At 61.2% G+C, this 112,978-nt stretch carries 108 protein-coding genes and 2 pseudogenes (2 of these 110 cut by a window edge); 81 read left to right on the top strand and 29 right to left on the bottom strand.

All coding sequences use genetic code 11. The features are described from left to right. The 6 genes from AC30D9_RS11960 to AC30D9_RS11935 all read right to left on the bottom strand — a co-directional run. A protein-coding gene (locus AC30D9_RS11960; RefSeq protein ID WP_116831540.1) for an ABC transporter permease crosses the window boundary here: on the bottom strand, window positions 1–119 show its beginning. The gene continues 691 nt to the left of window position 1, outside the view; 119 of the gene's 810 nt are visible here — the first part of the coding sequence; it begins with the start codon at window positions 117–119; its stop codon lies off the left edge, out of view. Next, a complete protein-coding gene (locus AC30D9_RS11955) occupies window positions 109–1,056 on the bottom strand; it encodes an ABC transporter permease (RefSeq protein ID WP_134922941.1) in 948 nt (315 codons plus the stop codon). The genes AC30D9_RS11960 and AC30D9_RS11955 overlap by 11 nt, the downstream gene beginning before the upstream one ends. 1 nt (window position 1,057) lies before the next feature. After that, a complete protein-coding gene (locus AC30D9_RS11950; protein WP_490144086.1) occupies window positions 1,058–2,095 on the bottom strand; it encodes an ABC transporter ATP-binding protein in 1,038 nt (345 codons plus the stop codon). A gap of 234 nt (window positions 2,096–2,329) precedes the next feature. After that, complete coding sequence (gene ydcS / locus AC30D9_RS11945) at window positions 2,330–3,481, bottom strand: putative ABC transporter substrate-binding protein YdcS (protein ID WP_134922943.1); 1,152 nt, start codon at window positions 3,479–3,481, stop codon at window positions 2,330–2,332. A 90-nt stretch (window positions 3,482–3,571) separates the two neighbouring features. Continuing rightward, the gene (locus AC30D9_RS11940; protein WP_490144085.1) at window positions 3,572–5,029 is read right to left on the bottom strand and encodes a gamma-aminobutyraldehyde dehydrogenase; all 1,458 of its coding nucleotides are present in this window, start codon (window positions 5,027–5,029) and stop codon (window positions 3,572–3,574) included. A 136-nt stretch (window positions 5,030–5,165) separates the two neighbouring features. Continuing rightward, window positions 5,166–6,080: a LysR family transcriptional regulator gene (locus AC30D9_RS11935; RefSeq protein ID WP_307575085.1), complete on the bottom strand. Its 915-nt coding sequence runs from the start codon at window positions 6,078–6,080 to the stop codon at window positions 5,166–5,168. A 175-nt stretch (window positions 6,081–6,255) separates the two neighbouring features. On the opposite strand from AC30D9_RS11935, the gene AC30D9_RS11930 reads away from it, so the two are divergent. The 15 genes from AC30D9_RS11930 to AC30D9_RS11860 all read left to right on the top strand — a co-directional run bounded on the left by AC30D9_RS11930 (window position 6,256) and on the right by AC30D9_RS11860 (window position 23,287). Then, window positions 6,256–6,966: a tellurite resistance TerB family protein gene (locus AC30D9_RS11930; RefSeq protein ID WP_134922946.1), complete on the top strand. Its 711-nt coding sequence runs from the start codon at window positions 6,256–6,258 to the stop codon at window positions 6,964–6,966. Between the two features lie 638 nt (window positions 6,967–7,604). Next, window positions 7,605–9,227 carry a methyl-accepting chemotaxis protein gene (locus AC30D9_RS11925; RefSeq protein WP_490144084.1) on the top strand — a complete coding sequence of 541 codons (1,623 nt, stop codon included), beginning with the start codon at window positions 7,605–7,607 and terminating at the stop codon, window positions 9,225–9,227. Further along, window positions 9,227–9,763 carry a chemotaxis protein CheW gene (locus AC30D9_RS11920; protein ID WP_490144083.1) on the top strand — a complete coding sequence of 179 codons (537 nt, stop codon included), beginning with the start codon at window positions 9,227–9,229 and terminating at the stop codon, window positions 9,761–9,763. The genes AC30D9_RS11925 and AC30D9_RS11920 overlap by 1 nt, the downstream gene beginning before the upstream one ends. After that, on the top strand, window positions 9,760–11,025 hold the full coding sequence (locus tag AC30D9_RS11915) for a CheR family methyltransferase (RefSeq protein WP_490144082.1): 1,266 nt from the start codon (window positions 9,760–9,762) through the stop codon (window positions 11,023–11,025). Before AC30D9_RS11920 ends, AC30D9_RS11915 begins: the two co-directional genes overlap by 4 nt. Next, entirely contained in the window at window positions 11,022–11,693 is a 672-nt protein-coding gene (locus AC30D9_RS11910; protein WP_490144081.1) for a chemotaxis protein CheW, read from the top strand. Before AC30D9_RS11915 ends, AC30D9_RS11910 begins: the two co-directional genes overlap by 4 nt. Further along, entirely contained in the window at window positions 11,690–13,954 is a 2,265-nt protein-coding gene (locus AC30D9_RS11905) for a hybrid sensor histidine kinase/response regulator (protein ID WP_134922951.1), read from the top strand. Before AC30D9_RS11910 ends, AC30D9_RS11905 begins: the two co-directional genes overlap by 4 nt. Beyond that, window positions 13,951–14,961, top strand: coding sequence for a chemotaxis response regulator protein-glutamate methylesterase (locus tag AC30D9_RS11900; protein ID WP_134922952.1), 1,011 nt, complete (start codon window positions 13,951–13,953; stop codon window positions 14,959–14,961). The genes AC30D9_RS11905 and AC30D9_RS11900 overlap by 4 nt, the downstream gene beginning before the upstream one ends. Window positions 14,962–15,006: 45 nt before the next feature. Beyond that, window positions 15,007–16,008: a diguanylate cyclase domain-containing protein gene (locus AC30D9_RS11895; RefSeq protein ID WP_134922953.1), complete on the top strand. Its 1,002-nt coding sequence runs from the start codon at window positions 15,007–15,009 to the stop codon at window positions 16,006–16,008. A 306-nt stretch (window positions 16,009–16,314) separates the two neighbouring features. Further along, a protein-coding gene (gene prfB, locus AC30D9_RS11890) for a peptide chain release factor 2 (RefSeq protein WP_095963568.1) occupies window positions 16,315–17,410 on the top strand; the annotation gives its coding sequence in 2 pieces (ribosomal slippage) (window positions 16,315–16,386 and window positions 16,388–17,410; 1,095 coding nt in all). 110 nt (window positions 17,411–17,520) lie between these two features. Beyond that, window positions 17,521–19,023, top strand: coding sequence for a lysine--tRNA ligase (gene lysS / locus AC30D9_RS11885; protein ID WP_134922954.1), 1,503 nt, complete (start codon window positions 17,521–17,523; stop codon window positions 19,021–19,023). A gap of 100 nt (window positions 19,024–19,123) precedes the next feature. Continuing rightward, window positions 19,124–19,840: a TetR/AcrR family transcriptional regulator gene (locus AC30D9_RS11880; protein ID WP_490144080.1), complete on the top strand. Its 717-nt coding sequence runs from the start codon at window positions 19,124–19,126 to the stop codon at window positions 19,838–19,840. A gap of 191 nt (window positions 19,841–20,031) precedes the next feature. Continuing rightward, window positions 20,032–20,586 carry a hypothetical protein gene (locus AC30D9_RS11875; protein ID WP_134922956.1) on the top strand — a complete coding sequence of 185 codons (555 nt, stop codon included), beginning with the start codon at window positions 20,032–20,034 and terminating at the stop codon, window positions 20,584–20,586. Between the two features lie 36 nt (window positions 20,587–20,622). Further along, window positions 20,623–21,900, top strand: coding sequence for a flavohemoglobin expression-modulating QEGLA motif protein (locus tag AC30D9_RS11870; RefSeq protein ID WP_109753678.1), 1,278 nt, complete (start codon window positions 20,623–20,625; stop codon window positions 21,898–21,900). A gap of 155 nt (window positions 21,901–22,055) precedes the next feature. Beyond that, window positions 22,056–22,961 carry an alpha/beta hydrolase gene (locus tag AC30D9_RS11865; protein ID WP_490144079.1) on the top strand — a complete coding sequence of 302 codons (906 nt, stop codon included), beginning with the start codon at window positions 22,056–22,058 and terminating at the stop codon, window positions 22,959–22,961. Then, on the top strand, window positions 22,958–23,287 hold the full coding sequence (locus AC30D9_RS11860) for a PA3694 family proteiin (protein WP_045155163.1): 330 nt from the start codon (window positions 22,958–22,960) through the stop codon (window positions 23,285–23,287). Before AC30D9_RS11865 ends, AC30D9_RS11860 begins: the two co-directional genes overlap by 4 nt. A 188-nt stretch (window positions 23,288–23,475) precedes the next feature. Here AC30D9_RS11860 and lptF read toward each other — a convergent pair whose 3' ends face one another. From lptF to AC30D9_RS11845, 3 genes are all read right to left on the bottom strand, one after another. Beyond that, window positions 23,476–24,264: a lipotoxin F family OmpA-related lipoprotein LptF gene (lptF, locus tag AC30D9_RS11855; RefSeq protein ID WP_134926581.1), complete on the bottom strand. Its 789-nt coding sequence runs from the start codon at window positions 24,262–24,264 to the stop codon at window positions 23,476–23,478. A gap of 51 nt (window positions 24,265–24,315) precedes the next feature. Next, window positions 24,316–24,729, bottom strand: a complete 414-nt coding sequence (locus AC30D9_RS11850; protein ID WP_109753680.1) for a DUF4398 domain-containing protein — start codon at window positions 24,727–24,729, stop codon at window positions 24,316–24,318. A gap of 285 nt (window positions 24,730–25,014) precedes the next feature. Beyond that, window positions 25,015–25,359 (bottom strand): hypothetical protein, encoded by a 345-nt coding sequence (locus tag AC30D9_RS11845; RefSeq protein WP_003184992.1) that lies wholly within the window; start codon window positions 25,357–25,359, stop codon window positions 25,015–25,017. 180 nt (window positions 25,360–25,539) lie between these two features. On the opposite strand from AC30D9_RS11845, the gene ppc reads away from it, so the two are divergent. The 7 genes from ppc (at window position 25,540) to AC30D9_RS11810 (ending at window position 32,985) form a co-directional block, all read left to right on the top strand. Beyond that, entirely contained in the window at window positions 25,540–28,170 is a 2,631-nt protein-coding gene (ppc, locus tag AC30D9_RS11840; protein WP_490144078.1) for a phosphoenolpyruvate carboxylase, read from the top strand. A gap of 290 nt (window positions 28,171–28,460) precedes the next feature. Next, the gene (adk, locus tag AC30D9_RS11835; protein ID WP_109753681.1) at window positions 28,461–29,108 is read left to right on the top strand and encodes an adenylate kinase; all 648 of its coding nucleotides are present in this window, start codon (window positions 28,461–28,463) and stop codon (window positions 29,106–29,108) included. A 94-nt stretch (window positions 29,109–29,202) separates the two neighbouring features. Continuing rightward, window positions 29,203–29,880: a tRNA (adenosine(37)-N6)-threonylcarbamoyltransferase complex dimerization subunit type 1 TsaB gene (gene tsaB / locus AC30D9_RS11830; protein ID WP_134922959.1), complete on the top strand. Its 678-nt coding sequence runs from the start codon at window positions 29,203–29,205 to the stop codon at window positions 29,878–29,880. Window positions 29,881–30,248: 368 nt separating this feature from the next. Then, window positions 30,249–30,557: a hypothetical protein gene (locus AC30D9_RS11825; protein ID WP_490144077.1), complete on the top strand. Its 309-nt coding sequence runs from the start codon at window positions 30,249–30,251 to the stop codon at window positions 30,555–30,557. After that, window positions 30,557–31,417, top strand: a complete 861-nt coding sequence (locus tag AC30D9_RS11820) for a DUF72 domain-containing protein (protein WP_490144076.1) — start codon at window positions 30,557–30,559, stop codon at window positions 31,415–31,417. Before AC30D9_RS11825 ends, AC30D9_RS11820 begins: the two co-directional genes overlap by 1 nt. Window positions 31,418–31,448: 31 nt before the next feature. Next, window positions 31,449–32,270 (top strand): isocitrate lyase/PEP mutase family protein, encoded by an 822-nt coding sequence (locus AC30D9_RS11815; protein ID WP_307575061.1) that lies wholly within the window; start codon window positions 31,449–31,451, stop codon window positions 32,268–32,270. 16 nt (window positions 32,271–32,286) lie between these two features. Then, window positions 32,287–32,985, top strand: a complete 699-nt coding sequence (locus AC30D9_RS11810; protein ID WP_490144075.1) for an extensin-like domain-containing protein — start codon at window positions 32,287–32,289, stop codon at window positions 32,983–32,985. A 13-nt stretch (window positions 32,986–32,998) separates the two neighbouring features. On the opposite strand, the gene AC30D9_RS11805 is transcribed toward AC30D9_RS11810, so the two are convergent. Beyond that, window positions 32,999–33,619: an energy transducer TonB gene (locus AC30D9_RS11805; protein WP_490144074.1), complete on the bottom strand. Its 621-nt coding sequence runs from the start codon at window positions 33,617–33,619 to the stop codon at window positions 32,999–33,001. Window positions 33,620–33,710: 91 nt separating this feature from the next. On the opposite strand from AC30D9_RS11805, the gene AC30D9_RS11800 reads away from it, so the two are divergent. Beyond that, window positions 33,711–34,493, top strand: a complete 783-nt coding sequence (locus tag AC30D9_RS11800; protein ID WP_307575059.1) for a class I SAM-dependent methyltransferase — start codon at window positions 33,711–33,713, stop codon at window positions 34,491–34,493. A gap of 144 nt (window positions 34,494–34,637) precedes the next feature. On the opposite strand, the gene AC30D9_RS11795 is transcribed toward AC30D9_RS11800, so the two are convergent. Beyond that, window positions 34,638–35,273, bottom strand: coding sequence for a TetR/AcrR family transcriptional regulator (locus AC30D9_RS11795; protein ID WP_116831550.1), 636 nt, complete (start codon window positions 35,271–35,273; stop codon window positions 34,638–34,640). A 94-nt stretch (window positions 35,274–35,367) separates the two neighbouring features. Here AC30D9_RS11795 and AC30D9_RS11790 point away from each other — a divergent pair, with 94 nt between their 5' ends. Next, complete coding sequence (locus AC30D9_RS11790) at window positions 35,368–36,468, top strand: efflux RND transporter periplasmic adaptor subunit (RefSeq protein WP_307575054.1); 1,101 nt, start codon at window positions 35,368–35,370, stop codon at window positions 36,466–36,468. Between the two features lie 6 nt (window positions 36,469–36,474). After that, the gene (locus AC30D9_RS11785) at window positions 36,475–39,540 is read left to right on the top strand and encodes an efflux RND transporter permease subunit (RefSeq protein ID WP_307575052.1); all 3,066 of its coding nucleotides are present in this window, start codon (window positions 36,475–36,477) and stop codon (window positions 39,538–39,540) included. Window positions 39,541–39,676: 136 nt separating this feature from the next. Here AC30D9_RS11785 and AC30D9_RS11780 read toward each other — a convergent pair whose 3' ends face one another. The 4 genes from AC30D9_RS11780 to plsB form a co-directional block, all read right to left on the bottom strand. After that, window positions 39,677–40,366 (bottom strand): DUF4197 domain-containing protein, encoded by a 690-nt coding sequence (locus AC30D9_RS11780; protein ID WP_307575050.1) that lies wholly within the window; start codon window positions 40,364–40,366, stop codon window positions 39,677–39,679. Between the two features lie 33 nt (window positions 40,367–40,399). Beyond that, on the bottom strand, window positions 40,400–40,801 hold the full coding sequence (locus tag AC30D9_RS11775) for a YbaY family lipoprotein (RefSeq protein ID WP_490144073.1): 402 nt from the start codon (window positions 40,799–40,801) through the stop codon (window positions 40,400–40,402). 93 nt (window positions 40,802–40,894) lie between these two features. Next, window positions 40,895–41,269, bottom strand: a complete 375-nt coding sequence (locus AC30D9_RS11770; protein WP_134922967.1) for a hypothetical protein — start codon at window positions 41,267–41,269, stop codon at window positions 40,895–40,897. 189 nt (window positions 41,270–41,458) lie between these two features. Further along, window positions 41,459–43,957 (bottom strand): glycerol-3-phosphate 1-O-acyltransferase PlsB, encoded by a 2,499-nt coding sequence (plsB, locus tag AC30D9_RS11765; RefSeq protein ID WP_134922968.1) that lies wholly within the window; start codon window positions 43,955–43,957, stop codon window positions 41,459–41,461. 224 nt (window positions 43,958–44,181) lie between these two features. Here plsB and AC30D9_RS11760 point away from each other — a divergent pair, with 224 nt between their 5' ends. After that, the gene (locus AC30D9_RS11760; RefSeq protein WP_003198198.1) at window positions 44,182–44,391 is read left to right on the top strand and encodes a cold shock domain-containing protein; all 210 of its coding nucleotides are present in this window, start codon (window positions 44,182–44,184) and stop codon (window positions 44,389–44,391) included. A gap of 150 nt (window positions 44,392–44,541) precedes the next feature. Here the strand turns inward: AC30D9_RS11760 and AC30D9_RS11755 are convergent, their stop codons facing one another. The 3 genes from AC30D9_RS11755 to dapE form a co-directional block, all read right to left on the bottom strand. After that, on the bottom strand, window positions 44,542–44,919 hold the full coding sequence (locus AC30D9_RS11755; RefSeq protein WP_134922969.1) for a hypothetical protein: 378 nt from the start codon (window positions 44,917–44,919) through the stop codon (window positions 44,542–44,544). A gap of 84 nt (window positions 44,920–45,003) precedes the next feature. Beyond that, complete coding sequence (locus AC30D9_RS11750; RefSeq protein WP_490144072.1) at window positions 45,004–45,813, bottom strand: putative RNA methyltransferase; 810 nt, start codon at window positions 45,811–45,813, stop codon at window positions 45,004–45,006. Further along, window positions 45,813–46,964: a succinyl-diaminopimelate desuccinylase gene (gene dapE / locus AC30D9_RS11745; protein ID WP_490144071.1), complete on the bottom strand. Its 1,152-nt coding sequence runs from the start codon at window positions 46,962–46,964 to the stop codon at window positions 45,813–45,815. Before dapE ends, AC30D9_RS11750 begins: the two co-directional genes overlap by 1 nt. Window positions 46,965–47,335: 371 nt before the next feature. Here dapE and tcdA point away from each other — a divergent pair, with 371 nt between their 5' ends. Further along, window positions 47,336–48,154 (top strand): tRNA cyclic N6-threonylcarbamoyladenosine(37) synthase TcdA, encoded by an 819-nt coding sequence (gene tcdA, locus AC30D9_RS11740; RefSeq protein ID WP_116831554.1) that lies wholly within the window; start codon window positions 47,336–47,338, stop codon window positions 48,152–48,154. Between the two features lie 142 nt (window positions 48,155–48,296). Here the strand turns inward: tcdA and AC30D9_RS11735 are convergent, their stop codons facing one another. The 4 genes from AC30D9_RS11735 to AC30D9_RS11720 all read right to left on the bottom strand — a co-directional run bounded on the left by AC30D9_RS11735 (window position 48,297) and on the right by AC30D9_RS11720 (window position 51,458). After that, entirely contained in the window at window positions 48,297–48,701 is a 405-nt protein-coding gene (locus AC30D9_RS11735; RefSeq protein ID WP_134922972.1) for a SufE family protein, read from the bottom strand. Beyond that, window positions 48,698–49,903 carry an aminotransferase class V-fold PLP-dependent enzyme gene (locus AC30D9_RS11730; RefSeq protein WP_490144070.1) on the bottom strand — a complete coding sequence of 402 codons (1,206 nt, stop codon included), beginning with the start codon at window positions 49,901–49,903 and terminating at the stop codon, window positions 48,698–48,700. Before AC30D9_RS11730 ends, AC30D9_RS11735 begins: the two co-directional genes overlap by 4 nt. Window positions 49,904–50,028: 125 nt before the next feature. Continuing rightward, window positions 50,029–51,063 carry a 2,3,4,5-tetrahydropyridine-2,6-dicarboxylate N-succinyltransferase gene (gene dapD, locus AC30D9_RS11725; protein ID WP_047702245.1) on the bottom strand — a complete coding sequence of 345 codons (1,035 nt, stop codon included), beginning with the start codon at window positions 51,061–51,063 and terminating at the stop codon, window positions 50,029–50,031. Between the two features lie 32 nt (window positions 51,064–51,095). Then, complete coding sequence (locus AC30D9_RS11720) at window positions 51,096–51,458, bottom strand: ArsC family reductase (RefSeq protein WP_135843912.1); 363 nt, start codon at window positions 51,456–51,458, stop codon at window positions 51,096–51,098. Window positions 51,459–51,781: 323 nt separating this feature from the next. Between AC30D9_RS11720 and AC30D9_RS11715 the strand changes: the two genes are divergently transcribed. Further along, a complete protein-coding gene (locus tag AC30D9_RS11715) occupies window positions 51,782–53,428 on the top strand; it encodes a Na+/H+ antiporter (protein WP_490144069.1) in 1,647 nt (548 codons plus the stop codon). Window positions 53,429–53,623: 195 nt separating this feature from the next. Then, window positions 53,624–53,779, top strand: a pseudogene (locus AC30D9_RS11710) (DUF6124 family protein); the annotation flags it as partial. 317 nt (window positions 53,780–54,096) lie between these two features. On the opposite strand, the gene dapC reads toward AC30D9_RS11710, so the two are convergent. The 3 genes from dapC to map all read right to left on the bottom strand — a co-directional run bounded on the left by dapC (window position 54,097) and on the right by map (window position 58,943). Beyond that, window positions 54,097–55,296 (bottom strand): succinyldiaminopimelate transaminase, encoded by a 1,200-nt coding sequence (dapC, locus tag AC30D9_RS11705; protein WP_490144068.1) that lies wholly within the window; start codon window positions 55,294–55,296, stop codon window positions 54,097–54,099. Between the two features lie 117 nt (window positions 55,297–55,413). Next, window positions 55,414–58,116 carry a [protein-PII] uridylyltransferase gene (locus AC30D9_RS11700; RefSeq protein WP_134922979.1) on the bottom strand — a complete coding sequence of 901 codons (2,703 nt, stop codon included), beginning with the start codon at window positions 58,114–58,116 and terminating at the stop codon, window positions 55,414–55,416. Window positions 58,117–58,160: 44 nt separating this feature from the next. After that, window positions 58,161–58,943 (bottom strand): type I methionyl aminopeptidase, encoded by a 783-nt coding sequence (gene map / locus AC30D9_RS11695; RefSeq protein ID WP_030139491.1) that lies wholly within the window; start codon window positions 58,941–58,943, stop codon window positions 58,161–58,163. Window positions 58,944–59,396: 453 nt separating this feature from the next. On the opposite strand from map, the gene rpsB reads away from it, so the two are divergent. From rpsB to ispD, 23 genes are all read left to right on the top strand, one after another. After that, on the top strand, window positions 59,397–60,134 hold the full coding sequence (gene rpsB / locus AC30D9_RS11690; protein WP_003198231.1) for a 30S ribosomal protein S2: 738 nt from the start codon (window positions 59,397–59,399) through the stop codon (window positions 60,132–60,134). A gap of 195 nt (window positions 60,135–60,329) precedes the next feature. Next, window positions 60,330–61,193: a translation elongation factor Ts gene (tsf, locus tag AC30D9_RS11685; RefSeq protein ID WP_134922980.1), complete on the top strand. Its 864-nt coding sequence runs from the start codon at window positions 60,330–60,332 to the stop codon at window positions 61,191–61,193. Window positions 61,194–61,405: 212 nt separating this feature from the next. Next, window positions 61,406–62,149, top strand: coding sequence for a UMP kinase (pyrH, locus tag AC30D9_RS11680; protein ID WP_003198235.1), 744 nt, complete (start codon window positions 61,406–61,408; stop codon window positions 62,147–62,149). Continuing rightward, complete coding sequence (gene frr / locus AC30D9_RS11675; protein WP_092330659.1) at window positions 62,146–62,703, top strand: ribosome recycling factor; 558 nt, start codon at window positions 62,146–62,148, stop codon at window positions 62,701–62,703. The genes pyrH and frr overlap by 4 nt, the downstream gene beginning before the upstream one ends. A gap of 13 nt (window positions 62,704–62,716) precedes the next feature. After that, window positions 62,717–63,472 (top strand): polyprenyl diphosphate synthase, encoded by a 756-nt coding sequence (uppS, locus tag AC30D9_RS11670; RefSeq protein WP_134922981.1) that lies wholly within the window; start codon window positions 62,717–62,719, stop codon window positions 63,470–63,472. Beyond that, window positions 63,472–64,278, top strand: a complete 807-nt coding sequence (locus AC30D9_RS11665) for a phosphatidate cytidylyltransferase (protein ID WP_134922982.1) — start codon at window positions 63,472–63,474, stop codon at window positions 64,276–64,278. The genes uppS and AC30D9_RS11665 overlap by 1 nt, the downstream gene beginning before the upstream one ends. Next, the gene (ispC, locus tag AC30D9_RS11660; RefSeq protein WP_307575024.1) at window positions 64,275–65,465 is read left to right on the top strand and encodes a 1-deoxy-D-xylulose-5-phosphate reductoisomerase; all 1,191 of its coding nucleotides are present in this window, start codon (window positions 64,275–64,277) and stop codon (window positions 65,463–65,465) included. Before AC30D9_RS11665 ends, ispC begins: the two co-directional genes overlap by 4 nt. A gap of 52 nt (window positions 65,466–65,517) precedes the next feature. Then, window positions 65,518–66,870 (top strand): sigma E protease regulator RseP, encoded by a 1,353-nt coding sequence (gene rseP, locus AC30D9_RS11655; protein ID WP_134922984.1) that lies wholly within the window; start codon window positions 65,518–65,520, stop codon window positions 66,868–66,870. 74 nt (window positions 66,871–66,944) lie between these two features. Continuing rightward, entirely contained in the window at window positions 66,945–69,320 is a 2,376-nt protein-coding gene (gene bamA / locus AC30D9_RS11650; RefSeq protein WP_134922985.1) for an outer membrane protein assembly factor BamA, read from the top strand. A gap of 45 nt (window positions 69,321–69,365) precedes the next feature. Beyond that, a complete protein-coding gene (locus AC30D9_RS11645; RefSeq protein ID WP_003184901.1) occupies window positions 69,366–69,869 on the top strand; it encodes an OmpH/Skp family outer membrane protein in 504 nt (167 codons plus the stop codon). A gap of 3 nt (window positions 69,870–69,872) precedes the next feature. After that, a complete protein-coding gene (gene lpxD / locus AC30D9_RS11640; RefSeq protein ID WP_116831570.1) occupies window positions 69,873–70,928 on the top strand; it encodes a UDP-3-O-(3-hydroxymyristoyl)glucosamine N-acyltransferase in 1,056 nt (351 codons plus the stop codon). A 105-nt stretch (window positions 70,929–71,033) separates the two neighbouring features. After that, window positions 71,034–71,474 carry a 3-hydroxyacyl-ACP dehydratase FabZ gene (gene fabZ, locus AC30D9_RS11635; protein ID WP_003184897.1) on the top strand — a complete coding sequence of 147 codons (441 nt, stop codon included), beginning with the start codon at window positions 71,034–71,036 and terminating at the stop codon, window positions 71,472–71,474. Continuing rightward, window positions 71,471–72,247: an acyl-ACP--UDP-N-acetylglucosamine O-acyltransferase gene (gene lpxA / locus AC30D9_RS11630; RefSeq protein ID WP_109756634.1), complete on the top strand. Its 777-nt coding sequence runs from the start codon at window positions 71,471–71,473 to the stop codon at window positions 72,245–72,247. Before fabZ ends, lpxA begins: the two co-directional genes overlap by 4 nt. A 2-nt stretch (window positions 72,248–72,249) precedes the next feature. After that, a complete protein-coding gene (lpxB, locus tag AC30D9_RS11625; RefSeq protein ID WP_490144067.1) occupies window positions 72,250–73,380 on the top strand; it encodes a lipid-A-disaccharide synthase in 1,131 nt (376 codons plus the stop codon). Continuing rightward, window positions 73,377–74,036 carry a ribonuclease HII gene (rnhB, locus tag AC30D9_RS11620; RefSeq protein ID WP_134922988.1) on the top strand — a complete coding sequence of 220 codons (660 nt, stop codon included), beginning with the start codon at window positions 73,377–73,379 and terminating at the stop codon, window positions 74,034–74,036. Before lpxB ends, rnhB begins: the two co-directional genes overlap by 4 nt. Window positions 74,037–74,272: 236 nt before the next feature. Continuing rightward, on the top strand, window positions 74,273–77,794 hold the full coding sequence (gene dnaE, locus AC30D9_RS11615; protein ID WP_134922989.1) for a DNA polymerase III subunit alpha: 3,522 nt from the start codon (window positions 74,273–74,275) through the stop codon (window positions 77,792–77,794). Between the two features lie 149 nt (window positions 77,795–77,943). Continuing rightward, on the top strand, window positions 77,944–78,891 hold the full coding sequence (locus tag AC30D9_RS11610) for an acetyl-CoA carboxylase carboxyltransferase subunit alpha (RefSeq protein WP_047701999.1): 948 nt from the start codon (window positions 77,944–77,946) through the stop codon (window positions 78,889–78,891). Between the two features lie 149 nt (window positions 78,892–79,040). Beyond that, complete coding sequence (gene tilS / locus AC30D9_RS11605) at window positions 79,041–80,366, top strand: tRNA lysidine(34) synthetase TilS (protein ID WP_490144066.1); 1,326 nt, start codon at window positions 79,041–79,043, stop codon at window positions 80,364–80,366. 274 nt (window positions 80,367–80,640) lie between these two features. Beyond that, window positions 80,641–82,272 (top strand): CTP synthase, encoded by a 1,632-nt coding sequence (gene pyrG, locus AC30D9_RS11600; protein ID WP_134922991.1) that lies wholly within the window; start codon window positions 80,641–80,643, stop codon window positions 82,270–82,272. A gap of 4 nt (window positions 82,273–82,276) precedes the next feature. Next, on the top strand, window positions 82,277–83,122 hold the full coding sequence (gene kdsA, locus AC30D9_RS11595) for a 3-deoxy-8-phosphooctulonate synthase (RefSeq protein WP_047227577.1): 846 nt from the start codon (window positions 82,277–82,279) through the stop codon (window positions 83,120–83,122). 162 nt (window positions 83,123–83,284) lie between these two features. After that, a complete protein-coding gene (eno, locus tag AC30D9_RS11590; RefSeq protein ID WP_134922992.1) occupies window positions 83,285–84,574 on the top strand; it encodes a phosphopyruvate hydratase in 1,290 nt (429 codons plus the stop codon). Window positions 84,575–84,745: 171 nt separating this feature from the next. Further along, window positions 84,746–85,024, top strand: a complete 279-nt coding sequence (ftsB, locus tag AC30D9_RS11585) for a cell division protein FtsB (RefSeq protein ID WP_025212129.1) — start codon at window positions 84,746–84,748, stop codon at window positions 85,022–85,024. Next, a complete protein-coding gene (gene ispD, locus AC30D9_RS11580; protein WP_490144065.1) occupies window positions 85,021–85,728 on the top strand; it encodes a 2-C-methyl-D-erythritol 4-phosphate cytidylyltransferase in 708 nt (235 codons plus the stop codon). Before ftsB ends, ispD begins: the two co-directional genes overlap by 4 nt. Window positions 85,729–85,881: 153 nt before the next feature. Here ispD and AC30D9_RS11575 read toward each other — a convergent pair whose 3' ends face one another. Beyond that, entirely contained in the window at window positions 85,882–86,778 is an 897-nt protein-coding gene (locus AC30D9_RS11575; protein WP_490144064.1) for a LysR substrate-binding domain-containing protein, read from the bottom strand. Between the two features lie 108 nt (window positions 86,779–86,886). Between AC30D9_RS11575 and AC30D9_RS11570 the strand changes: the two genes are divergently transcribed. From AC30D9_RS11570 to rpoS, 8 genes are all read left to right on the top strand, one after another. Beyond that, on the top strand, window positions 86,887–87,999 hold the full coding sequence (locus tag AC30D9_RS11570) for an S-(hydroxymethyl)glutathione dehydrogenase/class III alcohol dehydrogenase (RefSeq protein WP_024779034.1): 1,113 nt from the start codon (window positions 86,887–86,889) through the stop codon (window positions 87,997–87,999). An 8-nt stretch (window positions 88,000–88,007) separates the two neighbouring features. Next, window positions 88,008–88,853 carry an S-formylglutathione hydrolase gene (gene fghA / locus AC30D9_RS11565; protein WP_490144063.1) on the top strand — a complete coding sequence of 282 codons (846 nt, stop codon included), beginning with the start codon at window positions 88,008–88,010 and terminating at the stop codon, window positions 88,851–88,853. A 43-nt stretch (window positions 88,854–88,896) separates the two neighbouring features. Beyond that, entirely contained in the window at window positions 88,897–89,370 is a 474-nt protein-coding gene (gene ispF, locus AC30D9_RS11560; RefSeq protein ID WP_109756625.1) for a 2-C-methyl-D-erythritol 2,4-cyclodiphosphate synthase, read from the top strand. After that, a complete protein-coding gene (gene truD, locus AC30D9_RS11555; protein WP_490144062.1) occupies window positions 89,367–90,425 on the top strand; it encodes a tRNA pseudouridine(13) synthase TruD in 1,059 nt (352 codons plus the stop codon). The genes ispF and truD overlap by 4 nt, the downstream gene beginning before the upstream one ends. Then, window positions 90,413–91,162, top strand: a complete 750-nt coding sequence (surE, locus tag AC30D9_RS11550) for a 5'/3'-nucleotidase SurE (protein ID WP_109756623.1) — start codon at window positions 90,413–90,415, stop codon at window positions 91,160–91,162. Before truD ends, surE begins: the two co-directional genes overlap by 13 nt. A 41-nt stretch (window positions 91,163–91,203) precedes the next feature. After that, window positions 91,204–91,839 carry a protein-L-isoaspartate(D-aspartate) O-methyltransferase gene (locus AC30D9_RS11545; protein WP_161796107.1) on the top strand — a complete coding sequence of 212 codons (636 nt, stop codon included), beginning with the start codon at window positions 91,204–91,206 and terminating at the stop codon, window positions 91,837–91,839. 211 nt (window positions 91,840–92,050) lie between these two features. Beyond that, a complete protein-coding gene (locus AC30D9_RS11540) occupies window positions 92,051–92,896 on the top strand; it encodes a peptidoglycan DD-metalloendopeptidase family protein (RefSeq protein ID WP_134922998.1) in 846 nt (281 codons plus the stop codon). A gap of 106 nt (window positions 92,897–93,002) precedes the next feature. Continuing rightward, window positions 93,003–94,010, top strand: a complete 1,008-nt coding sequence (gene rpoS / locus AC30D9_RS11535; protein WP_047227588.1) for an RNA polymerase sigma factor RpoS — start codon at window positions 93,003–93,005, stop codon at window positions 94,008–94,010. Window positions 94,011–94,501: 491 nt separating this feature from the next. Here rpoS and fdxA read toward each other — a convergent pair whose 3' ends face one another. From fdxA to AC30D9_RS11520, 3 genes are all read right to left on the bottom strand, one after another. Further along, window positions 94,502–94,825 (bottom strand): ferredoxin FdxA, encoded by a 324-nt coding sequence (gene fdxA, locus AC30D9_RS11530; RefSeq protein WP_003184854.1) that lies wholly within the window; start codon window positions 94,823–94,825, stop codon window positions 94,502–94,504. A gap of 143 nt (window positions 94,826–94,968) precedes the next feature. Beyond that, window positions 94,969–97,536 (bottom strand): DNA mismatch repair protein MutS, encoded by a 2,568-nt coding sequence (gene mutS, locus AC30D9_RS11525; protein ID WP_162893893.1) that lies wholly within the window; start codon window positions 97,534–97,536, stop codon window positions 94,969–94,971. A 689-nt stretch (window positions 97,537–98,225) separates the two neighbouring features. Beyond that, entirely contained in the window at window positions 98,226–98,579 is a 354-nt protein-coding gene (locus AC30D9_RS11520; RefSeq protein WP_490144061.1) for a DUF6124 family protein, read from the bottom strand. A gap of 615 nt (window positions 98,580–99,194) precedes the next feature. On the opposite strand from AC30D9_RS11520, the gene AC30D9_RS11515 reads away from it, so the two are divergent. The 21 genes and pseudogenes from AC30D9_RS11515 to AC30D9_RS11415 form a co-directional block, all read left to right on the top strand. Then, the gene (locus AC30D9_RS11515) at window positions 99,195–99,929 is read left to right on the top strand and encodes a LexA family transcriptional regulator (protein WP_134926582.1); all 735 of its coding nucleotides are present in this window, start codon (window positions 99,195–99,197) and stop codon (window positions 99,927–99,929) included. Between the two features lie 546 nt (window positions 99,930–100,475). Continuing rightward, window positions 100,476–100,904 (top strand): hypothetical protein, encoded by a 429-nt coding sequence (locus tag AC30D9_RS11510; RefSeq protein ID WP_134923003.1) that lies wholly within the window; start codon window positions 100,476–100,478, stop codon window positions 100,902–100,904. Window positions 100,905–101,028: 124 nt separating this feature from the next. Next, a pseudogene (locus AC30D9_RS11505) lies at window positions 101,029–101,173 on the top strand (Com family DNA-binding transcriptional regulator); the annotation flags it as partial. A gap of 52 nt (window positions 101,174–101,225) precedes the next feature. Beyond that, the gene (locus tag AC30D9_RS11500; protein WP_307574999.1) at window positions 101,226–101,807 is read left to right on the top strand and encodes a DUF642 domain-containing protein; all 582 of its coding nucleotides are present in this window, start codon (window positions 101,226–101,228) and stop codon (window positions 101,805–101,807) included. 68 nt (window positions 101,808–101,875) lie between these two features. Then, window positions 101,876–102,226, top strand: a complete 351-nt coding sequence (locus AC30D9_RS11495) for a phage holin family protein (protein WP_109755648.1) — start codon at window positions 101,876–101,878, stop codon at window positions 102,224–102,226. Window positions 102,227–102,273: 47 nt separating this feature from the next. Beyond that, entirely contained in the window at window positions 102,274–102,786 is a 513-nt protein-coding gene (locus AC30D9_RS11490) for a hypothetical protein (RefSeq protein WP_134923006.1), read from the top strand. 3 nt (window positions 102,787–102,789) lie between these two features. Then, window positions 102,790–103,401 carry a phage baseplate assembly protein V gene (locus AC30D9_RS11485; protein WP_490144060.1) on the top strand — a complete coding sequence of 204 codons (612 nt, stop codon included), beginning with the start codon at window positions 102,790–102,792 and terminating at the stop codon, window positions 103,399–103,401. 11 nt (window positions 103,402–103,412) lie between these two features. Then, the gene (locus AC30D9_RS11480) at window positions 103,413–103,745 is read left to right on the top strand and encodes a phage baseplate protein (RefSeq protein ID WP_047229990.1); all 333 of its coding nucleotides are present in this window, start codon (window positions 103,413–103,415) and stop codon (window positions 103,743–103,745) included. Then, the gene (locus AC30D9_RS11475; protein ID WP_307574997.1) at window positions 103,742–104,737 is read left to right on the top strand and encodes a baseplate J/gp47 family protein; all 996 of its coding nucleotides are present in this window, start codon (window positions 103,742–103,744) and stop codon (window positions 104,735–104,737) included. Before AC30D9_RS11480 ends, AC30D9_RS11475 begins: the two co-directional genes overlap by 4 nt. Beyond that, window positions 104,734–105,378, top strand: a complete 645-nt coding sequence (locus AC30D9_RS11470; RefSeq protein WP_307574994.1) for a phage tail protein I — start codon at window positions 104,734–104,736, stop codon at window positions 105,376–105,378. Before AC30D9_RS11475 ends, AC30D9_RS11470 begins: the two co-directional genes overlap by 4 nt. Beyond that, on the top strand, window positions 105,375–105,905 hold the full coding sequence (locus AC30D9_RS11465) for a hypothetical protein (protein WP_307574992.1): 531 nt from the start codon (window positions 105,375–105,377) through the stop codon (window positions 105,903–105,905). The genes AC30D9_RS11470 and AC30D9_RS11465 overlap by 4 nt, the downstream gene beginning before the upstream one ends. 24 nt (window positions 105,906–105,929) lie before the next feature. Next, window positions 105,930–106,550: a hypothetical protein gene (locus tag AC30D9_RS11460; RefSeq protein ID WP_307574990.1), complete on the top strand. Its 621-nt coding sequence runs from the start codon at window positions 105,930–105,932 to the stop codon at window positions 106,548–106,550. A gap of 9 nt (window positions 106,551–106,559) precedes the next feature. Then, entirely contained in the window at window positions 106,560–106,817 is a 258-nt protein-coding gene (locus tag AC30D9_RS11455) for a tail fiber assembly protein (RefSeq protein WP_307574988.1), read from the top strand. An 86-nt stretch (window positions 106,818–106,903) separates the two neighbouring features. Next, the gene (locus tag AC30D9_RS11450; RefSeq protein ID WP_307574985.1) at window positions 106,904–107,131 is read left to right on the top strand and encodes a hypothetical protein; all 228 of its coding nucleotides are present in this window, start codon (window positions 106,904–106,906) and stop codon (window positions 107,129–107,131) included. 1 nt (window position 107,132) lies between these two features. Beyond that, a complete protein-coding gene (locus AC30D9_RS11445; RefSeq protein ID WP_207965431.1) occupies window positions 107,133–108,299 on the top strand; it encodes a phage tail sheath protein in 1,167 nt (388 codons plus the stop codon). Further along, entirely contained in the window at window positions 108,299–108,805 is a 507-nt protein-coding gene (locus tag AC30D9_RS11440) for a phage major tail tube protein (RefSeq protein ID WP_092443712.1), read from the top strand. The genes AC30D9_RS11445 and AC30D9_RS11440 overlap by 1 nt, the downstream gene beginning before the upstream one ends. A gap of 160 nt (window positions 108,806–108,965) precedes the next feature. Beyond that, window positions 108,966–109,532 carry a phage tail assembly protein gene (locus tag AC30D9_RS11435; RefSeq protein WP_134923012.1) on the top strand — a complete coding sequence of 189 codons (567 nt, stop codon included), beginning with the start codon at window positions 108,966–108,968 and terminating at the stop codon, window positions 109,530–109,532. Between the two features lie 128 nt (window positions 109,533–109,660). Then, the gene (locus AC30D9_RS11430) at window positions 109,661–111,841 is read left to right on the top strand and encodes a phage tail tape measure protein (protein WP_490144059.1); all 2,181 of its coding nucleotides are present in this window, start codon (window positions 109,661–109,663) and stop codon (window positions 111,839–111,841) included. Next, window positions 111,841–112,224, top strand: coding sequence for a phage tail protein (locus tag AC30D9_RS11425; RefSeq protein ID WP_134923014.1), 384 nt, complete (start codon window positions 111,841–111,843; stop codon window positions 112,222–112,224). Before AC30D9_RS11430 ends, AC30D9_RS11425 begins: the two co-directional genes overlap by 1 nt. Next, the gene (locus AC30D9_RS11420; RefSeq protein ID WP_063322730.1) at window positions 112,217–112,429 is read left to right on the top strand and encodes a tail protein X; all 213 of its coding nucleotides are present in this window, start codon (window positions 112,217–112,219) and stop codon (window positions 112,427–112,429) included. The genes AC30D9_RS11425 and AC30D9_RS11420 overlap by 8 nt, the downstream gene beginning before the upstream one ends. 9 nt (window positions 112,430–112,438) lie before the next feature. Beyond that, window positions 112,439–112,978 carry the 5' portion of a phage late control D family protein gene (locus tag AC30D9_RS11415; protein WP_490144058.1) on the top strand. The gene runs 477 nt beyond the window's last position, so 540 of the gene's 1,017 nt are visible here — the first part of the coding sequence; its start codon is at window positions 112,439–112,441; its stop codon lies off the right edge, out of view.

Below are 112,978 nucleotides of genomic sequence, written 5' to 3'. Positions count from 1 at the left end.
AACGCGGCGTCTTCGGTGTTGAAGGCGTAGAGGAAGATGATCAGGATCGGGAAATGCAGGAACACCAGCCCGCCCCATGCAGCGATCTTCAGGCCCCAGGATGATTTTTCAGAGTGCATCGAAAGCCCCCAGGCGCTTGACGATAGACAGGTAGATGGCAATCAGCACGATGGGCACCAGCGTGAACGCCGCGGCCATGGGCATGTTGCCGATGGCGCCTTGCTGGGCGTAGACCATGCTGCCGACGAAGTAACCCGGCGGGCCCACCAGTTGCGGCACGATGAAATCCCCCAAAGTCAGCGAGAAGGTGAAGATCGAACCGGCGGCAATGCCCGGGATCGACAACGGCAGGATCACCTGCATGAACGTCTGGCGCGGTCTGGCGCCCAGGTCTGCCGAGGCTTGCAGCAGGGACGGCGGCAAGCGCTCCAGGGACGCCTGGATCGGCAGGATCATGAACGGCAGCCAGATGTAGACGAACACCAGGAAACGTCCCAGGTGTGAGGTGGACAAGGTGCTGCCACCCACGCCGGGAATCCCCAGCACGAACTGCAACAGCGGTTCCAGCCCCAGGTGCTGGACGAACCATTGCGCCACGCCGCCCTTGGCCAGCAGCAGCGTCCAGGCATAGGCCTTGACGATGTAGCTGGCCCACATCGGCAGCATCACCGCGATGTAGAAAAACGCCTTGGTCTTGCCGCTGGTGTAGCGCGCCATGTAGTAGGCAATCGGGAACGCGACGATGGCGCTGGCGATGGATACGACGATAGCCATGCTCAAGGTGCGCAGGATGATGTCGAAGTTCGAGGGCTGGAACAGCGCGGTGAAATTCGCCAGGGTCAGGTCAGGGGTGACCGCCATGGTGAAGTCGTCGAAAGTGTAGAAGCCCTGCCACAGCAACGTCAGCAGCGAACCCAGGTAGATCGCGCCGAACCAGATCAGCGGCGGCACCAGCAACATCGACAGGTAGAGGTTGGGCCGGCGGTACAGCAGGTTGGAAAAACGCCGCAACGGTGAACCGGGCGTGGGCGTCTGGGTGAGGGCCAGGGTGTTCATCTCACACCTCACTGCCGACAGTGTCATGCAGCGCGACCATCGCCTCCCGCGCCCAGCGTACGCTGAGGGGCTGGCCGGTCTGGTGCTGGGCGGTGGTGTCGAGCCACTGGGTGTTGGCCTGGCTGAGGTTCAGGGTCTGGCCGTTGGCAAGCTTCAACTCGTAGCGCGTGGCGCTGCCCTGGTACTGGATGTCGTGCAGCAGGCCGCGGACTTCGATTTCATGAGCGGCCAACGGGCCCTCGGCGAAGCGCACGTGCTCCGGACGGATCGAGAACGGCTGTGGATTACCGCTCAGTTCCCGGGCCAGTTCGCCGCGAATCACATTGGAAGTACCGACGAACTCGGCGACGAAGGTGGTTGCCGGTTTCATGTACAGGTTGCGCGGCGTGTCGACCTGTTCGATCCGGCCTTTGTTGAACACCGCCACGCGATCGGACATCGACAGCGCTTCGGTCTGGTCGTGGGTGACGAAAATGAAGGTGATGCCCAATTGGCGTTGCAGTTTCTTCAACTCGCCTTGCATCTGCTCGCGCAGCTTCAGGTCCAAGGCGCCCAGGGGTTCGTCCAGCAGCAACACCCGTGGGCGATTGACCAGCGCACGGGCGAGGGCCACGCGTTGGCGCTGGCCGCCGGAGAGCTGCACCGGCTTGCGCTCGCCATAGCCGCCCAGGGCCACCATCTCCAGTGCTTCGTCGGCGCGCTTGATGCGCTCGGCCTTGGCGACGCCTTTGACTTTCAAGCCGTAGGCGACGTTGTCGCGCACATTCATGTGCGGGAAAAGCGCGTAATCCTGGAACACTGTGTTGACGTCCCGTTGATACGGCGGCACCCCAGCGGCTTCTTCGCCGTGGATGCGGATCGAGCCGGCACTGGGTTGTTCGAACCCGGCGATCAAGCGCAGGCAGGTGGTCTTGCCTGAGCCGGAAGGGCCCAGCATGGAAAAGAACTCGCCGTCCTGAATGTCGATGGAAACCCGGTCAACGGCCTTCACTTCGCCAAACTGACGGGATACCTGGGTGAACTGGACTGCAAGCGTCATGGTGCGGGGCTCCAAAAAGCACGACTTTCTGTTGGATCTGGCTGGATTGTCAGGCCCGGACCTGTGGCGAGGGGATTTATCCCCGCTGGGGCGCGAAGCGCCCCCAAAACTGACGCATCTGAGTGTCAGGTAGATTGAGTCGACAGTTTTGGGGCCGCTTCGCAGCCCATCGGGGATAAATCCCCTCGCCACAAGAGCGGTGTTCAGCTCCGGTTTTTTCGCCGACAGGGGGCCTTAACGCCCACCCATTATCGCAATGTAGTCCTGGGTCCAGCGGCTGTACGGCACGAACTTGCCGCCCTCGGCCTGCGGGGTTTTCCAGAAGGCGATCTTGTCGAACTGGTCGAAGCCGTTGGTCTTGCAACCTTCGGCACCGAGCAGCTCGCTGCCCTTGCACGCTGCCGGTACCGCTGGCAACGAGCCGAACCACGCGGCCACGTCACCCTGGACTTTCGGTTGCAGCGACCAGTCCATCCACTTGTACGCGCAGTTGGGGTGCTTGGCCTCGGCGTGCAGCATCGTGGTGTCGGCCCAACCGGTGGCGCCTTCTTTTGGAATGGTCGAGGCGATCGGTTGTTTTTCGTTCATCAGGCCGTTGACCTGATACGGCCAGGCGCCTGATGCCACCACGCCTTCGTTCTTGAAATCGCTCATCTGCACGGTCGTGTCGTGCCAGTAGCGATGGATCAACGGTTGCTGGGCTCGCAGCAATTCCAGCACGGCCTTGTACTGCGCTTCGTCGAGTTGGTAGGGGTCCTTGATGCCCAGCTCAGGCTTGGCGGTCTTGAGGTACAACGCCGCGTCGGCGATGTAGATCGGGCCATCGTAGGCTTGCACGCGCCCCTTGTTCGGCTTGCCGTCGGGCAGGTTCTGGGCGTTGAACAGCACGCCCCAACTGGTGGGTGCCTGCTTGAATACTTCGGTGTTGTACATCAACACGTTCGGGCCCCACTGATACGGGGTTCCGTAGGTCTGCTGGTTGACCACGTACCACGGTGCATCCTTGAGGCGGGGGTCGAGGTTTTTCCAGTTGGCGATCAGTGCGGTGTTGATCGGCTGCACGCGCTTGCCGGCAATCAGCCGCAGCGAGGCGTCGCCCGACGCGGTGACCAGGTCGTAGCCGCCCTTGGTCATCAGGCTGACCATTTCGTCGGACGTCGCGGCGGTTTTCACATTGACCTTGCAGCCGGTTTCCTTCTCGAAACCGGTCACCCAGTCGTAGGCCTTGTCGCTTTCGCCCCGTTCGATGTAACCCGGCCAGGCGACGATATCCAGTTGGCCCTCGCCGGCGCCGACGGCCTTGAGCGGTTCGGCGGCCTGGAGGCTGACGCTGGTCAGCAGCGCCATGGTGATTGCACTGAGCAATACGGTCTTGTGCGCGTACATGGAAATCCCTCTTGCTTTAATTATGGTCGGGGCAGTGTTTCAACGGGGTGAAGCGCCATCGAAGGCCTGTTATTAGAATAGTGCTGTTATCTACAGATGCTGGCCGTGGCGGGCCATGATGTGGCGCACCACGCTGTAGTCCTGGAGCGAGTCGCTGGACAGGTCTTTGCCATAGCCCGAACGTTTCAAGCCGCCGTGGGGCATTTCGCTGACCAGCATGAAATGGCTGTTGATCCAGGTGCAGCCGTATTGCAGCCGCGCCGCTACCTGCATGGCCTTGTCCAGGTTTTGGGTCCATACCGAGGACGCCAGGCCGTATTCGGAATCGTTGGCCCAGTCCACTGCCTGGCTGAGTTCGTCGAAGCGAGTCACGGTGACCACCGGGCCGAACACCTCGCGCTGGACGATTTCATCGCTTTGCTTGCAGCCGGCCAGCAGCGTGGGTTGGTAATAGAAACCGGCACCGGAATGCACCGCCGCGCCGGTGATGCGTTCGATGTGCGGTTGGCCGAGCGCGCGCTCGACAAAACTGGCGACCCGGTCGCGCTGACGGGTGCTGATCAGCGGGCCGATCTCATTGTCGGCGTCACGCTTGCCGGCAAAGCGCAGGCTGCTGACCGCGGCGCCAAGCTCGGTCACCAGTTGGTCGTGAATCCCGTCCTGGGCGTAGATCCGGCACGCCGCAGTGCAATCCTGCCCGGCGTTGTAATAACCGTAGGTACGCACGCCTTCGACCACCGCCTGGATGTCAGCGTCGTTGCACACGATCACCGGCGCCTTGCCACCCAGCTCCAGGTGCGTGCGCTTGAGGGTTTTCGCTGCGGCCTGGAGGATCTTCTGCCCGGTGACGATATCGCCGGTCAGCGAAACCATGCGCACTTTGGGGTGGCTGACCAGATGGCTGCCGACACCTTCGCCACCTCCGCATATGATGTTGATCACACCCCGTGGCAGGATCTCGGCCAGTGTTGGCGCCAAGGCCAGGATCGACAGCGGCGTGTGCTCCGAGGGCTTGAACACCAGCGTATTGCCGGCGGCCAGGGCCGGGGCGATTTTCCACGCGGCCATCATGATCGGGTAGTTCCAAGGCGCGATGGACGCCACTACACCGATTGGGTCGCGACGCACCATGCTGGTGTAGCCGGGTAGGTATTCGCCGCTGAGCTGGCCGGTCTGGCAGCGCACGGCGCCGGCGAAGAAACGAAATACATCCACGGTGGCGCTCAGGTCATCCTGGCGCGCCAGGTGTAGCGGCTTGCCACAGTTCAGGGATTCGAGACGGGCCAGCTCATCGGCGTTCTTTTCGATGGCGCTGGCGATCTCCAGCAGCAGGTTCGAGCGTTGTTGCGGCGTGGTCCGCGACCAGCCATCGAAGGCGTGATGGGCAGCGAGAATCGCGGCTTCGACCTGCTCGGTACTGGCCTCGGCGATGTGAGCTATCACCTCGCCTGTGGCCGGGTTGAGGATCGGCTCGACAATGCCCTCACCGGGAGCGAGTTCCCCGTCAATCAGCAACGCGGTGCATAACGGGGTTTGCGTGCCAGCCATTTTTATAGGTCTCAGTGGAAACAAAGAACCTGTGGGAAGCGAGCCTGCTCACCCCCACAATGGAATGTGGTGATGCAGCAAGACTAGTGCTCAGCCACTAGGCCGACAAATTCGAAATACTCAAGGCTTCATTCGATTAAATAGATGGCTTGCGTCCGCCATGGGGCTGTTCCCGGGCAACGGCCAGGAACGGGTCGACCGACGCCGGTCGCGCCGTGCCTCGGCGCCAGGCCAGGCCGACGTCGAGGGTCTGGTTGAGGTCGGCAATTGGTCGGGCTTCGATGATGTCACCTTCCAGCGACCATGGGCGGTAAGTCATGTCCGGCTGGATCGACACGCCCAATCCTGCCGCCACCAGGCTGCGTACTGCTTCGGTCGAGGCGGTGCGCAGGGTGACCTTCGGTTGCAGGCCGGCACCGCGCCACAGGCGCTGGGCGTTGCGGTCCATCTCATCGACGTTCAGCTGGATCAGTGGCTCGCGGGCCACGTCGGCCAGGTTGATGCTGTCGTGCTCCAGCAGCGGGTGCTGCGCCGGCAGCCACAAGCGATGGGGCGAATGGGTCAGGACTTCGGTCTGCAAGGCATGGCGATCTTCCAGGTTGGACAGGATCAACACTCCCACATCGATTTCGCCGCTGACCAGCAGATGCTCGATGTAAGGTCGCTCGTCCTCCATGACGCGGATTTCCACGTTGGGATAGGCGCGCTGGAAACGAGTCAGCAGATCCGCCAGGTAATACCCGGCCACCAGGCTGGTGACGCCGATGGTGACCTGGCCGGCGACCTGGTCGGTGCTTTGTTGCAGGCTGCGCTTGGCGTTGTCGACGGTGGCCAGGATCAGGTGGGCCTGGCGCAGGAATTGATGGCCCTGGTGCGTCAGGGTCATGCCCTTGGCGTGGCGATTGAACAGGCTGACGCCGATCTCCTGTTCCAATTGCTGGATGGCCAGGGTCAAGGTGGACTGGGAAATGAATGCGGTTTGCGCAGCGGCAGAGATCGAGCCGGTTTCGGCCACGGCGATGAAATGGCGAATCTGACGCAACGTCATCATGAGGATTACCCGAAGGGCGGTTTTATCGATGAGTGGCAGTGTATATCGTTTTTTTCAATGGATAGTGATCTGGCAGGCAACATCTCGAAGCAATCTCAACAGCGGTGGCGGGGCACTTTCGATCTAGGCTGGGGGCCTTAATGATCCGGTTACCCCGAATGCGTGGAGGCAGCAAATGAACACTCGTGGATTGCTCGATCAGCTTCTCAAGTCCGGTCAGGAAATGTTGCAGAACAAGGCGGGCGGCTCCCAGGGCAAGTCGTCCGGCGGCCTGGGCGGATTGCTCGGCGGCTCCGGCAACCTGGGCGGGATGCTTTCCGGTGCGGGTGGCGGAGCACTGGCCGCCGGGGCCATGGGCCTGTTGCTGGGCAACAAGAAAGCCCGCAACTTCGGCGGCAAGGCCCTGGCCTATGGTGGCCTGGCTGCCTTGGGCGTGATCGCCTACAAGGCCTACGGCAACTGGCAGGCCCAGCAGGGCACCGCGCCGAAAACCGAACCGCAGACCCTCGACCGCGTTCCGCCGGCGCAGGTCGAGCAGCACAGCCAGGCGATCCTCAAGGCGCTGGTGGCGGCGGCCAAGGCCGACGGCCATGTGGACGAGCGCGAGCGGCAGTTGATCGAAGGTGAGTTCACCAAGCTCGACAACGACCAGGAACTGCAACACTGGCTGCACGCCGAACTCAACAAGCCCCTTGACCCCGCCGACGTTGCCCGCGCCGCCAGCACCCCGGAAATGGCGGCGGAAATGTACATCGCCAGCGTGATGCTGGTGGACGAGGAAAACTTCATGGAGAAATCCTACCTCGATGAACTGGCACGACAACTCAAGCTGGAGCCGGGGTTGAAGGTGGAGCTGGAGAAACAGGTGCGCCAGGCGACTGTATAGAACAGCCCCAACGCTATTCCCTGTGGGAGCGGGCTTGCTCGCGAAGGCGGTGTGTCAGTCAATGGAAATGTTGACTGATGCACCGCTTTCGCGAGCAAGCCCGCTCCCACAGTGGTTTTGTGGTGTTTGATCATTCTTTATCCAACGCATTTCCTTGTGGGAGCGAGCCTGCTCGCGATGGCGCTCGGTCAGTCACAGCATCGTTGGCTGATACACCGCTATCGCGAGCGGGCTCGCTCCCACAATGGTTTTGTGTCGTTTGACAGTCTTGTGTCCAACGCATTTTCCTGTGGGAGCGAGCCTGCTCGCGATGGCGTCCGTTCAGTCACAGCATCGTTGGCTGATACACCGCTATCGCGAGCGGGCTCGCTCCCACAGTGGTTTTGTGTCGTTTGACAGTCTTGTATCCAACGCATTTCCTTGTGGGAGCGAGCCCGCTCGCGATGGCGCCCGTTCAGTCACAGCATCGTTGGCTGATACACCGCTATCGCGAGCAAGCTTGCTCCCACAAGGGGGCATTGCTCATTTTGAGAAAACGGTGAGCTTCGGCCTCGCCAAAATCACCCCACAGCGCCATACAGACGCAACGCCGCCCTCGGCTATACTCCCCAGCATTTTCAAGTGCCCGAGGTTTTACTGTGAAGAATTGGACATTGCGCCAACGCATCCTGGCGAGTTTTGCGGTGATCATCGCCATCATGTTGCTGATGGTCATTGTCTCGTATTCACGGTTATTGAAGATTCAGGACAGTGAAGAAAAGGTCCGGGCCGATGCGGTGCCGGGGGTGTATTACAGCTCCATGATTCGCGGTGGTTGGGTCGACAGCTACGTCTTGACCCAGCAAATCGTCGGTCTCTCGGGGAACCGGGAAATCACCGCCGAGGACAAGGCCCGTTACCAGAGCTTCGAGCAGCACCTGCGCGAAGAAATACAGAACTATCAAAAACTGATCCAGAACCCGGCCGACCAGGCCTCTTTCGACGAGTTCGAGGCCAATCACCTGGCGTTCAACCAGGCCATGGCAAAGGTCCTGGACTTGTACCAGCGCAAGGACTACGAAGGTGCTCGGCTGGCGCTGGATAAAGAGCTGACGCCAGAGTGGATTGGCGGTCGCGGGCATCTGAATCACATTATCGAGCGCAATCGTGAGCTGGCGGAAAACGCCACCCAGACCATCGGCGATGCGGTGACGGCGGCCAAGATCGCCATGGGCCTGTCGTTCCTGGTCGCGCTGATCATCGCCGTACTGTGCGGCCTGTTGCTGATGCGGGCGATCATGGCGCCGATGAACCGTATCGTCGAAATCCTCGAGGTCATGCGCAGTGGTGACCTGAGCGGGCGTCTGAACCTGGCGCGCAAAGACGAATTCGGTGCCGTGGAAACCGGCTTCAACGACATGATGGCCGAGCTGACCTCACTGGTGTCCCAGGCCCAGCGTTCGTCGGTGCAAGTCACCACCTCGGTCACCGAGATCGCCGCCACCTCGCGCCAGCAACAGGCCACCGCCACCGAAACCGCCGCCACCACCACCGAGATCGGCGCGACGTCCCGGGAAATCGCCGCCACCTCTCGCGACCTGGTGCGCACCATGACCGAAGTGTCCACTGCCGCCGACCAGGCTTCGGTGGCCGCCGGCTCCGGCCAGCAAGGCTTGGCGCGCATGGAAGAGACCATGCATTCGGTGATGGGCGCCGCCGACCTGGTGAACGCCAAGCTGGCGATCCTCAACGAGAAGGCCGGCAACATCAACCAGGTGGTGGTGACCATCGTCAAAGTGGCCGACCAGACCAACCTGTTGTCCCTCAACGCGGCCATCGAGGCCGAGAAGGCCGGTGAGTACGGTCGCGGTTTCGCCGTGGTTGCGACTGAAGTACGACGCTTGGCCGACCAGACCGCTGTGGCGACCTATGATATCGAGCAGATGGTGCGCGAGATCCAGTCCGCCGTATCGGCCGGCGTGATGGGCATGGACAAGTTCTCCGAAGAAGTGCGCCGGGGCATGGCCGAAGTGCAGCAGGTCGGCGAGCAACTGTCGCAGATCATCCATCAGGTCCAGGCCTTGGCGCCGAGGGTGTTGATGGTCAACGAGGGCATGCAGGCCCAGGCCACGGGGGCGGAGCAGATCAACCACGCCCTGGTGCAACTGGGCGATGCCAGCAGCCAGACCGTGGAGTCCCTGCGCCAGGCCAGTTCCGCCATCGACGAGCTGAGCCAGGTCGCCGTGGGGCTGCGCAGCGGCGTCTCGCGTTTCAAAGTCTGATGGGCGAGTTCGAGACCCGGCGTGGTGCCGCACTGACGGCCCGCCAGACGTTGTTCCTGGAGTTCCGCATCGGCAACGAGCGTTATGCCCTGCAGGCCATCGATGTGGTGGAAGTGTTGCCGCGCCTGCCCCTCAAGCCGATCGCCCGGGCGCCGTCCTGGGTGGCGGGGGTGTTTGCCTGGCGCGGGACGGTGGTGCCGGTGATCGACCTGTGCGCCCTGACCTTTGGCCAGAGTGCCGAGGCCAGGACCAGCACGCGACTGGTGCTGGTGCGCTATCAGGGCGACGCACAACAAACGGAACAGGTGTTGGGCCTGATCCTGGAACAGGCGACCGACACCGTGCGCTGCGACCCGACGGATTTCAAACCGTATGGCCTGGATAACCGACAGGCGCCGTACCTCGGTCCAGTCCGCGAAGATGCCCATGGATTGTTGCAATGGGTACGGGTCAATGACCTGCTCGATGAGTCCGTGCGTGCGCTGTTGTTTCCTACGCCGCCGCTGAACCTCGATGACCTCGAGGCGCGGCCATGAACAACGACCAGCGTTTTTTTGATTTTCTCAAGGAGCGCATCGGTCTGGATGTGACCTCCGTCGGTACCGCGATCATTGAACGGGCCGTACGCCAGCGCATCATTGCCGTGCCCGGGCGAACCGCCGATGAGTATTGGCAGGGCCTGCAGCATTCGGCCCAGGAGCAGCAGGCGCTGATCGAGGCGGTGATCGTCCCGGAGACCTGGTTCTTCCGCTATCCAGAATCCTTCGCGACCCTCGCCAGGCTGGCCGTCAAGCGCCTGGCCGAGATCAAGCACCTGCGTGCCCTGCGCATTCTCAGCTTGCCATGCTCCACCGGTGAAGAACCTTATTCGATTGCCATGGCCCTGCTCGACGCCGGCCTGGAGCCACATCAGTTCAAGGTGGACGGCCTGGACGTCAGCCCGCTGTCGGTGGCGCGGGCCAAGGAGGCACGTTACGGCAGGAATTCCTTCCGTGGTGCGGAGCTGGGTTTTCGCGAGCGGTATTTCGACGCCGAAGACGAGGGCTACCGCCTCAGCGAACGGGTGCGCGAACAGGTGCGCTTGCAAGTGGGCAACCTGCTGGATCCGGCCCTGCTGGTGAACGAGGCACCTTACGATTTTGTGTTTTGTCGCAACCTGCTGATCTATTTCGACCAGCCGACCCAGCAACAGGTGTTCGAGGTACTCAAGCGCCTGACCCATCAGGACGGCGTGCTGTTTATCGGCCCTGCCGAGGGCAGCTTGCTGGGACGACTGGGCATGCGCTCGATCGGGGTTGCCCAATCGTTCGCCTTCAGCCGCCAAGGGGCATCCGGGCCGCAACCGATGCCGGCCTTGATGCCTACGCCACTGCCGGTTCGTCAGCCACCGCCGCGTGTTGTCCCGCCGGTGATTCGGCCGCGGCCGTTTGCGGCGAGCAGAACGCCGATTGCCGAGCCCAAAGGCAGCGATGCCGCGACCTTGCTGGCCAATATCGCCGCCCTGGCCAACGGCGGCAAAAGCGCCGAGGCCCGTGCGGCTTGCGAAGAGTATTTGCGCAGCCACGCGCCAAACGCCCAGGTGTTCTATTGGTTGGGCCTGCTCAGTGACATGGCCGGCAGCGCGCTGGAAGCCCAGGGTTTTTACCGCAAGGCGCTTTATCTTGAACCGCAACACGCCGAGGCCCTGGTGCATCTGGCGGCGCTGCTGGCTTCCCAGGGAGACGCGGCCGGAGCCCGTCGATTGCAGGAACGTGCCGCCCGTAGTGGGCGCACGGCAGACAGTGAGCATAAACGATGAGCGGTTCGGCTTCTTACACCGTCACCCATGACGATGCCCAGGCAATCGACGACTGCTGGAATCGCATCGGGGTGCATGGCGACAAATCCTGTCCATTGTTGGCCGAGCATATCCACTGCCGTAATTGTTCAGTGTATTCGGCGGCCGCCACCCGGCTGCTCGACCGCTATGCCTTGCCGCACGATCAGCGGGATCTGTCCCTTGCCCCGGTAGACAGCGATGTCGTCACGCGCTCGCTGCTGATGTTCCGCCTCGGCGAGGAATGGCTGGGCCTGACGACGCGCAGCCTGGTGGAAGTGGCGCCGTTGCAGCCGATCCATTCCTTGCCTCACCAGCGTTCACGGGCCTTGCTGGGCGTGGCGAACGTGCGCGGGGCGTTGGTGGCTTGCTTGTCGCTGGCGGAGCTGTTGGACCTGGAAACCGGGATGGCGCCGGTTTCCGGCGCACGGGTAATGCCGCGCATGTTGATCGTCGCGGCCAAGGGCGGGCCAGTGGTGGTGCCGGTGGATGAGGTGGATGGCATCCACGCCATCGATGAGCGCATCCTGGCGAGCGCTTCGCAATCGGCGGCCAAGTACACCCGTGGCGTGCTGCCCTATAAGGGCCGCAGCCTGCGCTGGCTGGATGAAGAACAGTTGCTGTCCGCTGTGGCCCGGAGCCTGTCATGACCCCCGATCAGATGCGCGACACCTCGTTGCTGGAGCTGTTCAGCCTGGAAGCCGAAGCCCAGGTCCAGGTGCTGAGCGCCGGCCTGCTGGCCCTGGAGCGTGATCCGACCCAGGCCGATTACCTTGAATCGTGCATGCGTGCGGCGCATTCTCTCAAGGGCGCGGCGCGTATTGTCGGGGTGGACGCCGGGGTCAGTGTGGCCCATGTGATGGAAGATTGCCTGGTCAGCGCCCAGGAGCGTCGCCTGGTGCTGGGCGCCGAGCATATCGACGCCTTGTTGCAAGGCACTGACCTGCTGACACGCATCGCCACCCCGGGCAACAGCGTCGGCGCCCCGGAGATCGACGCCTACGTGGCGTTGATGGGCCGTCTGCTCGATCCCAACGCACCACAGGCCCCGGCGGTGGCGCCACCGATCATCGAGACACCCGTCGAGCCGGTACGCGTCGAGCTGCCGCAAGCGCCACTGCCCGAGGCAATGGAACCGGCGCCGAAACGCAAGCGGGTCACCGAAGGCGGCGAGCGGGTGCTGCGGGTCACGGCTGAGCGCCTCAACAGTTTGCTCGACCTGTCGAGCAAGTCCCTGGTAGAGACCCAGCGCCTCAAGCCCTGGCTGGCGACGCTGCAACGGCTCAAGCGCCAGCAAGGCAGTGGCTTGCGCGCCCTTGAAGAGCTGAATGTGCACCTCAAGGATCACGCCCTGAGCCTGCAAGCCCAGGAAGCCTTGGGCGATGCCCGCCGCTTGCTCGCCGAAACCCAGCAATTGCTGGCGCAGAAAACCGCCGAGCTGGATGAATTCGCCTGGCAGGCCAGTCAGCGGGCGCAAGTGCTCTACGACACTGCACTGGCCTGTCGCATGCGGCCGTTCGCCGATGTGCTTTCGGGTCAGGCACGAATGGTCCGTGACCTGGGCCGCAGCCTGGGCAAACAGGTGCGCCTGGAGATTGAGGGCGAGAAAACCCAGGTCGACCGTGATGTGCTGGAAAAGCTTGAAGCACCGCTGACCCACTTGTTGCGCAACGCCGTGGACCATGGCATCGAAACCCCGGAGCAACGGCTGCTGGCCGGCAAGCCCGCCGAAGGCCTGATCCGCCTGCGCGCCTCTCATCAGGCTGGCCTGCTGGTGTTGGAGCTGGCGGACGACGGTGCCGGGGTGGACCTGGAGCGGGTGCGCCGCAGTATCGTCGAGCGCGGCCTTTCACCTGAGCAAACCGCCGCCAGCCTGAGCGAAGAGGAACTGCTGACCTTCCTGTTCCTGCCCGGGTTCAGCCTGCGCGACACCGTCACCGAAGTGTCCGGGCGCGGAGTCGGCCTGGACGCCGTCCAGCATATGGTCCGGCAGTTGCGCGGCGCGGTGGTGCTGGAACAGACGGCGGGCGAGGGCAGTCGTTTCCATCTCGAGGTGCCACTGACGCTGTCGGTGGTGCGCAGCCTGGTGGTGGAAGTCGGTGATGAAGCCTACGCCTTTCCCCTGGCCCACATCGAGCGCATGTGCGACCTGGCGCTGGAAGACATCGTGCAGGTCGAAGGCCGCCAGCACTTCTGGCATGAAGGCCGGCACGTGGGGCTGGTCGCCGCCAGCCAGTTGCTCAATCGCCCGGCCACGCAGAACAACGGCCAGACCCTCAAGGTCGTGGTGATCCGCGAGCGCGAGACGATCTACGGCGTGGCGGTGGAGCGCTTCATCGGCGAGCGGACCCTGGTGGTCCTGCCCTTGGACGAACGCCTGGGCAAGGTCCAGGACATTTCCGCCGGGGCCTTGCTCGACGATGGTTCGGTGGTGTTGATCGTCGATGTCGAAGACCTGCTGCGTTCGGTGGACAAGTTGCTCGATACCGGGCGCCTGGAACGCATCGCCCGGCAGGACCAGGCCCAGGCCCCGCGCAAGCGGATCCTGGTGGTGGACGACTCCCTGACCGTGCGCGAGCTGCAACGCAAGTTGTTGCGGGGTCGCGGCTACGACGTGGCCGTGGCGGTGGATGGCATGGACGGCTGGAACGCCTTGCGCTCGGAGGATTTCGACCTGCTGATCACCGACATCGACATGCCGCGCATGGACGGTATCGAGTTGGTGTCGCTGTTGCGGCGTGACAACCGTTTGCAATCGTTGCCAGTGATGGTGGTCTCCTACAAGGACCGCGAAGAGGATCGCCGCCGTGGCCTGGACGCTGGCGCCGACTATTATCTGGCAAAGGCGAGTTTCCATGACGACGCCTTGCTCGACGCCGTGGTCGAATTGATCGGAGGGGCACGCGCTTGAAGATCGCCATCGTCAATGACATGCCCCTGGCGGTCGAGGCCCTGCGCCGCGCCCTGGCGTTCGAGCCGGCGCATCAACTGGTCTGGGTGGCCACCAACGGGGCCGAGGCGGTGCAGCGTTGCGCCGAATACACCCCGGACCTGATCCTGATGGACTTGCTCATGCCGATCATGGATGGCGTGGAGGCCACCCGGCGGATCATGGCCGACAGCCCATGTGCAATCGTGATTGTCACTGGTGACAGTCAGCAGAACGTCCACCGGGTGTTCGAGGCGATGGGCCATGGCGCGCTGGACGTGGTCGATACCCCGGCCCTGGGCGTCGGTAATCCGGCGGACGCGGCGGCACCGCTGCTGCGCAAGATCACCAACATCGGCTGGCTGATTGGTGAGCGCAACAAGCGTGAACGACCCGCGGCGGCGCCGCAGCGTGCGGCGGTGTCGCGCAAGAGCCTGGTGGCTATCGGATCGTCTGCGGGCGGGCCGGCGGCGCTGGAGGTGCTGCTCAAGGCGCTGCCACGTAACTTTGCCCCGGCCATCGTGCTGGTCCAGCACGTGGACGAGGTGTTCGCCGCCGGCATGGCCGAGTGGTTGGGCAGTGTATCGGGCCACACGGTGCGCCTGGCCCGGCATGGCGAAACGCCGCAAAGCGGCACCGTGTTGCTGGCCGGGACCAACCATCATCTGCGTTTGTTGAAGGACGGCACCCTGGCCTACACCGCCGAGCCGGTGAACGAGATCTACCGACCCTCCATCGATGTGTTTTTCGACAGTGTCGCCCAGTACTGGAGTGGCGACGCCGTGGGCGTATTGCTCACTGGCATGGGCCGTGATGGTGCACAAGGGCTTAAACTCATGCGCCAGCAGGGCTACGTGACCATCGCCCAGGACCAGCGCAGCAGTGCGGTGTACGGGATGCCCAAAGCGGCCGCCGCCATCGACGCCGCCGCCCATATTCTTGCCCTGGACGCTATCGCGCCACGGTTGTTGGAGATTTTTACCCCATGAAGAACCCTGCCAGCTTTGCCCCAGGCCGTATTCAGGTAAGCCACCATGAATGATCTGCAGCTCGACGAATTCAAGCGCGATGAGAACGCCGCCATGGTCTTGCTCGTCGATGACCAGGCGATGATCGGCGAAGCGGTGCGGCGCGGGTTGTCGAATGAAGAAAACATCGACTTCCACTTCTGCGCCGACCCGCACCAGGCCATCGCCCACGCGGTTCGCATCAAGCCGACGGTGATTCTCCAGGACCTGGTGATGCCCGGCCTCGACGGCCTGAGCCTGGTGCGCGAGTACCGCAACCATCCGGCCACCCGTGACATCCCGATCATCGTCCTGTCCACCAAGGAGGACCCCCTGGTCAAGAGCGCGGCGTTTGCCGCCGGGGCCAACGACTATCTGGTCAAGTTGCCGGACAACATCGAACTGGTGGCGCGCATCCGCTATCACTCGCGTTCCTACATGATGCTGTTGCAGCGCGACGCGGCCTATCGCGCACTGCGGGTCAGCCAGCAGCAACTGCTCGACACCAACCTGGTGCTGCAACGCCTGATGAACTCCGACGGCCTGACCGGGCTGTCCAATCGCCGGCACTTCGACGAGTACCTGGAGCTGGAATGGCGCAGGGCGATGCGCGACCAGAGCCAATTGTCGCTGTTGATGATCGACGTGGACTACTTCAAGGCCTACAACGACAACTTCGGTCACCTTGAGGGCGACGAAGCCCTGCGCAAGGTCGCCACGGCGATCCGCGACGCGTGCAGCCGTCCGTCCGACTTGCCGGCCCGCTACGGCGGCGAGGAGTTTGCCTTGGTACTGCCCGGCACCTCGCCCGGCGGTGCCCGGCTGATGGCGGAGAAACTGCGCCAGAACGTCGTCGCCCTGAAAATCCCCCACGCCACGCCCGACGGCGGCGAGAACCTGACCATCAGCATCGGTGTCTCGACCTTCACCCCCCAGCAGGGTAGCGATAGCCGGCAATTGATCTCGGCGGCGGATAAGGGGCTGTACGTGGCCAAGCACAGTGGGCGTAATCGGGTGGGGGTTGAATAGATCACCCTGGATGTCGACTGGGACGCCTTTGTGGCTGAGGGGCTTATTGTGGCGAGGGGATTTATCCCCGCTGGGCTGCGCAGCAGCCCCAAATACAGTCAACTCAATTTGCCTGGCACACCGAGTTGTCGGGTTTTTAGGGCTGCTTCGCAGCCCAGCGGGGATAAATCCCCTCGCCACAGGGGTATTGTGCAGAATCCCCCCCTGAACCTCATTGCCCCTAAAGCCGCCAGGCGGGCTGCCGCTGGCGCTTGATTACGTTATACTCGCCGGCTTTCAAAAGTTCGCCAACGAGTGCTGCCCGCCATGGAAATCAACCCGATCCTTAACACCATCAAGGACCTGTCCGAGCGCTCCGAAACTATTCGGGGGTATCTTTGACTACGATCAAAAGCATGAGCGTCTGACCGAAGTCAATCGCGAGCTTGAAGATCCGAATGTCTGGAACAACCCTTCGTACGCCCAGGAACTGGGCCGCGAACGCTCCGCGCTGGCGCAGATCGTCGAGACCCTGGACGAGTTGTCCAGCGGCCTGGCCGATTGCCGCGACCTGCTGGACATGGCTGTCGAAGAGAACGATGAAGGCGCGGTCGGCGATGTCGTCGCCGAGCTGACACGCCTTGACGAGAACCTCGCCAAGCTGGAATTCCGCCGCATGTTCAGCGGTGAGATGGACATGAACAACGCCTACCTGGACATCCAGGCCGGTTCCGGCGGCACCGAAGCCCAGGACTGGGCCAACATCCTGCTGCGCATGTACCTGCGCTGGGCTGACAAACGCGGTTTCGACGCCACCATCATGGAGCTGTCGGCCGGTGAAGTGGCCGGGATCAAAGGCGCCACCGTGCACATCAAGGGCGAATACGCCTTTGGCTGGCTGCGTACCGAAATCGGCGTGCACCGCCTGGTGCGCAAGAGCCCATTCGACTCCGGCAACCGTCGCCACACCTCGTTCTCGGCGGTGTTCGTGTCGCCGGAAATCGATGACAACATCGAGATCGAGATCAACCCGGCGGACCTGCGCATCGATACCTACCGCTCCTCCGGGGCCGGTGGCCAGCACGTTAACACCACCGACTCGGCCGTACGGATCACCCACGTACCGACCAACACCGTGGTCAGCTGCCAGAACGAGCGTTCCCAGCACGCCAACAAAGACACCGCGATGAAGATGCTGCGGGCCCGCCTGTACGAGCAGGAAGTGCAGAAGCGCAACGCGGCGTCCCAGGCCCTGGAAGACACCAAGTCGGACATCGGCTGGGGTCACCAGATCCGTTCGTACGTGCTCGACGCCTCGCGGATCAAGGATCTGCGTACCAGCATCGAACGCAGCGATTGCGACAAGGTGCTCGACGGCGATATCGATGAATACCTGATCGCCAGCCTCAAACAAGGGCTGTAACGCGACACCCATGCGGCGGGCAGGCACGCTTCCATCAGGGAGCGCGGCTCGCCCGCAAACTCCGGCCCCGGGGCCGGGGGCAACGAACCTGTGATGGAATCCTTAAAGACATGAGCGACCTAGAACTCGACCCGCAAGCCCTGCAACAGGAAGAAAACTCCCTGATCGCCCTGCGCAAGGAAAAGCTTGCTGCCGAGCGTGCCAAGGGCCAGGCCTTCCCGAACGACTTCCGCCGCGACGCCTACTGCGACGTCTTGCAGAAGAAGTACGCGGACAAGACCAAGGAAGAGCTGGCCGAGGCGGCGATTCCAGTCAAGGTGGCCGGTCGCATCATGCTCGATCGCGGTTCGTTCATGGTGATCCAGGACATGACCGGGCGCATCCAGGTCTACGTCAATCGCAAGACCCTGCCGGAAGAAACCCTGGCCGCCGTCAAGACCTGGGACCTGGGCGACATCATCGCCGCCGAAGGCACCCTGGCCCGTTCCGGCAAGGGCGACCTGTACGTCGAAATGACCAGCGTGCGCCTGCTGACCAAATCCCTGCGCCCACTGCCGGACAAGCACCACGGCCTGACCGACACCGAGCAGCGCTATCGCCAGCGCTACGTCGACCTGATCGTCAACGAAGATGTGCGCCAGACGTTCCGCGTGCGCTCGCAGGTCATCGCCCATATCCGCAGCTTCCTGATGAAGCGTGACTTCCTGGAAGTCGAGACGCCGATGCTGCAGACCATTCCCGGTGGCGCGGCGGCCAAGCCGTTCGAGACCCACCACAACGCCCTGGACATGGAAATGTTCCTGCGTATCGCGCCGGAGCTGTACCTCAAGCGCCTGGTTGTCGGTGGCTTCGAGAAAGTCTTCGAGATCAACCGCAACTTCCGTAACGAAGGCGTTTCGACCCGGCACAACCCCGAGTTCACCATGCTCGAGTTCTACCAGGCCTACGCCGACTACGAAGACAACATGGACCTGACCGAGGAACTGTTCCGCGAGCTGGCGCAGCTTGTTCTCGGGACTACCGATGTGCCGTACGGCGACAAGGTGTTCCACTTCGGCGAACCGTTCGTGCGCCTGTCGGTGTTCGACTCGATCCTCAAGTACAACCCTGAGATCAGCGCCGCTGACCTGAACGACATCGACAAGGCCCGTGCCATCGCCAAGAAGGCCGGGGCCAAGGTGCTCGGCTTCGAAGGCCTGGGCAAGCTGCAAGTGATGATTTTCGAAGAGCTGGTCGAGCACAAGCTGGAACAGCCGCACTTCATCACCCAGTACCCGTTCGAAGTGTCGCCGCTGGCCCGTCGTAACGACGAGAACCCAAGCGTGACCGACCGTTTCGAGCTGTTCATCGGCGGCCGCGAGATTGCCAACGCCTATTCCGAGCTCAACGATGCCGAAGACCAGGCCGAGCGCTTCATGGCCCAGGTGGCCGACAAGGACGCCGGCGACGATGAAGCCATGCATTACGATGCCGACTTCGTGCGTGCCCTGGAGTACGGCATGCCGCCGACCGCTGGTGAAGGCATCGGCATCGATCGCCTGGTGATGTTGTTGACCAACTCACCGTCGATCCGGGATGTGATTCTCTTCCCGCACATGCGGCCTCAAGCGTAAGTGTTTCAACTAAAAAGCCGCCTGGAAGGGCGGCTTTTTATTGCCTGTCTGGTACAAACGTATCAATTGGTTACTTTTGAGAAAAAGAGGAAAACCTGTCGTGAATCGTGCAATGGCTCCAGAAGGTGCAGCGGGCGTCGCCACTGCTGTCGCTGAAAGTGTTCAGTACCAGGGTCGCAAGGCCAGCCGACAGGGCAGTGAGCAGCGTCGCCAGGAGATTCTCGACGCGGCCATGCGCATCGTGGTGCGCGATGGCGTGCGCGCGGTGCGCCACCGCGCCGTGGCTGCCGAAGCCTGCGTGCCGCTGTCGGCCACCACGTACTATTTCAAGGACATCGATGACCTGCTCACCGACACCTTTGCCCAGTACGTGGAACGCAGCGCGGCATTCATGGCCAAGTTGTGGACCAACAACGAAGGCCTGCTGCGGGAAATGGTCGCCTATGGGGACGGCAGCCCCCAAGCGCGCTCGCAACTGGCGGACGACATTGCCCGGATGACCGCCGACTATGTGCAGCACCAACTGGACAGTCGCCGCGAGTACCTGATGGCCGAACAGGCCTTTCGCCAGGAAGCGCTGCTCAACCCACGCCTGGCGGAGTTGGTGCGTTCCCACCAGCAGATTTTGCTGCACGGCACGTGTCAGTTTTTCCAGGTATTAGGCTCCCGCGAGCCGCAACAGGATGCCAAAGTGTTGACGGCGATTATCGGACGGATGGAATATCAGGGCTTGCTCAATGGCGCCGAGCCGGTAGCCGATGAAGATATGCTCGGTATCCTGACCCGCTACATGCACCTGGTACTGGCGTCGGTGTAACCCCGATGGGTTCACCACAGCCTCTGTGGCGAGCGGATTTATCCCCGCTGGGCTGCGAAGCAGCCCCAAAACCAGCCAACTCGGTACATCTGGCTAACTGAGCTGACTGCAAGGGGGCTGCTTCGCAGCCCAACGGGGATAAATCCCCTCGCCACAGAGGACACAGGCAACCTGTGCCATAGGGAGTTCCAATGAAAGCCTGGCGTGCCGTCGTACTGGCCGTGTCGTTGCTGTTGCTCAGTGGCTGCCTGGTGTCCTTCAAGGCTCCGTTGCCGGAGAGCGAAGCGGCGCCCAAGGGCTTGCTCGGTCACTGGACCAGCACCAACGCCTGGGGTGAGCCGTTGAACCTGGAGCTGACCGAGATCGGCAAACACCACTACCAGGCCATCAGCTACTTCAGGGCCAGGCCCCACGAGCGCGAAGCCATCCCGCTGACCGTCTCCCGTCATGGCAGCCGCTGGTACCTGTCGGCCAAGGTGCCGGCACGGTATGGCGGGCATTACGTGATCGCAGGTTTCGAACTGACCGATAAACAGGAACTGGTGGTGTACAACCTGGATCTGGAGCAGATCAACCAGGCCATCGGCCAGAAACGCCTCAGCGGCCAGCCGAACCAGAGCGAGGAAGGCGAGGGCGTGCTGGTGGACAGCGATATGAACAAGGTCTTCAGTTACCTCGACGACCCGGCCAATTCCGATGTGTTCTCGGAGGCCGTGCGTTACCAGCGGCTGGTCAAATCCCAATAACAGCAACAAGCGGACGTTTTTTCACAGGAGTTCCGGGTGGACGATTACCAGCAGACGATACGCACCTTGTCCGATCGCATTGTGCTGGCGCAAACGCCGATTCGCATTCTCGACGCGGTGAAATGGGATGACAGCATCCGTAAGGGATTTCTCAAGGCCAAGGGCAAGGAAATGCCCGCCGTGGACCGCGACTATTACCTCAACCGGCCGCTGTCCTTCGATTCCAGCAAAGTGAAGCTGGAGTTCCAGAACATCGAGCGTGACATCACTCGCCAACTCGGGCAGTTCAACCCGGTCGGCCAGATCATGCGCCGCATGTGCAAGGAATACCGCATGGTGGTGCGCATGCTCGAAGCGCGCGGCACCGAGGATTTCGGGCTGATTTCCCAGGAGCTGTACGGCGCTGCCTCCGATGCTTTCCACGCCGGCGACCCGACCCTGGCGGACCTGGGATTGATGCTGTCCGACTATCTGAACAACATCGATGGCCGTGGCGACCTGAAGGACGAGCCGAAGATCCTCACCGCCAAGGACGCCGTCAGCCTGCTGCAACACCGGCTCAACCGGGTGTTCGGCGAAGCCGAGGAAACCATCCGCGTGTTCGAGTCCGATGGCATCGTGGCCGATGCGGCGGCGGGGGCGGACTACATCAAGATCCGCACCGATGCGATGTTCAACGAGCGTGACGTGCGGGCGCTGGAGGTCCACGAAGGGCTGGTGCACGTCGGCACCACCCTCAACGGCCTGAACCAGCCGATCTGCACCTTCCTGTCCAAGGGGCCGCCCTCATCCACCGTGACCCAGGAAGGCCTGGCGATCCTGATGGAGATCATCACTTTCGCCTCCTACCCCAGTCGCCTGCGCAAACTCACCAACCGCACCCGCGCCATCCATATGGTGGAGGAGGGCGCCGATTTCCTGCAGATCTTCGAGTTCTTCCGTGAGCAGGGTTTCGAGATGGCCGAAAGCTACGGCAACGCCAGTCGGGTTTTCCGGGGTTCGGTGCCGACCGGTCTGCCATTCACCAAAGACTTGTCCTACCTCAAGGGCTTCATCATGGTTTACAACTACATTCAGTTGGCCGTGCGCAAGGGCAAGCTGGAACAGGTGCCACTGCTGTTCTGCGGCAAGACCACGCTTGAGGACATGCGCACTCTGCGGCAACTGGTGGATGAAGGCCTGGTCGTGCCGCCCAAGTACCTGCCCGAGCAGTTCCGCGACATGAACGCGCTGTCGGCCTGGATGTGTTTCTCCAACTTCCTGAACCACCTGAGCCTGGATCGGATCGAAGCGGATTATTCCAATATCCTTTGAACACAACACGATGCGGTTAAAAATGTGGGAGCGAGCCTGCTCGCGATAGCGGTATTCCAGTCAACATTGATGTTGAATGTCCGACCGCTATCGCGAGCAGGCTCGCTCCCACAGGGGGACTGTTTATAACTTCTGATTTTGCGAGGTTTCACCGGATGCGAACCCTCGGCATCATTTGCCTGTTGCTGGCCCTGAGCGGTTGCAGCTCCCTGCTGTTCTACCCCGAGCGCGGCCTGCCGTTCACCCCGGAGCGGGCCAGGCTCGAGTACCGCGACGTCACCCTGACCACCGCCGACGGTCTCAAGCTCCGTGGCTGGTGGCTGCCGGTCAAACCCGGCGTGGAGGTCAAGGGCACGGTCCTGCATTTGCACGGCAACGGCGGCAACCTGGCCTGGCACCTGGGTGGGAGTTGGTGGTTGCCGGAGCAGGGTTATCAGGTGCTGATGGTCGACTACCGTGGTTACGGCGTGTCCGAAGGTGAGCCGAGTCTGCCGGCGATTTATCAGGACATCGACGCGGCGTTCAAATGGCTCGATCAATCTCCCGATGTCCAAGGCAAGCCACTGGTGCTGCTCGGCCAGAGCCTGGGCGGCGCGTTGGCGGTGCATTACCTGGTGGAACATCCCCAGCGGCAACGGCAGCTCAAAGCCCTGGTGCTCGATGGCGTGCCGGCCAGCTATCGCGACGTCGGGCGTTTCGCCCTGAGCACTTCGTGGTTGACCTGGGCGTTCCAGGTGCCGCTGTCCTGGCTGGTGCCCGACGGTGACAGCGCGATCGCCTCCGTGGCGCAATTGACCGGCGTGCCGAAATTGATCTACCACAGCCTGGATGATCCCATCGTGCCTCTTTCCAATGGCATCCGTCTGTATCAAGCTGCGCCGCCGCCGCGGGTCCTGCAACTGACCCGGGGCGGCCATGTGCAGACGTTCGCCGACCCGGTCTGGCGCACAGTGATGCTGCGTTACCTTGACGACCCCGAGCACTTTGACGGCCTGCGCCGCCTGGGCGAAGTCCCGAATTATCCGAAATCACCCGTTGAATCTTCAGAGAGCCCGCAATGAGCGAAGAACGTAACGCCATCCCCCTGATCATCACCGGTATCTGCAGCATCCTCGGCACCGTCGCGGTGCTCTGGTACTACGGCTACCTGCACTTCGCCAAACCCGAGGACGCGTTGCTGCTCAATGAATTCACCATGCTCAAGACCGTGCCGGGCGAAGACTATAAGGTCGCCCTGGAACCGGCGCCGCAGGTGGCCCAATGCATCGACGGCGTGCTGGTGTTGTTCGACACCGAACAGAAAGGCCTGACCGGCGTGCTGATCAACGAGAAGAAGCGCGCGGTGCGATGCATGGGGCAGGAGACGCCACAAAAATTGCAGCCGTAAGCAACCCCCCTGTGGGAGCGAGCCTGCTCGCGATAGCGGCAGGTCAGTTGCATAGGTGTTTAGTGAACCACCGCTATCGCGAGCAGGCTCGCTCCCACAGGGAATATGGCTGGCTCAAAAATGTGTTCGTCCATGAAAAAGCCCCGCCTGATTAACTCAGGCGGGGCTTTTTTGTTGCACTCAGCCGATCAGTTGGCGCTCATGGTCGAACGCGGGGCCACTGGCTGGTTGTCGTTGGAGATGGTCACTTCCACCCGACGGTTCATGGCACGGCCCGAGACACTGGTGTTATCGGCCACCGGGAATTCCTTGCCGTAACCCTGGGTCACGATCCGCTTCGGATCGACGCCCATTTTCACCAGCGCGAGTTGCACGGAACTGGCGCGGCGCTCGGACAGCGACTGGTTGTAGGAGTCCGAACCGGTGCTGTCGGTGTAGCCTTCGACGATCACCTTGCGGTCCGGGTTTTCCTGGAGGAACTGCGCCAGTTTGCTCACGTTCGTCATACCGCTGGCGCGCAGCTCGGACTTGTTGGTGGCGAACAATACGTCACCGAAGGTCACCAGCGTACCGCGCTCGGTCTGCTTGGCGTTCAGGCTGTCCTGCAATTGCTTGATCTGCGCATTCCGCGCATCGAGCAAGGCGCGGGCACGTTCGTCACCGGCGTTTTTCAGCTCGGCTTCGGCGTTGCGCAGGGCAATGGTCTGCTTGGCCACTTCGACGCGTTGGTTGGTCAGGTAGGCCAACTGGTCGACCTTGGCTTCGTCTTCCTTGTCCATATAGGCCTTGTCAGCCTTGGCCAGGAAGTCGGCGGCGTCCTTGGTTTCCAGTGCGGCCACTTTCGTCGCCGCCGGGTCAGCCTGCAGACCGTTGTAGTTGGTGCGAGCCTGTTCCAGGTTCACGTTCGGGTCGTGGGAGCAAGCGGCCAGGGCTACGCAGGCAGCGAGCAGGGCGGGCATCATCAAGTGTTTGTGCATCATAGTCTGTCGTCCTTTTATCAATGAGAAGTACGTCGTGGCGTGAACGGCTTACTGAACCTTGTTCATGCCTTCCTGACGCAGTTCCTGAACCCCTTTCTGAGAGTCCTTGAGGGCTTGTTCGGCCTTGGCGGCCTGGGCCTTGCGCTCGGCGACGCGGGCGTCCCACTCGGCCTGTTCGGCCAGACGCTTGGCTTCTGCGTAGTTCTTGTCATGCATGGCGATCTCGGCCTGCTTAAGCTTGTCCTGGGCCGATTTCATTTCCACCGCGGCGAATTCGGTACCGCCGGCGCTGACGGCGCTGTTGACCGCCGATTGGGTCACCGCGTACTGCTCCGAAGGTGGATTGCCGGCACAACCGGCGAGGATGAAGCTGCTACCGATAGCCAGGGCAGCCAACTTCAAGCCGCGCAGGCCAGTGGATGAGGGTTTGGCAGTGCAGGTATTCATAGGCTTCAACTCCATTGGAAAACTCCTGAAAAAACTACAAATCCATGCTGGGACCGAAGCTGTGACGTGTGGGTTGGCGCGGGCGCCAAGGCGCGTTTATTTAAACGACCGTTCCAGTATGGTTACTCGGTGTGACCCAAGGCGTTTTTCAAAAGTTCAGCGAGGATGGCCATTCGCCAAAAGAATTACTGACTGATCGGTCAGTGGCAGAAAAGCTGAACTTTCCAGGCGCGCAGCGGTATTGCGGCGCAGTGGAAAGAGACACCGCGCCGCAAAATCGCAACCTGGAAATGAAGGACGTCAGTGTTTGGATTTGTCGTTCTGCGAGGAAAGTTCGTGCAGATGCCGACGGGACAACGCGAGGAATCGAGGCGTCGGGCCCACGTCTTCGTACAGCGGGTCGCCTTCTTCATCGGTGGCGACGACTTGCGAACCCTTGACGTAGGGGAAGCTTGCTTCCAGTTCTTCCAGCGCCGCCCCGATCAGTTCGCCCAGCAGCTCTTCGGGCTGGCGCTTGGGGTACATGTCGCAGATCGCTGCCAGCCGTGCGGCGGCTTCCACGTCCAGATGGATCGTGTAGCCGGTCTGGGTCAGGCGGCCCTTGGCGTTTTCTTCCCAATGCTGGGCAAGTTCACGAATTTTCATGATGACCTCAATCAGCCTGCTCGTGGCAGGCGCGGTGAGTGACAAGCCGTTGTGTGGCTTACTCATGAGACTAGCTTTGTTGAACAAGGTTTAAAGTCCCTTCGTCGCTTGTCATAAGCGATGGGCATCGGCACTCTCTAATCAGAGAGCTGTCCGGACTTTTTTGCTGGAGAAATGCTGATGACCGATATCGATGCCCGCTTGCGCGAGGATGTTCACCTGCTCGGCGAACTGCTGGGCAATACCATCCGCGAGCAGTACGGGGACACCTTTCTCGACAAGATCGAGCAGATCCGCAAGGGCGCCAAGGCTGACCGCCGCGGTTCCGTGGATGCCGAGCTCAGCGCCAGTCTCAACCAATTGAGCGAGGATGAACTGCTGCCAGTGGCGCGGGCGTTCAACCAGTTTCTCAACCTGGCCAACATCGCCGAGCAATACCAACTGATCCACCGTCGTGAAGAATCACAGCCGCAACCCTTCGAGGCGCGGGTGCTGCCCGAACTGCTTGCAAGGTTGCGTGCCGAGGGCCATGGCGCCGAGGCCCTGGCCCGGCAACTGGGGCGGCTGGAGATCGAACTGGTCCTCACGGCCCACCCGACGGAAGTGGCTCGCCGTACGCTGATCCAGAAGTACGACGCCATCGCCGCGCAACTGGCGGCCCAGGATCACCGCGACCTGACCAGCGCCGAGCGCGCGCAGATCCACGAGCGCCTGCAACGATTGATCGCCGAAGCCTGGCATACCGAAGAAATCCGCCGCACCCGGCCGACCCCGGTGGACGAAGCCAAGTGGGGGTTCGCGGTGATCGAGCATTCGCTGTGGCAGGCGATTCCCAATTACCTGCGCAAGGCCGACCAGGCCCTGCATGCCGCCACCGGGCTGCGCCTGCCGCTGGAGGCCGCGCCGATCCGCTTTGCCTCGTGGATGGGCGGCGACCGTGACGGCAACCCGAATGTCACCGCTGCCGTGACCCGCGAGGTGCTGTTGCTGGCGCGCTGGATGGCAGCGGACCTGTACCTGCGCGACGTCGATCAACTGGCGGCCGAGCTGTCGATGCAACATGCCAGCGAGGCCTTGCGTGCCCAGGCTGGCGATAGCGCCGAACCTTATCGCGCCGTGCTCAAGCAACTGCGTGAGCGCCTGCGCGCTACCCGCAACTGGGCCCACGCCTCCCTGACCGCCGCCACACCGCCAGGCGCCGACGTGTTGCAGAACAACCGCGAGCTGTTGGATCCCCTGGAGCTGTGCTACCACTCGTTGCACGAATGCGGCATGGGCGTGATTGCCGATGGGCCGCTGCTCGATTGCCTGCGCCGGGCGGTGACGTTCGGCTTGTTCCTGGTGCGCCTCGATGTACGCCAGGACTCGACGCGCCATACCGCCGCCATGACGGAAATAACCGACTACCTGGGCCTGGGGCGCTTTGAAGATTGGAACGAGGAGCAACGCATCAGCTTCTTGCTGGAGGAGCTGAACAACCGGCGTCCGCTGCTGCCGGCCCATTTCAAGCCGTCGGCCGACACGGCGGAAGTGTTGGCGACGTGCCGGGAAGTGGCTGCGGCGCCGGCGGCGTCCCTGGGTTCCTACGTGATCTCCATGGCCGGCGCGGCTTCCGATGTCCTCGCCGTGCAATTGTTGCTGAAGGAGGCCGGTGTGTTGCGGCCGATGCGGGTGGTGCCGCTGTTCGAGACCCTGGCCGACCTGGATAACGCCGGGCCGGTGATCGAGCGACTGTTGGGTCTGCCCGGCTATCGCTCGCGGCTGCAAGGCCCCCAGGAAGTGATGATCGGCTATTCCGACTCGGCCAAGGATGCCGGGACCACGGCGGCAGCCTGGGCGCAGTACCGGGCCCAGGAACGACTGGTGGACATCTGCCGCGAGCAGCAAGTCGAACTGCTGTTGTTCCACGGTCGTGGTGGCACCGTGGGCCGTGGTGGTGGTCCGGCGCACGCGGCGATCCTGTCCCAGCCACCGGGTTCGGTGGCCGGGCGTTTCCGCACCACTGAGCAAGGCGAAATGATTCGTTTCAAATTCGGCCTGCCGGACATCGCCGAACAGAACCTCAATCTTTATCTCGCCGCGGTGCTTGAAGCGACGCTGTTGCCACCGCCGCCACCCACGCCCCAATGGCGACACCTGATGGACGAACTGGCTGCCGACGGCGTCAGTGCCTACCGCGCCGTGGTGCGGGAAAATCCGCAATTCGTCGAGTACTTCCGCCAGTCCACGCCGGAGCAGGAATTGGGGCGCCTGCCCCTGGGCAGCCGTCCGGCGAAGCGTCGCGCCGGCGGTATCGAAAGCCTGCGGGCGATCCCGTGGATCTTCGGCTGGACCCAGACCCGCCTGATGCTGCCGGCCTGGCTCGGCTGGGAAACCGCGCTGAGCAAGGCTCTGGAGCGCGGCGAAGGTGAGTTGCTGGGGCAGATGCGCGAGCAATGGCCGTTCTTCCGTACCCGCATCGATATGCTGGAGATGGTGCTGGCCAAGGCTGACGCCGACATTGCGCGCTCCTACGACGAGCGTTTGGTGGAGCCGGGGCTGCTGCCGTTGGGTGCGCATTTACGCGACCTATTGTCGCAGGCCTGTTCCGTGGTCCTGGGGTTGACCGGTCAGTCGCAACTACTGGCACATAGCCCAGCCACGCTGGAATTCATTCGCTTGCGCAACACTTACCTCGACCCGCTGCACCTGTTGCAGGCCGAACTGCTGGCACGCTCGCGGCAGCAGGATGGGGCCCAGGGCAGCCCCGTGGAACAGGCGCTGCTGGTGTCTGTGGCGGGGATTGCCGCCGGTTTGCGCAATACCGGCTAAGGTCAGGCAGCGCACCAAAACGGCTCGCCTGGCGTTCCCGGGCGTTGCCCGTCGGGGGAGGGAACAGGTCGGCCAGGCGACAGTTTGTTGCCCGGTTGCGACTCTCGCCACCCCCTCCGAAGGTCGCATCGGGCGCGGGTTCCTCCGACTTTCGGCGGCTTGTGTGGGTCGGGCCTGCTGTGTATCTTGATCAGCCTTTGGCCGTTTGGGCGGTCACGATCCTGTTTTCCGCGATTGGCCCCACGAGGCGAATCCGAGCGTTTTACATAAAAAAATTGAGGAGCACATCGATGCGCGTCATTCTGCTGGGAGCTCCCGGGGCCGGTAAAGGTACTCAGGCAAAGTTCATCACCGAGAAATTCGGTATCCCGCAAATTTCCACTGGCGACATGCTGCGTGCCGCAGTCAAGGCGGGCACCGAGCTGGGCGTCAAGGCCAAGAGCATCATGGATGCCGGCGGCCTCGTGTCGGATGACCTGATCATTGCCCTGGTCAAGGATCGCATCGCTCAGCCCGACTGCGCCAAGGGGTTCCTGTTCGACGGTTTCCCGCGCACCATTCCCCAGGCCGAAGCCCTGGTGACTGCTGGTGTCGAGCTCGATGCGGTGGTTGAAATCGCCGTCGAAGACGAGGAAATCGTCCAGCGTATCGCCGGTCGACGCGTTCATGAGCCATCCGGTCGCGTTTACCACACCGTCTACAATCCGCCGAAAACCGAAGGCAAGGACGACGTGACGGGTGAAGACCTGGTACAACGCAAGGACGACACCGAAGAAACCGTGCGTCATCGCCTGTCGGTCTACCATTCCCAGACCAAGCCGCTGGTGGATTTCTACCAGAAACTGTCGGCTGCCAATGGCAAGCCGAAGTACAGCCATATCGAAGGCGTCGGTTCGGTTGAAGCGATCACTGCCAAGGTGCTTGCAGCCTTGAGCTGAAAAGTCTGATCAGTTGCACTAACTACGGCCCGCTTGCGGGCCGTAGTTGTTTATACTGGCGCACTTTTTTCCCACCTGATTTACGGATACATCGATGAGCACCTTGCTGGCCCTGGACACCGCGACTGAAGCTTGCTCCGTTGCCTTGCTGCACGACGGCAAGGTCACGAGCCATTACGAGGTGATCCCGCGCCTGCATGCGCAGAAGCTGTTGCCGATGATCCAGCAATTGCTCAGCGATGCCGGGACGACCTTGCAGGCCGTGGACGCGATTGCCTTCGGTCGTGGGCCGGGGGCTTTCACCGGCGTGCGCATTGCCATCGGCGTGGTGCAGGGCCTGGCGTTTGCGTTGGAGCGGCCGGTGTTGCCGGTGTCGAACCTGGCGGTGCTGGCCCAGCGCGCCTTGCGCGAACAGGGGGCGCGCCAAGTCGCGGCGGCCATCGATGCGCGCATGGACGAGGTGTATTGGGGCTGCTATCGCGAAACCGACGGTGAGATGCGCCTGCTCGGCGCTGAGGCAGTACTGCCACCCGAAGCGGCGGCTTTGCCGAGCGGGGCCGACGGTGACTGGTTCGGCGCCGGTACCGGTTGGGGATACGGTGAGCGAATTGCCGTCAGCCTCAGCGGCCAGGATGCCTCGATGCTGCCGCACGCCGAAGACTTGCTGGCCCTGGCCCGCTTCGCCTGGGCGCGTGGCGAAGCCATCCCGGCTGACGATGCGCAACCGGTGTACCTGCGGGACAAGGTCGCAACGCCCAAGTCCGAGCGGTAAAAAGCATCACTGCGCTCTCAAGTGGGCACAACCGTGGCGAGGGGATTTATCCCCGCTCGAGTACGTAGCACTCGCCATGTGTGCATGGCACATAAATGTCGGGGGGCGCCTCGCACCCCAGCGGGGATAAATCCCCTCGCCACAAAGGCATTCCCCACCTACAACCCTCAAGTCAGCCGCCCTGCACAAAATCATTCCGCTTAAAAAGTCATTTCCTCATCCAAAAGTCACACCCGATATCGCCAGTCGTCACTTTTTCGCCCTGTTTTTAAACCTTTTAGGCTTTATGTGTTCTAGTTATCACTTGCGCATTTGCGCGGCTGTGAAAGTGCCGCTAAATTGCCATCATTGATACCGAGCATTCTGTTATGCGTATAGACGGCGTTTCATCCCAGTCCTATCCCATCAAGCGCAAGCCTCGTGCAGGCAAAATCGCTGAGCAAGAATCCTTCGATGATATCGATGGCGATCAGGAGTTTCCGTCTGAAGAGCAACTGGCCGCCCGTGCCGCCAAAGCCTCCGCGCAACGCCTTAGCAATCTTCCCGCCCGTCAGCAAGACATGCTTTATCACCGTGCGATGAGCCGCAGTGTCGCCACGGCCCTGGCGAGCTACCTGAGCACCGCCGGGTTCGTCGATTGGGATATGGAAGTGCTGGGACTCGATCTCTACATCTGATGGTATTGCCTTACTACCTGGGCTGCCCGTCCTGGAGCGAAAACGCCTGGCGCGATTATCTTTATCCCCAGGACGCCAAAAGCACCGAGTTCCTGAATCTCTATTGCCAAGTGTTCAATGCCGTGGAAGGCAATACGACCTTTTACGCCAGCCCGTCTGCGGCCGTCGTGCAGCGTTGGGCCGAGACCATGCCCGAGCACTTTCGCTTCACCGCCAAGTTTCCCGGTGACATCAGCCACAATGGTGATTTGCGCGAGCGCCTGACCGCCACCGAAACTTTCCTGCACCTGCTCAGCCCTTTGGGCGAACGTGTCTCGCCGTACTGGCTGCAGCTGTCCAAGGCCTTCACCCCGAATCGGTTGCCGGAGCTGGCGGGGTTCATCGACGCCTTGCAGCGGCCCTTGGCCGTGGAAGTTCGTCATGATGAGTTCTTCGCCAAGGGCGATGCCGAACGACGCCTCAATCGCCTGTTGCTCGATCGTGGTGTCGAACGCATCTGCCTCGATCCTCGGGCCTTGTTCAGTTGCACCTCGTCCGATCCCGCCGTACTCCACGCGCAATCGAAAAAGCCCCGTGTACCGCCACGGCCTGCGGCGTTCACCCAATGTCCGCAAGTGCGCTTCATCGGTCATCCGGTGCTGGAGGCCAACGAGCCGTTCCTGACACCCTGGGTGGAGAAAATCGCCGGGTGGATCGAAGAAGGGCGTACGCCTTATATCTTCCTGCACACCGCCGACAACCTGCTGGCGGCGAAACTCGCGCAACGCTTCCACACTCGCCTGATGAGTCGTTTGCCTGGCTTGCCAGCCTTGCCTGAGCTATATAGAGAGCCCGCCGCCGAGCAACTGGGTTTGCTCTGAGGCTACTTCCTCTCTGCTCAGGAGCGAACTCATGGATGCGCAAACCCGTCGAGCCCAGGCGTTCAAAGCCTTGCACGAACGCGAAGAGGCTTTTGTCATTCCCAACCCGTGGGATGCCGGTTCGGCCAAGATGCTGGCCAGCCTCGGCTTTGCAGCCCTGGCGACCACCAGTGCCGGCCATGCCTTTTCCTTAGGTCGGCCCGATGGTGCGCTGGGCCTGGATGACACATTGGCTAACGTGCGAGCGATTGTGGCCGCCACTGATCTGCCGGTGGCCGTCGACCTGGAGAACGGTTTTGCCGATGCGCCCGAGGAGTGTGCGCGTAACTTGCTCCGTGCGGCGAAGGCCGGTGCGGTGGGTGGTTCGATCGAGGATGCCACGGGGCGCGAAGACAGCCCGATCTATTGCTTCGAACATGCCGTGGCGCGGGTCAAGGCCGCTGCCGACGCCGTGCGCGGTTTGCCGTATCCCTTCCTGCTGACGGCCCGGGCGGAAAACTTCCTGCACGGCAATCCGGACCTGGACGACACCATTGGCCGCCTGAAGGCCTTCGCGGATGCAGGGGCCGACGTGTTGTACGCCCCGGGGCTGAGCAGTGCCGAACAAGTACTTGCGGTGGTGCGGGCCGTGGCGCCGAAACCGGTGAACGTGCTGATGTCCGGGGCGCTGGACCTGACCGTCGCGCAGTTGAGCGAATTGGGCGTCAAGCGCATCAGCGTTGGATCGGCGTTGGCCCTGGCCGCGTATGGTGAATTCTTCCGCGCCGCCGAGGAAATCCAGCAACAGGGCACGTTCACCTTTACCCGCCGCTCGATGCCGTTCAAGCAGGCCAATCAATTATTCAAGGGTTGATGCCCGAGGCATTGTCGTGCGGTTCTGGAAAGCTCTTGCGGTAGTGGCACTGATTGTTGGTTTCGCAGGGCTGGGGGTATGGCGTGGTTGGGTGGCGCTGCCGCCGCAATGGAATCCCTGGGCGCCCCTGGACGTCAATCTCGCGCCCAACCTGCTGACCCGCTTCAAGCTCATGGCCCTGCGCAACGACCCGCAGCTGTGCGATCAGGCCCTCGCCACCTCGGGACTGCGCACCTCCCGCCAGGCCGACAGCGGCGCCAACTCGACGTGCCCGCTGACCAATGTGCTGCGAGTGCAGGGCGGTGAGGTGGCGCTGAGCAGCAGTTTCCTCGCCAGTTGCCCATTGGCGGTGGCATTTGCGCTGTTCGAGCGCCATGCGTTGCAGCCGGCGGCAACGGCCGTCTATGGGCAGAAAGTGACGCGGGTCGATCACCTCGGCAGCTTTGCCTGTCGCAACATGTACGGTCGCGAGAGCGGGGCGCGCAGCCAGCACGCCACCGCCAGTGCGCTGGACATCGCCGGGTTTCGCCTGGCCGATGGCCGCACGGTCAGCGTGCTCAGGGACTGGCCCAAGGACAATGCCGATGCACGGTTTCTACGCCAGGCCCGCGATGGCGCCTGCGATATGTTCAGTGTGGTGTTGAGTCCGGATTACAACGCGGCGCACCGCAACCATTTTCATCTGGATGTGGGTCCATGGTGGATCTGTCGCTAGTGTCCTGAGCGGGTCAGGCGGCGATACGCAGGTTCTGCAGCACGATCGGGCGTGCCCAGCGGATGTCGAAGTCCAGTTGTTTCTGTTGCGCCACCAATTCCTCTTCCGGGAAGGGCGGGAACGGCTTGTCCAGCAGGTCGAGTTCGAACTCGGCAATCGGCAGGTGCAATGGGCGTGGTTGCGGTGCCGGGCCGGGTTCCGGCAGCGGTTGGCCAGCGGCGAGGACGAGTGGGCGAACCCAGTTGCTCTCGAAGGTCTGCTGTTTTTGCTGGGCAGCGATTTCTTCCGGAGGGAAGGGTGGGAAAGGCTTGTCCAGCAGGTCGAGTTCGAATTCGGCGATGGGCAGGAACAACGGCTCAGGCGGCTTGACCGGGGTTTCGGTCACTTCGCAGGTGCGCTGGCTGACGATGTGCTCCAGCAGTTCGGCACCGAGGGTCGGTTCAACGGCTTCATCGAGGGCCACTGGCTGGTAGCTGCCAGGTGCCGGTGCGTTATCACCCAGTTGATCGGCCAGGGCCCGGGCAAAAAAATCCTGCCACAGGTGACTGACACCGCTCAGCGCTTGGGTGTTACGCAGGCTGTAATCGCCGTAAGGGGAGATAACGCCTATCGATGTGGATTGAATGTCTGACATTTTTCTCGGTCGACGCTCAGCTCTGGCAAAATGCCGTTCACCGTTGTTATCGGCCGTTTTTGCCGATCCTTAATTTTTTGAGCATGTTTCCATGAGTGAGCAACCCGCAGCCTGCCGCATCCACGTCGAGGCCCTGGCCTCGGCCTTCCAGTCGCAGGCCGAGCAGTGGGCCGAGCGGCTTGGCCTGCCTTTGCAGGGCGGCGATGACGAGTTTGCCTTGCAGGTCGGCGAACAGGGGCTGCAATTGCAGCAACTGGGCCCGGATGCGCCAGGGCCGGTGCGGGTGGACTTCGTCGAGGGTGGCGCGGCCCACCGGCGGTTGTACGGCGGCGGCAGCGGCCAGATGATCGCCAAGGCGGTCGGCATTGCCCAGGGTGTGCGTCCGCGGGTACTGGATGCCACGGCCGGGCTGGGCAAGGATGCGTTCGTGCTGGCCAGTCTGGGCTGCGAAATGAGCCTGATCGAGCGTCAACCGCTGATTGGGGCCCTGCTGGAGGATGGTCTGGCCCGTGGGGCGGAGGACTTCGACGTGGCGCCGATCGTGGCGCGCATGCGTTTGCTCCAGGGCAACTCCATCGAAGTGATGCGCAACTGGGAAGGCGAACCGCCCCAGGTGATCTACCTGGACCCGATGTTTCCCCATCGTGAGAAAACCGCCCTGGTGAAAAAGGAAATGCGCCTGTTCCGGCCCCTGGTGGGCGATGACCCGGACGCCCCGGCGCTGCTCGCCGCGGCCCTGGCCCTGGCGACTCACCGGGTGGTGGTCAAGCGCCCGCGCAAGGCCCCGTGCATCGAAGGGCCGAAGCCGAGCCATGGGCTCGATGGCAAGTCCAGTCGCTACGACATCTACCCGAAGAAAGCGCTCAAGGCCTGAGACCGCGGTGCCTGCATCGCGAGCAGGCTCGCTCCCACAGGAATCGCTGGTGAACACAGACTCTGTGAGCCTTCTCGATCAAACTGTGGGAGCGAGCCTGCTCGCGATGAGGCCCTTCCAGCTAGCGAAGGGCTATTGGTCGAGCTAAGGCCGATAAGCCCGCATAAACAACCCCACCACTTCCTGCACATGACTCTCGGCCGCTTCAGGCTCCAGTGGCGTGCCGCAGCCATACAATAGGCGAAAGTTCGCCGCGCCCTTGATCAGGCAGAAGAAATGCTCGGCGGCATTGCGCGGTTTGTCGATGCTCAGGGCGCCGCTCTGGTTGACCTTGGTCAACAGGCGTTCCATGCCTGAGAGCATCCGCTGCGGGCCGGCTTCGTAGAAAATCGCCGAGAGTTTCGGATCCTGGCTACCCAGGGCCATGATCACCCGATGCAGGTTCACCGATTCCTCGCTGCTGACGAGCTGGTGAAAACCACGGGCAATGTTCAGCAACACGTGTTCGATCAGAACGCCGTCCGGCCATTCGAAAAACAGCGGCGGTACCTGTTCTTCGCACTTGGCGATCACGGCAGCGGAAAACAGCGTTTCCTTGTCGGTGAAGTGGCTATAGACGGTCAGCTTCGACACCCCCGCTTCGGTGGCGACGGCGTCCATGCTGGTGCTGGCGTAACCCATGCTCACGAACAGGCGTTTTGCTGCGTCGAGGATGGCCTGGCGCTTGGCCAGATCCTTCGGGCGACCGGGGCCGCTGGGGGGGGAAAGATTGTTCGACATTTCTTCGCTTTAATACTGGACTGGTGAGTTTGCTATTAATAACATACTCGTCAGTATAATTATTCCAAGCACCATTAGCGAAAGGTCACTCGCCATGCTCCGCTATGCCCTGCCCCTCGCCGTGCCAATTACCCTGGTTTTTTTATTGTCTGCGTGCGGCCATGACGAGCCGGTGCCCGTTGCCGTGCGCCCCGCCATGGTGGTCAAGCCAGAGCCTTCGGTCCAGGCGATGGACAGTTATCCCGGTGAAGTGCGGGCCCGATTCGAGCCCGACCTGGCGTTTCGCATTGGCGGCAAGGTGAGCCGACGGCTGGTCGAAGAGGGGCAGCGGGTCAAGGCCAATCAACCGCTGGCCGAACTCGATCCCGAGGATGTGCGCCTGCAACTGGAAGCGACCCGTGCCCAGGTCGCTGCCGCCGAGGCCAACCTGAACCTGGTACGCGCCGAGCGTGATCGCTACAAGACCTTGATGGAGCGGCAGATGGTCAGCCGTTCCCAATACGACAACGCCGAAAACCTTTACCGCTCAGGCACTGCGCGGCTCAAGCAGATCAAGGCCGAGTTCGATGTCGCCAACAACCAGGCCAGTTATTCGGTGCTGCGTGCGCCCCAGGATGGCGTAGTCGCCCGGCGTTCGGTGGAGGTTGGGCAGGTGGTGTCGGCCGGGCAAACCGTCTTCACCCTGGCCACCGACGGCGAGCGTGAAGTGTTGATCAGCCTCCCGGAACAGGGTTTTGGCCGGTTCAAGATCGGCCAGCCGGTTTCGGTCGAACTGTGGAGCCAGCCCAACCAGCGTTTCAGCGGACGCATTCGCGAACTGTCGCCGGCCGCCGACCCCAGGTCCCGTACCTTCGCCGCCCGGGTGGCCTTCACTGCCGGCAGTGTTCCGGCCGAGCTGGGCCAGAGTGCCCGGGTATTTATCCAGACCGCCGACAAGGTGCCGCTGTCGGTGCCGTTGTCGGCCCTGACGGCTGAAAATGGCGCGACCTATGTCTGGGTCGTCAACGCCGACAACACTCTGAAAAAGGTCCCGGTCCGAGTCGGCGCTTTCGGCGAAAAGACCGTTCCGGTGCTTGAAGGCCTCAGCCCCGACGACTGGGTGGTGGCGGCCGGCGTGCATGTGCTCCTCGACGGCCAGCAGGTGCGGCCGGTGGATCGCTCCAACCGCGTGGTCAACCTGACGGCGAAGGAGTAATCCACGATGGGTTTCAATCTTTCCGAATGGGCGCTGCGCAACCGCCAGATCGTACTGTTCCTGATGTTGCTGCTGGCCATCGTCGGCGCGCTTTCCTACACCAAGCTCGGCCAGAGCGAAGATCCGCCATTCACTTTCAAGGCCATGGTGATCCGTACCAACTGGCCGGGCGCCACGGCCGAGGAAGTCTCGCGCCAGGTCACTGAGCGCATCGAAAAGAAGCTGATGGAAACCGGCGATTACGAAAGGATCGTTTCGTTCTCCCGGCCGGGGGAGTCCCAAGTGACTTTCATGGCGCGCGACTCCCTGCATTCGGCGCAGATCCCGGAGCTGTGGTATCAGATCCGCAAGAAGATCAGTGACATCCGCCATACCTTGCCGCCGGGTATCCAGGGGCCATTTTTCAACGATGAGTTCGGGACCACCTTCGGCAATATCTACGCCTTGACCGGCGATGGTTTCGACTACGCCGTGCTCAAGGATTACGCCGATCGCATCCAGATCCAGCTGCAACGGGTCAAGGACGTGGGCAAGGTCGAACTGATCGGTTTGCAGGACGAGAAGATCTGGATCGAGCTGTCGAACGTGAAGCTGGCGACCCTTGGCCTGCCCTTGGCGGCGGTCCAACAGGCCCTGGAAGAGCAGAATGCGGTATCGACCGCAGGCTTCTTCGAAACCGACAGCGAGCGCTTGCAGCTGCGGGTTTCGGGGAATTTCCAGAGCGTGGAAGAAATCCGCAATTTCCCGATCCGGGTCGCCGATCGTACGTTTCGTATCAGTGATGTGGCGGATGTGCGCCGTGGTTTCAACGACCCACCGGCGCCACGCATGCGTTTCATGGGTGAAGATGCCATCGGCCTGGCCGTGGCGATGAAGGACGGTGGTGACATCCTGGTCCTGGGCAAGGCCCTTGAGGTCGATTTTGCCCGTATCCAGGACACGCTTCCTGCCGGCATGCAATTGCGCAAGGTGTCGGACCAGCCGGCGGCGGTGAAGACCGGGGTCGGTGAGTTCGTCCAGGTGCTGGTGGAAGCGTTGACGATTGTATTGCTGGTGAGCTTCTTCTCCCTGGGCCTGCGCACCGGGATGGTGGTGGCCCTGGCGATTCCGCTGGTGCTGGCGATGACCTTCGCGGCGATGTATTACCTGGGGATCGGCCTGCACAAGATTTCCCTCGGCGCGCTGGTACTGGCGCTGGGGCTGCTGGTGGACGATGCGATCATCGCGGTGGAGATGATGGCGATCAAGATGGAGCAGGGCTTCGACCGGATCAAGGCCGCCAGTTTTGCGTGGACCAGCACGGCGTTCCCGATGCTCACCGGTACGTTGATCACGGCGGCGGGGTTCTTGCCGATCGCCACCGCGCAATCGGGCACCGGCGAGTACACCCGTTCGATTTTCCAGGTCGTGACCTTGGCATTGCTGGCGTCCTGGGTGGCTGCCGTGGTGTTTGTGCCGTATCTGGGGGAAAAGCTCCTGCCGGACCTGGCGAAAATTCACGCGGCCAAACATGGCACGGCTAACGGCCAGACCGACCCTTATGGCACGCCGTTTTATCAGCGGGTCCGGCGGATGGTGGAGTGGTGCGTGCGTCGTCGCAAAACCGTCCTCACCCTGACCGTGCTGTTGTTCGTGGGCTCGGTGGTGTTGTTCCGTTTCGTGCCGCAGCAGTTCTTCCCGGCATCGGGACGGCTGGAGTTGATGGTGGACCTGAAACTGCAGGAGGGTGCCTCCCTGAGCAACACCGCCGAGCAGGTCAAGCGCCTTGAAGCGCTGCTCAAGGACCACGCCGGCATCGACAATTACGTGGCTTATGTCGGCACCGGTTCACCGCGCTTCTACCTGCCGCTGGATCAACAACTGCCAGCGTCCAGCTTCGCCCAGTTCGTGGTGCTGGCCAAGACCATCGAAGATCGCGAGCCGCTGCGCAGTTGGCTGATCACTACCCTGAACGAACAGTTCCCGACCCTGCGCTCGCGGGTCACGCGCCTGGAAAATGGCCCGCCGGTCGGCTACCCGGTGCAGTTCCGCGTCACCGGTGAACACATCGAGGTCGTCCGGGCCCTGGCGCGCAAAGTGGCGACGAAAGTTCGAGAAAACCCTTACGTGGCCAATGTGCATCTGGACTGGGAAGAGCCGAGCAAGGTGGTGTACCTGAACGTCGACCAGGACCGTGCCCGGGCCCTGGGTGTCAGCACCGCCAATCTGGCGAGTTTCCTGCGCAGCTCCCTCACGGGCTCCAGCGTCAGCCAGTATCGCGAAGACAATGAGCTGATCGAAATCCTGCTGCGCGGCACGGTGCATGAGCGCACCGAATTGTCGTTGCTGTCGAGCCTGGCGGTGCCGACCGACAACGGCAGGAGCGTTGCCCTGTCGCAGATCGCGACCCTGGAATACGGTTTCGAAGAGGGTGTGATCTGGCACCGCAACCGCCTGCCGAGCGTGACCGTACGGGCCGATATCTATGGCAAGGAGCAACCGGCGACCCTGGTGCAGCAGATCTTCCCGACCCTGGACCCGATTCGTGCCGAACTGCCGTCCGGTTACTTGCTTGAGGTGGGCGGTACGGTAGAGGATTCGGCTCGCGGCCAGAAATCGGTGAATGCCGGTGTGCCGCTGTTCATCGTAGTGGTGTTGACGTTGCTGATGCTGCAACTGCGCAGCTTCTCACGCACGGCCATGGTGTTCCTCACCGCGCCCTTGGGGCTGATCGGCGTCACTCTGTTCCTGCTGGTGTTCCGCCAGCCGTTCGGTTTCGTGGCCATGCTCGGCACTATCGCGCTGTCGGGGATGATCATGCGCAACTCGGTGATCCTGGTGGACCAGATCGAACAGGACATCAAGGCGGGGCTGTCGCCCTGGCAGGCGATCATCGAAGCGACGGTACGCCGCTTCCGCCCGATCGTACTCACCGCGCTGGCGGCGGTGCTGGCCATGATCCCGCTGTCGCGCAGCCTGTTCTTCGGGCCGATGGCCGTGGCAATCATGGGGGGCTTGATCGTGGCGACGGCGTTGACGCTGTTGTTCCTGCCGGCGTTGTATGCGGCGTGGTTCAGGGTCAAGAAGACTTGACGCGATTCTGATAACACTGAAGATCAAATGTGGGAGCGAGCCTGCTCGCGATAGCGATGTAACAGCCAACAGAGATGCTATGGCTGATACCGCAATCGCGAGCAGGCTCGCTCCCACAGGTGTTTTGCGCGCAATTCTAGAGCGTACCGAAAACCTTCTTCGCCAAACTGGTCGCCGCGGCCGCCGGGTTCTGGCGAATAGCGGCTTCCTGCTTGCCGATCATCTCGAACAAACCGTCCAGCGCCTGCTCGGTCACGTAGTTTTCGATGTTGGCGCTCTTGGTGTCGAGCACGCCGAAGGTCGCGGCCTGGCCGGCGAAGGCGTTGTACTTCTGCGCCAGGCCGACCTTGTCGGTGGCTTGCTTGACGATGGGCAGGAACTTGGCGCGGATCTGTTCGCGACTGCTCTTGTTCAGGTATTGCGTCGCTGAATCATTACCGCCGCTCAAGATCCCCTTGGCATCGTCCACGCTCATGTTCTTCACGGCATTGACCAGGATCGGCTGGGCCTGGACCACGGCGGCTTCGGCGGCCTGGTTCATGCTGGTTTCCAATTGATCGACCTGCTCGCCCATGCCGAAGGCTTTCATCTTGCTGGCGACTTTGCCCAGCTTGCCTGGCAGTTCGATCTTCACATCCGGGTTGTTGCTGAAGCCGCCGGGTGTGCCCAGTTGCTTGACCGCCACCTGCGCGCCTTGGGTCAAGGCGTCCTTGAGGCCGCCCGCGGCGTCCTTTTGCGACAGGTCGCCCAGGGACAGGGCCATGGCATTGGCGCAGATCAACAGGCCTGCGCAAAGGCCGGTGAAACGGAGGGTAGAGCGAAGCATGATGGCGTCCTTGAAGAAATTTGGAGAAAGCGATCAGCGGGCGGCGTTGACGCGGATCTTCAACGGCTGCGGATCCTTGCCATCGAGTTGCACGGCGTGCTGTTCGGTGGTGATGAACATCAACTGGCCGTCCACTTCGATGCGGGCGCTCACGGCATAACGATGGCCGGGCTTGACCTGGGCAGGATCATAACTGAGGTGGAACGGCAGCGGGACCTGGCCTTTGATCGGGCCGCTCTGCTCATCGAGCACCACCGCAGGGGCATCGGCCAGGGATACGTCCTGCAGGCTCACGCTCAAGGTAGCGTTGGCCGGCAGGGCGATGCGTTGCAGGTAGAACACTTCGCCATCGAGGGATGCTGTCGCGGAGGGTGGCGTTGCCGATTGGCAAGCGGCCAGTAACGCCATGGATGCAAGCAGAGCTGATTTTTTCATTGGAGGCACCTTGCCCATTGACGCCAGCAACACACTGGCGTCAATGGGCATTTAGCGGGTTTGCGTCCAAGCACCCATTCTTGACGTCGCGGCTCAGGAGCCGAACGCGGGCGCTTGAACAGTTTCAGCCAGCGATGCTGGCGCCAGGCTCAGGGGGATGTCAACGTGTTGATTGCCGCCATCCCAGGTGAATGCCTGTTCGGCCTCGAGAAAAAGCGCGGTGTCGGCTCGGTACACGTGTGCCTTTACCAGGAGCTCTTCCCCTACGCGCGTCGTCTTGGGGTCGACAAGAAAGCGATATTGCCAAGGCTGCTGGGCTACTGGCTCCTTTGGCGCCACGTTGGAGCCCTGGCCGCCGCTGGCGCTGATCTGCGCACCGGCTGCATTTTGAACACTGACTTCGGTGCGGCCGGCTTCGGGAAGTTGATGGCCTTCGGGCAGTTGCATGGTTAACGTGATGATATTCATGCTGAATTCCTTTTCAGTACGTCGACATTGACGTGGCCTCATCCTAGAAGCCTGCTCCAAAGTTCTCTGTAGGTCTTTTCTTCGTTTGACGTCGCTTTAGCCGCTGCGCAGCGTCGGAGTAAGTTCCTTGGATTTCCCCATCAGCTCACCGGAACCGCTCCATGGTTCTGGATGAGTGATTGGAACGTTTCAACCGCCAGGACTGGCGGCGACCTCCGCCGCATCTTCACTGCGATGCAGCGCCACCTGGCGGATCGACAGGCGAATTTCCGCCGGCAGCACCCGCTTGGCCGCGCCTTCGGCCAGTTCGCCCAGCAGCTCGTGGTAGCTGAGTTTGCCGGCCTCGTCGCGGCGCAGCACATCGAGGTCCAGCATCGTCTGGATGAAATGGCGGAACAGGCTCTTGTCGAAGAACTCCGGCGCATTCAGGCCATGCAGGATCGATAGGCGCTGGGCCATGACGGTGCAGAGGTCCTCCAGTTCTTCGGCGCTGATGCTGTTCTGGCCGCTGTTGAGCAGCAGCGAGACGGTCATGTAGAAGCGTTGCAAGGTCTGGGCGATGCTTTTGGACAGCAGGGTCAGCAGCACGAAGTGCCGCGAGCTCGGCGCCGGACGCAAGTACAGGTCGTTTTCGAAACGCAGCAGGCCCTGTTCGACGAACGCTTCGAGCCACTGGTCGACCACGCCATCCAGTTCTTCCAGCGACCAGCGGATGAACAACTCCGATTGCAGGTACGGGTACAACGCATGGGTGTAGCGCAGGATCTGTTCGCGGCTCATGCGTGAGCTGCTCTGGAAGAAACTCGCCAGCAGCGCCGGCAGGGCGAAGATGTGCAGCACGTTGTTGCGGTAGTAGGTCATCAACACCGCGTTCTGTTCATCCAGGTACAGAATCTTGCCCAGGGCATCGCTCTGTTCCGACAGCAGGTCCATGCCCTTCACGTGCTCGATCAGCGCCTGGCCATCGCCTTCGGGCAGGGTGGTGTGGGGCGAGTACGGGACTTTGCGCAACAACGCCAGGTACAGGTCCAACACCCGGGCCATGGCGCGGTCGTCCAGGGCCAGGCGGCTGGTGGACAGCAGCGCCAGGGCGACGAGGTTGACCGGGTTGATGGCTGCGGCTTCGTTCAGGTGCCGGGCCACCCGTTCGCCGAGGCGGTTGGTGGTCGCGTTGAGCCAGGCCGGTTTGAACTGCGGGCCCAGTTCCTGTTGACGCCAGTCGGGTTGCTCGCTGTCGAGGAACTCCGCCAGTTTGATCGGTTCGCCGAAGTTCACCGCCACCTGGCCGAAGCGTTGCTTGAGAGCGCCGATGACCTTGAAGATGTCGAAGATCGATTCCTTTTTCTTGCTCGCTCCGCGCAATTCGCCCAGGTAGGTACGGCCTTCGAGTACGCGCTCATAACCGATGTAGACCGGCACGAAGACGATGGGCATGCGCGATGAGCGCAAGAAGCTGCGCAAGGTGATGGCGAGCATGCCGGTCTTGGGTTGCAGCATGCGCCCGGTGCGCGAGCGACCGCCCTCGACGAAGTACTCCACCGGGAAGCCTTTGGTGAACAGCGTGTGCAGGTATTCGTTGAACACGGCGGTGTAGAGCGGGTTGCCCTTGAAGGTGCGGCGCATGAAGAACGCCCCGCCACGGCGCAGCAGGCCGCCGATCACCGGCATGTTGAGGTTGATGCCGGCGGCGATGTGCGGTGGGGTCAGGCCGTTGCGAAACAGCAGGTACGACAGCAGCAGGTAGTCGATGTGGCTGCGGTGGCACGGCACGTAGATGACTTCGTGGCCCTGGGCGATGTTCTGCACGCCTTCGATGTGGTTGACCTTGATGCCGTCGTAGATCTTGTTCCAGAACCAGCTCAGCACCACCTCCAGGAAGCGGATCGCGGTGTAGGTGTAGTCCGAGGCGATTTCGTTACCGTAGCGCAGGGCCTGGGCCTTGGCTTTTTCCGGGGAGATTTTTTCTCGCTCGGCTTCCTCGGCAATCGCCTGCTTGACCAGTGGCTGGTTCAGCAGGCCCTTGACCAGGTTGCGGCGGTGGGAAATGTCCGGGCCGATGACCGCTGCTTTCAAATTGCGGAAGTGCACCCGCAGGATCCGCTGGGCCATGCGCACGGTGCGTTCGTGGCCCTTGTCGTGTTCGATCAGTTCGCGCAGATGGATCGGCGCGGAGAACTGCACGCGGGTCTTGCGCCCCAGGATCATGATGCTTAACAGGCGGCGCAGGCGCCCGGTGACGGCCCAGCTGTCGGCGAACAACAGCTTCCAGGGGCTGGATTCGCTGTCGGGCGACTGTCCCCAGAACACGCTGACCGGGATGATCTGCGCATCTTCGGCGGCGTTGTGGGTCAGGGCGTTGACCAGCCGCGTCAGGGTCGGTGGCGCGCCGCGCTTGTCCTGGCGCCCGATCCAGTCCGGCGCCGGGGTCAGGTAGAAAAATGCCGCCGGTTCCAGCAGGTTACCCACCGAAACTGGCAGCACCGGACGGGGCAGACCGGCCTTGGTGCACTCGGTGTCGAGCACCGCCAGGTCGGTGAGCGAAGGATCTTGCAGGACGTAGAACACCGGACGACTGCGGTCGAGGTTGAGGGTGAAGGACGACTGGTTGATGGTCTCGGAGCGAACCCAGAGGTACAACAGTCGGCGCAGGGTGCCAAACACAAGACGGCGGAACGGGGAGCGGGTCATACGGCTTCTGCATGAGTGGATAAGATCAAGCGGTCGCTAGTGTGCCGGATTCATCGAAAATCGGCAAAAAAGCACCGAAGTAAAGTCAGTTGAGAGTTTTTACGTGTGTCATATACTCGGCCAGTGACTGCCACGGCCACCTTTGGACGGCTGGACGGCAGCTAACGTTCGTACGGCTTTCCCTCGAAAAGCCGACTCAAAAAATAAAAATGGGAGTGAGCATCATGGCAGCACGGGAAACCGGCAGTGTGAAGTGGTTCAACGACGCCAAGGGCTACGGCTTCATCCAGCGTGAAGGCGGCGCGGATGTGTTCGTGCATTACCGCGCCATCCGCGGTGAAGGCCACCGTTCACTGACCGAAGGCCAGCAGGTCGAGTACGCGGTCGTGGAAGGGCAGAAGGGCTTGCAGGCTGAGGATGTGGTGGGGTTGTAAAACCCTCCTGCGACCGCAACAAATCCCCTGTGGGAGCGGGCTTGCTCGCGAAAGCGGTGTACCAGCCAATGCAGATGTTGCCTGATACGCCGCTTTCGCGAGCAAGCCCGCTCCCACATTGGGATCTGTTTCACATTGGGATTGGCTGCATCACGCCGTCTTCCAGGTAATCTCTTCTTCCCCATCGGCGCTGATGCGAATCCAGCGATCCGCCGATTCCTCACCTTCTTCTTCCACCCACGACCCAGGTGCGCAGCGCACCTCGACGTTCAGCGCGGCGAAGGCGGCGCGGGCGCAGGCGATGTCGTCTTCCCACGGGGTCTGGTCACTTTCCAGGTACAGGCTGTTCCATTTGCCCACGGCCTTGGGCAGCCAGGTCACCGGGATGTTGCCAGCCTTGCACTTGTAGGTCTGGCCTTTCTGTACCCATTCGCTGCACGGGCCCAGGGCCTGGCCGAGCCAGGCGGCGATGGCCTTGTGGTCGACGTCGGCGTCCTTGAGGTAAATCTCGATATCGGGTTGGCGCATGGATGTCCTCACTGCGGTCTTGAAAAATCCATTCGCGGATTTAACTGGCCCCGGACGGTTGCCCGGGGCCCGGAAACAAAAGGGTTATTGAAGAACGAAATAATCGTAGCGCATCGACACCGTGACTTCGAACGGCTCGGCCTGCTCGATCACGCTGGCGCGGCGTTCGGCACTGGCGCGCCAGCCATGGGGCGTCATGGCCAGCAGGTTGGCGCGGTCCTGGCCACTGGCGAGCGTCAGCTTGAATTCGAGGGTTTCGCTGTGGTCCAGCACCATGCCCGAAGGCACCAGGGCCAGGTGCTTGTCATCGGTGTACTCGCGCACTTCGTCGTACAGCCGTTCACGCAATTGCATCAGATGGCCGGCGGTCGGGCCGACTTTCATCAGGCCGCCGCCCGGGCTGAGCAAGCGCTTTGCTTCCTGCCAGTCCAGCGGGCTGAACACGCTGGCCAGGAACTGACAGCAGCCGTCCGCAAGCGGTACCCGAGCCATGCTGGCGATCAACCAGGTCAGTTGCGGGTTGCGTTTGCAGGCACGCTTGACCGCCTCGCGGGAGATATCCAGGGCATAGCCATCGGCATTGGGCAACGCTTCAGCGATTTGCGCGGTGTAGTAGCCCTCGCCACAGCCGATGTCCAGCCAGCGTCCGGGCGCGCGTTCGGCGGCCAGTTCCGCCAGGCGCCGGGCAACGGGGGCGTAATGCCCGGCGTTGAGAAAGTCGCGCCGGGCTTCGACCATGGCCTGGTTGTCGCCAGGGTCGCGGCTGTTCTTGTGCTGCACCGGCAGCAGGTTCAGGTAACCCTGCCGCGCCCGGTCGAACCGATGGCCGGCCGGGCACACCACACCGTTGTCCACCGCGTTCAGCGGCTCACTGCAGATCGGGCAGGCGAGCATCAGGCGAGCAACTTGATCAGCGTCTTGTAGTAGATCTCGGTCAGTACATCGAGATCGGCCGCCAGCACCCGTTCGTTGACCTGGTGGATGGTCGCGTTGACCGGCCCCAGCTCTACCACTTGGGTGCCCATGGTGGCGATGAAGCGACCATCGGAGGTGCCACCGCTGGTGGAGGCTTTGGTCTCGCGACCGGTGACATCCTTGATGCTCGAAGACACGGCATCCAGCAAAGCGCCTGGTTCGGTGAGGAACGGCAGGCCCGACAACGCCCAATCGATGTGCCAGTCCAACTGATGCTTGTCGAGAATGTCGGCGACGCGCTGTTGCAGGCCTTCGACGGTGGATTCGGTGGAGAAGCGGAAGTTGAACACTGCCACCAGGTCACCGGGGATCACGTTGGTCGCGCCGGTGCCAGCGTTGAGGTTGGATATCTGGAAACTGGTGGGCGGGAAGAAATCGTTGCCGTGGTCCCAATGCTCGGCGGCCAATTCAGCCAGCGCCGGGGCAGCCAGGTGAATCGGGTTCTTCGCCAGGTGTGGATAAGCCACGTGGCCTTGCTTGCCGCGCACGGTCAGCTTCGCGCCGAGGGAGCCGCGCCGGCCGTTCTTGACCACATCGCCCACCAGAGTGGTGCTCGACGGCTCGCCGACGATGCACCAGTCCAGCCGCTCCCGGCGGGCCTTGAGGCGTTCGACCACGGCCTTGGTGCCGTGGTGGGCCGGGCCTTCTTCATCGCTGGTGATCAGGAAGGTCACCGAGCCCTTGTGGTCCGGATAATCGGCGACGAATCGCTCGGCCGCCACCACCATCGCCGCCAGGCTGCCTTTCATGTCCGCCGCGCCACGGCCACAGAGCATGCCGTGCTCGTCGATGACCGCGTCGAACGGGTCGAGCTGCCAGGCCTGCACCGGGCCGGTCGGCACCACGTCGGTGTGCCCGGCGAAACACAGCACCGGACCGTCCTGCTTGCCATGGCTGGCCCAGAAGTTATCCACATCCTCGATGCGCATCGGTTCGAGCTTGAAACCGGCATTACCCAGGCGCTGCATCATCAGTTTCTGGCAATCGGCATCCACCGGCGTCACGGACGGACGGCGGATCAGGTCGCAGGCGAGTTGCAGGGTCGGCGAGAGGTCGGCGTGGGCCGTCATGGAAAACTCCGAAAGCTGGAAAGGAGATCACAGTCCATGTGGGAGCGGGCTTGCTCGCGAAGCTTTTAGCGTCAGTGATGACGCCTTCGCGAGCAAGCCCGCTCCCACAAGTCCTGAGTTCGACCGTTGGATTGTATTCGGTCGAGGCTTACAAAATGGCGGTTATCTTATAGCAAAACGACCACCATGGGCCCCTGGCGCTGGTCAGTTGGAACACAAAACCTGTGGGAGCGAGCCTGCTCGCGATAGCGGTGGATCAGCCGGCATTTATATTGACTGAACTGACGCTATCGCGAGCAGGCTCGCTCCCACGGAGGTTTTGCTTAAATTGCCGAGACAAAGCCCTATAATGCGCGCCGGTTTTTGGGGTAATGGTCATGAGTACAGAAGATCCACGGTTTGCCGGCATCGCTCGCTTGTATGGCATTGAAGGCCTGGAGCGCCTGCGGGCGGCCCATGTGGCGATTGTCGGGGTGGGCGGGGTCGGTTCCTGGGCGGCGGAAGCCATTGCCCGTTGTGGCGTGGGCGAGATTTCGCTGTTCGACCTGGATGATGTCTGTGTCAGCAACGCCAACCGCCAGTTGCACGCCCTGGACAGTACCGTCGGCAAGCCCAAGGTCGAGGTGATGGCCGAGCGGCTGCGCGGGATCAACCCAGACTGCACGGTGCATGCGGTGGCGGATTTCGTCACCCGCGAGACCATGGCCGAATACATCACGCCGAACATCGATTGCGTGATCGATTGCATCGACAGCGTCAACGCCAAGGCTGCGCTGATCGCCTGGTGCAAGCGCCGCAAGATCCAGATCATTACCACCGGCGGGGCGGGTGGGCAGATCGATCCGACGTTGATCCAGGTTTGTGACTTGAACCGTACGTTCAACGATCCCCTGGCGTCGAAAGTGCGCTCCACCCTGCGCCGCGACTACGGCTTTTCCCGCACCGTGACCCGCCACTACAGCGTGCCCTGCGTGTTCTCCACCGAACAACTGCGCTACCCGAAACCGGACGGCAGCATTTGCTTGCAGAAGAGTTTTGTCGGCGATGGCGTCAAGCTCGACTGCGCCGGTGGGTTTGGCGCGGTGATGATGGTCACGGCGACGTTCGGCATGGTCGCGGCGACCAAGGCTGTGGATAAGATCGTGGCAGGTGTGCGACGGCCCGCGGATCGGCTTAAGGGCGGGCAGTAACGGCCCTTGTGGCGAGGGGATTTATCCCCGCTGGGCTGCGAAGCGGCCCCCAAACCGGGCAACTCGGTATGCCAAGAGGATTGGGTTCAAAGCTCTAGGGGACTGCTTCGCAGCCCAACGGGGATAAATCCCCTCGCCACAATCATTGTGTCAATTCGCGCATCCGCTTTAACACCGCATTCAAGCCATTGCTACGCGACGGCGACAACTGTCGCGACAATCCCAGCTGATTGAACCAATCCGGCAAATCCACCTGCTGCAACTCGCCAGCGGACAATCCATTGACCCGCGCCAGCAGCAACGCCACCAGCCCACGAATCAACCGCGCATCGCTGCTGGCGGCAAACTGCCAATGCCCGTCGTGCAACTGCCCCACCAGCCACACCTGACTTTCACAGCCGCTGACCAGGTTGGCGTCGCACTTGTCCGCATCGCTCAACGGCGGCAGGCGCTCGCCCCATTGCATCAGCAGCCGGGCGCGTTGCTCCCAGCTCGATGCGTCCTGGAAAATCTGCAGCGCTTCGGTGGCTTCGGTCGGCAGGCTCATCGCAGCATCTCCAAGGCCTGATCCAGCGCTTCGAAGAAGCGTTCGATATCGGCGGAGTCGTTGTACAGCGCCAGCGACACCCGGATCGCCCCGGACAGCTTCAGATGCTTGAACAGCGGCATGGCGCAGTGATGCCCGGCGCGCACGGCGATGCCTTGTTCGGTCAGCAGATGGGCCAGGTCGGCGTTGTGCACGCCTTCAACCACGAAGCTGGCCAGGGCCAGCCGTGGGTTGCCTACCAGGCGCACGCCGTTGCGAGCCAACAAACCATGGAGCAGGTAGTCATGCAGCGCCGCCTCATGGTCAATGACCGCTTGCGAATCAAGCGTGGATAGGTAGTCCAAGGTCGCGCCCAAGCCGATCACGCTGGCAATTGGCGGCGTGCCGGCCTCGAAGCCCAGCGGCGCCGGGCGGAACGTGGCGTTGTGGTAATCGGCCTGCTGCACCATTTCGCCACCGAACTGCCAATGGCGCAGGTTGCCAAGGGCCTCGGTACGGCCAAACAGCACGCCCAGCCCGTCGGGGCCGTAGAGCTTGTGGCTGGAAAATACGTAGAAATCGCAACCCAGGGCCTGTACGTCATGGCGACCATGGACCACGCCTTGGGCGCCGTCGATCACTGTCAGTGCGCCCTGGGCCTTGGCCAGCGCCAGCAGCGTAGGCACTGGCTGCCAGGCTCCCAGCACATTGGACAACTGGCTCACCGCCAGCAAGCGGGTGCGCGGGCCGATCAGTTCGGCAGCGGCGCCAGCATCGATCACCCCGCTGGCGTCCAGGGGCAACACCACCAGGGTCAACGCACGGCGCTCGGCCAGTTGCTGCCACGGCAACAGGTTGGCGTGGTGTTCCAGGGCGCTGATGACGATTTCATCGCCCGGGTTGAACAGGTGTTCCAGCCCGTAGGCCAGCAGGTTCAACGCAGAAGTGGCGCCATGGGTGAAGACGATCTGCCCGCAATCCCCGGCGTTGAGCCATTGCGCGACCTTGAGGCGGCTGTCTTCGAACGCCTGGGTGGCGTGGGCGCCCGGTAGGTGTTGCGCACGGTGCACATTGGCGGCGCCATTGGCGTAGTAATGCGTCAGGGCATCGAGCAGGGCTTGGGGTTTTTGCGTGGTGGCGGCGCTGTCCAGATAGGTCTGGCCTTGCCGTTGCAGGGCGGCGATGGCCGGGAAGTCGGCGCGCCAGGGGGATGGAATCAACATACTTACGGGTCCTGCAGGATATACGCCGGACCCTGTGGGAGCGGGCTTGCTCGCGAAGCCTTTCGGCGGCCTTGAGGGCGCCTTCGCGAGCAAGCTCGCTCTCACAGGTGATTGTGTGAAGCGGCTTAGTTGTGCGCGTGCAGAGCTTCGTTCAGCTCGATGGCCGATTTATGGGTCTTGCATTCCACCGCGCCGGTCTCGGAGTTGCGGCGGAACAACAGGTCGGGTTGGCCGGCCAGGTCGCGGGCCTTGACCACCTTGACCAGTTGGTTGTTCTCGTCCAGCAGCGCGACCTTGGTGCCGGCGGTCACATACAGGCCCGACTCCACGGTGTTGCGGTCGCCCAGCGGGATACCGATGCCGGCGTTGGCGCCGATCAGGCAGCCTTCGCCAACCTTGATCACGATGTTGCCGCCGCCCGACAGGGTGCCCATGGTCGAGCAACCGCCGCCCAGGTCCGAACCTTTGCCGACGAACACGCCAGCCGATACACGACCTTCGATCATGCCCGGGCCTTCGGTGCCGGCGTTGAAGTTGACGAAACCTTCGTGCATCACGGTGGTGCCTTCGCCCACATAGGCGCCCAGGCGGATCCGCGCGGCATCGGCGATCCGTACGCCAGCCGGAACCACGTAGTCAGTCATTTTCGGGAACTTGTCCACCGAGAACACTTCCAGCAACTCGCCACGCAGGCGGGCTTCGAGCTGGTGCTCGGCCAGTTCGCTCAGGTCGATCGCGCCCTGGCTGGTCCAGGCCACGTTCGGCAGCAGCGGGAAGATGCCAGCCAGGTTCAGGCCATGGGGCTTGACCAGGCGATGGGACAGCAGGTGCAGCTTGAGGTAAGCCTCAGGCGTGGAGCTCAGTTGGGCATCTTCGGCCAGCAGGGTGGCGACCAGCGGCTTGTGGCTTTCGGCCAGGCGGGTCAGCAGTGCGGCTTGCGCGGCATCGACGCCCTTGAGCGCTTCAGCCAGTTGCGAGGCCTGGGCGGTGGTGAAAGTGATGGCCTGGTTGCCTTCGCTGTAGCCGAGGATCGGTGCGATAGCTTTGACGATGTCAGCCGACGGGTTGAGCAACGGCTGTGCGTAGAACACTTCCAGCCAGGCGCCTTGACGGTTTTGAGTGCCGACACCGAAGGCCAGGCTGAACAGGGTAGTGGACATGAAATTACCTCTACAAAATGGACTGGGCAGGCTTACTTGATCTCTGCCGCATAAATATCTGGCTTGAAGCCAATCAGGGTTCGGTCACCGAGATCGAGCACCGGGCGCTTGATCATCGAGGGTTGGGCGAGCATCAGTTCGATGGCTTTCGTCTGGTCGAGATCGGCTTTGCGTTCGTCGTCGAGTTTGCGAAAGGTCGTACCGGCCCGGTTCAACACCACTTGCCAGCCATGCTCGTTGCACCATTGGGTGAGGTGCTCACGGTCGATGCCGACGGTCTTGTAGTCGTGAAAGTCGTAGCGTACAGCGTGTTCATCGAGCCAGGTGCGCGCCTTTTTCATCGTGTCACAGGCTTTGATGCCGAAAAGGTGCAACGTTTTGCTTGAATCGGTCAAGGAACTGCCCCCTTTGCAGGTGCTGAAAGTAAAAGGTGAAGGATTATGCCATGACCGGACGGTTTCGCGACGGCTCAGATTGGCATGCACCCAAACCTGTGGGAGCGAGCCTGTGGGAGCAAAGCTTGCTCGCGATGAACGATGGCACAGTCTTGCAGTTGAACCGTGTCGCCTGCATCGCGAGCAAGCTTTGCTCCCACAGGTGCGCTCCAAAAGTGGGGCTGCGACATAGGTGTAACGGCCAGGCTCATGCTAAGCGGTTAATATGGCACTTCAACGGCAAGCTGTTGCCGGATGTGTGTCGCTGTAATTGGAAAACCGTCATGCAAAGCGCCTATACCGTCCTGATCCTGTTGATGCTGGTGGGCGTTTCGCGCCTGATCGGACGGTTGATCCCGCTGCCGTTGCCCCTGGTGCAGATCGGCGCTGGTGCCGTGTTGGCCTGGCCGTCCCTGGGGCTGCACGTGGCCCTCGATCCCGAACTGTTCCTGTTTCTCTTCTTGCCACCGCTGCTGTTCTCCGACGGCTGGCGCATGCCCAAGCGCGAGTTGTGGCGCTTGCGCGGGCCGATCCTGACCCTGGCGGTGGGCCTGGTGTTGTTCACGGTGGTGGGGGCCGGGTATTTCATTCATTGGCTATTGCCAAGCATTCCGCTGCCGGTGGCCTTTGCCCTGGCTGCCGTGCTGTCGCCAACCGACGCGGTGGCGGTGTCGGCGATTGCCCGCGACCGTCTGCCCGCGCCGCTGATGCACATGCTCCAGGGCGAGGCGTTGATGAACGATGCGTCGGGCCTGGTGACCTTCAAGTTCGCCCTGGCGGCGGCCATCACCGGCGTGTTTTCCCTGGCCAACGCGAGCCTGACCTTTGTCCTGGTGGCGGTTGGCGGGCTGCTGGTGGGCGTGGCCCTGAGCTGGCTGGTGGGTCGCTTGCGGGCCTGGATGGTGGCGCGCGGTTGGGACGATCCGGCCACCCACGTGGTGTTCATGTTGCTGCTGCCGTTCGCAGCCTATGTGCTGGCTGAACGCTTGGGCGCCTCGGGGATTCTCTCGGCGGTCGCGGCGGGGATGATGCAGAGCTGGCTCGACCTGCTGCCGCGCCAGACCGGCACGCGGTTGCTCAATCGCAGTGTCTGGTCGCTGCTGGAATTTGCCTTCAACGGCTTGATCTTCCTGCTGCTGGGCTTGCAGTTGCCGGACATCATCAAGGCGGTGACTCGCCTTGAAACCACCCTGTGGCCGACGTTGTTCTACCGCTGCCTGGATGTGCTGGCGATTTTCCTGGTGTTGCTGGTGCTGCGGTTTGTCTGGGTGCAGAGCATCTGGCGCCTGTCCGGATTGTTGCGGCGCTGGCGTGGCGAGAGCGAACTGACCTTCGTGCCGACCGCGCGCTCCTGCTGGTTGCTGACCTTCGGCGGAGTGCGCGGTGCGGTGACGCTGGCGGGCGTGCTGTCGGTGCCGATATTGTTGGCGGCGGGTGAGCCGTTTCCCGAGCGGGATTTGCTGATCTTCATTGCCGCCGGGGTCATTCTGCTGTCATTGATCGCCGCCTGCATCGCCCTGCCATTGCTGCTGCGAGGTATCGAGAAAAGCCCCGATGACCAGCGCCGCGCCGAAGTCCGCGATGCCTGGCGCAAAACCGCTGAAGCGGCGATCCACGCGCTGGAGGTAGAGGAACCGAGCGAAGCCGCCAGCGCACCGGACGCGGCCCAGGCGGCGTTGGCGACCGAGGTCAAGGCGCGGTTGATGTCTGAATATCGCCATCAGTTGGAGGTGTTCAACGACTCCGCCGAAGCCCAGGCGCTGGCGCTCGAAATGGACCTGCTGGAACGCCGGCTGCGCTTGAAGGCCTATCGGGCTCAGCGGCTGGAGTTGTATCGCCTCAGCCGTCATCACCAGATTGGGGATGACGTGTTGCGTGAGGTGCTGGGGGAGTTGGATCTGGCGGAGGCGAATTTGGGGTTGGGTAAATAGCAGCCATGGCGAAAAGCCAATTGTGGCGAGGGGATTTATCCCTGCTGGGCTGCGCAGCAGCCCTAAAGCAGTGAACTCAATCTTCCTGGCACACCGAGTTGGCTGGTTTGGGGGCCGCTTCGCAGCCCAACGGGGATAAATCCCCTCGCCACAACGGCCCCGATACAGCCATCAACCCCGACGCTGGATGAGCGCGCGGATCCGCTCCGCCGCTTCCACGCGATGCTCAATGACTTTGCCTTCGATCAGGATGGCTCGCGACGACATGTAGCACTGGGAGTGGCCCAGATGATTGAGTTGGGGATGTTGTTGGCGAACAAGTGCCTGGATCGGGTAGAGCTTCGAACTTGATGTAATAAGTGCCGACCTCATCGCGAGCAGGCTCGCTCCCACAGAAGACCGGTGTAGATCACAAGCTCTGTGAACAACACCAAACCACTGTGGGAGCGAGCCTGCTCGCGATAAATCGAAAGACAAACTCAAAAATACCTGTGAAGCACTGACCTGTGGCGAGGGGATTCATCCCCGTTGGGCTGCGAAGCAGCCCTAAAACCCGGCGACTCGGTGTGTCAGGACAATTGAGTCGACTGCTTTGGGGCTGCTGCGCAGCCCAGCGGGGATGAATCCCCTCGCCACAACAGCAGTTCGCTCAAGTCCTGGTGCAGCCATCAACCCCGACGCTGAATGAACGCGCGAATCCGCTTCGCCGCTTCCACACATTCAGCCAATGGCGCGACCAGGGCCATGCGCACGCGCCCGGCGCCTGGGTTGACGCCATCCACTTCGCGGGACAGGTACGAGCCCGGTACCACGGTCACGTGTTCCTCTTCGAACAGGTCCCGGCAGAACGCCGCGTCATCGCCCGCCACATTCGGCCACAAGTAGAAGCTGCCGTCGGGACGCTGTACGTCCAGCACCGGGCTGAGGATCTCCAGCACCGCGTCGAATTTCTCCCGGTACAGCGCACGGTTGGCCCGTACGTGCACTTCGTCGTTCCACGCGGCGATGCTTGCCAGTTGGGTCTGAACCGGCATCGCGCAGCCGTGGTAGGTGCGGTACAGCAGGAAACCCTTGAGGATGTCCGCGTCACCCGCGACGAAGCCGGAGCGCAGGCCTGGCAGGTTGGAGCGTTTGGACAGGCTGTGGAACACCACGCAGCGTTTGAAATCCTTGCGGCCGAGTTCGACGCAGGCGCTGAGCAGCCCTGGCGGCGGGGTTTGTTCGTCGAAGTACAGTTCGCTGTAGCACTCGTCCGCGGCGATGACGAAGTCGTGTTCGTCGGCCAGGGAGATGAGTTTCTTCAGTACATCCACCGGAATCAGCGCGCCGGTCGGGTTGCCAGGCGAGCACAGGAACAGGATCTGGCAGCGTTTCCAGATGTCCGGCGAGACCGCGTCGAAATCCGGGTTGAAGCCGTTCGCGTCCAGGCACGGCAGGTAGTGCGGCTTGGCGCCGGCCAGGAACGCCGCGCCTTCGTAGATCTGATAGAACGGGTTGGGGCTGACCACCAGGGCGTCGTCGCCACGGTTGACCACGGTCTGGGTGAAGGCGAACAAGGCCTCACGGGTGCCGTTGACCGGCAGTACATGGCGCGTCGGGTCCAGCCAGCCGTTCGGCACGTTGAAACGGCGCTCGCACCAGCCGGTGATGGCTTCACGCAGTTCCGGGATGCCGAGGGTGGTCGGGTACACGGCCATTTTTTCCAGATTGCTGGCCAGGGCCTCGGCCACGAAGCTCGGCGAACGGTGCTTGGGCTCGCCGATGGACAACGCGATCGGGCGCTTGTCGGGGTTGGGCGTGACGCTGCCGAGCAGGGCGCGGAGCTTTTCGAACGGGTAGGGCTGCAACTGGTTCAGAGCGTTGTTCATCGGGGGCCTCGTTCAATGTGGGAGCGGGCTTGCTCGCGAAAGCGGTGTGTCAGTTAGTGATTATGTTGATTGACACACCGCTTTCGCGAGCAAGCCCGCTCCCACAGGGGGATTCGTTCAGATATTGATACGCGTCAGGTTGATATCGGGTTCCTGGTTGACGCTCAAATGCCGCACGATCGCTTCCTGCAGGCGGCTGCACAGCTGTGGATCGGACAGCGGTTGGCCATGGGCGTCGGTGATGAAGAACACGTCTTCCACCCGCTCGCCGAGGGTGGCGATCTTGGCGTTTTGCAGCGACAGGTCGAACTCCAGGAATATATGACCGATCCGCGCCAACAGGCCGGGGCGGTCCGGGGCGCTGAGTTCCAGCACCGTGATCTGACGCTGGGCATCGTTGTGGATCGTCACCTGGGGCGCAAAGGCGAAATGCTTGAGCTGGCGTGGCACCCGGCGCTGGATGATGGTCGGGTAGTCCGCCGGGTTGCGCAGGGCCTCGGTGAGGCCGTCGCGGATCTGCTTGACCCGTGTCGGGTTATCGCCAATCGAATCGCCGTCGGTGTCGAGCACGATATAGGTGTCGAGGGTGAACTGGCTGCTGGAGGTGATAATCCGCGCATCATGGATGTTGAGGTTGAGCTGGTCCATCGCCGCCACGGTCACCGCGAAGAAGTCGTGCTGGTCCGGGGCATAGATGAAGATCTGCGTGCCGCCCTCGAACTCGCGCTGGGTGGTTTCCTTGATCAGCACCAGCGGCCCGCCGTCGGCCGGTTGCTGGAGGATCGCGTCGCTGTGCCAGGCCACGTCGCCGGCGGTATGGCGCAGGAAATAATCATCGCCCAGTTGCGACCAGAGCTGCTCGACGTCGTCCGGGTCGGTCCCGCCGCGCACCAGGATGTCCAGGGCTGCGCTCTGGGTCCGGCGGATCTGTTCTTCGCGGTCCAGCGGGTTTTCCAGGCCACGGCGCAAGGCCCGCTTGGTCTCGGTGTATAGCTGGCGCAACAGGCTGGCGCGCCAGGAGTTCCACAGGGTCGGGTTGGTGGCGTTGATGTCGGCCACGGTCAGCACGTAGAGGTAATCCAGGCGCGTTTCATCGCCGACGATCTGGGCAAAGTCATGGATCACCTGCGGGTCGGACAAATCCTTGCGCTGGGCGGTGGTCGACATCACCAGGTGGTTCTGCACCAGCCAGACGATCAGCCGGCTGTCCCATACCGGCAGTTGATGGCGCTGGCAGAACGCTTCGGCATCCACCGCACCGATCTCGGAGTGATCGCCTTGGCGGCCCTTGCCGATGTCGTGGTACAGCCCCGCCATGTAGATCAGCTCGGGCTTGGGCAGCTTGCCCATGAGCTTGCTGGCCAGCGGGAATTTCTCCGAGACCTGGGTGTACTGGAGTTTGCGCAAGTGCTTGATCAGGTTCAGGGTGTGGGCATCGACCGTGTAGATATGGAACAGGTCGTGCTGCATCTGTCCGACGATGAAGCCGAACTCCGGCAGATAGCGCCCGAGGATCCCGTAGCGGTTCATGCGCCGCAGGTTGCGGTGCACGCCGATCTTGCACTTGAACAGCTCGATGAACAGGCTGGTGTTACGGATGTCGTGACGGAAATCTTCGTCGATCAGATGACGGTTTTCCCGCAGCAAGCGAATGGTATCGGCGCGCACGCCCTTGATTTCCGGCTGCTGGGCCATGAGTACGAAGATTTCCAGCATGGCGAACGGCGTGCGGCGGAACACATTGGCGTTGCGCGCTTCGATGTAACCGTCGTGCAGTTGGAAACGTGAGTTGATCGGCTGCGGCGGCTCTTCGTCTTCTGGGGCGAGGATGACTTCCTCGAAGTGCTGGATGATCAGTTCGCTGAGCTGGGCGATGCTCATCACCACCCGGTAATACTGCTGCATGAAGTTTTCGATGGACTGCTTGGCGTCCTGGCCCTCGAAGCCCAGCAGGCCGGCGATGGAGCGCTGGTGATCGAACAGCAGGCGGTCTTCGGCACGGCCGGCGAGCATGTGCAGGGCGTAGCGGACTTTCCACAAAAACTCCTGGGACGAGGCCAGCAAGGCGTTTTCGCTTTCCACCAGGAATCCTTCGCCAGCCAGGGCCCGCAGGTTCAGCGTGCCGTACTGGCGGCGGGCAACCCAGAGGATCGTCTGGATGTCCCGCAGCCCACCAGGCGAGCCCTTGACGTTGGGCTCCAGGTTGTACTCGGTGTCGTTGTACTTATGGTGGCGGGCCTTCTGCTCGGCGTGCTTGGCCAGGAAAAATTCCTTGCTTGGCCACATGTGCTCTGTGCTGGTGACATCGAGCATGCGCTGGCGCAGGCGTTCGGGGCCGGCGATGGTGCGGCTTTCCATCAGGTTGGTGATCACTGTCAGGTCGGCGCGGGCTTCGTCGGCGCATTCCTGCACCGAGCGCACGCTCTGGCCGACTTCCAGGCCGATATCCCACAGCAGCGTCAGGAAGCGCTCGATGGAATCGCGGAAAACCTCATGATCGGCGCTGTCCAGCAGAATCAGCAGATCGATGTCGGAGTAGGGGTGCAGTTCGCCGCGCCCATAGCCACCCACCGCCACCAGGGCGATGTCGGCATCTTCGCTCCAGTTGAACTGCTCCCAGGCCTTTTGCAGGATGTTATCGACGAACCAGGCGCGGTCCTCGATCAGCCGACGAATGTCCCGGCCATTGCGAAAGCGCTGGTCGAGCACTTCGTGGGCCTGGCGGATCGCCTTCTTGAATGCCGAGATGGGGCTTGCCTTCAGGGCCAGTTCAGCCTGGAACTGGCCGCGGTCGAAGAGTTCGGGATCCACCTGCGGCATTGAATGACTTTCCTTTCTATCTATAGCTATAGGCTGTGTTTAGGTCAGGCGGAAACGCGAGGGATGGTGTCATCGCTGCGCAGGGTGAAGATTTCGTAACCGGTCTCGGTCACCAGCAAGGTGTGCTCCCATTGGGCCGACAGCTTGCGGTCCTTGGTGATGGCAGTCCAGCCGTCGCCCAGGACCTTGGTGTCGGCGCGGCCCTGATTGATCATCGGCTCGATGGTGAAGGTCATGCCTGCTTGCAGTTCCATGCCGGTGCCGGCACGGCCGTAGTGCAGGATTTGTGGCTCTTCGTGGAACACCTTGCCGATACCGTGGCCGCAGAACTCGCGCACCACCGAAAAGCCGTTCTTCTGTGCGTGCTTCTGGATCACTTCGCCGATGTCACCCAGGCGGCAGCCCGGTTTCACCAGTTCGATGGCCATGTACATGCATTCCTGGGTGACTTTCGACAGGCGCTCGGCCCACTCCGGCACGTTGCCGACATGGAACATGCGGCTGGTGTCGCCGTGGTAACCGTCCTTGATGACGGTGACGTCGATGTTCAGGGTATCGCCATCCTTCAACGGTTTTTCGTTGGGGATGCCATGGCAGACCACGTGGTTGATCGAGGTGCAGATCGACTTCGGGAAGCCTTTGTAATTGAGTGGGGCAGGGATGGCCTTCTGCTCGTTGACGATATAGTCGTGGCAGATGCGGTCCAGCTCTTCGGTGGTCACGCCAGGCTTGACGTAGTCGGCGATCATCTCCAGCACTTCGGCGGCAAGTTTGCCGGCGACACGCATTTTGGCGATGTCCTCGGGGGTTTTGAGGGTAACGGTCATACAGGCTCTCTCTGCGCCCGACGGCGCTGTTCAAAGCGAAATGGGCGGCGGATGATGATTCACGTGGCCCTGAAAGAGGCGATTCTAACAGACGATCAGCGCAATGAACCCTATCGCCTGGATGGAACTCTGTGGCGAGGGGATTTATCCCCGCCGGGCTTCGAAGCAGCCCCCTACCAGGCAGCTCAATCGACCTGATACCCCACGACGCCTGAATTTGGCGCCGCTACGCGCCCCAACGGGGATAAATCCCCTCGCCACAAGAGGATTTAAGAATCCGTGTTCCGTTTTCGCCCTTGCTGTGGTATAAAATGCGCCGCTTTCCGGGGATGACCCCGCAAGCTTAAATCCACACACGTGTCGACACGATGACCTGGGTGCCTCGGCTTATATAAGCCGCTGGTTGGTCATTGGGATACGTGGAGGCCAAACCCGACTTATCAAGGAACTATCATGTCCCAAGTCAACATGCGCGATATGCTGAAGGCCGGTGTGCACTTCGGTCACCAGACCCGTTACTGGAACCCGAAAATGGGCAAGTACATTTTCGGCGCGCGTAACAAGATCCACATCATCAACCTTGAAAAAACCCTGCCAATGTTCAACGAGGCACTGACCTTCGTAGAGCGCCTGGCCCAGGGCAAAAACAAGATTCTGTTCGTCGGCACCAAGCGTTCCGCTGGCAAGATCGTTGCTGAAGAAGCAGCACGTTGCGGTTCGCCGTACGTCGATCACCGCTGGTTGGGCGGCATGCTGACCAACTTCAAGACCATTCGCGCTTCCATCAAGCGTCTGCGTGACCTTGAAGTCCAGTCCGAAGACGGTACTTTCGCCAAGCTGACCAAGAAAGAAGCGCTGATGCGCACTCGCGATCTTGAGAAGCTGGACCGCTCCCTGGGCGGTATCAAGGACATGGGCGGTCTGCCTGACGCACTGTTCGTGATCGACGTTGACCACGAGCGCATCGCGATCACCGAAGCCAACAAGCTGGGTATCCCGGTCATCGGCGTTGTCGATACCAACAGCAGCCCGGAAGGCGTTGACTACATCATCCCAGGCAACGATGACGCCATCCGCGCCATCCAGCTGTACATGGGTTCGATGGCTGACGCTGTTATCCGTGGTCGCAACAACGTGAATGGCGGCACCGAAGTCTTCGCTGAAGAAGCTCCGGCAGCAGCCGCTGAGTAATCGACGCCCCTGGCGTTGACTCAGTAAGCAAAAAGGGGGCTTGGCCCCCTTTTTGCCACCTCGAAAACCATTTGCCGCCAGCGCAGTGACCTGTTTGTAACTTGCCGCGGCCTATAAGCAGTGGTTTTCCAGGAAGAATTGATCGCCCGTTCGATCGGGTGGAATGGTTGAAAACCTATCCAAGAGGATTTTGAAATGGCAGAGATTACTGCAGCGTTGGTCAAAGAACTGCGCGAGCGTACCGGCGAAGGCATGATGGACTGCAAGAAAGCCTTGACCAAGGCTGGCGGCGACATCGAGAAAGCCATTGATGACATGCGTGCTTCGGGCGCCATCAAGGCTGCCAAGAAAGCGGGCAACGTTGCCGCTGAAGGCGCCATCGCCATCAAGGACGACGGCAAGGCTGCCGTGCTGCTGGAAGTCAACTCCCAGACCGACTTCCTGGCTTTGCAGGATGACTTCAAGGCATTCGTCGCTGCCAGCGTCGAAAAAGCCTTCGCTGACAAACTGACCGACGCAGCTCCGCTGATCGCGTCTCAGGAAGAAGCGCGCCTGGTCCTGGTTGGCAAGACCGGCGAGAACGTCAACATCCGTCGCCTGGTTCGCGTTGAAGGTGACGTGGTCGGTACCTACCTGCACGGCAACAAGATCGGTGTTGCGGTTGTCCTCAAGGGCGGCGATACCGAGCTGGCGAAAGACATCGCCATGCACGTTGCGGCGACCAACCCTGAGTTCCTGCTGCCTTCGGACGTTTCGGCTGAAGCGATCGAGCGCGAGAAGAGCGTTTTCCTGCAGTTGAACGAAGAGAAGCTCAAAGGCAAGCCTGCTGAAATCGCAGAAAAAATGGTCAGCGGTCGTATCTCCAAGTTCCTGGCTGAAGCCAGCCTGGTTGAGCAGGCTTTCGTCAAGAACCCGGAAATCAAGGTCGGCGACCTGGCGAAGAAAGCCGGTGCCGAAATCGTTTCTTTCACCTACTTCAAGGTAGGCGAAGGCATCGAGAAGCCGGTCGACAACTTCGCTGAAGAAGTTGCTGCCCAATTGGCTGCTGCCAAGCAATAAGACGGTTCTTACAACTGTCGCCCTGAAGAGGCTGCCCGCTTAACGCGCGCAGCCTCTTTTTGGATGGGGATGCCGATTTTTATTGGTTTCCTGTCGGAACTGGCTTACAAAGCCGTGTTCCGATGGCGCTGTGTCAGCGTCAGCTAGAGTGAACGCAGGCTGAAAACAGTTTGCAAAGAATTTTCGAAAATACGCCGCAGGAGAGATTCGCAATGGCTCAGCAGGGCAGTGGTTATCAGGCTCGCTATAAACGCATTCTACTCAAGCTTAGCGGCGAGGCCCTGATGGGCTCGGAAGAGTTCGGGATCGATCCGAAAGTGCTGGATCGCATGGCCCTGGAAGTTGGCCAGTTGGTCGGGATCGGTGTGCAGGTCGGCCTGGTCATCGGCGGCGGCAACCTGTTCCGCGGCGCAGCGCTGAGCGCCGCTGGCATGGATCGGGTCACGGGCGATCACATGGGCATGCTGGCCACTGTGATGAACGCCCTGGCTATGCGTGATGCGCTGGAGCGTGCCAATATCTCGGCCATCGTGATGTCGGCCATTTCCATGGTTGGCGTGACCGATCACTACGACCGCCGCAAAGCCATGCGCCACCTCAACTCCAAGGAAGTGGTGATTTTTGCCGCCGGTACCGGTAATCCGTTCTTCACCACGGATTCGGCCGCCTGCCTGCGAGCGATCGAGATCGATGCCGATGTCGTGCTCAAGGCAACCAAGGTCGATGGCGTCTATACCGCTGACCCGTTCAAGGACCCGCATGCCGAGAAGTTCGATCATCTGACCTACGATGAAGTGCTGGATCGCAAGCTGGGTGTGATGGATCTGACGGCTATTTGCCTGTGCCGCGACCACAAGATGCCGTTGCGCGTCTTTAACATGAACAAGCCCGGTGCCCTGCTGAATATCGTCCATGGTGGCGCCGAAGGAACACTGATCGAGGAAGTTCAACAATGATCAACGAAATCAAGAAAGACGCTGAACAGCGCATGCAGAAATCCCTGGAGTCCCTGGCGCACAACTTCGGTCGCATCCGCACCGGCCAGGCGCACCCGAGCATCCTTGAAGGCGTGATGGTGCCGTACTACGGCGCCGACACCCCGATCAAGCAAGTGGCCAACATCACCGTCAAGGACGCTCGTACCCTGCAGGTCGTGGCCTTTGAGCGCAACATGCTGGCCGCGGTCGACAAGGCCATTGGCAGTGCCGGCCTGAACCTGAATCCGACCAACCTGGGCGAGCTGCTGCTGATCTCCATGCCGGCCCTGACCGAAGAAACCCGCAGGGGCTTCACCAAGCAGGCGCGTGATGTGGCTGAAGATGCCCGTGTTGCCGTGCGCAACATCCGTCGCGATGCGAACAGCCAGCTCAAGGACCTGGTCAAGGAAAAGGAAATCAGCGAAGACGAAGAGCGTCGCGCCACTGGCGAGATCGACGACCTGACCAAGAAATACGTGGCTAAGATCGACGCGGATTTGGCGCAGAAAGAAAAAGACCTGATGGCCGTATAAGGGTCTCGTTTTCATGGAAAAGACCAAGCAGGCCATGCCGTTCGCGGTGCCGCGCCACGTGGCGATCATCATGGACGGCAACAATCGCTGGGCCAAGAAGCGCTTTATGCCTGGCGTCGCCGGGCACAAGGCGGGGGTCGATGCGGTTCGTGCGGTCATCGAGGTGTGTGCCGAGGCAGGGGTCGAGGTGCTGACCCTGTTCGCCTTCTCCAGCGAGAACTGGCAGCGTCCGGCCGATGAAGTCAGTGCCTTGATGGACCTGTTCCTCAAGGCCCTGCGCCGTGAGGCCAAACGCCTCAACGAGAACAAGATCAGCCTGCGGATCATCGGTGATCGCTCGCGCTTCCATCCCGAGTTGCAGGCTGCGATGCGCGAAGCCGAGGCCGCGACGGCGGGCGCCGATCGTTTTGTCCTGCAGATCGCCGCCAACTATGGCGGTCAGTGGGACATCGCCCAGGCTGCCCAACGGTTGGCGCGGGAAGTCCAGGCTGGGCACCTGCGTCCGGAAGACATCACGCCGCAACTGTTGCAGACCTGCCTGGCGACCGGCGACCTGCCGTTGCCGGACCTGTGCATCCGTACCGGTGGCGAGCATCGCATCAGCAACTTCCTGCTCTGGCAACTGGCTTATGCCGAGTTGTACTTCTCCGACCTGTTCTGGCCGGACTTCAAACACGAAGCCATGCGCACCGCACTGGCCGATTTCGCTTCCCGTCAGCGTCGCTTCGGTAAAACGAGCGAGCAGATCGAAGCTGGAGCCCGGGTTTAATGCTCAAACAACGAATCATCACTGCCTTGATCCTGTTGCCCATTGCCCTGGGTGGTTTTTTTCTGCTCGAAGGCGCCAGTTTTGCGCTGTTCATCGGCCTGGTCGTGACCTTGGGGGCTTGGGAATGGGCGCGTCTGGCGGGTTTTCCTGCGCAGTCGGCACGCGTGGCTTACGCAGCCGTCGTGGCGGCCATGCTGTTCATCATGTACGTGGTGCCTGACCTCGCGCCTTGGGTGCTGGGCGCTGCGGTGCTGTGGTGGGCGACCGCGACCTTCCTGGTCCTGACTTATCCGCGCACGACCCATCATTGGGCCAACGCAGCGACCAAGCTGGTGATCGGCCTGTTGATCCTGCTGCCGGCCTGGCAGGGGCTGATCTGGATCAAGCAAGGCCCGCTGGGTAACTGGCAGATCATGGCCGTGATGGTGCTGGTCTGGGGGGCTGATGTTGGCGCCTATTTCTCCGGCAAGGCGTTCGGCAAGCGCAAGCTCGCGCCGAAAGTCAGCCCCGGCAAGAGTTGGGAAGGCGTCTATGGTGGCCTGGCCTTGAGCCTGGTGATTACCACTGTGGTCGGTTTCGTTCGGGACTGGACGGTCGCGCAACTGCTGATGGGCCTTATTGGTGCCGCCCTGATCGTATTTGTGTCCGTGGTCGGCGACTTGACCGAAAGCATGTTCAAGCGTCAATCCGGGATCAAGGACAGCAGTAACCTGTTGCCCGGTCACGGTGGCGTGCTGGATCGTATCGACAGCCTTACCGCCGCGATCCCGATCTTTGCCGTGCTGTTGTGGATGGCGGCATCGTGAGTCGCCCCCAACAGATCACTGTCCTTGGCGCGACCGGTTCGATCGGCCTGAGTACGCTTGATGTCATTGCTCGGCATCCAGAGCGTTACCAGGTGTTCGCCCTCAGTGGTTTCACGCGCCTGAGTGAGTTGCTGGCCTTGTGCATACGCCACACGCCACGGTTTGCCGTGGTGCCTGAGGCAGGCGTGGCGCGGGCGTTGCAGGACGATCTGCGCGCAGCCGGGTTGCACACTCGGGTGCTGGTGGGGGAGGAGGGGCTCTGCCAAGTGGCTTCCGACCCTGAAGTCGACGCTGTGATGGCGGCAATCGTCGGTGCGGCGGGCTTGCGTCCGACGCTGGCGGCGGTGCAGGCCGGCAAGAAGATCCTGTTGGCCAACAAAGAAGCGCTGGTGATGTCCGGCGCGCTGTTCATGCAGGCTGTGCGCAAGAGCGGTTCGGTGCTGCTGCCTATAGACAGTGAACACAATGCGATTTTCCAGTGCATGCCACAGGACTTTTCCCGTGGCCTTGGCGCGGTGGGGGTCCGGCGGATTCTACTGACGGCCTCCGGTGGTCCGTTCCGGCAGACGCCGCTGGAAGAATTGATGCATGTTTCACCCGAGCAGGCCTGTGCGCACCCGAACTGGTCCATGGGGCGCAAGATTTCCGTGGATTCGGCCAGCATGATGAACAAGGGCCTGGAGCTGATCGAGGCTTGCTGGCTGTTCGATGCCAAGCCGTCCCAGGTCGAGGTGGTGATTCATCCCCAGAGCGTGATTCACTCCCTGGTGGACTACGTCGACGGTTCGGTGCTGGCCCAGTTGGGCAATCCGGACATGCGCACCCCGATCGCCAACGCCCTGGCCTGGCCGGAGCGCATCGATTCGGGCGTTGCGCCGCTGGACCTGTTCGCCATCGCCCGCCTGGATTTCCAGGCCCCCGACGAGCAGCGCTTCCCCTGCCTGCGTCTGGCGCGCCAAGCGGCCGAAGCGGGCAACAGTGCCCCGGCCATGCTTAATGCCGCCAATGAAGTGGCGGTTGCAGCGTTTCTCGATGGACGTGTCCGTTACCTCGAGATCGCGAGTATCATCGAGGAAGTCTTGAATCTCGAGGCCGTGGTTTCGGTCGATGACCTCGATACTGTGTTTACGGCGGATGCCAGGGCTCGTGAGTTGGCGGGCCAATGGCTGCAGCGCCACGGGCGTTGAAGCTGCGATACGTTAGCCAGGGTTGCCCTGGACAGGATTGCGGAGAAAACAGATGAGCGCGCTCTATATGATTGTCGGCACCCTGGTTGCCTTGGGGGTGTTGGTCACATTTCACGAATTCGGTCATTTCTGGGTCGCGCGTCGCTGTGGCGTCAAGGTCCTGCGTTTTTCCGTGGGCTTTGGCATGCCGTTGCTGCGCTGGCACGACAAGAAAGGCACCGAGTTCGTCGTGGCGGCCATCCCGTTGGGCGGCTACGTGAAAATGCTCGACGAGCGTGAAGGCGAAGTGCCGGCCGATCAGCTCGATCAATCCTTCAATCGCAAGACCGTCCGTCAGCGCATCGCCATCGTCGCGGCGGGGCCGATCGCCAACTTCCTGCTGGCCATGGTGTTTTTCTGGGCCCTGGCCATGCTGGGCAGCGAACAAGTGCGCCCGGTCATTGGCGCGGTGGAGGCTGGCAGCGTTGCCGCCCGCGCCGGACTGGGTGCCGGGCAGGAAATTGTCGCTATCGATGGTGAGCCGACATCGGGCTGGGCTGCGGTCAATCTGCAATTGGTGCGGCGCCTGGGTGAGAGCGGTTCGTTGCAGTTGATGGTGCGCGAGCAGGGCTCCACGGTGGATTCGCCTCGCGAACTGGTATTGGATAACTGGCTCAAGGGTGCCGACGAGCCCGATCCTATCCGTTCCCTGGGGATCCGGCCTTGGCGCCCGGCGTTGCCACCGATACTCGCCGAACTCGACCCGAAAGGCCCGGCCCAGGCTGCTGGCCTGAAGACCGGCGATCGGTTGCTGGCGCTCGACGGCCAGCCGGTCAGCGATTGGCAACAGGTGGTCGATTCGGTTCGTGTACGTCCTGATACCAAAATTGTGCTGCGCATCGAGCGTGACGGTGCTCCAATCGACGTCCCGGTGACCCTGGCGGCCCGTGGCGAGAGCAAGGCCCCGACCGGTTACCTGGGGGCGGGCGTCAAGGCTGTCGACTGGCCGCCGGAAATGATCCGCGAGGTCAGTTTCGGTCCTGTGGCGGCGATTGGCGAGGGTGCGCGTCGTACCTGGACCATGAGTGTCCTGACGCTGGACTCGCTCAAGAAAATGTTGTTCGGCGAGCTCTCGGTAAAAAACTTGAGTGGACCGATAACCATTGCTAAAGTGGCGGGCGCTTCTGCCCAGTCGGGCGTCGCTGATTTCCTGAATTTCCTTGCTTATCTGAGCATTAGCCTGGGGGTTCTGAATTTGCTGCCCATCCCGGTACTGGATGGGGGGCATCTGCTGTTTTATCTGATCGAGTGGGCGCGTGGTCGTCCCTTGTCGGATCGGGTGCAAGGTTGGGGGATACAGATCGGCATCAGCTTGGTGGTCGGGGTCATGTTGCTTGCCCTCGTCAACGATCTGGGTCGTCTGTAACGCTTCGCTGAATTGCGAATCTGCCGCATTTTGCGGCAGTTTGTTTATTGCCAGTTGGAATAAGAAAGGACTTCATGAAACGTCTGCTGCTAACTGCGGTTCTCACCGTATTGATGATCGCCGAAGTTCACGCCGAGTCCTTCACTATCTCTGATATTCGCGTCAATGGCCTCCAGCGGGTCTCCGCGGGTAGCGTCTTTGGTGCCTTGCCGTTGAACGTCGGCGAGCAGGCGGATGATCGGCGCCTGGTGGAATCCACTCGTGCGCTGTTCAAGACCGGCTTCTTTCAAGATATCCAACTGGGCCGTGACGGCAATGTCCTGGTCATCACCGTTGTCGAGCGTCCGTCGGTCGCCAGTATCGAGATCGAGGGCAACAAGGCGATCTCCACTGAAGACCTGATGAAGGGCCTCAAGCAATCCGGCCTGGCCGAAGGCGAGATCTTCCAGCGTGCCACCCTCGAAGGTGTGCGTAACGAACTGCAACGCCAGTACGTTGCCCAGGGCCGCTACTCGGCCACCGTCGACACCGAGGTGGTACCGCAGCCGCGCAACCGTGTCGGCCTGAAGGTCAACATCAACGAAGGCACCGTGGCGGCCATCCAGCACATCAACGTGGTGGGCAACACGGTTTTCCCGGATGAAGACCTGATCGACCTGTTCGAACTCAAGACCACCAACTGGCTGTCGTTCTTCAAGAACGACGACAAGTACGCCCGTGAAAAACTCTCCGGTGACCTGGAGCGCCTGCGTTCCTACTACCTGGACCGTGGCTACATCAACATGGACATCGCTTCGACCCAGGTGTCCATCACCCCGGACAAGAAGCACGTCTACATCACTGTCAACGTCAACGAAGGTGAGAAATACACCGTTCGTGACGTCAAGCTCAGCGGTGACCTGAAGGTCCCTGAAGACCAGGTCAAGTCGCTGTTGCTGGTGCAGAAGGGCCAGGTGTTCTCGCGCAAGCTGATGACCACCACGTCCGAACTGATCACCCGCCGCCTGGGTAACGAGGGCTACACCTTCGCCAACGTCAACGGCGTGCCACAGCCCCACGATGAAGACCATACCGTCGACATCACCTTCGCCGTGGACCCGGGCAAGCGTGCCTACGTCAACCGCATCAACTTCCGTGGCAACACCAAGTCCGAGGACGAAGTGCTGCGCCGTGAAATGCGCCAGATGGAAGGTGGCTGGGCCTCGACCTACCTGATCGACCAATCCAAGACCCGTCTTGAACGCCTGGGCTTCTTCAAGGAAGTCAACGTCGAGACCCCGGCCGTACCGGGCGTCGATGACCAGGTCGATGTGAACTACAGCGTCGAGGAGCAGGCTTCCGGCTCGATCACCGCCAGTGTCGGTTTCGCCCAGAGCGCCGGCCTGATCCTCGGCGGCTCGATCACCCAGAACAACTTCCTGGGTACCGGTAACAAGGTCAGCATCGGCTTGACCCGCAGTGAATACCAGACCCGCTACAACTTCGGCTTCGTGGACCCCTACTGGACCGCCGACGGTGTGAGCCTGGGCTACAACGCCTTCTATCGCACCACCGACTATGACGAGCTCGATTCCGATATCTCCAGCTACGCGGTGGACAGCTACGGTGTCGGCGCCAACGTGGGCTACCCGATCAGCGAGACTTCGCGCCTGACGTTCGGTCTGACTGCCCAGCAGGACAAGATCAACACCGGTCGCTACACCGTCGACGAGATCTTCGACTTCGTTAACAAGGAAGGCGACAGCTACCTGAACTTCAAGGCATCCGCCGGCTGGTCCGAGTCGACCCTGAACAAAGGCGTGCTGGCGACCCGTGGTCATTCCCAGAGCCTGGTGTTCGAAACCACCACCCCTGGCAGCGACCTGTCGTTCTTCAAGCTCGACTACCGTGGCCAGTTGTTCCAGCCGCTGTCTGATAACTACACCATGCGCCTGCACACCGAACTGGGCTATGGTGACGGCTACGGCTCGACCGATGGCCTGCCGTTCTACGAGAACTACTACGCCGGTGGTTTCAACTCGGTACGTGGCTTCAAGGACAGCACCCTGGGTCCGCGCAGTACGCCAAGTAGAGGCACCAATCCGGGCACGATTGCCGACCCGGACCAGGATCCACTGCCGTTCGGTGGCAACGTACTGATCCAGGGTGGTCTCGAGGTCCTGTTCCCGATGCCATTCGTGAAAGATCAGCGCTCCCTGCGTACCTCGGTATTCTGGGACGTGGGTAACGTATTCGACTCCAAGTGCAGCGACACCACCAACGCCAACGGCACCAGGTCCAACACACAGTGCAACGACATCAGCCTGAGCAACATGGCCAGTTCCGTTGGTGTGGGCGTGACCTGGGTCACCGCACTGGGTCCATTGAGTTTCGCGCTGGCAATGCCGATCAAGAAACCGGATGACGCTGAAACCCAAGTGTTCCAATTCTCCCTCGGCCAGACGTTCTAAGTATCTGGCCCAAGATAACGACAATGGATTTTGTAGGAGTACATCGTGCGTAAGTTGACTCAATTGGTTCTCCTGGCGACCGTACTGGTCGCAGGTCCGGCTTTTGCCGACATGAAGATCGCCGTGCTGAATTATCAGATGGCCTTGCTGGAGTCCGACGCGGCGAAGAAATACGCCGTGGATGCGGAGAAGAAGTTCGGCCCGCAACTGACCAAGCTCAAGGGCCTGGAAAGCAGCGCCAAGGGCATCCAGGATCGTCTGGTGGCCGGTGGCGACAAGATGGCCCAGGGCGAGCGTGAGCGTCTGGAACTTGAGTTCAAGCAAAAGGCCCGTGACTTCCAGTTCCAGTCCAAGGAGCTGAACGAAGCGAAAGCTGTTGCCGACCGCGAAATGCTCAAGCAACTCAAGCCGAAACTCGACAGCGCCGTGGAAGAAGTCATCAAGAAAGGTGGTTTTGACCTGGTGTTCGAGCGTGGCGCAGTGATCGATGTCAAGCCTCAATACGACATCACGCGCCAGGTGATCGAGCGCATGAATCAGCTGAAGTAATCCATGACAGCGACTATCAAGCTCGGCCAATTGGCCGAGTTCCTCGGCGCCACCCTGCGTGGCGACCCGGAGAAGGCAATTACTGGGCTAGCCACTTTGCAAGAGGCTGGCCCAGCTCAGTTGAGCTTTCTGGCAAATCCCCAATATCGCAAGTACCTGGCCGACAGCCGGGCTGCCGCGCTGTTGCTCAAGGCCGCTGATGCCGATGGGTTTGCCGGCGATGCCCTGATCGTGCCCGATCCGTACCTGGCATATGCACGAATCTCCCACCTGTTCGATCCCAAGCCCAAGTCGGCTGCTGGTATTCATCCCAGCGCAGTGATTGCGGCGGATGCCGTGGTCGATCCCACGGCCAGCGTCGGTCCGTTCGTGGTCATCGAAAGCGCGGCCCGAATCGGTGCCGGCGTTACGCTGGGTGCCCATTGTGTCATCGGCGCGCGCAGCGAGATCGGCGAAGGCGGCTGGCTGGCACCACGGGTCACCCTGTACCACGATGTGCGCATCGGCAAACGGGTCGTGATTCAGTCAGGCGCAGTGCTGGGCGGTGAAGGGTTCGGTTTCGCCAACGAAAAAGGCATCTGGCAAAAGATCGCCCAGATTGGTGGCGTCACCGTTGGCGATGATGTGGAGATCGGCGTCAACACCGCGATCGACCGTGGTGCCCTGGCCGACACAGTCATCGGTAATGGCGTCAAGCTCGACAACCAGATCCAGATCGCCCACAACGTCCAGGTTGGTGACCACACTGCCATGGCCGCCTGCGTGGGCATCTCCGGCAGCACCAGGATCGGCAAGCACTGCATGCTCGCCGGTGGCGTGGGGCTGGTGGGGCATATCGATATCTGTGACAACGTGTTCCTGACCGGGATGACCATGGTGACCCACTCGATTACCGAGCCGGGTGCCTATTCTTCCGGCACAGCTATGCAACCGGCAGCCGAATGGCGCAAGAGCGCGGCCCGTATCCGCCAGCTCGATGACATCGCGCGGCGCCTGAAGCAGGTGGAAAAGCGTGTAGGGGACGTGACCCCTGGCGGTAATGCTTCATCAGATGGCTGATACCATTTCCATATCAAGTGTGCACAGCCGTTAGGGCTTCTTGATTTGCTAGCGGAGTGCGCGTCACTCGTGCGCTCCCAATCTTTACATAGGCTTCCCCCCGAAATGATGGACATCAACGAGATTCGCGAATACCTGCCTCACCGTTACCCGTTCCTGCTGGTGGATCGGGTGGTGGACCTGGACGTTGAAGGCAAGCGCATTCGCGCCTACAAGAATGTCAGCATCAACGAGCCGTTCTTCAATGGCCACTTCCCCGCGCATCCGATCATGCCGGGCGTGCTGATCATCGAGGCAATGGCTCAGGCTGCCGGGATCCTTGGTTTCAAAATGCTCGACGTAAAGCCTGCCGACGGCACGCTCTATTACTTCGTCGGTTCCGACAAGCTGCGTTTCCGCCAGCCGGTCACCCCGGGCGATCAGTTGATCCTCGAAGCCAAGTTCATCAGTTGCAAGCGCCAGATCTGGAAATTCGAATGCCAGGCTTCGGTCGACGGCAAGCCAGTCTGCTCCGCTGAAATCATCTGTGCGGAACGCAAGCTATGAGTTTGATTGACCCTCGCGCAATCATCGATCCGACGGCCGTCCTGGCCGCCGATGTCGAGGTCGGCCCGTGGTCGATTGTCGGCGCAGGTGTGGAAATCGGCGAGGGTACGGTGATCGGTCCCCACGTAGTGCTCAAGGGCCCGACCCGGATTGGTCGTCACAATCGCATCTACCAGTTTTCTTCGGTAGGCGAGGATACGCCCGATCTCAAATACAAAGGTGAAGAGACCCGTCTGGTCATCGGCGATCACAATGTGATCCGTGAAGGCGTGACGATTCACCGTGGCACCGTTCAGGACCGTTCCGAAACGACCCTGGGCGACCACAACCTGATCATGGCCTATGCGCACATCGGCCATGACAGCGTGATTGGCAACCATTGCATCCTGGTCAACAACACCGCGCTGGCTGGTCATGTGCACGTAGATGATTGGGCGATCCTGTCCGGGTTCACCCTGGTGCACCAGTATTGCCATATCGGCGCCCATAGCTTCTCTGGCATGGGCACGGCCATTGGCAAGGACGTCCCGGCCTATGTCACGGTGTTCGGTAACCCGGCCGAAGCCCGCAGCATGAACTTCGAAGGCATGCGTCGTCGTGGTTTCAGCGAAGAGGCGATTACGGCGCTGCGGCGTGCCTACAAGGTCGTGTATCGCCAGGGCCTGACGGTCGAGCAGGCGCTCGCCGAACTGGCGGAGGCCTCGACGCAATACCCGGAAGTCGCGATCTTCCGCGACTCCATCCAGTCTTCGACCCGCGGCATCACTCGCTGACCATGGCTAACTTGCGTATTGCACTGGTGGCGGGAGAGGCTTCCGGTGACATTCTGGGCGCCGGTCTGATGCGCTCGCTCAAGGCGCAGCACCCCGCAGTCGAATTCATCGGTGTCGGTGGGCCGCTGATGCAAGCCGAGGGGCTCACGTCTTATTTCCCGATGGAACGCCTGTCGGTCATGGGACTGGTGGAAGTGCTCGGTCGCCTGCGCGAGCTGCTGGCCCGGCGCAAGAAGCTGATCCAGACCCTGATCGACGAAAAACCGGATGTATTCATCGGCATCGATGCGCCGGATTTCACCCTCAATATCGAACTCAAGTTGCGTCAGGCCGGGATCAAGACCGTGCACTACGTCAGCCCGTCGGTCTGGGCCTGGCGGCAGAAGCGGGTGCTGAAGATTCGTGAAGGCTGCGACCTGATGTTGACGCTGCTGCCGTTCGAAGCCCGGTTCTACGAGGAGAAGGGCGTGCCGGTGCGGTTTGTCGGGCACACCCTGGCCGATACCATTCCCCTGGAAGCCGACCGCGCTGCGGCTCGCCAGGCGTTGGGCCTGCCCGAAGGGCCGCTGGTGGCCTTGATGCCCGGCAGTCGGGGTGGTGAGGTGAGTCGCCTGGGTGGCTTGTTCTTTGACGCCGCCGAACGCCTTCGGGCGCTGCGCCCAGGTGTGCGTTTTGTCCTGCCGTGTGCCAGTGCGCAGCGTCGGGTCCAGTTGGAAGCGCTGCTGGTCGGTCGCGATTTGCCGGTGACGTTGCTCGATGGCCGTTCCCATGAAGCGTTGGCGGCTTGCGATGCGGTGTTGATTGCCTCTGGCACTGCTACTCTTGAGGCGTTGTTGTATAAACGCCCGATGGTGGTCGCCTATCGCCTGGCACCGCTGACGTTCTGGATTCTCAAGCGCATGGTCAAGAGTCCCTACGTTTCCTTGCCAAACCTGTTAGCCCAGCGCCTGTTGGTGCCGGAGCTGCTGCAGGACGAGGCGACCGCCGAGGCATTGGCCAACACGCTGTCGCCCTTGCTCGACGGCGGTGAGGAACAGACCCGGGGCTTTGACGAAATCCACCGTACCCTGCGTCGCGATGCCTCCAACCAGGCCGCAGACGCGGTACTGACCCTGATCGGCGCAAAACCATGAGCAACTCAAAGCTACAGATGGGCCTGGACTTCAACCTGGTTGCCGAAGTGGAAGAGCTGGTGGCCGGTGTCGATGAGGTGGGGCGCGGCCCGTTGTGCGGCGCAGTGGTGACGGCGGCGGTGATTCTCGACCCGAAACGGCCGATCCTTGGCCTCAATGATTCGAAGAAGCTCACTGAGGCCCGTCGCGAAAAACTCTACGACGAGATCTGCGAGAAAGCCCTGAGCTGGTGCATCGCCCGGGCCGAAGTCGAAGAAATCGATGAACTCAACATCCTGCACGCCACCATGCTCGCCATGCAGCGTGCTGTACAGGGGCTGCATATCACGCCGAAACTGGCGATGATCGATGGCAATCGCTGCCCGAAATTGTCGATGCGCGCCGAAGCGGTCATCCAGGGCGACGCCAAGGTACCGGCCATCGCGGCGGCCTCGATCCTGGCGAAGGTCAGCCGTGACCGGGAAATGAGCGCCTTCGAGCTGATCTATCCGGGCTATGGCATCGGCAGTCACAAAGGCTATCCGACCCCCGTTCATCTGGAAGCCCTGGCGCGTCTTGGGCCAACGCCGATCCACCGGCGTTCGTTCGCCCCGGTGCGGTTGGCTTATGAAGCGCGTGATGGCTTGATCGTGAGTAGTCAGATTACGGTTTCTTGATGCAGGCTTTTGTGGCGAGGGGATTTATCCCCGCTGGGGCGCGAAGCGGCCCGAAAAGTCTGCCTGAGACAACGAGTTCTAGATCCAGGGGCCGCTTTGCAGCCCAGTGGGGATAAATCCCCTCGCCACAAAAGTAGTGTGCATGTTTGCCTGGCAGGATGCTCATGGCTGATGTTTTACCCAAGGCCCGGTACAATCCGGGCCTTGTTGTTTTCATGACTTAACGCAGGATCACTATGCCGGCTTCATTCGTTCATCTACGCCTGCACACTGAATACTCCCTGGTCGATGGCCTGGTGCGGATCAAGCCATTGGTCAAGACCCTGGTGGGCATGAACATGCCTGCCGTGGCGGTCACCGACCAGAACAACATGTGTTCGCTGGTCAAGTTCTACAAGGCCGCCATGGGCGCCGGGATCAAGCCGATCTGTGGCGCCGACCTGTGGTTGTCGAACAAGGACCCGGACGCACCACTGAGCCGTATCAGCCTGTTGGTGATGAACGCCATGGGTTATCGCAACCTCACCGAGCTGATCTCCCGTGGCTTTATCGACGGCCAGCGCAATGGTTCGATCATCATCGAGCGCGAGTGGGTGGCCGAGGCCAGCGAAGGGCTGATCATGCTGTCGGCGGCCAAGGAGGGTGAAATCGGCCTGGCCCTGCTCAGTGGCAACACCGAGGAAGCCGAGACCCTGGCCCGCGACTGGATGTCGGTGTTCCCGGACCGTTTCTACATCGAAGTGCAGCGCACCAACCGTCCCAACGACGAAGAACACCTGCATGCCGCCGTGGCCCTGGCCGACAAGATCGGCGCGCCGCTGGTGGCGACCAACGACGTGCGTTTCATCAAGCAGGAAGACTTCGAGGCCCACGAAACCCGCGTCTGCATCGGTGAAGGTCGCGCCCTCGATGACCCGCGCCGTCCGAAGAACTACAGCGACCAGCAATACCTCAAGAGCGCCGAGGAAATGGCCGAGTTGTTCAGTGACCTGCCTGAGGCGCTGGAAAACACCGTCGAGATCGCCAAGCGCTGCAACATCGAAGTGAAACTGGGCAAGCACTTCCTGCCCAACTTCCCGATTCCCGATGGCATGACCATCGACGAGTATTTCCGCAAAGTGTCCTTCGACGGCCTGGAGGAACGCCTCAGCGTCCTGCTGCCCAAGGACACCACCGAAGATTACGAAGCCAAGCGCCAGGTCTATGTCGACCGCTTGAATTTCGAGCTGGATATCATCATCCAGATGGGGTTCCCCGGTTACTTCCTGATCGTGATGGACTTCATCCAGTGGGCCAAGAACAACGGCGTGCCGGTGGGCCCTGGCCGTGGGTCGGGCGCCGGGTCGCTGGTGGCCTACGTACAGAAGATCACCGACCTCGACCCGCTGGAATATGACCTGCTGTTCGAACGTTTCCTCAACCCGGAACGGGTATCCATGCCCGACTTCGACGTCGACTTCTGTATGGATGGTCGCGACCGGGTGATCGATTACGTGGCCGAGAAATACGGTCGCAACGCGGTGAGCCAGATCATCACTTTCGGTTCCATGGCCGCCAAGGCTGTGGTGCGCGACGTGGCGCGGGTGCAGGGCAAGTCCTACGGTCTGGCGGATCGTCTGTCGAAGATGATTCCGTTCGAAGTCGGCATGACCCTGGAAAAAGCCTACGAACAGGAAGAAATCCTGCGGGACTTCATCAAGGTCGATGAAGAAGCCGCGGAAATCTGGGAAATGGCGCGCAAGCTCGAAGGCGTGGTGCGTAACGTCGGCAAGCACGCCGGTGGCGTGGTCATCGCGCCGACCAAGCTGACGGACTTCTCGCCGATCTATTGCGATGAAGAAGGCGACGGCCTGGTGACCCAGTTCGACAAGGACGACGTCGAGGCGGCGGGCCTGGTGAAGTTCGACTTCCTCGGCCTGCGGACCCTGACGATCATCGATTGGGCCCTGAAAACCATCAACCGTGACCGGGCCAAGGTCGGCGAAGAACCGCTGGACATCGCCTTCATCCCGCTGGATGACAAGCCGACCTACAGCCTGCTGCAAAAAGCCGAAACCACGGCGGTGTTCCAACTTGAATCCCGAGGCATGAAAGAGCTGATCAAAAAGCTCAAGCCCGACTGCCTGGAAGACCTGATCGCACTCGTGGCGCTGTTCCGGCCGGGTCCGTTGCAATCGGGCATGGTGGACGACTTCATCAACCGTAAGCACGGTCGCGCCGAACTGGCGTATCCGCATCCCGACTACCAGTACGACGGCCTCAAGCCGGTGTTGGCCCCCACCTACGGCATCATCCTGTACCAGGAACAGGTGATGCAGATTGCCCAGGTGATGGCCGGCTATACGCTGGGCGGCGCGGACATGCTGCGTCGAGCCATGGGTAAGAAAAAGCCCGAGGAAATGGCCAAGCAGCGTGGCGGTTTCATTGAAGGTTGTGCGAACAACGGTATCGATGCGGACCTGGCCGGTAACATCTTCGACCTGGTGGAAAAATTCGCCGGCTACGGCTTCAACAAATCCCACTCCGCCGCGTATGGCCTGGTGTCGTACCAGACCGCGTGGCTGAAGGCCCATTACCCGGCGCCGTTCATGGCCGCGGTACTGTCGGCGGATATGCACAACACCGACAAGGTCGTGACCTTGATCGAAGAAGTGCGGACCATGAAGCTGCGCCTCGACGCACCGGACGTGAACGCTTCGGAGTTCAAGTTCACGGTGAACGAAGAAGGCCGCATCATCTACGGCCTCGGTGCGATCAAGGGCGTGGGCGAGGGGCCGGTGGAGGCCATCACCGAAGCGCGCCAGGACGGGCCGTTCAAGGACCTGTTCGATTTCTGCGCCCGGGTCGACCTCAAGCGCATCAACAAGCGCACCCTCGATGGTTTGATTCGCAGTGGCGCGTTGGACCGTCTGGGTCCGTACTTCCAGGATGAACCCAAGGCCTACCAGGCCAACATCGACCGCAACCGCGCGGTATTGCTGGCAGCCATGGAAGAAGCGATCAAGGCCGCCGAACAGACCGCCCGCACCCACGACAGCGGTCACGCCGACCTGTTTGGCGGGCTGTTCGTCGAGGAAGACGCCGATGTCTACGGCAACCATCGCAAGGCCAAGGAGCTGACCCTCAAGGAACGCCTCAAGGGTGAAAAAGACACCTTGGGCCTGTACCTCACCGGGCACCCGATCGACGAATACGAAGGTGAGATCCGCCGCTTCGCCCGCCAGCGTATCATCGACCTCAAGCCGGCTCGCGACACGCAGACCGTTGCCGGCATGATCATCGCCCTGCGGGTGATGAAGAACAAAAAGGGCGACAAGATGGGCTTCATCACCCTCGACGACCGCTCCGGGCGCATCGAGGCTTCGTTGTTCGCCGATGCGTTCCACTCGGCGCAGTCGCTGTTGCAGACCGACGCGATGGTGGTGGTGGAAGGCGAGGTCAGCAACGACGACTTTTCCGGTGGCCTGCGGCTGCGGGTCAAGCGGGTGATGAGCATGGAAGATGCCCGTACCAACCTGGCCGAGAGCCTGCGCCTGAAGTTGCAGACCCAGGACCTAAAGGGCGATCAGCTACGCTGGTTGGGCGAATTGTTCAAGCGTCATCGCGGTGCCTGCCCGATCACCATGGAGTATGTGCGCCCCGATGCCAAGGCTGTGCTGCAGTTCGGCGAGGGCTGGCGGATCGACCCGGCGGATGCGTTGATTCAAGCCTTGCGTGACCAGTTCGGCAAAGACAACGTCTTCCTCCAATACCGTTGACGGCCAGGGGCCATTCTTGAAACCGGAATGCCCCTGATCTCGACCCGAATTTTTAATCTCGACCTGAACGCGCCTCTCCCTTAAGGTAGGCGCGAATAGACAACCGGCCGGCCCAAGCTCTCTTGGACGTCGACCCAAGACGGACGCCTATGAACCCGAATTTTCTAGATTTCGAACAGCCGATCGCCGACCTGCAAGCCAAGATCGAAGAGTTGCGCTTGGTCGGTAATGACAATTCGCTGAATATCGGCGATGAGATCTCTCGTCTGCAGGACAAAAGCCGCACGCTGACCGAAGACATCTTCGGCAAGCTGACCAGCTGGCAGATCGCCCGCCTGGCGCGGCACCCGCGTCGTCCCTACACCCTGGACTACATCGAGCACATCTTTACCGAGTTCGATGAGTTGCATGGCGACCGTCACTTCTCCGACGACGCCGCGATCGTCGGCGGTGTCGCCCGCCTGGAAGACCAGCCGGTGATGGTGATCGGTCACCAGAAAGGCCGTGAAGTGCGCGAGAAGGTACGCCGCAACTTCGGCATGCCGCGTCCGGAAGGCTACCGCAAGGCCTGCCGCCTGATGGAAATGGCCGAGCGCTTCAAGATGCCGATCCTGACGTTCATCGACACGCCGGGCGCCTACCCGGGCATCGACGCCGAAGAGCGCAACCAGAGCGAAGCGATTGCCTGGAACCTGCGGGTCATGGCTCGCCTGAAAACCCCGATCATCGCCACTGTGATCGGCGAAGGCGGTTCCGGCGGTGCGCTGGCCATCGGTGTCTGCGATCAACTGAACATGCTGCAATATTCCACTTATGCGGTGATCTCGCCGGAAGGCTGCGCCTCGATCCTGTGGAAAACCGCCGAGAAGGCGCCGGATGCGGCTGAAGCGATGGGCATTACTGCCGAGCGTCTCAAAGGCCTGGGCATCGTCGACAAAGTGATCAACGAGCCAGTGGGCGGCGCCCACCGCGACCCGGCTGCTGCGGCGGCACTGATCCGCGCCGAGCTGAGTTCGCAACTGTCGATGCTCAAGAAGTTCGACAACGACGCGCTGCTGGCTCGTCGCTACGAGCGGTTGATGAGCTACGGTCTCTGATCTGACCAAGCTTCCAGCAGTTGTGGGGGCCAGTGTGGGAGCGGGCTTGCTCGCGAAAGCGGTTTAACATTCAACTCATGTGTTGAATGATTCACCGCCTTCGCGAGCAAGCCCGCTCCCACATTTGATTTGTGCCAAGGCTGATACCCATGAACACAAGCATCGACCTGCCCACCCGGCTCCTCACACAGCTATCTCCCTGGCGCAACGCCGCCACCTGGCGCATCGCCTTCTCCGGCGGCCTCGATTCCACCGTCCTGCTGCACCTGCTTGCGTCCCTGGCAAAAACCCAAACCCTGCCGTCCCTGAGTGCTATCCACATCCATCATGGCCTCCAGGCTGTGGCCGATGCATGGCCGGACCATTGTCGTTCGGTCTGCAAAGCGCTTGGGGTGCCGCTTGAGGTAGTGAGCGTGCAAGTCCAGCCCGGCGCCAGCATCGAGCGCGCTGCCCGGGACGCTCGTTATGGTGCCTTCGTGGCGGCGCTTCGCAGCAATGAAGTGCTGCTTACCGCCCAGCACCGCGACGACCAGGCTGAAACCCTGTTGTTTCGTTTGCTGCGCGGAGCGGGGGTGAGAGGCTTGGCGGCGATGCCGAGGCAGCGTCCGCTGGGCCAGGGCTATTTGCTGCGACCTCTGCTCGACGTGTCTCGCGCGGAGCTGGAGGTCTACGCGACGCAACAGGGCTTGAGCTGGATCGACGATCCCTCCAACGACGACCATCGCTACGCGCGCAATTATCTGCGCCAGCGGGTTTTTCCAGTGCTGGCCGAGCAATGGCCGCAAGCTTCCGCGACCCTGGCTCGCAGCGCTGCGCACATGGGCCAAGCCCAAGGTTTGCTGGACGATTTGGCGCGGATCGACCTGGCCCAGGCCACGTCCCCGGGCGCGTTCGGCTGGCTTGGGTTGCGATCCCTGGCGCTGGCACCTTTACGGGCGTTGTCGCCAGCCCGTCAGCGCAACGCCTTGAGCCACTGGCTGACGCCGATGACTCTGCTGCCAGATAGCGATCACTGGTCGGGCTGGGATTCGTTGCGCGATGCCGCAGACGATGCTCGGCCGATCTGGCGGCTGGCTGGCGGTGAGTTGCACCGGGCCGCCGGGCGGGTCTGGTGGTTATCCGACCACTGGCTATGTCCGGTCCCAGGCGCCGTCGACTGGGCGGATCCGGCGGTTGCGCTGTGCTTGCCGGGCAATGGTCGGGTGGCACTCAACGGCATGCCACCTGCGGGACCGCTTTGCGTGCGCTATCGTGAAGGCGGCGAGGTGATGGCGTTACCGGGGCGTGGTCATCGTGACCTCAAGCGCTTGCTCAATGAAAAGGGTGTGCCGGCGTTCGTTCGCGGCCGATTGCCGCTGCTGTATCAGGGCGAGCAATTGCTGGCGGTGGCCAACCTGTCCGGGCTCGATGCACCGGGTGATGGCAGTTGGCAATTGACCTGGACGCCAGGAAGCCAAGATCTGGGTTTGAGCTGAAAGGGGCTTTCCGGTAGACTACGCTCCCTTCTTGATACAACTTCTGTGGATTCGCCTGAATTGCAGGAGTTGCCGATTACCAAGCAGTCTTTGCTGGGCGATTCCAAAAAATGTGTAGCGAGCAACGTACCGGTGATTTCACTTCCGGTCTGTCCCAACGCGGCGGTTTTTTTGAAAGGTGCACTGTGATTAATGCAGGTGATCGGGGGCTTCGGCCTTCCTTCGCTTTCCCCGGCGGCTCGGACCGCTTTAACGCAGACTTCTAGGGTTTTTCATGACGCGCTACATATTCGTCACGGGCGGTGTTGTTTCTTCATTGGGGAAAGGCATTGCCTCGGCTTCATTGGCGGCCATCCTGGAGGCGCGGGGACTTAAGGTCACCATGCTCAAGCTGGACCCGTACATCAACGTCGACCCGGGCACCATGAGCCCGTTCCAGCACGGTGAAGTGTTCGTCACCCACGACGGCGCCGAGACCGACCTGGACCTGGGCCACTACGAGCGGTTCATCCGCACGACCATGACCCAGAACAACAACTTCACCACCGGCCGTGTCTACGAACACGTGCTGCGCAAAGAGCGCCGTGGTGACTACCTGGGCGCGACCATCCAGGTCATCCCGCACATCACCGACGAAATCAAGCGCCGCATCATCAAGGGTGCCGGCGATGCCGACGTGGCGATGGTCGAGATCGGCGGTACCGTGGGCGACATCGAGTCCCAACCGTTCCTCGAAGCCATCCGCCAGTTGCGTTTCGAAATCGGCGCCAAGCGCGCGATGCTGATGCACCTGACGCTGGTGCCGTACATCGCTACCGCGGGTGAAACCAAGACCAAGCCAACCCAGCATTCGGTCAAGGAACTGCGTTCCATCGGCCTGCAGCCGGACGTGCTGATCTGCCGCTCCGATCATCCGATCGACATCTCTTCGCGTCGCAAGATCGCCCAGTTCACCAACGTTGAAGAGCGCGCGGTGATCGGTCTGGAAGACGCCGATACCATCTACAAGATCCCGGGCATCCTGCACTCCCAGGGCCTGGACGATTTCGTCGTCGAGCGTTTCGGCCTGCAATGCGCTGGCGCCGATCTGTCCGAATGGGATGCCGTGGTCGATGCCAAGCTCAACCCGGAACACGAAGTCACCATCGCCATGGTCGGCAAGTACATGGAGCTGCTGGACGCCTACAAGTCGCTGATCGAAGCGATGAGTCACGCCGGTATCAGCAACCGTACCAAGGTCAACCTGCGCTACATCGATTCCGAAGACATCGAGAACCAGGGCACCGGCCTGCTCGAAGGCGCCGATGCGATCCTCGTGCCGGGCGGCTTCGGCCTGCGGGGCGTGGAAGGCAAGATCACTGCCGTGCAATACGCTCGCGAAAACAAGGTGCCGTACCTGGGTATCTGCCTGGGCATGCAAGTGGCGGTCATCGAGTTCGCCCGTAACGTATTGGGCTGGAAAGACGCCAACTCCACCGAGTTCGACCGTGCCAGCGGCCATCCGGTCGTGGGCCTGATCACCGAGTGGGAAGACGCCACCGGTGCCGTGGAAATCCGCACCGAAGCCTCCGACCTGGGCGGCACCATGCGCCTCGGCGCCCAGGATTGCCTGCTCGAAGCCGGTTCCCTGGTGCACCAGTGCTATGCCAAGGACGTGATCGTCGAGCGTCACCGCCATCGCTACGAAGTGAACAACAACCTGCTGCCGCAACTGATCGAGGCCGGCCTGAAAATCTCCGGTCGCTCCGGCGACGGCGCGCTGGTGGAAGTGGTCGAGGCGCCGGATCATCCATGGTTCGTCGCCTGCCAGTTCCACCCCGAGTTCACCTCGACGCCACGGGATGGTCATCCACTGTTCAGTGGTTTCGTGAAAGCCGCTTTGGCTCAACACCAGAAAAAGGCATAAGACGATGGCCCAGAAGATCATTCGTGTCGGCGACATCGAGATTGCCAACGACAAGCCCATGGTGCTGTTTGGTGGCATGAACGTGCTGGAAAGCCGCGACATGGCGATGCAGGTCTGCGAGGAATACGTGAAGGTCACCCAGAAGCTGGGTATCCCTTACGTCTTCAAGGCCAGCTTCGACAAGGCCAACCGCTCGTCCGTGACGTCCTACCGTGGCCCGGGCCTTGAAGAAGGCATGCGGATCTTCCAGGACATCAAGCAAGCCTTTGGCGTGCCGATCATCACCGACGTCCACGAGCCTGCCCAGGCCGCAGTCGTCGCCGAAGTCTGCGACATCATCCAGCTGCCGGCCTTCCTGTCGCGCCAGACCGACCTGGTGGTCGCGATGGCCAAGACCGGCGCGGTGATCAACATCAAGAAAGCCCAGTTCCTCGCGCCCCAGGAGATGAAACACATCCTGAGCAAGTGCGAAGAGGCCGGCAATGACCAGTTGATCCTCTGCGAACGTGGTTCGAGCTTCGGCTACAACAACCTGGTGGTGGACATGCTCGGCTTCGGCATCATGAAACAGTTCGAATACCCGGTGTTCTTCGACGTGACGCACGCCTTGCAGATGCCCGGTGGTCGCTCCGACTCCGCCGGCGGTCGTCGCGCCCAGGTCACTGATCTGGCCAAGGCCGGCATGAGCCAGTCCCTGGCCGGTCTGTTCCTCGAGGCCCACCCTGATCCGGACAACGCCAAGTGTGACGGCCCTTGTGCCTTGCGCTTGAACAAGCTGGAACCTTTCCTGTCTCAGCTCAAGGCATTGGATGAGCTGGTCAAGAGTTTTCCGACGATAGAAACCGCCTAACGCGGTTTTCTCCGGTAAAGTACCGCTCGATTATCGCTCTGGCCCGCTGGCCGCACTGCTCTTGTGGGAGCATGGCTTGCCAGCGATGGCGTCCTTGAGGGCCCCATCGCCGGCAAGCCGCGCTCCCACAGCGTTTTCGTCAACTTTGGAGTGTTTACAACAATGGCAAAAATCGTCGACATCAAAGGTCGTGAAGTTCTCGACTCCCGTGGCAACCCCACTGTCGAAGCGGACGTGCTTCTCGACAACGGCATCATCGGCAGCGCCTGCGCGCCGTCCGGTGCTTCCACTGGCTCGCGCGAAGCGCTGGAGCTGCGTGATGGCGACAAGAGCCGTTACCTGGGCAAGGGCGTGCTCAAAGCCGTCGCCAACATCAACGGTCCGATCCGCGACCTGCTGCTGGGCAAGGATCCTGCCGACCAGAAAGCCCTCGATCTGGCGATGATCAAGCTCGACGGTACTGAAAACAAAGCCTCCCTGGGCGCCAACGCGATCCTCGCCGTGTCCCTGGCCGCTGCCAAGGCCGCTGCCCAGGACCAGGACCTGCCGCTGTACGCCCACATCGCCAACCTCAACGGTACCCCGGGTGTCTACTCGATGCCGGTGCCGATGATGAACATCATCAACGGTGGCGAGCACGCCGATAACAACGTCGACATCCAGGAATTCATGGTGCAGCCGGTTGGCGCCAAGACCTTCTCCGAAGGCCTGCGCATGGGCACCGAGATTTTCCATCACCTCAAGGCTGTGCTCAAAGCCCGTGGCCTGAGCACCGCTGTTGGCGACGAAGGTGGTTTCGCTCCGAACCTGGCGTCCAACGAAGACGCGCTGAAAGTGATCTCTGAAGCCGTGGCCAACGCTGGCTACAAGCTGGGCACCGACGTGACCCTGGCCCTGGACTGCGCCGCCAGTGAGTTTTTCGAAGACGGTAAATACAACCTGTCTGGCGAAGGCCAGGTGTTCACCGCCGAAGGTTTCGCCGACTACCTCAAGGGCCTGACCGAGCGTTACCCGATCATCTCCATCGAAGACGGTCTGGACGAATCCGACTGGGCCGGCTGGAAAATCCTCACCGACAAGATCGGCGAGAAAACCCAGCTGGTGGGTGACGACCTGTTCGTGACCAACACCAAGATCCTGAAAGAAGGCATCGACAAGAAGATCGCCAACTCGATCCTGATCAAGTTCAACCAGATCGGCACCCTGACCGAAACCCTGGAAGCCATCCAGATGGCCAAGGCCGCTGGCTACACTGCCGTGATCTCCCATCGCTCCGGCGAAACCGAAGACTCGACCATCGCCGACCTGGCCGTGGGCACTGCGGCGGGCCAGATCAAGACCGGTTCGCTGTGCCGTTCCGACCGCGTTTCCAAGTACAACCAACTGCTGCGTATCGAAGAGCAATTGAACGGCAAGGCCAAGTACAACGGTCGCGCCGAGTTTCGCGGCTAAGCAGTAAATGGTAAAAAGACAGCGGATTGTGTCGAAAAAGTCGCCCTGGCGGCGGTTTTGCCTCTAATCTGATGCCTTATAAAGCACAAGCCTGGGTTTTCCAGGCTTCGTGCTATCAGACGTTTCAAAGTTTGGCATGGCTGTCTTTTTTCACTGGATACCTGATATTCGATGCGCAGTCCCAATTGGTTGTTTCTTGTCTTGCTCCTGTTGCTGGCTGGCCTGCAGTACCGCCTGTGGGTGGGCAATGGCAGTCTGGCGCAAGTGGCCGACCTGACTCAGCAAATAGCCGATCAGCACGCGGAAAACGAAGCGTTGCTGGAGCGTAATCGGGTGATGGACGCTGAGGTCAGCGAGTTGAAAAAAGGCATGGAGACCGTTGAAGAGCGGGCTCGCCATGAACTGGGCATGGTCAAGGAGGGTGAAACCCTCTACCAGTTGGCCCAATGAGTATCCGTTTGCCGGCCTTCTGGGCCGTGATTCCTGCCGCGGGCGTCGGTGCCCGTATGGCCGCGGACCGTCCCAAGCAATACTTGCAACTGGGCGGGCGCACAATTCTCGAACACAGCCTTGGCTGTTTCCTCGATCACCCGACCGTTAAAGGCGTGGTGGTCAGCGTTGCCCACGATGATCCCTACTGGCCGACCCTGGCCTGTGCCAGCGACCCGCGCATCCAGCGCGTGGACGGTGGCGAGCAGCGTTCGGATTCAGTGCTCAATGCCTTGCTGCACCTGCACGAACAGGGGGCGGACGATTACGATTGGGTGTTGGTGCACGACGCCGCCCGGCCGAACCTGGCCCGGGATGACCTCGATACCTTGCTCGGCGAGTTGGCGACCGATCCGGTCGGTGGCTTGCTGGCCGTCCCTGCGCGGGACACCCTCAAGCGCGTCGACAAACACGGCCGCGTACTGGAGACCGTTGATCGCAGCGTGATCTGGCAGGCCTATACACCGCAGATGTTTCGTCTCGGTGCCTTGCATCGGGCCCTGGCCGACAGCCTGGTGGCCGATGCGCTGATTACCGACGAAGCTTCCGCCATGGAATGGGCGGGGCAGGCACCGCGATTGATCGAAGGGCGGGCCGATAACATCAAGGTCACCCGGCCGGAAGATCTGGAGTGGTTGCGTCAGCGCTGGGTGAATCGGTATTAATCAGAGATGCGGTACGTCCTGAATCGCCATCGCGAGCAGGCTCGCTCCCACAAGGGATCTTGGCTGTACACAAAGTTTGCAGGCACTGAAGATCCAATGTGGGAGCGAGCCTGCTCGCGATAGCAATCGCTCAGACAACCCGAAAAACCAGTGCTACCCTCGATACTCCGGCCGCTGCGCCAACCCCTCCTTCAAGTAATCCACCAACTTGCGCACCTTCGGCGACAGATGCCGCTGCTGCGGGTATAGCGCCCACACCGCGGTATTCGGCGGCTGATGAGCCTCCAGCAGCGAGATCAACGCACCGCTGTGCAGATGTTCCAACACGTAATAATCCGGCAACTGACACAACCCCACGCCTTGCAGCGTTGCGTCCAATACCGCTTGCCCACTGTTACAGCGCCAGTTTCCTTGTACTCGCTGGGAAAATTCCCGCCCGTTCTGCTTCAGTTGCCAGATGTCGGAACTGCCGATCAGGCAATTGTGCCGGCTCAGTTCCGACAAACTATGGGGCCGGCCATAGCGTTCCAGGTAGGAGGGCGAGGCGCACAGGTACATGCGCCGTGGCGCGAGGCGGGTGGCGACCAGGCGTGAGTCCTGCAAGCGGCCCAGGCGTATGGCCAGGTCCAGGCCCTCATGCACCAGGTCCAAAGGGCGGTTGCTCAACTCGATGTCTACCCGCAATTGCGGGTAAAGCCCCATGAATCGCGTCACCAGCGGCACGATGAACCGTTCGCCATAGGCCACGGCACAGGTCATGCGCAGCATGCCCTTGGGTTCGCTGGTGAGATCGCCCACCGCTCGCAGCGCTTCCTCGCGGCCATCCTGCAGGCGCTGGCAATGCTGGAGAAAAGTCTGCCCGGCCTCGGTCAGGGTGACCCGGCGGGTGCTGCGATAGAGCAACCGTGTCTGTAGGCGTTCTTCCAGACGTACGATTTGTCGACTGATATGGGAAGACGAAACCCCGAGACGTTCGGCGGCAGCGGTGAATTGACTGCATTCGGCCACGGCGACGAACTCATCGATCCCTTCCCAGCGGTTGTCGGACATAGCTGATTATCCCTGTGCAGCAATAATGTTTTGCTTTTGGTTGGATTATTCATCGTCTGGCGGAGGATTACACTCCCGGTCTTGTTTTTTATTTGCTGGAGAATCCGGATGATCAAGTCGCGCGCTGCCGTTGCCTTCGAGGCCAAGAAACCCCTGGAAATCGTTGAAGTCGACGTCGCCATGCCCAAGGCGGGCGAAGTGCTGTTGCGCGTAGTGGCTTCGGGTGTCTGCCACACCGATGCCTACACCTTGTCGGGCGCTGATCCGGAAGGCATCTTCCCGTCGATCCTCGGCCATGAAGGCGGTGCCATTGTCGAAGCCATCGGCGAAGGCGTGACGTCGGTGGCGGTGGGTGACCATGTGATTCCGCTGTACACGCCGGAGTGCGGCCAGTGCAAATTCTGTAAGTCGGGCAAGACCAACCTCTGCCAGGCGATTCGCGCCACCCAGGGCAAAGGCTTGATGCCGGACGGCACTTCGCGCTTTTCCTACAAAGGCGAGACGATTTTCCACTACATGGGCACCTCGACATTCTCCGAGTACACCGTGCTGCCGGAAATCTCTGTCGCGAAGATCCCAAAAGAAGCGCCGCTGGAAAAAGTCTGCCTGTTGGGTTGTGGCGTCACCACTGGCATTGGCGCGGTGATCAACACCGCCAAGGTCAAGCCGGGTGACACCGTGGCGATCTTCGGCCTGGGCGGCATCGGTCTGTCGGCGGTGATTGGCGCGGTGAAGGCCAAGGCCTCGCGCATCATCGCCATCGACATCAACCCCGCCAAGTTCGAAATCGCCAAGCAACTGGGCGCCACCGATTGCGTCAACCCGAAAGACTTCGACCGTCCGATCCAGGAAGTCATCGTCGACATGACTGACGGCGGCGTGGACTTTTCCTTCGAGTGCATCGGCAATGTCCAACTGATGCGTGCCGCGCTGGAATGCTGCCACAAGGGTTGGGGTGAGTCGGTGATCATCGGTGTCGCCGGCGCCGGCCAGGAAATCGCCACCCGTCCATTCCAGTTGGTGACCGGACGCGTCTGGCGCGGCTCGGCGTTTGGTGGCGTGCGCGGGCGCAGCGAGTTGCCAAGCTATGTGGAAATGGCCGAGAAGGGCGAGATCCCGCTGGATACCTTCATCACCCACACCATGGGCCTGGAAGATATCAACAAGGCATTCGACCTGATGCATGAAGGCAAGAGCATCCGCACCGTCATTCATTTCTGAGGTCGGTCATGAGTCTGGAAAACATTTCCTGCCAGAAAAGCTTCGGCGGCTGGCACAAGCGTTACCGGCACCGTTCCGAAGTGCTCGGGTGTGACATGGTGTTTGCCGTGTACCTGCCGCCGCAAGCCGAGCAGGGCGGCAAGCTGCCGGTGCTGTATTGGTTGTCCGGGTTGACCTGTACCGACGAAAACTTCATGCAAAAGGCCGGTGCCCAGCGCATGGCCGCCGAGTTGGGGTTGATCATCGTTGCGCCGGACACCAGCCCCCGTGGCGCCGATGTGCCGGGCGATCCGGACGGTGCCTGGGATTTCGGCCTGGGGGCGGGCTTTTATCTGAACGCCACGCAGGAACCATGGGCACGGCACTATCGGATGCATGACTACGTGGTGCAGGAATTGCCGACACTGGTCGAAGCGCATTTCCCGGCCTCGGATAAACGCGGCATCAGTGGTCATTCCATGGGCGGCCACGGCGCGTTGGTCTGCGCCTTGCGCAACCCCGGGCGCTATCGTTCGGTGTCGGCCTTTTCGCCGATCAACAATCCGATGGATTGCCCATGGGGCCAGAAGGCGTTCTCTCGTTACCTGGGGGAAGACCGCTCGAAATGGCGTGAATGGGATGCCTGCGCGTTGATCTCCGAAGCCGACGAAAAACTGCCATTGCTGGTGGATCAGGGCGATCGCGATGACTTCCTGGCTAATCAACTCAAGCCCGAAGTCCTGCAGCAAGCTGCCAAGGCCGCTGGTCATCCGCTGGAGTTGCGCCTGCAACCGGGCTACGACCACAGCTACTTCTTCATCGCCAGCTTCATTGACGACCACTTGCAGCATCATGCGCGCGCTCTAAACGCCTAATGCAGGTAGAATCACGCCCTGACAAAAATCGGGGCGTTTTTTTATGCGTATTGGCCACGGCTACGATGTTCACCGTTTCGCTGAAGGCGACTTCATTACTCTGGGCGGCGTGCGGATCGCACACGGCTTCGGGCTGCTCGCGCATTCTGACGGTGATGTCCTGCTGCACGCCTTGAGCGATGCCTTGCTCGGCGCGGCTGCCCTGGGTGACATCGGCAAGCACTTCCCCGACACCGACCCGCAGTTCAAGGGCGCCGACAGCCGCGTGTTGCTGCGGCATGTGGTCTCGCTGATCCACGCCAAGGGCTGGAAAGTCGGCAATGTCGATAACACCATCGTTGCCCAGGCCCCCAAGATGGCGCCGCACATCGAAGCGATGCGCCGGTTGATCGCCGAGGATCTTCAAGTTGAGTTGGACCAAGTGAACGTGAAAGCCACCACCACCGAGAAGCTGGGTTTCGTCGGTCGCGAAGAAGGCATTGCCGTCCACTCCGTTGCCTTGTTGCTGCGCCCATGACTGAACTGGAACTGTTGGGGCCGCGGGCCTACGGCGAATCGTTGGGCAGCGCGGTACTCAAGGCCAGCGCTGAAGATTTCCAGGTCGATGAAGTGCTGGATATCCCGTTGAGCGGTGATGGCGAGCACCTGTGGATCTGGGTTGAAAAACGTGGCTTGAACACCGAAGAAGCGGCCCGGCGAATCGCCAAGGCCGCCGGCGTGCCGCTGCGCACCGTCAGCTACGCCGGGCTCAAGGACCGCCAGGCCTTGACCCGCCAGTGGTTCAGCGTCCAATTGCCGGGCAAGGCCGATCCGGACCTGTCGACGGCAGAGAACGACACACTGAAGATCCTCAAGACCGCACGCCACCGGCGCAAGCTGCAACGCGGCGCGCACTCGGCCAACGGCTTTACCTTGCGCCTGACCCAATTCAAGGGCGACACGGCGGCAATCGACGCGCGCCTGCAACAGATTGTCCGCCAGGGCATCCCCAACTATTTTGGCGCCCAGCGCTTCGGGCATGACGGTGGCAATGTCGTCGATGCCCGTGCCTGGGCGGCGCGCAAGGCCTTGCCGGAGCAGCGCAATGTGCGCTCGCGGCTGTTGTCTACCGCCCGCAGTTTTCTGTTCAACCGGGTGTTGGCTGAGCGGGTCGCCGACGGTACCTGGCAGAAAGCCCAGGTGGGTGACTTGCTCGCCTTCACCGACAGTCGCAGCTTCTTTCCGGCCGGCGAGGCTGAATGCAGCGATCCGCGCCTGGCGATCCTCGATCTGCACCCGACCGGGCCGCAGTGGGGCGAGGGGCCTTCACCTGCCGCCGGCGCGACCTTTGAGCTGGAACAGGCCATTGCCGAAGGCGAAGCCGATTTGCGCGACTGGTTGATAAACGCGGGAATGAGTCACGAACGTCGCATCCTGCGACTGCCCATTGGCGGGCTCTCGTGGCATTATCCCTCGCCTGACATTCTGCAACTGGAATTCGTCCTGCCGGCCGGATGTTTCGCCACTGTCTTGGTGCGCGAACTCGTCGATCTGGTGCCGGTGGGGCAGACGGACAGCCCATGCGTATTCTGATTTCTAACGACGACGGGGTGACTGCACCCGGTCTTGCCGCGCTTTATGCTGCGCTGGCGGATTTTGCCGAGTGCGTGGTCATCGCCCCGGACCAGGACAAAAGCGGCGCCAGCAGCTCGCTGACGCTCGACCGTCCGTTGCACCCCTGCTATCTGGATAACGGTTTCATCAGCCTCAATGGCACACCGACCGATTGCGTGCACCTGGGTATCAACGGGTTGCTGGAACGCGCGCCGGACATGGTGGTGTCGGGCATCAACCTGGGCGCCAACCTGGGGGATGACGTGCTTTATTCGGGCACGGTCGCCGCGGCCCTGGAGGGACGCTTCCTGGAAAAACCATCGTTTGCCTTTTCGTTTGTTTCACGCCAGGTCGACAACTTGCCTACCGCCGCCTATTTCGCCCGTAAATTGGTCGAAGCCCACGGTGCGCTGGACCTGCCGCCACGCACGGTGCTGAACGTGAATATCCCCAACCTGCCGCTCGATCACATCCGTGGCATCCAGCTCACTCGCCTGGGCCACCGTGCCCGCGCCGCCAAGCCGATGCACGTCGTCGACCCGCGCGGCAAGGCCGGTTACTGGATCGCCGCGGCCGGTGATGCCGAAGACGGTGGGCCGGGCACCGATTTCCATGCGGTCATGCAGGGGTATGTCTCGATCACGCCGTTGCAACTGGACCGTACCTTCAACGACGCCTTTCGAAATCTCGATGGCTGGCTGGAGGGGCTGCGCTGATGGCTCGTGAGCAAGACGATATGCTGCGCCGGGGAATCGGCATGACCTCCCAGCGCACCCGTGAACGACTGATCCAGCGTCTCTACGAAGAAGGCCTGTCCAACGCCCAGGTGTTGGAGGTGATTCGCCGCACGCCGCGTCATCTGTTCGTCGATGAAGCCCTGGCCCATCGCGCCTATGAAGATACGGCATTGCCGATCGGCCACAACCAGACCATTTCCCAGCCGTACATGGTGGCCCGCATGAGCGAGTTGCTGCTGGAGGCGGGGCCGCTGGACAAGGTGTTGGAGATCGGTACCGGTTCGGGTTACCAGACGGCGGTGTTGTCGCAGTTGGTGGAGCGGGTGTTTTCCGTTGAGCGGATCAAGGTATTGCAGGATCGCGCCAAGGAACGCCTGGTTGAGTTGAACCTGCGTAACGTGGTGTTTCGTTGGGGCGATGGCTGGGAAGGCTGGCCGGCCCTGGCGCCTTATAACGGCATCATTGTGACCGCGGTGGCCACCGATGTACCCCAGGCCCTGTTGGATCAACTTGCTCCTGGTGGGCGGCTGGTCATTCCAGTGGGGGCCGGCGAGGTTCAGCAATTGATGCTGATCGTGCGTGAAGAACACGGTTTCTCGCGGCATGTCCTGGGTGCGGTGCGATTCGTGCCGTTGCTCAATGGGCCATTGGCCTGAGCATTTATAAACAGACGCTGAATTCTGCGGCATCGGCTGTGTCTTACAGCGACGCTGCTTTATGAAACAGCGGGCAATGGTGTCGAGCAAACGTGTGCGGCGACACTTCGCACCTCATTAATAGAGGCGCGGTCGCTGCCAGCTATATTTGTATGATTTCTGCCTGGACAGGCAGTGTCCAATTTTTCAGCCACCACAAAGGGAGCGGCGGGTGAGTCTCACAGTCATTGCGCAGCGTATGGGTATCACGAGCTTTCAGCGCCTGGTGACTGGCCTTGTCTTGAGCACTTTGCTGGTCGGATGTTCCAGTACGCCATCGAGCAACGTCCGGGTTGTCGATCGCAACAGTGCAGCACCTCAACGTCCTACAGTAACGACCGGCCAGTATGTAGTCCGTCGCGGCGATACTCTGTTTTCCATCGCTTTTCGTTATGGCTGGGACTACAAGGCCCTCGCGGCGCGGAACAACATTCCTGCGCCTTATACGATCCACCCCGGTCAGACGATTCGCTTCGATGGCCGCAGCGGTTCAACGCCAACCGCAGTGGTGACGCAGTCGGGATCGACGGCTTCGTCGTCGAGTAAAACCACGGTCATTCGCCGCCCGGCGGGGGCTGCAACGGCGACAGTACCGTCCGTCGCGAGCAAACCGCCCCCCGCTCCGATGCCTCCGGCAGGCCCCGCCCCGACAGGCTGGGGATGGCCTTCTAATGGCGTTCTTATTGGAAAATTCTCTTCAAACGGTAGTTTGAATAAAGGAATTGATATCGCCGGGGATTTGGGACAGCCTGTTTTAGCCGCGTCTGATGGCACGGTTGTGTACGCCGGGAGTGGTTTGAGGGGCTACGGCGAACTCGTGATCATCAAACACAGCGATACCTACGTCAGTGCCTACGGTCACAACCGCAGGCTGTTGGTTCGGGAGGGGCAGCAGGTCAAGGTCGGACAGACAATTGCCGAAATGGGATCGACGGGAACGGACCGGGTGAAACTGCACTTTGAGATTCGCCGACAAGGGAAGCCTGTAGATCCGCTGCAATTCCTGCCACGTCGTTGATTTGATTGTCAGCCTGTTCCGTCACGTAGAGGGAACAGGCTCCAGCGTTGCCAAGGATAAAGGCGTCGCTTGAGCTTGAGGTCGAACTCACCAAAGGACTATAACAATGGCTCTCAGTAAAGAAGTGCCGGAGTTTGACATCGACGATGAGGTTCTCCTTATGGAGACCGGCATCGCTATGGATTCGATGTCGAATGATGAAGGGGCGACTCCACCTTCCGTTCGTGCCAAATCCAGACACTCCGCTTCACTTAAACAACATAAGTACATCGATTACACCCGGGCGCTGGACGCCACTCAGCTGTACCTCAACGAAATCGGTTTCTCGCCACTGCTTTCCCCCGAGGAAGAAGTTCATTTTGCGCGGCTGTCGCAAAGTGGCGACCCGGCCGGTCGAAAACGCATGATTGAAAGCAACCTGCGCCTGGTGGTGAAAATCGCCCGACGCTACGTCAATCGCGGGCTTTCGCTGCTGGACCTGATCGAAGAGGGCAACCTGGGCCTGATTCGCGCCGTGGAAAAATTCGACCCCGAACGCGGCTTCCGTTTCTCGACCTACGCCACCTGGTGGATCCGCCAGACCATCGAACGGGCGATCATGAATCAGACCCGGACCATCCGGTTGCCGATTCATGTGGTCAAGGAGCTGAACGTCTACCTGCGGGCCGCCCGTGAGTTGACCCAGAAACTCGACCATGAACCCTCACCCGAAGAAATCGCCAACCTGCTGGAAAAACCGGTAGGCGAGGTCAAGCGCATGCTTGGGCTCAACGAGCGGGTGTCCTCGGTGGACGTTTCGCTGGGACCGGACTCGGATAAAACCCTGCTCGATACCCTCACCGACGATCGCCCCACGGACCCGTGCGAGCTGCTTCAGGATGATGACCTGTCCCAGAGCATCGACCAGTGGCTTTCGGAGCTGACCGACAAGCAACGGGAAGTGGTGATTCGCCGCTTCGGCTTGCGAGGTCATGAAAGCAGCACCCTGGAAGATGTAGGTCTGGAGATCGGCCTGACCCGTGAGCGGGTCCGGCAGATCCAGGTAGAAGGCCTCAAGCGTTTGCGAGAGATCCTGGAGAAAAACGGCTTGTCGAGCGAGTCGCTGTTCCAGTGACATGAAGCTCAATGCAGCAGCGAAAGCCCCGACTGGTTCGGGGCTTTTTCGTGTCTGCGGTGACTGCTTTCCAATCTCATTCTATTTGTAGTTCCGGCTTGTAAGCTTTTGCCTAGTATTGCGTAAGCGTTTGGTTTCCCATTGCCGGGATAGACGACTATGGAAGCCGTAAATATTTCTGTACTTCCTTGATTTACAATGAAAATTTAATTGATGAACGTAGTGTGACAACGTGCTTTGACGGTATCAGGCGAATTGCACTCGTCCGGGAAATCACTAATATCAGTCCTGTGTCGACGGACAGACACACCCGTCAAGGACGATGGGGAAGGAAGGACATCGCAGGACGCGATTCATCAGGATGATGAATAGGATTAAAGGGATTAGGGAAAAAATGTGGGCGGGTCAAACCGCCCCTTTTTTTTGCCTGCGATTTTGTTCCAGGCAGCAAAAAGGCCCGCGAGGGGCCTTTTCGAGGAGCGCCGGGGTAATCAGCGTTCGAGGTCTGCGATCTTGCCAGGCTTGCCATCCCACTCTTCAGCGTCCGGCAGGGCGTCTTTCTTCTCGGTGATATTCGGCCAGATATCCGCCAGCTCGGCGTTCAGCTCGATGAAGTTCTCCATGCCGGCCGGCACTTCATCCTCCGAGAAAATGGCATTTGCCGGGCATTCCGGTTCACACAGGGCGCAGTCGATGCACTCGTCCGGGTGAATGACCAGGAAGTTCGGGCCTTCGTAAAAGCAGTCCACCGGACAGACTTCTACGCAGTCGGTGTACTTGCACTTGATGCAGTTGTCGGTGACGACGAAGGTCATTTCTAATTCTCTCCTCAGGCGGCGGCAGCGAATCCCCTTCACGGGTGGGGTCGCCAGGTTCGGGAGCGGTAGTCTGCGAACCAGGCTAATAGTCCGCAGCATCCCAAACCGCGCGAGATTCTAACAGCTTGAAAGCCTGTGCGTTAGATCCGTGTCTTCAATGTATAGAGTAAATCCAGCGCCCGACGTGGAGTCAGGTCGTCCAGATCGAGCTTGGCCAGTTCATCGAGCACCGGATGGGGCAGGCTGGCGAACAGGTCGCTTTGCTGTGGAGCGGCCGGTTTGCCTTTGGTCGGGCGCGGTGCTTCGTGGGGCAGGCTGGTGGTTTCCAGGCGGCTCAGATGCTCGCGGGCACGGCTGATCACTTCGCTCGGCACGCCGGCCAGTTGCGCCACCGCCAGGCCGTAGCTCTGGCTGGCCGGGCCGGGCAGCACGTGGTGCAGGAAGACGATGCGTTCGTTGTGCTCGGTGGCGTTGAGGTGCACGTTGGCCACCAGCGGCTGGCTTTCCGGCAGTACCGTCAGCTCGAAGTAGTGGGTGGCGAACAGGGTGTAGGCTCGCAAATGCGCCAGCCGTTCGGCCGCCGCCCAGGCCAGGGACAGGCCATCGAAGGTGCTGGTGCCGCGTCCGACTTCGTCCATCAGCACCAGGCTGCGTTCGGTGGCGTTGTGCAGGATGTTCGCGGTTTCGCTCATTTCCACCATGAAGGTCGAGCGCCCACCGGCCAGGTCATCGCTGGAGCCGATCCGGGTGAAGATCCGGTCCACCAGGGACAATTCGCAGCTCGCCGCCGGTACGAAGCTGCCGATATGAGCCAGCAGCACGATCAAGGCAGTCTGGCGCATGTAGGTGGATTTACCGCCCATGTTCGGACCGGTGATCACCAGCATGCGGGTGTTGTCGTCCAGGCTCAGGTCGTTGGCCACGAACGGCGTGGTCAACACTTGCTCGACCACCGGGTGACGACCCTGGCTGATGCGCATGCACGGCTCGCTGACGAAGCGTGGGCAGTTGAGGTCCAGGTTCAGCGCGCGTTCGGCCAGGTTGCTCAGCACGTCCAGTTCCGCCAGGGCGCTGGCAGTGTCCTGCAAGGGGGGCAGTTGGCTGATCAGATCCTCGAGCAGTGCTTCATAGAGCATCTTTTCCCGGGCCAGGGCGCGGCTCTTGGCCGACAGCGCCTTGTCTTCGAACGCCTTGAGCTCCGGGGTGATGAAGCGCTCGGCACCCTTGAGGGTCTGGCGACGAACGTAGTCGGCCGGGGCCTGTTCGGCCTGCTTGCTCGGCAACTCGATGAAATAACCGTGGATGCGGTTGTAGCCGACCTTGAGGTTGGCCAGGCCAGTGCGGGCTTTTTCCCGGGCTTCGAGGTCGATCAGGAACTGGCCGGCGTTCTCGCTCAGCGATTGCAGTTCGTCGAGTTCGGCGTCGTAGCCGGTTTTCAGCACGCCACCGTCACGGATCACTGCCGGTGGGTTATCGATAATGGCTTTTTCCAGCAGCGCAGCCAGCTCCGGGTAGGTGCTGGTGGTTCGTGCCAGTTGTTGCAGGTGCGGTGCTTCGAGGTCGGTCATCGCCACTTGCAGCTCGGGCAGGGCACCGAGGGCATCGCGCAGGCGCGCCAGGTCGCGGGGACGGGCGTTGCGCAGGCCGATACGGGCCAGGATGCGCTCGATGTCACCGATTTCCTTGAGCTGCGGTTGCAACTGCTCGAAGCGATAGCGATCCAGCAGGCAGGTAATGGAGGACTGACGCGCCAGCAGCACGGTCAGGTCGCGCAGCGGACGGTTCAGCCAGCGGGTCAGCAGGCGGCTGCCCATGGCGGTCTGGCAACGGTCGACCACCGATTGCAGGGTATTGTCGCGGCCGCCGGCCAGGTTGGTGTCCAGTTCCAGGTTGCGCCGGCTCGCGCCGTCCAGCACCACCGTATCATCCAGACGCTCGTGACGCAGGCTGCGCAAGTGGGGCAGGGCGGTGCGCTGGGTTTCCTTGGCGTAGGCCAAGAGGCAACCGGCGGCGCCGATGGCCAGGGTCAGGTTTTCGCAGCCGAAGCCCTTGAGGTCCTGGGTGGAAAACTGCTGGCAGAGACTTTTCAGCGCCGAATCACGCTCAAAATCCCACGGCGCCCGACGCCGCACGCCACGGCGTTTTTCTGCCGGCAGGTCTTTGGGCCAGTCGTCCGGGATCAACAGCTCTACCGGGTTGACCCGCTCAAGCTCCGCCAGCAGGTTTTCCCAGCCCTTGATTTCCAGTACCGAGAAATTGCCGCTGGTGATGTCCAGCACCGCCAGGCCGAACAGGCGCTCATCGCCGAGCACTGCGGCGATCAGGTTGTCCCGGCGTTCATCCAGCAAGGCCTCGTCACTGACCGTGCCCGGGGTGATGATCCGTACGACTTGGCGTTCCACGGGCCCTTTGCTGGTGGCCGGGTCGCCGACTTGCTCGCAGATCACTACGGACTCGCCGAGCTTGACCAGCTTCGCCAGGTAACCTTCCGCCGCATGGTAAGGAATCCCACACATCGGAATCGCCATGCCCGCCGACTGCCCACGCGCCGTCAGAGTGATGTCCAACAACTTGGCGGCTTTCTTCGCATCTTCGTAGAAGATCTCGTAGAAGTCGCCCATGCGGTAGAACATCAGCTGATCGGGGTGCTGGTTCTTCAGGCGCCAGTATTGCTGCATCATTGGCGTGTGGCTGGAGAGGTCGTTCACGGCTGTATTCATGGGTGTCAGGGAAGCTCGTTGAAAGGTGTGGGGCAAAAGGAGGGGCATTGGCCCGGCTTTTCCGCGATGGGCGCAAGGTTAACATGGGCGGTCTGGTGCTACCCATATGTGAGTGGTTTTTGGGGTTGGGTGTATCGGGGATTGGGTGTATATCCGTTGCTGCGGTAACGGCCTCTTATGGTTCCGCCCTGACGGCGGGTCACTTTCGAAAAGCGCGAAAGTAACCAAAGCGCTTTTGCCCCACCACTTGGCACCTCGCCTAGGCTCGGTGTGCCCTCACTCCGGCATTGCTCCGTGGGCCCGCCGCGAAGGACCATCCATGGTCCAGCGCGGCTATCCCGGCATCCATGCCGGGATGCCCACTACGCAATACCTGCGTTCGGCCAGCGTGGTTAACGGGGCGCCGAGATCAACGTCCACCGCGAGGCGGCCTGATAGCCGACCTGGTTCTTGGTGAGACCGCGTTTCCCCTGTGGGAGCGGGCTTGCTCGCGAAAGCGGCCTGACAGCCGGCCTGTCTCTCCGGCTGTGCTCCGATCCAATTGTGGGAGCGAGCCTGCTCGCGATGACGGCAGCCAATACAACTTAGTTGTCACTAGACTACCGCTATCGCGAGCAAGCTCGCTCCCACATGGGGTAGTCGGGCTTCTCTTAGGTCTCGGCTTGCATCATGAATGCTTACCTCACCTCAACCACATCCAACGCCCGATTCGCCAGCAACTGGCTCAGCTCGATCATCTGCTGGACCCCCAGGGCGATATTCCGTCGCGAGCCCTTCAGGTCGAATGCCAGGTCGCTGACCATGGCGTTGGCCGAGGCCAGGGTTTCGCTGAGGTTGGCGAGCAGGCATTCGGCGTCGATATTCGGGGCGATGATGAAAAGGGTATCGGATGTGTCGCCGGTTTCTTTGTCGGCTTTCGGTTTGAGGTAATAGTCCAGAGCGCGAGTAGCCGCGTCGTCGAGTTTTTTGGCGTTGGCTGATTGGCTGCGGGAGACGTGATCGTCTGGGGGACTTGGTGTGTTCTTCGGCATTCTATGGATCCTTGAAGTTGAGCCACCACTCACTCGCGACTAAACGAGGGGTGGCAGCTGTACGCAGGTTAGTCGACCGGGGATCCAAGAAACCGGCGCGCCCGAGGGCGCCCTGCGCACAGCTACCATCAAGTGCAGGAATAGAAGTACCTGACTGAATGGAGCAATGAGCACCTTGGAATACCGAGCGACTAAACCCGATCACTGATGGGCAGTGACAGGATCAAAAGTACCGATAGGCCCCAAAGCGCACAGGCCGGCGGATTCTGGCGTAGGTGTAGGCAGAGACGCAAGGCAACGTAGCCTTGCGTCACACATTTGAAGGACGGATTTGAAGTCTTTTCCTAGGGACGTGTAGGGCGAATTCCCCATGTGATCAGCAGGGGCATCAGATATGGAGCCAAGCTCCTGTGGCGAGGGGATTTATCCCCGTTGGGCTGCGTAGCAGCCCCTAAGTGGCTAGTGCGCCTGGGGTGGAATTTAGGGCCGCTTCGCGTCCCAGCGGGGATAAATCCCCTCGCCACAGTGAATCAAATGAGGCTTGAGTGAGGCGTATTGCCTATTTATGCAAAACAGCATTTGTCTTCTGCAAAAAGAACAAGCATCATGCGCGTTATGCAAAAACGCAACGTTTCTACCGTATTAAGAGCATTGCTCGATCAGCACGGGATCTCCCCCACGGAGCTTCACCGTCGTACCGGCGTGCCTCAGTCCACTCTCTCGCGGATACTCAGCGGCAAGATCGTCGACCCTTCGGATAAACACATCTCGAAGATCGCCGAATACTTCGCCGTGAGCACCGACCAGTTGCGCGGGCGCGCGGACGTTGTGCCTGCCGGCAATGCTCGTCGCGACGAGCCGCATTCCGAACTCAAGGACATAAGCCTGTGGGATGACGATACCCCCGTCGAAGAAGACGAGGTGTCGGTCCCTTTTCTGCGTGAGGTTGAATTGGCTGCTGGATCAGGAAGATTCGTCATCGAGGAAAGCGAGCGCTCTAGCCTGCGCTTCGGCAAACGCAGCCTGCGCCATAACGGCGTTCAGTTCGACCAGGCCAAGTGCGTGACGGTGCGCGGCAACAGCATGTTGCCGGTGCTGCGCGATGGGGCAACGGTCGGGGTGAACGCAGGCAAGTGCGGGATCGGCGACATCGTCGACGGCGACCTCTATGCCATCAATCACAACGGTCAGTTGCGGGTGAAGCAGCTTTACCGTCTGCCCACCGGCATCCGCCTGCGTAGCTTCAACCGTGACGAGCATCCGGATGAGGACTACACCTTCCAGGAAATGCAGGAGGAGCAAATCGTCATCCTCGGCCACGTCTTCTGGTGGGGCATGTACGCCCGCTAACCCATCCCCTGTCAGATAAAACCCGCCGCCGTGCGGGTTTTTTTTCGCCTCCCTGAAAACCCACAACTCCCGTGTTTACAAGGGCTCCATGCATTTGCGCATTCTTCATGCATAAATAAATGCATTTGCGCATTGACTGTATATGCATCAATGCATATTCTGTGTCCAAGCCGCTCGACAAAGTGGCTGGCAACAAAAGCTCTTTAGTTCCACCAACAGGCAGCGATGAACCGGCCTTAACGGTTCAGAGGGTTGGCAACTGACCCGGGTGTGCAGCGTAAAGCACCAGAAGCAGTTATCCGGCGGGCAGGGACCGCGGCCGGAGGAACAATTTGAATGGATCCGTACCGCGCCAGTCGCGCCGAAAGATCAAGCGCATTACTGAAAAGCCTGGGCAACCGGGCTTTTTGGAATGCCTGAGCCGCGAGGCACTTCAAGTAAGTAAGAAGATTTCCATGCGCTCACTTGTGAAGGCCAAGGAGGTGTTCAGATAAAAAACTGTATCGATGCTTTCAAAAAATCCACTCATTTAAAGGAAGAAGACTGATGAAAAAAATGCTCAGTGTGCTGATCGCAGCAGTTCTGGCCACCCAGGCCATCCATGCGTTTGCTGAAACGTCCCCTGTCGGTTCCTGGCAATTCGCTTCCTACCACGTTCCGGGCGGTGGTTTTTATGCCAACCAAACGATCTGTTTCAAAGCGGACAATACCTGGTACTCAAGTTCGCAGGCTGGTTGGAATGGCGCATGGTTCCAGAACGGGGAGGATCTCCAATGGAATGGGAGTGTGCCAATGCCAGGGGCGGGGAGTGCCAACAATCTCGCCACCATCGCCATGGGTAAATTGGTGGTTGCTGGCTCGATGTCGGGTAACTACGCGGAATGGGCAGCACCCAGCACGCTGCCGCTGTCGTGGGACAGGCACTACACCTACACCATGACTTACAAAGGCGCGACCTGCGCTGCTCCAAAGTGACGGCAACCCTGTTCCATTAAAGGCACGTCGAAAGATCAAGTGCATTACTGAAATGCCCGGGCAACCGGGCTTTTTGGAGTGTCCGTGCAAGGCACTTCAAACCGCTGCCAATGGAGGGCTTTCAATGCTGAAGGATTTCAGATGCGGTAGCTGCAAAAAGCTTCTGGCCCGCATGGGCGAGAACACCGAACTCCAGATCAAATGTGCCCGATGCGGGACGTTGAATCATGTGAAGGCCCTTGAGCCTCGAGAGATCGCCAGAGAGCGAGATGAGCGCTGTTGATCAACCGCGCGATCAATCTATAACTCAAGAGGTGAATCATGAGTCGTTTCAAGAAATACGTTGCCCCGCTGTTGCTATCCATTGCGCTGCTCGGTGTTGGGAGCAACGCGAGCGCCGCCAACCTTCTGGTCAACGGTAGCTTCGAACAGCCAGGCTGCAGTGGCAGTTGCATCCTCGATACCCCGGCGAAAGCCAACTTCATCACCGGTTGGACGACATTTCTGTCCGGTGCCGAGTACTTCAATATGCCCGCTTCGATCGGAGGTTCCGTAGCTGCGGATGGCGTTGTGATTGTCGACCTGGCCAATTATGTCTACGGCAACGGCGGGGGGATCCAGCAGAACTTCGCTACCGCAGTCGGCGCAAAGTATCGATTGACCTTCAGCGCGGGTAATTCGCGCTACGCCAGCCGCTCCGGCGACGGCACCATCCAGGTCAAGGTGGCGGGGCAGAGTGTCACCTTCGACACGCCGTCGGCCAAAGGTACTGCAGTGGAGTGGAGCACCATCACGTATGACTTCACGGCCACTTCGGCCCAGACGACTTTGGCGTTCTCCAATGAGCAGAACCCTTACGCCCACTTCGCCTTTATCGACAACGTCAGCGTTGAGCCGCTGTAAACCAACGATTGTCCTGCGAAGACCCACCGCCCCCAAGCACTCATCCCTCACCCCCCAGGAAGCGTGACATGACAAACGAGCAACAAGCGTTGCTGGACATGCCGATCTGGCTGGTCATCGTGCTCGCCCTGGTGGGTGGGGTGACTGGCGAGATGTGGCGTGCCGACAAGGAGGGCGCCCGAGGCTGGTCGCTGCTACGTCGCCTGGCCCTGCGTTCCGGCGCCTGCATGGTCTGCGGCGTCTCGGCGATCATGCTGTTGTACGCCATGGGCTTGTCGATCTGGGCCGCTGGTGCCTTTGGTTGCCTGACGGCGATGGCCGGGGCGGACGTGGCCATCGGTCTTTACGAACGCTGGGCCGCCAAGCGGATGGGCGTCAGTGAGCTGCCGCCGCGCGATCCCCGTTCCGATCAACATTGATCCCTCGCTGGTGATCTTCGTGCCGCCATAAAAAACAGGAGGCCTTGATGCCTGCCGTCCTCGAAAAACCGTCGCAGCTGTTCTTCGCCATTGCCCAGACGCTGCGCGCCACTTACCCCACTTTGAAAATCGGCAGCCCCCAGGATTTCGATGGTACCGACGACCAACCCTGGGTGCTGATTGCCATTGAGCGTGATGCGCCCGGCCACCGTGCCAACGACGGTCGTATCGCCCATGTCCTGACGGTTTCCCTGCAAGTGGTCATGGCTGTTCCGGGCTGGGATGCCTGCGACTTGGCCGCTGAGCTGAAACACTTGGTTGTGGATAACCGCTGGGGGCTGTCGGGCGATCAATGCGACCTGCCCACGGAGCTCGACGGCCTGCCGTCCACGTTCATCAACCCGGCACGGCAATACACCGCCTGGACCCTTTCCTTCAGTCAAACCCTGTACCTCGGCCCGACGCTGCTGGAGGACCCGCTGGGTATCCCGAAATTTGCCCGTACCTGGGAAGTCTCGAACATCGACGACCCGGACCAATACACCGCACTCGAGGGCTGACCCATGTTTGATGCGCTGTTACGGATGCATCTGGGGCCGATCATCGAGCGTCTGGCCGAGATGGAAACCGAGCTGGAAGACTTGCATCGGCGTGCGGAGAGTTTCTGCCGTATCGGTGTTTGCCAGGAAGTCGATGCGGCCAGCAACACTTGCAAGGTCAGCCATGGCGGCTTGCTGACCCCGGCGATCCGCTTTTTCAACCCGAGTGCCGGCGCCCAGAGCGAGTCGCGGATTCCGTCCGTGGGTGAGCAGTGCCTGTTGCTGAACCATGGTGGCGGCGAGGGCGGCGGGCAGGCGGTGGCGTTGTTCGGCCTCAACGGCGGTCAGTTCCCGCCTGTCTCGACCCAGGCCACGTTGACGCGTCGCCTCTATCAGGACGGTACGGAAAACGGCTACGACCATGCCAGCCATGTCCTGCACTGGCAAAACGGTCCGGCGGCATTCACCGGCTCTCGTGAGTCGCTCCAATTAAACATTGGCCCGGCGAGGTTGGCGATGACGCCCGAGGCTATCGACTTGCAACTGGGCGCCGTTGGCATTCGGCTCGACGCCTCCGGTGTGCACCTGAGCGGCCCGGTGGTGGATCACCAGGGACGCGTCATCAGTACCGCATAAGAGATTTCCCCATGATTGGAATCGATCGAAATACCGGCGCCACGGTCGACGACTGGCTGCAATTTGTCCAGCGCGCCACTCGGGCATTGACCACACCGTTGGGCACTCGCCAGAAGCGCCCGTTGTATGGCTGCGCCCTCACGCAGCTGCTGGGGCAGAACCTCGGCGACGACCTGCTGATCCTTGCCCAGAGCCACGCGGCCCAAGCGTTCTACAACCCGGACAACGGCATCGGTGATTTCGAGCCGCAGGTCATTGTCGCCAGCCGACACGGCGCCGGTTTGTTGTTGCGCTTCGCCGGTACCTGGAAAAACCGCAAACAGACTTTCGAGGTGGTGACATGAGCATGTTGATACCCGGCCAGAACCAATTGGCGGAACCGGCAATCGTCACCGTCGACGCGTTCGAGGATCTGCTCGCCGAATTCAAGACTTTCGTGGTGGAGTACGTCGGCGCACGTTCTCCCGCCAGTGCGGCGAAGCTGGTGGACAGCCTGGAAAACGAAAGTGAACTGCTGACTCTGGCCCTCGAGGCGTTCTGTGTTCGGCTGCAAACCCACGAACGCAAATACAACGCTCGCATCAAGCAGATGCTGGCGTGGTGGGCCACCGGCACCAACCTCGATGCGCGCCTCGCGGACATGGGCCTTGAGCGCCAGTTGCTCGATCCCGGCGATCCGGCGGCGTTCCCGCCCATTCCACCGGTCTACGAGAGCGATGATGACGCTCGCTTGCGCTACTACTTGGCGCCCCATGCCCCGGCGGCTGGCTCGCGCATGCAGTATCGGCGGGAGATCTTCACCCTTGGCGAACGGCCTGCCGTGAGGGTGGAAAACGCCGCAGCGGGCGTGGTGACGGTCACCTATACCTTCGACCCGGATGGATACGCGGCGCAGATCAAGGACGGCAACGGACGCCGCACCGCGCCGGGCGAAGTCACGGTCACGGTGCTGTCCCGAGAGGGCAATGGCACACCGTCCGAGGCGCTGCTCGAGGGTGTTCGCCAGCATTTCGCCCGGCCTGATGTGCGACCGGAAACCGACCTGGTCATCGTCCAGGCCGCGCAAATCAAACCCTACAAAATCCGCGTCGTGGCGAAGATCAACGCTGGCCCGGATTCGGGCTTGACCAAGGTCGCTGCCGAGCAGCAATTGCAGGCGTACGCCGAGGCCTGTCATCGCCTGGAAGGGCGAGTGGATCCGAGCTGGATCGACTACACGCTGCACAGTGCGGGCGCGGTTCAGTTGCAGATTCTCGAACCGCTGGCGCCGATTGTGACGACGGCTTTCCAAGCCCCGTACTGCACGGGTGTCGAGGTTGAGGTGGATACGTTATGAGTGACGACATACCTCGCCCAAGCCTGTTGCCGGCCAACAGCTCGCCGCTGGAAAGGGCGCTCGATCTGGGTTTCGCCCGGTTGCTCGAGCGTATCGATCCGCCGTTTCCTGAGTTGATGAACGCGAGCCAGACCCCGTCTGCCTTCTTGCCTTATCTGGCGGCGGATCGCGGTGTCAGCGAGTGGGATGCGGCCGCCAGCGACCTGGAAAAACGTCTGACGGTTTCGCTGTCCTGGCAGATCCAGCGCCAGGCTGGCACTCGCCAGGCCCTGAACCATGCAGTCGAGTCTTTGGGGTTCACGCCCCACGTCACCGCCTGGTACGAACAGCAACCCAATGCCCATCCCTACACCTTTGATGTGCAAGCCATCATAGGTCAAGGCTGGGCCAGTGGTGATCACAATCGCTTGATACAGCGAATCAATGCAGCCAAGAGCGAGCGTGACCAGGCCACCATCACCCTCGTGCATCAAACGCGCGGCGGCCTGGCAGCGGCGGCAGTTTTGCACGGGCCGCTGAGCGACGGTGAGCTGTTTTTGTGCGGGGCACTGCCGCTACTCAATCTCGGTGCGCGGCTTATCGGCATTGGGATTTCCCAACGCTACACCATTAACGATTACGACCTCAGGGCGCAGCCATGACAGAAGATATTACGCGCTTGGTTCGCTTCACTTCCGCCGGTCTGGCGGAAGTGTTGCAGGCAAAGAACCAAGGCTTGAAAGGTGAGATCACTCACATCGGTGCCGGTACCGCTCGCTACGATCCCAACGGATCGGAAACGGCGCTTCGCAATGAACGGCAGCGCGTGGCGATCGTGGATTACGAAGACCTCGATCCAGGGCAACTGAGAATGGCCGCCTTGTTCGACGGGCCGGATGAATATGAGATTGGTGAGTTCGGTTTCTATCTTTCCACCGGCACGCTGTTAGCGGTGTATTCGGTGGCTGGAACACTGCTGACCTACAAAGCGGCTGCAGCACGAGTCTTGCAAAAGTTCACGCTGGATATTTCACCGTTGCCAGCGCAAAGCGTCACGGTGGTGATCGGGTCCGACAACCTGAACATTCTATTGAGTGAAGAAATCGCCACGTTGGCTACCGCCAATATCGACAACATGGCGCGGCACGTGGGCCTGATGTTTCGAGTGATGGCGCTCGAAGCCAAATAATCAAATAGCACAAGGAACCTGAATGTGAGTCTGGAAACCACTATCGCGTCGCTGGTATCGGCGGCCAACAACTTGACCACTGTGGTCAATGGAAAAATCGGCAGTATCAACACGACCATGGCCACGGCTTTGGCACAGTTCAATGAGTGGCGAAGCCTGAAGGATGTGGAAGGGGATCCAAGCGCCCTGGGCACGATTCGCCGCAACGTTTTGCAGGGGCATGTTTACGGGACTGGTGGCGTCTATGGCGCAACGGCACAGGGTGATTTTGTTTCTACCAACCTGGGTGCCAGCACAAATGTGTACATGCATTTCAAAGTGCCGCTTAACATCAATGTCCATTCGGAGATGTTCTGGTTCAACATCAAGGGCTACAGCTACGGCACAGCCAAAATAATCGACGAAACATTGGTGGGGTATTGCTATCAGCCCACTCGGGTCCTGCAAAGCGTTTCGACCTTTGGGAATATGACTCCTGCTGTCTATACCGACACAAACGGCAATGTCGTCATGCGAATTCTGATTCCCAACGTTTATTACACCACCGTGCGCATTGACACCATGCGCGTGGGCAATGGTCGGTTGTTCAATCTTGGGGATCTGACCACCAGGTTGTCGCTGGCCGAAACCGTTGTTTTCAGCTAAGGAACGAACATGTCTGATCTATCCAACAATGACACTTCCGAAATTCCACTTGCCGTACCGTCGCGTGAAATCGAATGGGCCGCCATTCGCACGCGTCGCAACCAACTTCTGCGAGACACGGATTTCACCCAACTACCGGACTTCCCAGCAACAGAAACTCAGCTTGCCGAGATCAAGGCTTATCGCCAAGCCTTGCGAGATATCCCCGAAACGGATGCGGAGCCGTCCAGGCTGCTCTGGCCCGCGCTGCCAGACTTCATCAAGTAAACCACGACCGCGAGAGCGGTTTTTTTTCGCCCGCACCAAGCCCCGCCATGGGGCTTTTGTGTTTTTCGCATCTGGAGAGACCGTAGATGCCCATTCGTAAGCAATACACCGTGCTGCTGCCATTTCCTACCGGTGGCGGCCACTGGTCGAGCGCTGGCCAGAAACTGGAGCTGTTGGATGTCGAGGCCAATGCCTTGCGCAGTGCTGGTCGTCTTGAGCTGACCAGCGTTCTTGATGCACAGAAACCGGCTGCTGACACGCAGGCCACCCCAACCACCAAGGCCTTGAAGGCCGCCACCAAGAAGGCTGAATAACATGGCTGAGGTTTTGAACTTCGAGCACAACGGCATTACCGTCAATGCCACTGAATCTCCCGAGGCCATGGGTGGCCTGGGTGACAACGTCATCGGGCTGGTCGGCACCGCGCCGAATGCCAACCCGCTGATTCCGAAAAACACCCCGTTCCGCATCAACAGCTTCACCACCCAGGCTCAGTTGGATCCGACCGGTGCCGAAGCGGGGACGCTGTTCCAGGCGGTCTACCAGATCCTCAAAGTGGTCAAGGTGCCGGTCTACGTGGTCATCGTCGAGGAAGGCGCGACGCTGGCCGACACGCAGAACAATGTGATCGGCGGCATCGAGGCGCAGACCGGTCGCAAACTGGGCCTGGCGGCGTTGAGTGGCGTTGCCGAGGACCTGACCATCATCGGCGCGCCGGGCTTCACCGGCACCAAGGCCGTGGCCAGCGAGTTCGCCTCGTTCGGCAAGCGCATCAAGGCGCGTGTGGTGCTTGACGGCAAGGATGCCTCGGTCGCCGATCAAGTGACTTACAGCCAGGAGCTGGGCGGCGCGGACCTCGGTTTCGACCGTTGCCTGGTGGTGCACAACATGCCGGCGGTGTACTCCAAGGCGGCGAAGAAAAACGTCTTCCTGGCACCGTCGAGCCTGGCCATCGCCGCGCTGGCCAAGGTCAAGCAATGGGAGAGCCCGGGTAACCAGGTGACTTTCGCTGAAGACGTCTCGCGCACCGTCGAATACAACATCCTCGATACCTCCACCGAAGGCGATCTGCTCAACCGCTACGGCGTCAGCTACTACGCCCGGACCATCCTTGGCGGCTTCTCGCTGCTGGGCAATCGCTCCATCACCGGCAAGTTCATCAGCTACGTCGGCCTTGAAGATGCGATCAGCCGCAAGCTGGTGAAGGCCGGCCAGAAAGCCATGGCCAAGAACCTGACCAAGTCGTTCATGGATCAGGAGGTCAAGCGCATCAACGACTGGCTGCAAACCCTGGTCGCCGACGAAACCATCCCGGGCGGCAGCGTGTACCTGCACCCGGAATTGAACAGCGTCGAGAAGTACAAGAACGGCACCTGGTACGTGGTCATCGACTACGGCCGCTACGCGCCGAACGAACACATGATTTATCAACTCAATGCCCGCGATGAAATCATCGAGCAGTTCCTGGAGGACGTTCTCTAATGTTTACCAACCGCGTAAGACAGGCCATCGCGGCCACCCTGCAAGGCCTGCCGTTGTCGGCGACCGTGGAAAGTTTCACCCCTCCCAAGATTGAGTTCGCCATGGAGACGATGAGCGGTGGGCGCTTTATTGGCGAGGAAATGGCCAAGAGTGGCACCGTGCTCGGGGCTACGTTGGTGCTGCAAGGCGTGGGGCCGGAAATCATGTTGGCCCTGGGTGTGAGTGTGGGCGACGACATCCTGCTGAACGTGCGCGAGGCCGGTCAGGACCAGGATGGCAATACCTGGTTCACCTACCACACCGTCGGCGGGAAGTTGAAGTCCCTGGTCGAAGCGCCGCTGAAAATGGGTGATAAACCGACTACCACGCTGGACCTCTCCTGCCGCACCTACAACCGCCTCGAAAACGGCGTCCCGGTGATCGACATCGACGTGCGCACCCAGAAGTTCGTGCTCAACGGCGTCGACATTCTCGGTGATGCGCGTCGTGCGGTGCTGTTGCCTTAAACCAAGGCCTGTCAGCTGAACGCAGACCTCCTGTGGGAGCGGGCTTGCTCGCGAAGAGGCCATCAGCTTCAACATCGAAGTTGCCTGATCCACCGCTTTCGCGAGCAAGCCCGCTCCCACAAGGGGCTCGCCCTCCATGATCCACCAAGGAATTCACTTCATGTCCTGGACGCCTCCTGTTCACGTCCTGCTGTCGCCGATCACTGCTGACGACGAGTCGCAGATCGAGCAGCTCCAACTCAAACCCTTGTACTACGCCGCGCAGAAAGACGCCCTGGCCCGTGCCGGCGATGACGAAGACGATCAGTTTTTCGAACTGGCCAAATTGGCCACCGGCCTATCGGTCAGGGAACTCGACCAGCTCAAGCGCCCGGACTACGTCAGCATTGCCCAGTACGTGCACGACATGTCCACGCGCCCGGCGTCGTATTTTCTGGATGATCCGCAGACCGACCCCGATCAGGTGCAACTGCTGCAACCGCTGAACGTGGCGGGCCGCAGCCTGACGTCGCTGACGTTGGAAATGCCGGTGCTGCGTGCGACCAAGGCGATGAAGAAACTGAAGACGGCCAAGGAACGCGCCGAGTTCATCACCGCTCATTGCACCGGCCTGATGATTCCCGACCTGGACCTGCTGAGCGTGCCCGACTGGACCCAGCTGCAGGTGCGCATCGACGATTTTTTAAACAAACCGGCGGACTTCTTTCGGAGCGCGACATCGAAGTGATCCTCGATGTGGTGCCGCTCATTTACTCGGTAAGTGAGGCGGAAATCCTGGAGTGGGACGCCGGCAAGGCCTTGCGCCGCTACGACATCGCGATCACTCGCCTTGGCGTGAAACAGGAGTAGAGCGGGATGGCGGACGATAGATATTCGCTCAAATACGCAGCCTTCAATGAGAGTGGGTTGGCGTTCGGTAATACCAACCTCGCCAGTGGCGTGTCGGCACAGGGCGCGTTTGCCAGGGACCAGCTTTCGAGCCTCGATCTGGCGCTGGAAACGCTCGGGCTCAAGCTCGGGCTGCTGACTACGGCGATCGAGTCGCTGACCGTGAAGCTGTCGGCGCAACGATTGTTTTCCCAAGCGATGGGCGCCGGCACCAAGAGTGAGTCGGCCAATGAGCCCAAGGGCAAGCTCAGTGGCGGTTTCGAACCGCCGGCGCTGCTCAAACCGGCGATAGCGATGGATTTGGCCATGGCCGATCTGAAGCTGGCCACCCAGTTTACCCCTCGTCAGATCGCAGAGATGGCTGGGCCGACTCAGCAGATCGCCCGCGCACCATTGGTGGCAGCCGGCGGAACCAAAGCGGTTGACCTGGTGAGAATCGAAAGCCTGGCAGCCAGTGCTGGCATCGGTCGCGATCTGCCCAATGCATCGGACCGACAGTTCGAACTGTTGCACTTTGCCAGTGATGTTGGCGTCACTGCATCGGCGTTCAGAAAACCGGCCATGGAAGTCGCCGAGATGATGGTCGGTTGGCGCACCTCCATGAAGCTCAGCGGCGCTCAAGCCTTTGACCTGGCGGATGCCATCAACCAGTTGAGCAAGATCCCCGGTGGGGCGAAACCGGGAGACATCGGCGCCGTCTTGCAGCGTGACGGTGCGGCTGCGACGACGGCGGGCCTGGCTCCTGCGCAAGCGGCAGCGTTGACGGCGGCATTGCTCAATACCGGCACGCAACAGGCTGAAGCCGGCGTGGCGCTTGATAACTTCACGACTGCCCTGGGCAAGGGGGATCAGGCCTCTGCCACCGAGCAAGCGGCCTGGAAGCAACTGGGCCTGGAGCCGAACGCGGTGGCAAGCGGCTTGCGTGACAAGGACACGACGTCTGGCACGGTGATGACGGTGCTTGCGGCCTTGAACGCGCAGCCGGCTGAAAAACGCTCGGCCCTTGCTTCTTCGCTGTTTGGCAGTGGGGATGAAGCGGTGCTGCGCATGGCGCAGAAACTGGCCGATGTGAATGAAGCCTTCGGACAAGTGAAAGACCCGGCCCAATACGCCACGTCGCAGTTGGGTGATAAGGGCTCGGTAAGGCAGGACGCGTTGGCGCTGTCGAATACCCGGCAAGGCCAGTGGAATGTCTTGGATGCACGTGCTGAGCGTCTGTCGGTGGCTACGGGCGATGCCTTGGCGCCCGTGGCGGATAGCTCGCTTCAGGCGTTGGGTTCGCTGGCCGATGGCATGAGTGAATTGGCTGAGTCCTCACCTAAAGCCACCGCTGCAATTGTGCTGGTTGCCGCAGCGATCAAACCGCTGGTGAGTGCATTGCTCAAAGCCGTAGGGGATGAGGTGTCCAATCAGGTGGCCAAGCGGGTGCTGGGTAAGGCTGCCCCGTACCTTCCCGGCCAATTGGGTGAGGTGATCTCCGAAGACTTCAGAAAAAATCCTCGTGGGGACAAGCTGGATCCAAGCAATGCCAGCCAGCGTCCCGAATCCACGGGAAGGCCGAAAATACGCGTCAGTACACGAGGCTCACGAGGGAGCGCAGGGCGTCTTTCACTCGGACCAACGGCCTCATTACGCGCGATGACTCGCCGGGCGCCCGGCCCATTAAAAGTAGTCGGCGCTGTCGCTGACGTGGCCGAGGGTGTGCTTACCGGCGACAAGCGAATGATGGGCGCAGGCCTGGGAGCCGCCGGTGGCGGCTGGGCAGGTGCTGCTGCGGGGTCTGCGGCCGGTGCCGCTTTGGGTAGTGTCGTTCCGGTGATCGGCACTGCCATTGGTGGTGTGCTTGGCGGACTGCTGGGCGGCTGGTTGGGGAGCGATGCCGGCGCGTCTCTTGGCGAAAAGCTCGTCGCCCCCGTCGACAGACTCGCCGCTCCAGAGCAGATCAGCAAAGACCTGGCCGGCGCCCAGACCACCACACAACAGAACACCATGACCGCAAACATCTACATCAATGGCCAAGACCAGGCCAGCGCCAGTCAATTGGCCAACCTGGTGGTACAGCAGCTCTCGGGCCAATTCGGCTTAACGACCATGCCCAACACACTTGCCATGCGCAGTGACGCGGCCCTGACCGACGGAGGTACGTGATGCGCCAACAAATGGCATTGGGCAGTTTCATCTTCGGCCTGTCGAGAAATTTTGCCTACCACCAACTGGTGCACACGTCGGACGGTGGCTGGAAAAACATCGACATTCTCACCAGCAAACCCAAGTCGAGCCAGATCGGCCAGGGCCTGCAAGAACTGACGATCACGGGCAAGTCGATGTACGCGACCGCCATGGATCGCCTCGATGAACTGCGCGCCCTGCAGGCACAGCGCATTCCGCTGCCGTTGGTCGATGGCATCGGCCGCAACTGGGGCCTGTGGCAGATCAACAAGGTCACGGAAACCCAGACCGAAATCATTGATGACGGCACGGCGATGGTGGTCGGCTGGGTGGTGGTATTGATGGAGTTCGCCAATGCGTAGGGTTCGAAGTATCGCCGGTGATTCGGTGAATCTGTTGCTGTATCGCGAGTTGGAGCGTTGTGACGACATCGTCGAGGAAGCGCTCTGGCGGCTCAATCCGGGATTGGCTGAGTGGGGCCCGGTATTGCCGGCGGGCGTGTGGGTGGTCTTGCCGGAAGTGGATCTCAAACCCGTGGCAACCCCACCGGTTTCGGCCTGGGATTAAGGAGGCAACATGTCACTGGGTTTCACGCCAGCGGTGGAAATTTATGGTGCAAATGCAGCACTGCTCAACGAACGCTTGCTCAAGTGGTCGCACGTCGACGCGGCGGGGATCGAGTCCGATCAACTGACGCTGACGATCAGCCTGGACGGGCTTGAAGGGATGCCCAGCCTGGGTGGAAAAATCGGCCTGCGGGTCGGTTATCTGGAGTCGGGGCTGGTGGATAAAGGCGAGTTCGTCATTACCGGACGCACGCCGATGCTGTTTCCCCTGCAACTGGTCCTGGTGGCCATGGCCGCGCCGTTCAGCGCGGCGGACCAGACCGGGTTCAAGCAGCGCCGATCCGTCAGCCATGGCCCGACGACCCTGGGGGCGCTGTTTCGGCAATTGACCAGCAGGCACGGTTTTTCCCCTCGTGTTGCGCCGGACCTGTCGCTGATAAAAATCGAGCACATCGACCAGTCCAACGAAACCGACATGGGGTTCCTGACGCGCCTGGCCCACCGTTATGACGCCGTCGCCAAGCCAATCAACGAGTTGTATGTGCTGGCT

This window comes from Pseudomonas sp. DF11, assembly GCF_058148565.1.
The sequence above is the reverse complement of the archived record's forward strand: the minus strand, read 5'-3'. Positions and strand labels throughout refer to the sequence as shown.

Excerpts from the sequence above, each read along its gene's own strand:
- AC30D9_RS11420 (WP_063322730.1), top strand. The coding sequence starts at position 112,217 with ATGCGTAGGGTTCGAAGTATCGCCGGTGATTCGGTGAATCTGTTGCTG.
- AC30D9_RS11480 (WP_047229990.1), top strand. The coding sequence starts at position 103,413 with ATGATTGGAATCGATCGAAATACCGGCGCCACGGTCGACGACTGGCTG.
- AC30D9_RS11905 (WP_134922951.1), top strand. The coding sequence starts at position 11,690 with ATGACCCCCGATCAGATGCGCGACACCTCGTTGCTGGAGCTGTTCAGC.
- tilS (WP_490144066.1), top strand. The coding sequence starts at position 79,041 with ATGAACACAAGCATCGACCTGCCCACCCGGCTCCTCACACAGCTATCT.
- AC30D9_RS11575 (WP_490144064.1), bottom strand. The coding sequence starts at position 86,778 with ATGTCCGACAACCGCTGGGAAGGGATCGATGAGTTCGTCGCCGTGGCC.
- AC30D9_RS11790 (WP_307575054.1), top strand. The coding sequence starts at position 35,368 with ATGCTCCGCTATGCCCTGCCCCTCGCCGTGCCAATTACCCTGGTTTTT.
- plsB (WP_134922968.1), bottom strand. The coding sequence starts at position 43,957 with ATGACCCGCTCCCCGTTCCGCCGTCTTGTGTTTGGCACCCTGCGCCGA.
- AC30D9_RS11785 (WP_307575052.1), top strand. The coding sequence starts at position 36,475 with ATGGGTTTCAATCTTTCCGAATGGGCGCTGCGCAACCGCCAGATCGTA.
- lpxA (WP_109756634.1), top strand. The coding sequence starts at position 71,471 with ATGAGTTTGATTGACCCTCGCGCAATCATCGATCCGACGGCCGTCCTG.
- ispD (WP_490144065.1), top strand. The coding sequence starts at position 85,021 with ATGAGTATCCGTTTGCCGGCCTTCTGGGCCGTGATTCCTGCCGCGGGC.
- bamA (WP_134922985.1), top strand. The coding sequence starts at position 66,945 with ATGAAACGTCTGCTGCTAACTGCGGTTCTCACCGTATTGATGATCGCC.
- AC30D9_RS11755 (WP_134922969.1), bottom strand. The coding sequence starts at position 44,919 with ATGCGCCAACCCGATATCGAGATTTACCTCAAGGACGCCGACGTCGAC.
- AC30D9_RS11735 (WP_134922972.1), bottom strand. The coding sequence starts at position 48,701 with ATGAGCCTGCCGACCGAAGCCACCGAAGCGCTGCAGATTTTCCAGGAC.
- lpxD (WP_116831570.1), top strand. The coding sequence starts at position 69,873 with ATGACAGCGACTATCAAGCTCGGCCAATTGGCCGAGTTCCTCGGCGCC.
- AC30D9_RS11930 (WP_134922946.1), top strand. The coding sequence starts at position 6,256 with ATGAACACTCGTGGATTGCTCGATCAGCTTCTCAAGTCCGGTCAGGAA.
- AC30D9_RS11545 (WP_161796107.1), top strand. The coding sequence starts at position 91,204 with ATGACCTCCCAGCGCACCCGTGAACGACTGATCCAGCGTCTCTACGAA.
- AC30D9_RS11730 (WP_490144070.1), bottom strand. The coding sequence starts at position 49,903 with ATGTTGATTCCATCCCCCTGGCGCGCCGACTTCCCGGCCATCGCCGCC.
- pyrG (WP_134922991.1), top strand. The coding sequence starts at position 80,641 with ATGACGCGCTACATATTCGTCACGGGCGGTGTTGTTTCTTCATTGGGG.
- rnhB (WP_134922988.1), top strand. The coding sequence starts at position 73,377 with ATGAGCAACTCAAAGCTACAGATGGGCCTGGACTTCAACCTGGTTGCC.
- AC30D9_RS11875 (WP_134922956.1), top strand. The coding sequence starts at position 20,032 with ATGAAAGCCTGGCGTGCCGTCGTACTGGCCGTGTCGTTGCTGTTGCTC.
- AC30D9_RS11950 (WP_490144086.1), bottom strand. The coding sequence starts at position 2,095 with ATGACGCTTGCAGTCCAGTTCACCCAGGTATCCCGTCAGTTTGGCGAA.
- truD (WP_490144062.1), top strand. The coding sequence starts at position 89,367 with ATGACTGAACTGGAACTGTTGGGGCCGCGGGCCTACGGCGAATCGTTG.
- frr (WP_092330659.1), top strand. The coding sequence starts at position 62,146 with ATGATCAACGAAATCAAGAAAGACGCTGAACAGCGCATGCAGAAATCC.
- map (WP_030139491.1), bottom strand. The coding sequence starts at position 58,943 with ATGACCGTTACCCTCAAAACCCCCGAGGACATCGCCAAAATGCGTGTC.
- tsf (WP_134922980.1), top strand. The coding sequence starts at position 60,330 with ATGGCAGAGATTACTGCAGCGTTGGTCAAAGAACTGCGCGAGCGTACC.
- AC30D9_RS11520 (WP_490144061.1), bottom strand. The coding sequence starts at position 98,579 with ATGCCGAAGAACACACCAAGTCCCCCAGACGATCACGTCTCCCGCAGC.
- tsaB (WP_134922959.1), top strand. The coding sequence starts at position 29,203 with ATGAGCACCTTGCTGGCCCTGGACACCGCGACTGAAGCTTGCTCCGTT.
- rpsB (WP_003198231.1), top strand. The coding sequence starts at position 59,397 with ATGTCCCAAGTCAACATGCGCGATATGCTGAAGGCCGGTGTGCACTTC.
- AC30D9_RS11515 (WP_134926582.1), top strand. The coding sequence starts at position 99,195 with ATGCAAAAACGCAACGTTTCTACCGTATTAAGAGCATTGCTCGATCAG.
- AC30D9_RS11805 (WP_490144074.1), bottom strand. The coding sequence starts at position 33,619 with ATGTCAGACATTCAATCCACATCGATAGGCGTTATCTCCCCTTACGGC.
- AC30D9_RS11490 (WP_134923006.1), top strand. The coding sequence starts at position 102,274 with ATGCCTGCCGTCCTCGAAAAACCGTCGCAGCTGTTCTTCGCCATTGCC.
- AC30D9_RS11450 (WP_307574985.1), top strand. The coding sequence starts at position 106,904 with ATGCCCATTCGTAAGCAATACACCGTGCTGCTGCCATTTCCTACCGGT.
- AC30D9_RS11665 (WP_134922982.1), top strand. The coding sequence starts at position 63,472 with ATGCTCAAACAACGAATCATCACTGCCTTGATCCTGTTGCCCATTGCC.
- AC30D9_RS11465 (WP_307574992.1), top strand. The coding sequence starts at position 105,375 with ATGACAGAAGATATTACGCGCTTGGTTCGCTTCACTTCCGCCGGTCTG.
- AC30D9_RS11865 (WP_490144079.1), top strand. The coding sequence starts at position 22,056 with ATGCGAACCCTCGGCATCATTTGCCTGTTGCTGGCCCTGAGCGGTTGC.
- AC30D9_RS11475 (WP_307574997.1), top strand. The coding sequence starts at position 103,742 with ATGAGCATGTTGATACCCGGCCAGAACCAATTGGCGGAACCGGCAATC.
- ydcS (WP_134922943.1), bottom strand. The coding sequence starts at position 3,481 with ATGTACGCGCACAAGACCGTATTGCTCAGTGCAATCACCATGGCGCTG.
- AC30D9_RS11470 (WP_307574994.1), top strand. The coding sequence starts at position 104,734 with ATGAGTGACGACATACCTCGCCCAAGCCTGTTGCCGGCCAACAGCTCG.
- pyrH (WP_003198235.1), top strand. The coding sequence starts at position 61,406 with ATGGCTCAGCAGGGCAGTGGTTATCAGGCTCGCTATAAACGCATTCTA.
- AC30D9_RS11800 (WP_307575059.1), top strand. The coding sequence starts at position 33,711 with ATGAGTGAGCAACCCGCAGCCTGCCGCATCCACGTCGAGGCCCTGGCC.
- dapC (WP_490144068.1), bottom strand. The coding sequence starts at position 55,296 with ATGAACAACGCTCTGAACCAGTTGCAGCCCTACCCGTTCGAAAAGCTC.
- AC30D9_RS11940 (WP_490144085.1), bottom strand. The coding sequence starts at position 5,029 with ATGGCTGGCACGCAAACCCCGTTATGCACCGCGTTGCTGATTGACGGG.
- adk (WP_109753681.1), top strand. The coding sequence starts at position 28,461 with ATGCGCGTCATTCTGCTGGGAGCTCCCGGGGCCGGTAAAGGTACTCAG.
- AC30D9_RS11760 (WP_003198198.1), top strand. The coding sequence starts at position 44,182 with ATGGCAGCACGGGAAACCGGCAGTGTGAAGTGGTTCAACGACGCCAAG.
- surE (WP_109756623.1), top strand. The coding sequence starts at position 90,413 with ATGCGTATTCTGATTTCTAACGACGACGGGGTGACTGCACCCGGTCTT.
- uppS (WP_134922981.1), top strand. The coding sequence starts at position 62,717 with ATGGAAAAGACCAAGCAGGCCATGCCGTTCGCGGTGCCGCGCCACGTG.
- tcdA (WP_116831554.1), top strand. The coding sequence starts at position 47,336 with ATGGTCATGAGTACAGAAGATCCACGGTTTGCCGGCATCGCTCGCTTG.
- AC30D9_RS11435 (WP_134923012.1), top strand. The coding sequence starts at position 108,966 with ATGTCCTGGACGCCTCCTGTTCACGTCCTGCTGTCGCCGATCACTGCT.
- ispF (WP_109756625.1), top strand. The coding sequence starts at position 88,897 with ATGCGTATTGGCCACGGCTACGATGTTCACCGTTTCGCTGAAGGCGAC.
- fdxA (WP_003184854.1), bottom strand. The coding sequence starts at position 94,825 with ATGACCTTCGTCGTCACCGACAACTGCATCAAGTGCAAGTACACCGAC.
- AC30D9_RS11425 (WP_134923014.1), top strand. The coding sequence starts at position 111,841 with ATGCGCCAACAAATGGCATTGGGCAGTTTCATCTTCGGCCTGTCGAGA.
- lptF (WP_134926581.1), bottom strand. The coding sequence starts at position 24,264 with ATGCACAAACACTTGATGATGCCCGCCCTGCTCGCTGCCTGCGTAGCC.
- kdsA (WP_047227577.1), top strand. The coding sequence starts at position 82,277 with ATGGCCCAGAAGATCATTCGTGTCGGCGACATCGAGATTGCCAACGAC.
- AC30D9_RS11860 (WP_045155163.1), top strand. The coding sequence starts at position 22,958 with ATGAGCGAAGAACGTAACGCCATCCCCCTGATCATCACCGGTATCTGC.
- AC30D9_RS11780 (WP_307575050.1), bottom strand. The coding sequence starts at position 40,366 with ATGCTTCGCTCTACCCTCCGTTTCACCGGCCTTTGCGCAGGCCTGTTG.
- AC30D9_RS11445 (WP_207965431.1), top strand. The coding sequence starts at position 107,133 with ATGGCTGAGGTTTTGAACTTCGAGCACAACGGCATTACCGTCAATGCC.
- fghA (WP_490144063.1), top strand. The coding sequence starts at position 88,008 with ATGAGTCTGGAAAACATTTCCTGCCAGAAAAGCTTCGGCGGCTGGCAC.
- AC30D9_RS11895 (WP_134922953.1), top strand. The coding sequence starts at position 15,007 with ATGAATGATCTGCAGCTCGACGAATTCAAGCGCGATGAGAACGCCGCC.
- AC30D9_RS11920 (WP_490144083.1), top strand. The coding sequence starts at position 9,227 with ATGGGCGAGTTCGAGACCCGGCGTGGTGCCGCACTGACGGCCCGCCAG.
- eno (WP_134922992.1), top strand. The coding sequence starts at position 83,285 with ATGGCAAAAATCGTCGACATCAAAGGTCGTGAAGTTCTCGACTCCCGT.
- AC30D9_RS11815 (WP_307575061.1), top strand. The coding sequence starts at position 31,449 with ATGGATGCGCAAACCCGTCGAGCCCAGGCGTTCAAAGCCTTGCACGAA.
- AC30D9_RS11825 (WP_490144077.1), top strand. The coding sequence starts at position 30,249 with ATGCGTATAGACGGCGTTTCATCCCAGTCCTATCCCATCAAGCGCAAG.
- AC30D9_RS11440 (WP_092443712.1), top strand. The coding sequence starts at position 108,299 with ATGTTTACCAACCGCGTAAGACAGGCCATCGCGGCCACCCTGCAAGGC.
- ftsB (WP_025212129.1), top strand. The coding sequence starts at position 84,746 with ATGCGCAGTCCCAATTGGTTGTTTCTTGTCTTGCTCCTGTTGCTGGCT.
- AC30D9_RS11775 (WP_490144073.1), bottom strand. The coding sequence starts at position 40,801 with ATGAAAAAATCAGCTCTGCTTGCATCCATGGCGTTACTGGCCGCTTGC.
- AC30D9_RS11570 (WP_024779034.1), top strand. The coding sequence starts at position 86,887 with ATGATCAAGTCGCGCGCTGCCGTTGCCTTCGAGGCCAAGAAACCCCTG.
- AC30D9_RS11820 (WP_490144076.1), top strand. The coding sequence starts at position 30,557 with ATGGTATTGCCTTACTACCTGGGCTGCCCGTCCTGGAGCGAAAACGCC.
- AC30D9_RS11610 (WP_047701999.1), top strand. The coding sequence starts at position 77,944 with ATGAACCCGAATTTTCTAGATTTCGAACAGCCGATCGCCGACCTGCAA.
- AC30D9_RS11915 (WP_490144082.1), top strand. The coding sequence starts at position 9,760 with ATGAACAACGACCAGCGTTTTTTTGATTTTCTCAAGGAGCGCATCGGT.
- dapE (WP_490144071.1), bottom strand. The coding sequence starts at position 46,964 with ATGACGGCCCACGCCGACCTCTCGCCGACCCTGCAACTCGCCTGCGAC.
- AC30D9_RS11770 (WP_134922967.1), bottom strand. The coding sequence starts at position 41,269 with ATGAATATCATCACGTTAACCATGCAACTGCCCGAAGGCCATCAACTT.
- AC30D9_RS11715 (WP_490144069.1), top strand. The coding sequence starts at position 51,782 with ATGCAAAGCGCCTATACCGTCCTGATCCTGTTGATGCTGGTGGGCGTT.
- AC30D9_RS11700 (WP_134922979.1), bottom strand. The coding sequence starts at position 58,116 with ATGCCGCAGGTGGATCCCGAACTCTTCGACCGCGGCCAGTTCCAGGCT.
- dapD (WP_047702245.1), bottom strand. The coding sequence starts at position 51,063 with ATGTCCACTACCCTGTTCAGCCTGGCCTTCGGTGTCGGCACTCAAAAC.
- AC30D9_RS11510 (WP_134923003.1), top strand. The coding sequence starts at position 100,476 with ATGAAAAAAATGCTCAGTGTGCTGATCGCAGCAGTTCTGGCCACCCAG.
- rpoS (WP_047227588.1), top strand. The coding sequence starts at position 93,003 with ATGGCTCTCAGTAAAGAAGTGCCGGAGTTTGACATCGACGATGAGGTT.
- AC30D9_RS11935 (WP_307575085.1), bottom strand. The coding sequence starts at position 6,080 with ATGATGACGTTGCGTCAGATTCGCCATTTCATCGCCGTGGCCGAAACC.
- lysS (WP_134922954.1), top strand. The coding sequence starts at position 17,521 with ATGAGCGACCTAGAACTCGACCCGCAAGCCCTGCAACAGGAAGAAAAC.
- fabZ (WP_003184897.1), top strand. The coding sequence starts at position 71,034 with ATGATGGACATCAACGAGATTCGCGAATACCTGCCTCACCGTTACCCG.
- AC30D9_RS11955 (WP_134922941.1), bottom strand. The coding sequence starts at position 1,056 with ATGAACACCCTGGCCCTCACCCAGACGCCCACGCCCGGTTCACCGTTG.
- AC30D9_RS11795 (WP_116831550.1), bottom strand. The coding sequence starts at position 35,273 with ATGTCGAACAATCTTTCCCCCCCCAGCGGCCCCGGTCGCCCGAAGGAT.
- ppc (WP_490144078.1), top strand. The coding sequence starts at position 25,540 with ATGACCGATATCGATGCCCGCTTGCGCGAGGATGTTCACCTGCTCGGC.
- dnaE (WP_134922989.1), top strand. The coding sequence starts at position 74,273 with ATGCCGGCTTCATTCGTTCATCTACGCCTGCACACTGAATACTCCCTG.
- lpxB (WP_490144067.1), top strand. The coding sequence starts at position 72,250 with ATGGCTAACTTGCGTATTGCACTGGTGGCGGGAGAGGCTTCCGGTGAC.
- rseP (WP_134922984.1), top strand. The coding sequence starts at position 65,518 with ATGAGCGCGCTCTATATGATTGTCGGCACCCTGGTTGCCTTGGGGGTG.
- AC30D9_RS11750 (WP_490144072.1), bottom strand. The coding sequence starts at position 45,813 with ATGCTCGCCTGCCCGATCTGCAGTGAGCCGCTGAACGCGGTGGACAAC.
- AC30D9_RS11845 (WP_003184992.1), bottom strand. The coding sequence starts at position 25,359 with ATGAAAATTCGTGAACTTGCCCAGCATTGGGAAGAAAACGCCAAGGGC.
- AC30D9_RS11430 (WP_490144059.1), top strand. The coding sequence starts at position 109,661 with ATGGCGGACGATAGATATTCGCTCAAATACGCAGCCTTCAATGAGAGT.
- AC30D9_RS11485 (WP_490144060.1), top strand. The coding sequence starts at position 102,790 with ATGTTTGATGCGCTGTTACGGATGCATCTGGGGCCGATCATCGAGCGT.
- AC30D9_RS11850 (WP_109753680.1), bottom strand. The coding sequence starts at position 24,729 with ATGGAGTTGAAGCCTATGAATACCTGCACTGCCAAACCCTCATCCACT.
- AC30D9_RS11495 (WP_109755648.1), top strand. The coding sequence starts at position 101,876 with ATGACAAACGAGCAACAAGCGTTGCTGGACATGCCGATCTGGCTGGTC.
- AC30D9_RS11455 (WP_307574988.1), top strand. The coding sequence starts at position 106,560 with ATGTCTGATCTATCCAACAATGACACTTCCGAAATTCCACTTGCCGTA.
- AC30D9_RS11910 (WP_490144081.1), top strand. The coding sequence starts at position 11,022 with ATGAGCGGTTCGGCTTCTTACACCGTCACCCATGACGATGCCCAGGCA.
- AC30D9_RS11500 (WP_307574999.1), top strand. The coding sequence starts at position 101,226 with ATGAGTCGTTTCAAGAAATACGTTGCCCCGCTGTTGCTATCCATTGCG.